This is a genomic window from Geodermatophilus sp. URMC 61, from assembly GCF_052931555.1.
This window is the reverse complement of record NZ_JBRFHZ010000002.1, coordinates 4912341-5026308: the sequence shown is the minus strand read 5'-3', so window position 1 is coordinate 5026308 and position 113968 is coordinate 4912341. Positions and strand designations below refer to the sequence as shown.

Genomic DNA, 113968 nt, shown 5'->3' with positions numbered 1-113968 from the left:
CCACCGGGTCCAGGCCGGAGAACGGCTCGTCGAGGATGAGCACCTCCGGCCGGCTGACGAGGGCCGCGGCCAGCTGCACCCGCTGCTGGTTGCCCAGCGACAGCTCCTCGACCCGGGAGCGGCGGCGCTCACCGAGGCCCAGCCGGTCGGCCCAGTGCTCGGCGGCGCGGGCGGCGGCCGCGGCGTCCAGGCCGTGCAGCCGGGCGAAGTAGGCCAGCTGCTCGCCGACCCGCATCTTCGGGTAGAGGCCGCGCTCCTCGGGCATGTAGCCGATCCGGCGACGCAGCGCCTGGTCCAGCGGACGGCCCTGCCAGCGCACCTCGCCGGCGTCGGCGCGGACCAGTCCCATCGCGATCCGCATCGTCGTCGTCTTGCCCGCGCCGTTGGAGCCGCAGAAGCCGAACATCGAGCCCGGGGCGACGGCGAACGAGACGCCCTCGAGCACCCGGTTGGCTCCGTAGCTCTTGTGCAGACCGTCGAACTCGAGCACGCGCGTTCCCCCCGTGACCTGGACCCGGGGCCGACGCTATCGGGCGCCGGTCAGGGCACCCGCGTCCCGCTCCGGAGCGTGGTGACGGTCACAGCCGCGGCGTCGCCGTCCACCAGCCACGCCGTCCCGTGTCCGGCGACCCGCGCGCCGTCGCCGTCGAGGTGGACGGCGGTGTCCTCGTCGAGCGCCAGGCCGCGGCCGCCGCCGGCCACGGCGGTGAGCAGCCGCGGCAGGGTGCCCCACTGCGCGCAGTGCACGTCGACGGTCCACGGCACCAGGTCCAGGCCGTCGACGAGGGACACCTCGTCGAGGTCCTCGGCGGCGTCCTCCGGGCAGACGCGGACCCCGCCCACCCGCCACCCGCCGACGACGGCCCGGCCGGCGGCGACCGCCGCACCCGCGGAGAACCCGGCGTAGGGCCGCTCCCCCTCGGCCAGCCACCCGCGCACCTCCTCGGCCGCCGGCGCCAGCGCGTCCGCGTAGGCCGGGGTCAGCCCCCCGCACACCAGCAGCGCGCCGGCGTTCCCGAGGGCGGCCACGTCGAGCCGCCCGCCCAGAGGCACCAGCACCGGGACCGGCTCGCACCGCGCCGTGCGCCGCAGGACGTCGGCCCACCGGGCGAACTGCGCCTCGCCGTCGCCCTCATCGAGCACCACCGTGGCGACGGTGGGAGCGGCTCCCGCGGCCTCGAGGAAGGGCCCGTACACGGCGGCGCGCGCGGACGCGTCCCAGCCCCCGCCGATCAGGTGGACGGTGCGCAACGGGGAGCCTCCTCGAGGTCGCCGGACGGGCCGCGACAGTCTGCCCTGCGGGAGGCGCACTTCTGCGGTCTGATCGGGCCATGAGCCAGGAGAACCTGCCGGCACAGCCGCCGACCGGGGTCGGGCTGGAGGGGCTGCGGACGGCGGCCGCCGGGTGCAAGGCGTGTGAACTGTGGCAGGGCACGACCCAGACCGTGTTCGGCGACGGGCCGGAGACCGCCCGCATCGTCTTCGTGGGCGAGCAGCCCGGCGACCAGGAGGACCGCAAGGGCGAGCCGTTCGTCGGCCCGGCCGGCCGGCTGCTCGACCGGGCGCTCGGCGACGCCGGCATCGAACGCCGGGACGCCTACATCACCAACGCGGTCAAGCACTTCCGGTTCACGCAGAAGGGCAAGCGGCGGATCCACCAGACCCCCGGGCCCGAACACCTGCGGGCCTGCCGGCCGTGGCTGGAGGCGGAGTTCGCCGTCCTGCAGCCGGAGGTGGTCGTCTGCCTGGGCGCGACGGCGGCCAAGGCGCTGATCTCGCCGTCCTTCCGGATCACCAAGGACCGCGGCCAGCTGTTCCCGTGGACCCCGCCGGGCGTGGCCCGCGCCGAGGCCGGCGACGACAGTCCCGCGGACGACGACGAGGACGCGCCGCACCAGACCTGGATGCTGGCCACCACCCACCCCTCGGCGATCCTGCGCACGCCGGACGAGGCCCGGGAGGCCGCCTACGACGCCCTCGTCGCCGACCTGAGGGTGGTCGCGCACGCGCTGGCGTGAGGGAGGAACCCTCCTACCCGTCCCTCGCACGCTCGGGGTGAGGGCCTGGAGGGTGCCGCCGGTCCTCGCCCACTCCCGGGAGCGGGCGGGGCCGGCCGGGTCTCCCCCACGGGCCCCGTGTCCAGGACCGAGCGGGACGCCGGCTTCGTCTCACCCCGGGAGAGGGAAGTCCGGGTGCCGTCGCAGTCCGGCCGGGAGACGGCTCGCGCGACTGCGCGTCGGCTCGACCCACTCCCAGTCGTCGACGGCTCCGGGGCCGGTGCTCCGGAGGGCGAGATGTGCGACGTCCTGGGCCGCCTGCAGCATGCCCTCGGCCACCATGAGCGTGACCGAGCGCAGTTCGGTCCTGCCCTGCCTGAGGAAGTAGGGAGACCTGAGCGACAACCCGGTGGTAACCCCCGTGTGGGCCAGGGCGTTGCGGACCCGGTAGGCGTCGCGCAGGTATGCGTCCAGGTCGGCCCCTTCCAGCAGGACCCATCGGTGCACGCCCGTGGTGTTCCCGGGCTGCGGGACGACACGGGCCCGGGCGCGGAGGTCCACCCCCTTCGTCGCGAAGGCCTCGACGAGTCCGTGGCTGCCCAGCCCCATGGGGTTGTCGCGACCGACCACCAGGCCGTGGTGCTCCGCCGCGTGCTTGACCACCGCCTCCCCGGCCGCGAAGGCCAGGAGGAAGACAGCGGCCGGCAGACCCTGGAACTCGCGCCGCGGTCCGCCGCGGGGGCGGTGGTCCCCGTCGCCACCCCGCTCTCCGTGGACCCACATGACGTCACGCGCCAACCGGAACCCTGTGGACACGTCGCCTCCCGACTCCCGGGGACGGCTGATCACCGCCCCACTGCACGAGGCATCGGCAGCCGGCCCGCGGAACGGGAGTCCACCCGTCGGTGCTGCCGTCGTCCCGCGGGCCGGGTTCCGCGTCTCAGCGGGTGCAGGCGGAGCGGGAGGCGCGGAAGGCCCAGAACGAGGGCACGGCCAGCGCCACGACCACCATCGCGACGACGACCACCACGCCGCCGGAGACCATGGCCGCGGTGACCCCCGCGGCGCTCGCGATCGCGCCGGCCCGCAGGTCACCCAGCCGGGGGCCGCCGGCCACGACGACGAGGAACACGCCCTGCATGCGCCCGCGCATCTGCTCCGGCGCGGCCAGCTGCAGCATCGACGAGCGCAGCACCGCGCTGACCATGTCGCCGGCGCCCGCCACCGCGAGGCACAGCACGGCCAGCCACAGCGTCGGGGCGAACCCGAAGCCGATGATCGCGATGCCCCACACGACGATCGCGACGAGGACGACCGCACCCTGCCGGTCCACCCGCGACACCCAGCCCGACGTCAGCCCCATGAGCAGCGCGCCGATGGAGATGCCGGCGAACAGCCAGCCCAGGCTGTTCGGCGAGTCGGCGTAGCGGCCCTCCGACAGCTCGGGGAAGACCGCCTGCGGCCAGGCGAAGAGCATCGCGGCGACGTCGACGACGAACGTCATCAGCAGCACCGGCTGGGTGCGCAGGAAGGCGAAGCCCTCGGCCACGCCCCGCACGGCGGCGCCCAGCCGCAGCGGCCCGGCCTCCCGCCCCGGGGGCAGCGGCGGCAGCCCGCGCAGCAGCAGGACGGCGACCAGGAAGCCGAGCGCGTCGACGGCGTAGGTGACCGGCAGGCTGCCGACGGCGATGAGCAGCCCGGCCAGCAGCGGGCCGGCGATGACCCCGACCTGGCGCACCGTCATCGCCAGCGCGTTCGCCGCCGGCACGCCCTCGGCGCCGACGAGTGCGGGGATGACGGCGCTGCGGGTGGGTTGGTTGACCGCGGTGAACCCGGAGACGCAGGCGGTGAGCACCCACAGCAGCGCGAGGTTCCCGCCGCCGGGCAGCAGCGCCTGCACAGCCAGCAGCGCGCTGGTCGCCGCCGAGCCGACGCCGGTGACCAGCAGCAGCCGCCGCCGGTCCATCGAGTCGGCGATCGCGCCGCCGAGCAGGCCGAAGACGATCAGCGGCACCAGGGCCACCACCGAGGTGACGCCGACCAGCAGGGAGGAGCCGGTGAGCGTGTAGACCTGGTACGGGACGGCGACCAGCGTCATCTGCTGGCCGAGCATCGTGGCCGCCACGCCCCAGAACAGCCGCCGGTAGTGCGGGTTGCGCAGCGGGGTGGTGTCGATCGCCCAGGCACGGCGCTGCGGCGGCGGGACCGGCACCGGCTCCTCGACCGGACCGCCGCCCTCGACCGGGTCGACCGGGTACGGCGCCTGGCCCGGCGGGTCTGCCGGGCCGCTCACGGCGTCACCCGTGCGCTCGCGCGGAACGCTCCACTCCTCGCTCGCCGGCGCTCGCCGCGATGGCCACGTCCCTGCTCGCTCACGGCGCGAGCCGCTGGACGACCCAGCCGCCGCCCTCCTCGTCGTCGCGGACGAAGCGCAGCCGGTCGTGCAGCCGGTCGGCCCCGCCCTGCCAGAACTCGACGGAGTCGGGCACCACCCGGTAGCCACCCCAGACCTCGGGTCGCGGCAGCTTCTCGCCTGCGGTCTCGGCGTCCAGCCGGCGCAGCCGCTCGACCAGCTCGTCACGGGAGTCGACCGTCGTCGACTGGATCGACGCGGCGGCGGCCAGCTGCGCCCCGCGCGGGCGGGGGTCCCACAGGTCGTCGCTGGCGCGCTCGCCCACCCGCTCGACCCGGCCGGTCACCCGCACCTGCCGCTGCAGCGCGTGCCAGGGGAAGACGAGGGCCGCGCGCGGGTTGACCGCGAGCTGGGCACCCTTGGCCGAGGCGTAGCTGGTGGCGAAGACGAAGCCGGCCTCGTCGTAGCCCTTCATCAGCACGATGCGCGCGTCGGGCGCGCCGTCGGCGTCCGCGGTGGCGACCACCACGGCGTTGGGCTCGGGCAGCTCCGCGGCGACGGCGTCGGCGAACCAGCGGTCGAACTGCTCGACCCAGGTGGGCGCGACGTCGTCCTCGCGGAGGCCCCGGGTCTCGTAGTCCCTGCGCATGCGGGAGAGGTCGGGCACGGGCTCCATGCTGTCACCCGCTGTCCCCGCGAGATCTGCACAGTGGTGGTCATCGGGTACCCGATGACCACCACTGTGCAGATCTCGCGGGAGGCAGCACCGGACGCTCGCCCCGGCTGTCCCGGGCGTGCCGACACGGCCTAGGGTCGCAACCGCAGTCGTGCGCAGCTCCCCGTGCGCGCACGACCCCCGCGGGCAGAGGAGCATGCGAGATGGCCGACGACTTCGTACCCGGCCTGGAGGGCGTGATCGCCTTCGAGACGGAGATCGCCGAACCGGACAAGGACGGCGGCTCGCTCCGGTACCGCGGCGTCGACATCGAGGACCTCGTCGGCAAGGTCACCTTCGGCAACGTCTGGGCGCTGCTGGTCGACGGCAAGTTCGGGCCCGGGCTGCCGCCGGCCGAGCCGTTCCCGATCCCGGTGCACACCGGCGACGTGCGCGTCGACGTCCAGGCCGCGCTGGCGATGCTGACGCCGATCTGGGGCTACAAGCCGCTGCTGGACATCTCGGCCGAGGAGGCGCGCGAGGAGCTCGCCCGGGCCGCGGTCATGGCGCTGTCCTACGTCGCCCAGTCCGCCCGCGGCATCGGCATCCCCGCGGTGCCGCAGAGCCGGATCGACGAGGCCTCCACGATCGTCGAGCGGTTCATGGTCCGCTGGCGCGGCGAGCCCGACCCCCGCCACGTCGCCGCCGTCGACGCGTACTGGACGTCGGCCGCCGAGCACGGCATGAACGCCTCGACCTTCACCGCCCGCGTGATCGCCTCCACCGGCGCCGACGTCGCCGCCGCGCTGTCGGGCGCCATCGGCGCGATGTCCGGCCCGCTGCACGGCGGCGCCCCCTCCCGGGTGCTGCACATGCTGGACGGCGTCGAGCAGACCGGGGACGCGGAGAAGTACGTCAAGGACCTCCTCGACCGGCACGAGCGGCTCATGGGCTTCGGCCACCGGGTCTACCGCGCCGAGGACCCGCGCGCCCGGACGCTGCGCAAGGCCGCCAAGGAGCTCGGCGCCCCGCGCTTCGAGGCCGCGCTGGCCCTGGAGCAGGCCGCCCTCGAGGAGCTGCGCGAGCGGCGTCCCGACCGGCCGATCGAGACCAACGTGGAGTTCTGGGCGGCGATCGTTCTGGACTTCGCCGAGGTGCCCAGCCACATGTTCACCTCGATGTTCACCTGTGCCCGCACCGCCGGCTGGTGCGCGCACATCCTCGAGCAGAAGAACACCGGACGCCTCGTGCGCCCGTCGGCCCGCTACGTCGGTCCCGGCCCGCGCAAGCCCCAGGAGGTCGAGGGTTTCGACACCATCAAGACCAAGGCCGTCAACGAGCCCGCACCGGCCTGAGAACCGGCCTCCCTGCCCCGCCGTTCGCAGGCTCACGGCGGGCCCCTGCAGGGAGGCCACCCGTCCCCCCGGACGGGGCCGCCCTGGTCCTCCGCACCGGCCCGACCCCGACCCTGAGAGGCAGTCCTCCGGATGAGCATCACCATCCCCGCCGACCTCCTGCCCTCCGACGGCCGCTTCGGCTGCGGCCCGTCGAAGGTGCGTCCCGATGCCCTCGAGGCCCTGGCCGGCAGCGGCGCCGCGCTCATGGGCACCTCCCACCGCCAGGCGCCGGTCAAGGGGCTGGTCCGCCAGGTGCGCGAGGGGCTGACCGAGCTGTTCGACCTGCCCGACGGCTACGAGGTCGTCCTCGGCAACGGCGGGACGACGGCCTTCTGGGACGCCGCGATCATCGGGCTGATCCGCGAGCGCAGCGCCCACGGCACCTACGGGGAGTTCTCCAGCAAGTTCGCCTCCGGCGTGGCCGAGGCCCCCTTCCTCGCCGACCCGGTCATCGCCAAGGCCGCGCCGGGCTCGCTGGCCCTGCCCACGGCCACCGACGGCGTCGACGTCTACGCGTGGGCCCACAACGAGACCTCCACCGGCGTCATGGCCCCGGTGCAGCGGCCGCACGGCACCGACGACGCGCTCGTGCTCATCGACGCCACCAGCGCGGCCGGCGGGCTGCCGGTCGACGTCACGCAGACCGACGTCTACTACTTCGCCCCGCAGAAGAACTTCGGTGGGGACGGCGGCCTGTGGGTGGCGCTCATGTCCCGCGACGCCCTCGACCGCATCGCCGAGATCAAGGCGTCGGGCCGCTGGATCCCCGGCTTCCTGGACCTGTCCATCGCCGTCGACAACTCGGCCAAGGACCAGACCTACAACACCCCGGCCGTCGCCACGCTGTTCCTGCTGGCCGACCAGATCCGCTGGCTGCTGTCCCTGGGCGGCCTCTCCGGCGCCGTCGCGCGCACCCAGGACTCCTCGACCCGGCTCTACGGCTGGGCCGAGCAGTCGCCGTTCGCGACGCCCTTCGTGGCCGACCCCGACCAGCGTTCCTGGGTCGTCGGCACCGTCGACTTCGACGAGTCGGTGGACGCTGCCGAGGTGGCGAGGGTGCTGCGCGCCAACGGTGTCGTGGACGTCGAGCCCTACCGCAAGCTGGGCCGCAACCAGCTGCGGGTCGGCATGTTCCCCGCCGTCGAGCCGGACGACGTCAGCGCGCTGACCGCCTGCATCGACTTCATCGTCGGGAAGCTGTGAACCCCGGAGTGCGCCGAGCGCGGTGTCCGCGCTCGGCGCACTCCGCGTGTCGACGGCGACACGCCGACCCGGCACCGACCGGTTCCGGTACGGGCGCTGGGCGGGGACCGAGTTGCTGGCAGCATCGGCGGGGTGAGACGCGTCACCACCGCCCTCGCCGTCCTCGCGCTGGTGCTCGCCGGCACCGGCACCGCCCAGGCCACCGCTGCCGTCGACCCGGCGCCACCCGGCCCCGTCGCGCTGGACGACCCGCGGTTCACCGCCAACGTGATGGCGCCGCTGAAGGTCACCGACTGGGCCGCCTTCGAGGCCGACCTCGCGACCGTGGCCGCCTACGGCGTGGACGCGGTGAGCGTCGACGTGTGGTGGGGCGACGTCGAGGGCGCCGCGGACAACCGCTTCGACTGGGTCTACTACGACCGGGTCTTCGCAGCCATCACGGCCGCGGGCCTGGACCTGGCGCCGATCCTGTCCTTCCACCAGGCCGGCGGGAACGTCGGCGACGACTACACCAGCCTGCTGCCGTCGTGGCTGTGGGAGAAGTACGCCGGCGTGACCCACCGCGGCGTCCGGCTCGGCCCGACCGGGCTCCAGCACCAGAGCGAGCAGGGCAACCACAGCCGCGAGAGCGTGCAGGGCTGGGCCGACCGCGTCGTGATGGACGAGTACCGCGACTTCACCCGGGCGTTCGAGCAGCAGTACGGCGAGCGCTACGCCGACGAGGTCGTGGAGGTCAACGTCTCGCTCGGCCCGTCCGGCGAGCTGCGCTACCCGTCCTACAACCAGCACGACCGGGGCACCGGCTACCCGACCCGCGGTGCGCTGCAGGCGTACTCGCCGCTCGCCGTCCGCGACCTCCAGGAGCGGACGATCGGCCGGTACGGCTCGCTGGAGGCGGTCAACCGGGCCTGGGGCACCCAGCTCGCGTCGATCGACGAGATCCGCCCACCCGTGGACGCCGAGGCGTTCTTCACCAGCCTGGCCTACCGGGACACGCAGTACGGCCGCGACTTCGTCGACTGGTACAACGGCTCGCTCGTCGACCACGGCGAGCGGGTGCTGCGGACGGTCATCGTGACCCTGGGCGGGGACTTCCCGGAGGCCGACATCGGCTACAAGGTGCCGGGCATCCACTGGTCGATGACCAACCCGGCCCACCCGCGCGCCGCCGAGGTCACCACCGGGCTGGTCCAGACCAGCGTCGACCTGGACTCGTGGGCCACCGGGCACGGCTACCAGCGGGTCGTCGAGCTGGCGAACCGCTTCGACGGCGGCCGGCGTGACGTGGTGCTGCACTTCACCGCGCTGGAGATGGACGACCAGCCCGACCGCGACGCGTACTCGCTGGCCCAGACCCTGGTCGGCTGGATCGGCGACTTCGCGCACCGCGCCGGCGTCGAGCTGAAGGGCGAGAACGCGCTGGCCGGCGGCGTCCACTCCGACGAGGGGTGGGACAACATCGAGCAGGCCTTCGCCACGTGGGGCTACCTGGGCCTGACCGTGCTCCGGATGAGCGACGTCGCCTCGGGCACCGGGCAGCGCCGGTACGCCGAGTTCATCGAGGAGTACAGCCCCGACGTCTGAGAAAGGCCCCCCGCCACTCGCCGGCCCCGTCCAGAGGCTCGCCGCGAGCATCGGCGGCCCCCGTGCAGGGTCCCGCCGCGAGCCTGCGAGTGGCGGGGGGCACGGGGGTCCTTCTCGAGGAGGACGGGGTCCTCTTTCTGCAGGGGGCTGGCGCGCCACGCCGGGCGAGCCTGCCGACGCACTCCCGCGTGCGCGGATAGCCTCGCAACCGGACTCCCCCATCCCGGGGCCGGTCCACCCGCCGTCCCGACCCCGAGCACCACCCAGGAGGCCGCCCATGCGTCAGCTGCGGCTGGTGGCGCTCTCCGACGACGGCAAGAGCCTCGTGCTCGCCCTCGACGGCGCCGAGCCCGGCGAGGAGGGCGAGCGGTTCGAGCTGCCGATCGACGAGCGGGTCCGCGCCGCCGCCCGCGGGGACGCCCGCCGGCTCGGCCAGATCGACGTGGAGATCGGTGCGACGCTGCCGCCGCGGGTCATCCAGGCCCGCATCCGCGCCGGGGAGACCCCGGAGCAGGTGGCGCAGGCCTCCGGCATCCGGGTCGAGCGCATCATGCGTTTCGCCCACCCGGTGCTGCAGGAGCGCGAGCGGGTGGCCGAGCAGGCTCGCGAGGCTCGCGTGGGACTGTCCGATGGCACGCCGTCGGTGCCACTGCAGCAGTTCATGTCCGAGCGGCTGCGGCTGCTCGGCGCCGACCTCGACGCCGTCCGCTGGGACGCCCACCGCGCCGGCGACGGCGTCTGGCAGGTCACCGCCGCCTGGCAGGCCGGCGCCAAGTCCGGGGTCACCCGGTGGGCCTACGACATCCCGGCCCGCACCGTCACGCCGGTCGACGCCGCCACCACCGACTTCGCCGAGGGCACCCGCCTGGTGCGTGTCGTCCCGCACGTGCCGACCGAGCGGCCCGCTCCCATACGGAGCCGGCCGGTCGTCGTCGTCCCCGACGACGACGGCGTCGCCGCCCCCGCCTCCTCCCGGCTCGCTCCCGACGACGACCCGGCCGCGGACGACGACGTGCAGCCGGTGCTGCCGGCCGAGGGCCCCCGCCCCGACGTCCGCCGCACCGACGCTCCCGCCGACGAGGACGACATCAGCGAGCACGACACCGTCGTCCTGGGCCGCCCCGGCGGGGAGGACGACGAGGACCCGCGCGCCCGGATCCCGGCGTGGGAGGACATCGTCTTCGGGGTGCGCCGGCACCGCTGACCTGCGGCTCCAGGGGGCACGGGGACACGCGAACCCCGTGGGGTGGCGGGCGCCGGACCGGTGGCGCCGGACGCTCCGCGCCAGGGGTCCACGCGGAACTGACGAGTACCCTCGGGTGGCATGTCAGCCTCGGTGTCCATGCCCCTCGGCGGCGTGCAGGTCGCCTCGTTCGACACCTACGCGCAGGCCCAGGCCGCCGTCGACTACCTCGCCGACCAGAAGTTCGCCGTCGAGAACGTCACGATCATCGGGTCGGACCTGCGCCAGGTCGAGCGGGTCACCGGCCGGCTCACCTGGGGCCGGGTACTCGCCGCAGGCGCGGCCGGTGGCGCCTGGTGGGGCCTGTTCGTCGGCCTGCTCCTCGGCATCTTCGCCGTCGAGCCCGGCGCCTGGATCAGCTCGATCCTGCTGGGTCTGGTCATCGGGCTGGTGTTCGGAGCCCTCTTCGGCGCGATCGGCTACACCGCGACCCGGGGACAGCGCGACTTCACCAGCACCAGCGCCGTGGTCGCCGGGCGCTACGACGTCATGTGCAACCCCGCCCGCGCCGAGGAGGCCCGAGCACACCTGGCCCGCTTCTCGCTGCGCGGCTGAGAAGGGACCCCGTCCTCCTCGTGGAGGACGCCCGTGCCCCCCGCCACCCGCAGGCTCGCGGCGGGACCCTGCACGGGGGCCGTTCCAGGACGTCGCCAGGGCCGCTTCAGCGGAGCGTGGCGAAGGCGATCGCGGCGGCCGCCGCGACGCCCAGGGAGTCGACGCCGGCCCGCATGGGGATGCGCGCTCGCACCCGCGCGGCCCCCTGCGCCTCCGGGGTCAGCCCCGGCCCCTCCGCCCCGAGCAGCACCGCCGTGCGCGGGTGCGCCCGCGGGTCCACCTCGGTCAGGTCGACCGCATCGTCGGCCGGGGTGAGCGCCACGGTCAGGTAACCCGCCTCGTGCAGCCGGTCCAGCCCGCCGGGCCAGTCGGTCAGGACGGCGAAGGGCAGCGCCAGCACGTGGCCCATCGACACCCGCACCGACCGGCGGTAGAGCGGGTCGGCGCAGCGGGGGTCCAGCAGCAAGCCGTCGACGCCGAGGGCCACCGCGGAGCGGGCGATCGACCCCAGGTTCTCCGCGTCGTTGAGCGCCTCCAGCACGGCCAGCCGCCGGGGCGCGGCCGGGTCCGGCCCGGCCAGCAGCGCGTCGAGGTCGGCCGGGGGACGGCGGTCGGCCGAGGCCAGCACCCCACGGGTCAGCCGGAACCCGATGACCTCCGAGAGCACCCACTTGTCCGCCTCGTAGGCCGCCACCCCCTCGGGCAGGTCGAGCGCCGCAACCCGCCCCGGCACACCCAGCACGGCGCGGAGCCGGTAGGGCGAGGCCAGCAGCCGCTGCACCGCCGGGACGCCCTCCACGATCACCGGGCCGGTGCCGCGCTCGGTGCCCGGCCGGCGGTCCCCGGCCTTGAGGTTCCGGAAGTCGGCCACCCGCTCGTCGCCGGGGTCGGTGATCAGCACGGGAGCAGCGGGCACGGCGCCGATCATGCCCGCGGCCGGACGGGCCACCACTCCCCCGGGTACCGGACCAGCCCGGAACAGCCGGACGCCGCCGCGACGCGAGCCGTCTGCTGCGAGAAATTGCCCGCACCACCGGGCACCCATAGCCTTCCAGCAGGATCCGTGACGCCCGCGACGGCGACAGGAACGGCGATGACGACCTCCCGACACGAGACGCCCGCCCTCGACCGTCGATCGCTGCGCAAACTCATGGCCGCAGGGCTCATCGGGAGCTCGATCGAGTGGTACGACTTCTTCATCTACGCCACCGCGGCGGCGTTGGTGTTCGGTGAGCTGTTCTTCCCGGGCGCCTCTCCGCTCGTCGGCACGTTGCTGGCGTTCAGTACGTTCTGGGCCGGCTTCATCGCCCGTCCCATCGGTGGTCTGATCTTCGGCCACTTCGGGGACAAGGTCGGCCGCAAGCCGGCCCTCGTCACGTGCTTGATCCTGATGGGGTCGGCGACCTTCCTCATCGGCCTGCTGCCGACGGCCGACTCGATCGGCGTGCTCGCTCCGATCGCACTCGTCGTGCTGCGCTTCCTGCAGGGCATCGCGGTCGGTGGCCAGTGGGGCGGGGTCATCCTCCTGCTCACCGAGAACGCCGGGCGGGACCACCAGGGCCGCGCGGGCACGTTCGGGCAGATGGGCGTCCCCATCGGTGTCATCCTCGGCAACGTCGCCTTCCTGACGGTGAGCGCCACCGTGAGCCCCGAGGCCTTCCTCTCCTGGGGCTGGCGCATCCCGTTCCTGGCCAGCGCCGTGCTGCTGCCCGTGGTCATGTTCATCCAGCTGCGGGTCGAGGACACTCCGGTCTTCCGTCAGCTCCAGGAGCGCCACGACCACTCCCCCGAGGCCCACGTCGCGCAGGCGCCGATCATGGAGGTCGTGCGCAAGCACCCCCGACCGGTGCTGCTCGGCGCGGGGCTGCTGTTCGGCACCAACGCGATCTTCTACATCAGCATCGCCGGGGTCCTGGACTACGCCACCCGCGAGCTCGGCGTCGCCCGCGACGACCTGCTGTCCATCACGCTCCTCGCCTCGGGGATCTCCGTGTTCATCATCTACTCCAGCGGGGTGGTGTCGGACCGGATCGGCCGCCGGCCGCCCATCCTGCTGGGCGCGGCGGTCATCGCCCTGTGGGCGTTCCCGTTCTTCTGGCTCATCGACACCGCGTCGTTGCCGCTGATCTTCCTGGCGCTCGTCGGGGGGCTGATCGGGTCGTCCCTCACCTACGGCCCCCTGGCCGCCTACCTGGCCGAGCTGTTCGAGCCGCGGATCCGCTACTCGGGGGCCTCGTTGGCCTATCAGCTGGCGGCCATCCTGGTGAGCGGAGCCACACCGTTCCTGATGACCGCGCTGCTGGCGGCCACGGGCACGTCGGCGTCGGTGTCGGCCTACATCTTCCTCATGGGCGCGATCACGTTCGTCTCGGCACTCGTCCTGCGCGAGACCCGCACCAAGGACGAGATCCGCGGCGGGCGGGGCCGCGGCACCGGGAGGACGGAGCCGACGACCGGGACGGCCCCGAGCGACCTCCGGCGCAGCACGTGACGGCGCGCCGCGGTCGCGGCGCCATGATCGAGGAGAGGCGGGGCCTAGCGCGCCACCCGGGCCAGCTGGCGGGCCTGGGCGACCAGCCGGCCGGTGGCGTCCCAGATGCGGCACTCCTCGTCCGACCAGCCGCCGGCCACCTCGGTGGAGCGCGACTCGACCAGGCACCAGCCCGGCGCGGGCAGCGCGCGGACCAGCACCTGCAGCTGCACGGTCGGCGCCCACCCCGTCCGGCCCACGGCGAAGGCGGTGGGCGGCAGGGCGTCGGCGAACAGCAGCAGCGCCAGCGGGTCGGGAGCGCGGCCGTCGGCCAGCCGGATCCAGGACCGCAGCACCCGCTGGTCGGAGAACCGGCCGACCGTCCAGCCCGCCGTCGCGGGGTCGAGGCGGGTGTCGATCTGCCGGACCAGCCCGACGGTCGGCCCGGCGCCGGTGGTCCGGGTGACGACGCAGTCGTCGGGGTCGGGCACCTGCGGTGCGGTGTTGACGGTGTACTCCGCCGGCTCGGTGCCGAGCGTCGCGGTCGTCACCTGGGCGGCGATCGACGGGCCGTCGTGCGCGGTGAGCAGCACCGTGGAGTGCGCCAGCGTGCGCCCGGCCGGGCCGGGCGTGACGGCGAGGTGGGCCGGCCCGGCGGCGGTGGCCCGCAGGTAGCTGGCCGACAGCGCGACCGGGTGCGGGTGGGGGCTGTCCAGGACCGCCGCGCGGGCCGCGACCGCCAGCAGGTAGCCGCCGTTGAGCACGCCGCCGCCGACGTCCCAGCCGGGGTCGAGGTCGGCGACCAGCCCCCCGCCCTCGGCGCGGTGCACCGCCGTGGCGGCGTCGAAGGCGGACGGGGTCCCATCGGTCTGCGGCACGCCCTGGAGCCTGCCAGGCTGGGAGTCCATGGATTACACGCACCTGGGGCGCAGCGGCCTGTCGGTCTCCCGCCTCTGCCTGGGCACGATGAACTTCGGCTGGAAGACCGAGGAGGCCGACGCCCACGCGATCATGGACCGGGCGCTGACCGAGGGCGTCAACTTCGTCGACACCGCGAACGTCTACGGCTTCGACGCCGGTAAGGGCCGCACCGAGGAGGTGCTCGGCACCTGGTTCGCCCAGGGCGGTGAGCGCCGGGAGAAGACGGTGCTGGCCACCAAGGTGTACGGCTCCATGAGCGACTGGCCCAACGACAGGTGCCTGTCGGCGCGCAACCTGGTGCGCTCCTGCGAGGCCTCCCTGCGCCGGATGCAGACCGACTGGATCGACCTCTACCAGTTCCACCACGTCGACCCGGCCACACCCTGGGAGGAGATCTGGCAGGCCTGCGAGACGCTGGTCGCGCAGGGCAAGGTGCTCTACGTCGGGTCGTCCAACCACGCCGCCTGGCAGATCGCCGCGGCGAACGAGGCGGCCGCGAGCCGGCACTTCCCCGGCCTGGTCAGCGAGCAGTCGCACTACAACCTGCTCACCCGGCACGTGGAGCTCGAGGTGCTGCCGGCCGCACGGCACTACGGCGTCGGCATCATCCCGTGGAGCCCGCTCGCCGGCGGCCTGCTGGCCGGGGTGCTGGGGGAGCAGGAGGGGACCCGGCGCAGCGAGGACCGCAACCGCGAGCGGGTGGAGCGTCACCGGCCGGCACTGCAGGCCTACGAGGACGCCTGTCGCGAGTGGGGCACCGCGCCGGCGGACGTCGGACTGGCCTGGCTGCTGCACCGGCCCGGGGTCACCGCGCCGATCGTCGGGCCGCGCACGATGGAGCAGTTCGAGGGATCGCTGCGGGCCCTGGACGTGCGGCTCGACGAGGCCCAGCTGGCCCGGCTCGACGAGATCTTCCCCGGTTACCATCCGGCACCCATGGAGTACGCCTGGTGACTGGCCTGCATACGTAGCGCCCCAGGGTCACCGCACCTGCACGAAGCGCGACACACCGCGCTTCGGACCCCCAGGACTGGGGGGCGCCGTCCCCCTCTGCCGCGTGTGCCCGGTCCCTCCCCCTCCCCGGAGCCTCGGACCCATCGAGAGCGGGCCGTGGGGGCGGGCTCTGCGACGCCGGGGGGCGGGTGCACGTGCACGGGTACGGGGACGAGACGGCCGGGGTGTGCCCGTTCAGCGGGGCGGACGCCGGGACGACGCGCAGCGGGGTCCCGCGGCGCACGGTGCTGGCCGGGCTGGCGAGCCTGGCGGCACTGCCCGTCATGGGCGGGACGGCGCACGCCGCGCCGCGCCGGCCACCCGCGCCGTCGGCGACCGCGACCGCGACCGTGCCCGCGGCCCCGACCCGCCGTCCGCGGGCCGCCCGCGGTGCGCACGCCGTCGGCAACCCGCGCGGCAGCGACATCGCGGTCCGGGCGGGCCGCGACGCGGAGGCGCGCTTCGGGGTCATGTTCAAGAAGCTGCCGGCCTTCTCGCCGCCGGACGCGCTGCTGACCGCGCTGGCGGTCTCGATGAACGACGGGAAGGCGCCGCTCTCCGACGTCAAGGACTCCGACGTCGCCTTCGACAACCCGGGCATGCCGGCCGGCTACATCTACCTCGGCCAGTTCATCGACCACGACATGACGCTGGACAAGACCCCGCTCACCCAGCAGCAGCAGGACCCGCGGGGGATGACCAACTACGACACGCCCCGCTTCGACCTGGGCAGCGTCTACGGCAAGGGCCCGGCCGGCAGCCCCGAGCTCTACGACCGGTCGCGCCCGGGCTATCTGCTGTGCAACGACCACGACGGCGTGCGCGACCTGCCCCGCGACGACGTCGGCGCGGCCTACCTCGGCGACCCGCGCAACGACGAGAACCTGATCGTCGCCCAGCTCCACGCGGTCTTCCTGCGCCTGCACAACAGGCTGCGCGACCAGGGCAGGACCTTCGAGCAGGCCCAGCAGCTGGTCCGCTGGCACTACCAGTGGCTGATCGTCAACGACTACCTGCCGCGGATCGTCGGCCGGGACGTCGTCGACCGGCTCGTCCGCCGCCGCCGGGGCGGGCCGATCGAGTTCCACGGGAAGTTCTACAAGCCGCGCGACCCGCGCCGGCCGTACATGCCCGTCGAGTACTCCGGCGCGGCCTACCGCTTCGGGCACAGCATGATCCGCGCCGAGTACGAGGTGCACGACCAGCACACCGTGCCGATCTTCGCCAACGAGAGCTACCAGGACCTGCGCGGCAACCGGCCGGTCCCCGACGACCTGTGGATCGACTGGAACTACTTCTTCGAGATCCCCGGCATGAGCACGCCCGACGACCGCAACACGGCCCGCACGATCGACACCCAGCTGTCGCTGCCGCTGTCCACGCTGCCGCCGACCGTCGTGGCCCCGACCGCCGGGGCGATCACCTCGCTGGCCGAGCGCAACCTGCTGCGGGGCAAGCGGCTCGGCCTCCCCGCCGGCCAGGACGTCGCCGTCGCGATGGGCCTCACGCCGCTGAGCAACCAGCAGCTGGGCCTGACCGACCCCGGGTGGCAGGGGAAGGCGCCGCTGTGGTTCTACGTCCTCAAGGAGGCCGAGCTGCTCGGTGGCCACCGGCTGGGCCCCGTGGGCGGCACGATCGTCGCCGAGGTGATCCTCGGGCTGTTGGCCTGCGACACGTCCTCGTACTTCACCGCCAACCCCGGCTTCGACCCGGGCCGTGGTTACTCCATGGGGCACTTCCTGCTCTGGGCCGACGCCATCGACCCGCGGGCCTTCGAGGTCCCCGAGGAGGACGAGGCCGCCGAGGACGAGGAGGACGAGGCGCCGCACGAGGAGGAGCCGGAGGAGCCCGAGACCGACGAGCCGGAGGACGACGAGGAACCCGAGCTGCTCGAGCCCGGCGAGGCACCCGACCCCGCCGCGACCTCCCCGGTGCCCGGCCCGGTGGTGTGAAGGAGGACCTCCGTCCTCCCCACCGCTCGTAAGAGGACCCCGTCCTCCCCACCCCTCGCAAGCTCGGGGCGGGGCCCGGGACGGGGCCGGGCGGGCCCTGCACGGAGGCCGGCGGGACCCGGGACGGGGCCGGGCAGGGCGACAGCGAGACCGCCGGGCGCGGGGTCAGCCGCCCACCGGCCAGGCCGCCACCCGGTCGTAGCGCGGGACGGGGCCGAGGTGGCTCTCCAGCAGCTCCACCTCGGTCACGGGCCAGCCGGGGCCGCAGTGGCCGGCCAGCCGTTCGGGCAGGTCGCCGTCCCCCGGCCGGCCCGGGCGCCAGCGGCCGAGCGTGAGGTGGGCGCGGAAGGGCCGGTCCTCGACCGGCAGGCCGAGACGACGGGCGACGTCGGCCAGCCGGGCGGCGAGGGCGCCCAGCGCGGCGTCGTCCCCCGTGACGCCGACCCAGAACACCTGTGGCCGGCGCCGCGAGCCGAACCGCCCGGCGCCGGCCAGCCGCAGGGTCATCGGCGGGGTGGCCGCCACGGCAGGGCCGGCGGCGGCCACCAGCCCCTCGACCCGGCCGGCCTGCACCGCGCCCAGGAAGAGCAGCGTCAGGTGCCAGCGCTCGGGCGGCGTCCACCGGGGTGCCCCGGGCGCCTCACGCAGCGGCACCAGCGCGCGGTCGAGGTCGCTCAACGCGCCGGCCGGCGGGGTCACCGCGAAGAACAGCCGCCGCGGCCGGGGCGCGGTCAGTCGGGCACCGCCAGGCCGGCGTCGGCCAGTGCCGTCTGCAGGCGCAGCCGCTCGACGTCCCGAGGCCGTCCCGGCGGGACGGCGTCCATGGCGTGCGGCACCTCCAGCAGCCCGGCCGCCTCGACGAGGACGTCGTCGTAGGCCGCCTGCAGCCCGCGGCGGCGGGCCATCGGCGCCCCGGCGGGCACGCGGGCGAGCTGGGCGCCGAGCCGGCGCAGGTCGGCGGCCACCTGCTCGAGCGGGCGGCAGGCCGGCGCGACCGGCTCACGCCTGCGACGCAGCGGCGCCGGCAGGCGCGCCGATCCGAAGACCAGGCGGGCCACCCAGCCGGCGAGGGCGACCGCGCCGACCACGCCGCCGACGATGGCACCCAGGTGGAGCAACGAGGTCCCCATGTCGCCTCCGCGGACGACTCGAGAGTGGTGGCCGTCACCGTACGACGGTCCGGCCACCGTCAGCTCGCCTGCGTGCCCGGGGCCTCCGCCGACGCCGCCTCCGCAGCGGCCCGGACCGTCGCCGGCGGGACCGACCGCGGGGAGACGTGCAGCTGCAGCCGCGGGGGGACGACGTGCGCCTCCAGCCGGACCCGCCGGCCGCGGACCAGCCACGCCCCGGCGACGCCGCTCGCCGCGACCGCGACCGCACCACCGAGGACGAACCCCCAGGGCGCCCCCCACCGCTCGGCCACCCAGCCGATCAGCGGCGAGCCGATCGGCGTCCCGCCCATGAAGCAGGTGAAGTACAGCGCCATCACCCGGCCGCGCAGCTGCGGGTCGACGCCCAGCTGCACGAAGCTGTTGGCGGCCACGCTGAACACCAGGCCCGCCGCGCCGGTCGGCACGAGCAGGACCGCGAACGACCAGTACGTCGGCATGAGGCCGCAGACGATCGACGCCACCCCGAAGCCCGTGGCCGCGAGCACGAGGAACCGCTGCCTCGGCCGGGTGGTGCGCCGGGTGGACAGCAGCGCCCCGGACAGCGACCCGACGGCGAAGCAGGTCGTGAGCAGCCCGAACGCCTGGGCGCCCACGTCGAAGACCTCGCGGGCCATCAGCGCGATGGTCACCTGGGAGTTGAAGGTGAACGTGCCCAGCACGAGGGCCAGCCCCAGTCCCAGGCGCAGGTCCGGGCGCGACCACGCGTAGGCCAGCCCCTCGCGCAGCTGACCACGGGCCCGCGCGACCGGCCGGCTCGCGTGCAGCTCACCGGGCCGCATGGCCAGGAGTGCCCCGATGGTGAACACGAAGCTGGCCGCGTTGACGAGAAAAGCCGGCGCGGTGTCGCCCGAGGCCGCGCCGATGACCAGCCCGGCGACGGCAGGGCCGACCAGCCGCGCGCTGTTGAAGATCGTCGAGTTGAGGCTGACCGCGTTGGTCAGCAGGTCCGGGCCGACCATCTCCGAGACGAACGCCTGCCGCACCGGCGCGTCGATCGCGGAGACCGAGCCCAGGGCGGCGGCGAGCACGAACACGTGCCACAGGGCGATCGCGTCGGAGGCGACGAGCAGGCCGAGCACGAGGGCCACCAGCCCCATGAGGGTCTGGGTGGCCAGGAGCACCCGGCGCTTGGCGTAGCGGTCGGCCAGCACGCCGCCGTACAGGCTCAGCAGCAGGGTCGGGCCGAACTGCAGCGCCGTGACCAGTCCGAGGGCGACGCCGCTGTCCCCCGAGAGCTGCAGGACCAGCCAGTCCTGACCGATCCGCTGCATCCAGGTGCCGGTGAGGCTGACCAGGTTCGCCGCCGCGTAGACCCGGTAGTTGTGCACGCGCAGCGACCGGAACGGGCCGCCGTCCGTCGTCCGCCGGCTCACCCACTCGCCAGCTTGTCCATGATGACCGCGGCCTCGCGCAGCACCGTCCGCTCCTGGGCGGTGAGCTGCTCGAGCGTGTCGGTCAGCCAGACCTCCCGGGCACGGGCCTCGGCGGTGAGCAGTTCCTCCGCGGCCGGGGTCAGGTCGATGACCACCTGCCGCCCGTCGGTCGGGTGCGGGCTGCGCGTGACCAGCCCCATCCCCTCCAGCGCGACGACGACCCGCGTCATCGACGGCGGCTGGACCCGCTCGTGGCCGGCCAGCTCACCCGGGCTCATGGCGCCGTGCCGCTTCAGCGTGGACAGCGCCGCGAGATGGGTGAGCGTGACCGACTGGTCGACCCGCTGGTTGCGCAGCCGGCGGGAGAACCGCATGACCGCCAGCCGCAGGTCGTGGGCCAGCGCCGCGGTGTCCAGCGTCGTCCGGCTCACGGTGCTCAGCCTAACCGGGGACCCTTAGCACGGCTCAGAACAGCTGCTGGAGCGGCTCCAGGGCGAAGTAGACGAGGAACAGCGCGCTGATCAGCCACATGAGCAGGTGGATCTCGCGCCGGCGTCCGGCCGCGACGTGCAGCAGCACGTAGCTGACGACCCCGGCTCCGATGCCGTTGGTGATCGAGTAGGTGAACGGCATGAGCGCGATGGTGAGGAAGGCCGGGATCACCACCGTCATGTCCTCCCACTGCAGGTGGCGAATCTGGTTGACCATCAGCGCGCCCACGATCACCAGCACCGGCGCCGCCGCCTCCGACGGCACGATCTCCACCAGCGGGGTGAAGAACATCGCCAGCAGGAAGAGGACGCCGGTGACCACGCTGGCCAGGCCCGTGCGCGCGCCGTCGGCGACCCCGGCGGCGCTCTCGACGTAGGTCGTGTTCGACGAGACGCTGGCCGCACCGCCGGCCGCGGCGGCCACCGAGTCGACCAGCAGCACCGGCTGCGACCTGGGCAGGTTGCGCTGCTCGTCGAGGAGGCCGCCCTCGGCGCCGACCGCGGTGACCGAACCGACGGTGTCGAAGAAGTCGGCGATCATGATCGAGAAGACGATGAGCAGCGCCGCGACCACGCCGATCCGCTCGAAGCCGCCGAACAGCGAGAACTGGCCCACCAGGGACAGGTCCGGGGCGCTCACCACCTCGTCGGGCAGCGCCGGCACCTGGAGCGCCCAGCCGCGCGGGTTGACCTCGCTGCCGTCGGCGCCGACGCGCGGGCCGACGTTCGCCACGGCCTCCACGATGATCGCGAGCACGGTCGAGACGACGATGCCGATGAGCAGGGCGCCCCTGACCCGGCGGACGACGAGCACGCTGGTGAGCAGCAGCCCGACCACGAAGACCAGCAGCGGCCAGCCGGCCAGCTGGCCGTTGACCCCGAAGCTGATCAGCGGGCTCCCGGGCCGGATGACGCCGGCGTCGGCCAGCCCGATGATCGTGAGGAAGAAGCCGATGCCCACGGCGATCGCCGTCTTCAGCTGCGACGGGATCGCCTCGAAGACCGCCCGGCGGAAACCGGTGAGCACCAGCACCGTGATGAGCAGACCCTCGAGGACCACCAGGCCCATGATCTCGGGCCAGGAGAGCTGGGTGGCTGCGAAGACCGCGACGATGGCGTTGATGCCCAGGCCGGTCGCCACCGCGAAGGGGTACCGCCCGACGACCCCCATGGCGATCGTCATGACCCCGCCGACCAGCGCGGTGACGGCGGCGACCGAGGCGAACGGCAGCGTGGCCCCGGTGATGTCCGCGCCCGACAGGATGATCGGGTTGAGCACCACGATGTACGCCATGGTGAAGAACGTCGTGAGGCCACCTCGCAGCTCGCGGGTGACCGTCGAGCGGCGGGCGCTGATGCCGAAGTAGCGGTCGAGCCCGTTGCTCGGCCGCACCCGCGGACCCTCGCTACGGCGCGGGGGGCGCGCCCCGGCGGCGACGTCGGCCGGCGTGCCGCCGTCCGTGGTGGTGCCCGTGGACGGGCGGGACTTCTCTGCCATGGCGACTCTCCGGACGCGCGGCCGGGCGAGCGGGCGGCGGGGGAGGCGCGCCGGCTGACCGGTGGGGACTGCGATGAGCGGCGACAGCGTGCCACACGCGTGTTCCGGCCACGTGACACGCGTCGGGGCCTGCGGGTTCTAGTGTCAGCCCGTGCCCCGACCGGCGAAGCAGGCCCCTCCCCCGCTGCGTGTGGACACCGTGCGGGTGGTGCTGGCCGGGACGGGGCTGTGGGTCGTGGCGCTCGTCGTGGTGCTGCTGCTCGGCGACCGGGTGGACCGGGTGTGGACCTGGACCTGCGTCGCCGGCATCGCGCTGGCCGGTGTCGGCCTGGGCGTCATGCGCCTCCAGGGCCAGATCGGCCGCCGCGACTGACGGTTCGCCGGGCCCGTCCACCGTCCCTCCCCGTGGAGCCCTCCTCGGGGACCCGGCCCACAGGTGGAGCAGGGGCCGTCCCCTCCTCCGCGACCTCGGCCCCTGCCCACGCCTGTGGGCAGGGGCTGAGGTTCCCGGGACGACGCCCCACCGGCCTGGACGCACGTGGGGCGCGGACGGCACCTGGCCGCGGTGCTGCGACCGGTGAGCGGGGGCCGGAGGCCTCCCGACGAGGGCGCGAGGCCCGCTCAGCTCAGCAGGGGGACGGCACCCGGCCGCGGTGTCACCGCGAACCGCCCTGCGAGGCGCGTGCGAGGAGCGGGGGCCGGAGGCCTCCCGACGAGGGCGCGAGGCCCGCTCAGCTCAGCAGGGGGACGGCACCTGGCCGCGGTGTCGGCCGGTAGGCCGACAGATCAAGCAGTCACAGCACGTCGAACGAGCCGGTGTCGTAGCGCGCCGAGCGCACGACCTCCGTGGCGTCGTCGGGGACCAGCGTCGCCTGGCTGTGGGCGCCGCAGCCGTAGTCGACGGCGACCACGCGGCCGTCGGCCGGGGCGTAGACGTTGCCACAGGCGCCGAAGCTCTGCCGCAGCGAGCCGGCCAGCGGCAGGAAGAAGCCGCAGGTGCCGCACGGACCGGGCGCCTGGCGGGCCATCGCCGAGCGGGGGCCGAACTCCCCCGCGTTCCAGCGGGCCGCGGTCTCCTCGCGCCCTTCCCTGGACATGACCCGCTCGCGGCCGAGACCGACCTCGGAGGCCACCACGGACCCCTCGGGGTCGTCGGCGGAGTCGTCGTCGGTCGTGTAGCCGGGAACCAGCCGGGGGTCGTCCTCCGTCGAGGGCAGCACGTCGCCGACCGAGAGGTCACCGGGGCGCAGCCGCTCGTGCCAGGGCACCCAGGCGGGGGCGAGCAGCGCCTGCTCGCCGGGCAGCAGCACGACCTCGTCGACGGTGACGTGCTCCTCGCCGGGCACCGCGGCGAGGGTGACCGCCCAGTACCAGCCGACGTAGCCGGGCAGCCGGCTGGCGAAGGAGTGCGTGACCACCTCGCCGAGGTCCTCGCCGCCCTCCTCCGCGGATGGCGTCTCACGGGTGGCACCGAGGTGCTCACCGACCAGCTCGGGGGAACCGGCGGTGTCGACCGCAGCGGCCCGCGCCTGCTCGACGGCGGCGCTGGGCGCGTCACTCCCCGCGGCGGCGGGGTCGGAGAACTCGGCCACGGCGCCATTCTCCCTGACGCCGGGAGCAGTCGAGGCACGCGGGGCGCTGTCCCGTGTCCTCCCAGGTCGGTGCGGCACCATGGGCTGCGTGTCGTCGTCCCGCCCGTCCGGTGCCCGCCGGCGTCCCCTGCGCCGGCGGCCGTCGCCACCGGCGGGCCCGGGCGCGGAGACGGCACCGCTCGAGGGAACGCGGCCGGCCACCCGGCCGCTCCCGACCGCGGGTCAGGCGCCCGAGCCGTGGGCCGGGGACGGCGCGGGCACTCCCCCGCCGACGGCCGCGCTGCCCCCGGCCGCTCCGCCGCTCCCCCCGCTGCCGCGGAAGCTGACCGTCACCCGGGTGGCGGCGTCGCGCACCCGCGAGCTCACCGGGGCAGCCGTCCGCCGCGTGCAGACCGCCAGCCGGGCCGACGGCGCCGCGGAGAGCGGCCTGACCCAGCTGCTGTGGGTCAACGCCCTGCACATGGCCGGCGACGCGATGATCGCCGTCTCGCTGGCCGGCACCCTGTTCTTCGCCGCCGCCACCGACGCGCAGCGCGGCAACGTGGCGCTCTACCTGCTGGTGACGATGGCGCCGTTCGCCGTCGTCGCGCCGGTCATCGGGCCCCTGCTCGACCGGTTGCAGCGCGGCCGCCGCTGGGCGATGGCCGTCAGCCAGCTGGGCCGGGCCGCGCTTGCGGTGGTCATGGCCGCCCACTTCGACGACCTCTGGCTCTACCCTGCCGCGCTCGGCGTGCTGGTGCTGTCCAAGGCGCACAACGTGCTGCGCGCGGCGGTGGTCCCGCGGGTGCTGCCCGGTGCGATGTCGCTGACCTCGGCCAACGCCCGCACGTCGGTGTTCGGCCTGGTCACCGCGGGTGTCTTCGGCGGCATCGGCGCCGGCCTGGCCTGGGCGCTGGGCTTCACGTGGCTGTTGTGGGCCACCGCCGCGGTGTTCGCCTGCGGCGCGGTGCTCGCCCTGCGACTGCCCCGCCACGTCGACGTCCCCACCGGTGAGCTGCCCGCCGACGTGTTCTCGACCGCGCCCCAGCCGGTGGCCACCGGGCGGCGCCGCCGGCCGGTCAGCCCGCGGGTGGTCGTGGCGCTGCGGGCCAACGCGGCGCTGCGCGGGCTCGGCGGCTTCCTGACGATCTTCTCCGCGTTCCTCGTGCAGGCCACGGTCGAGGGCGGCTGGCCGGGCACGCTGGCGCTCGGCGCGGTCGCCGGGGCGGCCGGCGTGGGCAGCGTGCTGGGCACCGCCGTCGGCTCCCGGCTGCACCGGGTCGACCCGGACCGGGTGGTGCTGTCGTCGGCGGGCACCGCGGCGGCGATCACCGTCGTCGCGGCGGTCTTCTACAGCCTCGCGATGGCCGCCGTCGTCGCCGGCGTGGCCGCCGTCGCCAACGCGTTGGGCAAGGTGGCCCTCGACGCGATCATCCAGCGGGAGGTGCCCGAGAGCCTGCGGGCGTCGGCGTTCGCCCGCTCGGAGACGATGCTCCAGCTGTCCTGGGTCGTCGGCGGCGCGCTCGGCATCGGCCTCCCGCCGACCGGCTGGCTGGGCTTCACCGTCGCCGCAGCCCTGCTCGTGCTCGCCGTCGGGCTGGTCCTCTGGCGTCCGCGCCGCCGCACCCCGACCCCGACCGCGCCGGTGCCCGCCGCGGACGCCGCCACCGATCCGCTGGGACGGCTGTCGTGAGGCGGGTCGTGCTCCCGGCCGTCACCCTGCTGCTGGCCGGCTGCGGCTCCGAGCCGTCGGGGCCGCAGGACGTCGTCGTCGAGGCCGGACCGCAGCGGGTCGAGGCCGCCCCCACCCAGTACTGCGTGGACGGCGAGGGGCAGCGCTACGACACCACCCCGCCGATCATCGAGGTCTCCCCCGACACCACCGTCCGGCTCACCGTGCCGGACGCGGTGGCCGAGCGCGGCTGGAGCGTGCAGGTGTTCGACGAGCAGCTGGAGGAGCTGCTGGGCGAGGTGGAGGTCGACACCGGCCGGGCCGTGTTCGACGAGATCAACACCTCCGACGTCGTCCCGGCGGCGTTCTACCTCGTCGTCGTCGAGGACGCCGACGAGGAGTGCGAGGGCTTCAGCGGGGCCTGGCCGATCGGGTTCCTGCGCGCCGGGGGCTCCCAGGGCGGGACGGCGACGGAGCCGACGACGCCCGCGCCCCAGGGCTGAGGAACGGCCCCCTGCAGGGTCCCGCCGCCGGCCCCGTCCCGGGTCCCACCCCGAGCGGAGCGAGGGGTGGGGAGGACGGGGTCCTTCCACGGTGGGGGGCAGGGGGTCCTTCTTCAGTGCTCCAGGTCGGTGGCGACCGCGCGCAGCACGGAGGCGACCTTGCGGGCCACCGGCCGGTCGGGGTGCCGGCCGCGGCGCAGGCCGTTGGAGACGTCGTCGAGCAGCTTGATGAGGTCCTCGATGATCGGGACCAGCTCGTCGGGCTTCTTGCGCGACCGCTCGGCGTGCGCGGCCGTGACCGACGGCAGCGGGTCGAGGACCCGGACCTGCAGCGCCTGGTCGCCACGGCGGCCGGCGACGATGCCGAACTCCACCCGCTGGCCGGGCTTGAGCTCGCTGGTGCCGGACGGGAGGGCGTCCTTGTGCACGAAGACGTCCGGACCGTCCTCACGGGAGAGGAAGCCGAACCCCTTCTCCGGGTTGAACCACTTGACTCTGCCGGTGGGCACGTTGATCCCTCAGTCGTCGGTCGCGGGCGGCCCGGCACCGGGCCGGGAGGACGGGCGCGGCACGGTGGCCGCGGTCACCAGGTTAGTCGTCGGGCGGCGCCGTCCCACCGGTATTGCGCCGCCCGCCTCCCGGGCCCGACCTAGCCTGGCGCGGTGCCGCCTGCCGACCACCCCGACTACCGCTTCACGCTGGCCAACGAGCGCACGCTGCTCGCGTGGCTGCGCACCGGGCTGGCGCTGGTCGCCGGAGGGGTGGCGATCGCCGAGTTCGCGCCCGACCTCGGCGTGTGGTGGGGCAGCGCCGCGGTGGCGGTCGCGCTGGTGGTGACCGGGCTGGGCGCGGCCGTCGGCGGGTACCTGCGCTGGCGGCGCAACGAGCGCGCGATCGCCGCCGACCGGCCGCTGCCGCCGGGTCGCGTGCTGCCGGCTCTGGTGGCCGCGGTGGCCGCCGTCCTCGTCGTCGTTGCCGTGCTCGTCGGGCTCGAGGTGCTGCGCCCGTGAGCGGGTCGGCTCCGCCGGCCGGGAGCGGGAGGGGGACGACCCGGGAGACCCAGCCGGAGCGCACCGTCCTGTCCTGGCAGCGCACCGGCCTGGGCGTGCTGGCCCTCGCCGGCCTGCTGGCGCGCGCGGCGGTGACCGACGGCGCCCCGGCGCGGCTGGCGGTGGCCGGTGGCGTGGCGCTGCTGGGCCTCGGCGTGCTGGGCGGCCTGGCGCCGCTGCGGGCCCGGGCGGTGGAGCGGGCGCTCGACCGCGGGACCGGGGTGGCCGTGCCGCGGCTGGCGCTGGCGGTCACCGCCGTCGTCGTCGCCGTGGCCGGCGCGGCGCTCGTCGCGGTGCTCAGCCCCCGCTGACCGGCTGGTCGACGATGCCGAGCCGGCCGAGCAGCAGGAGGAAGACCGCGGCGAAGTCGTTCTGCTCGACGTCCCGCCGCACCCGGTCCCAGTCGACCTGCTCGCGCAGCGCCCGGGCCACCGGGAGCAGCCGCCCGTAGTCGCAGTAGTGCTCGTCGAGGGTCATGAGCTTGGTGACCAGGATGTCGGTGGCCTCGAGCACGGGCATGTGGACCGACAGCACCGGCATGTCCTCGGCCCGGTCGATGAGGTCCTGCTCCACCGGGATCCCGCAGGTGCGCCAGAGGACGTCGACGAACGAGCCGCCCTGCACGACCTTGGTGAGCCAGTCCTCGGGCGGGTCGACGACCTGCAGGCCGGCCTCGGCGAGAACCTTGGTGGCCCGTTCGGCCTCGGCAGCCGGGACGAGGAAGTCCGCGTCGTGGTCGGGCTCGGGCGCGCCGCGCACCCAGGCCGCGTACCCGCCGCACAGCGCGAAGGGCACGTCCGACTGTTTCAGCGCGACGGCGACGCGCTTGAGGAGGTCACGGATCTCTTCGCGGTCCGAAGGCTGCACGCAGAGCCTGCTACCCGGGGTGCGCCCTTCGGAACACGGCGGTGTGGACGGCGGCGCGCGGGGCACAGGAGGCCTCGTGCGGATCGCGACCTTCAACATCCTCCACGGGCGCTCCCCGCTCGACGACCGGGTCGACGTCGAGCGCCTGGCCGCCGCCGTGAAGACCCTGGACGCCGACGTCCTGGGGCTGCAGGAGGTGGACCGGGACCAGCCGCGGTCGATGAACGCCGACCTGACCGCCGTCGCCGCCGAGGCGATGGGGGCCGTGGACTCCCAGTTCGTGGCGGCGCTGCACGGCACACCAGGAGGTACCTGGATGGCCGCCACCGGCGACGAGCAGCCCGGGTCGGCGACCTACGGGATCGCGCTGCTGTCCCGGTACCCGGTGGTCTCCTGGCGGGTGGTGCGGCTGCCCGCGCTGCGCAGCCGGGTGCCGGTCTGGTTCCGCGGCGCGCCGCGCCCGAAGCTGGTCGGCGACGAGCCGCGGGTCGCCGTCGCCGCCGTCCTGGAGGGGCCCTCGGGGCAGTTCACCGTCTGCAACACGCACCTGTCGTTCGTGCCGGGGTGGGGTGCGCTGCAGCTGTCGAAGCTGGTGCGCTCGCTGACCGGCACCCGTGAGCCGCTGGTCCTCATGGGTGACCTCAACATGCAGGCCGGCCAGGCGGTGCGGGTCAGCGGGCTGCAGCCCCTCGCAACGGCCACGACGCCGACCTTCCCGCTGGAGGAGCCGACCCGGCAGCTGGACCACGTGCTGGCCCGCGGGGCCATCACCGCGACCGGTCCGGCCGAGGCGGTGCGGCTGCCGCTGTCGGACCACCGGGCCCTCGTGGTGCCCTGCGCACCCGCCTGACCGGGGAGGGCGGCGGGCCGCGGAGGTCCGGCGGTCACCGCCGCTGGCGCACCGGGCCGGACCTGCTGCGCGGCAGGGCCGGCCTCCCGTCGTCCGCCAGCGGCACGGCGGGCGGGACGGCGGCCTCGGCCTCCTGCGACTGCAGCCGCAGGCAGATGAGCACGACGTCGTCGTGCAGCCGATCGCCGCCGGTCAGCTCGCGCACCACGCCGTCGCACCAGGTCCGCGGGTGGGTGCCGTCGAGCCGTGCGGCGGCCGCCGCGAGACGGGCCAGGCCCACGTCGAGATCGGCGTCGCGGCGTTCGACGAGGCCGTCGGAGTACCAGAGCAGCAGCGAACCCGGGGGGACGTCGGTGGCGGCCTCGGGTCGGGGACCGGCGGCGGCACCGAGGGGACGCGACCGCCCGCCGCCGAGGAACTCCGCGTGGTGGTCGGTGACCAGCAACGGGGGAGGATGACCAGCGCAGGCGTAGCGCAGGCAGCCGGTGGCGGGGTCGTACTCGCCGTAGCCGATCGTGGTGAGGGCCGCACCGGGGATGCCCGCCGCCGCTCGGTCCAGGACTCGAGGACCTCGGCCGGGCCCCGGTGCGGCCCGGAGGCCAGCACGCGCAGCGCCGAGTGCAGCCGCCCCATCGCCGCCGCGGCCCTCAGGTCGTGCCCGACGACGTCGCCGACCACGAACCCGACCCGACCATCGGGCAGCGGGAAGGCGTCGTACCAGTCACCGCCGATCTCGTGCTGCTGGTCGGCCGGGCGGTAGCAGCCGGCGAGCTCCGCGCCCGGCAGCTCGCCCGGCACAGCGGGCAGGAAGGCACGCTGCAGCTGGTGGGCCGCCTCGCGCTCCTCCTCGTACAGCCGCGCCCGGAACAGCGCCTGGGCCATGAGCCCGGCCAGCGTGCCGGCGACCGCGGCGACGTCGTCGTCGAGAGCACCCGGGCTCGCGAAGCCGAACTCCAGTGCACCGAACGTCGTCCCGGCGACCCGGGCCGCCGCCGCGAGAGCGGCGGGTGACACCGACCGGACCGCGGCGCCGCGCCGGACGGCGGCCGCCAGCAGGGACCGGTCGTCCCGGGACACCTCGGTCACCACCTCCCCGGACGTCGTCCAGACCCGCAGTCGCGCGCCGTCCCGGGCGAGGACCCCGACGGCTCCCGAGTCGGCCAGCAGGCTGATGCCGGAGCGGACCACCACCTCGGCGATCGCGTCGGTCGTCGCCGCGGTCGCCAGCCCGGCGGTCACCTCCTGCAGTGCCTCCACCCGGCGCCGGGCCTCCACCTCCTGCCGGGACACCGCCCGGGCTCGGTCGCGCTCGGCGATCTCCACCGCCAGCAGCCAGGCGCCCAGGATCGCCACGGCGATGAACACCTGGAGGACGGCCGCCTCCAGTCGCGGGGTCCCGATCAGCGCCGCCCACGGCCCGTGCCCCGTCACGGTCATGACGTTGGCGGTGACCGCGAGCACCAGGCCGGCCTCGGTGACGACCGCGACCCCGTACCGGAGGGCCAGCCAGAACAGCAGCGGCAGGGTCAGGTACGCCATCGGCACGGTGACCGGCCAGAAGACGACCACGGTCACCCCGGCGGTCACCAGCAGGAGGACCGCCCGGCGGAGCGGGCCGGGCGCCTCCGGCCGGCCACGGTCCAGCCGCCAGGTCAGCACGGCCCCGCCCACGGCCAGCACGCCGAGCCCGTCGCCGGCCCAGAACGGGAGGAGGCCGTCGAGGACGTCGGGCCCCTGCGAGAGGCGGATGGTGAGCGAACCGACCAGCCCACCGACGAAGGGGCCGGCCAGCACGCCGCAGGCCAGGAAGGCCCCGAGGTCGCGACGGCGGCTCAGGTCGGGGTACGGGGTGGACCGGCGCAGCAGGAGGGCGCCGACCAGTGGCTCGGCGGTGTTGGCCAGGGCGAACCCCCAGACCGCGAGCGGGCCGATGCCCTGACGCCGGTCGATGACCACCTCGACGAGCGCGGCCGTCGCCAGGACCCACGGCCACCGGCGCCGATCGCTGAGCACCAGCGCGGAGAAGGTGACCCCGGCCGGCAGGAACAGGACCGCCCCCGTGGTCGACGACTCGAACAGCACGAAGGACGCGGTGGACCCGGCGGCGTAGCCCGCCGCCACGACGAGCACCAGCCGCCAGGGCACAGGCGAGAGCGTCATCCCGGCCTCCGCCGCTGGAGGCGCCCCGCGCCTGTTCGACGAGATCACCTGGGGCGCAACGATGCCAGGGACCCGCCCCATGAGGTAGAGGTCGGACGCCAGCGTCCGGCGCCCCTGTCCGAGGCCGCCGGGAGAGCGCGTCGCCCACCGGCTGCCGGGGACGGCGCCCCGTCGGCGCGGCACCCGCGGGATCCGGGTGCCCTCGTGCGCCGTGCTCAGGCGTTCCGGACGGCGGCTGCCGACTGCAGCCCGAGCTCGTCGATCGACACCTCGCGCATCTCGACCTTGCGCACCTTGCCGGTGACCGTCATCGGGAAACCATCGACGATCTTGACGTAGCGGGGGATCTTGTAGTGGGCCAGCTTGCCGCTGCAGAACTCGCGCAGCGCCTCGGGCGTGAGCGGGTCGGCACCCGGCCGCAGCCGCACCCAGGCCATGAGCTCCTCGCCGAAGCGCTCGTCGGGCACCCCGATGACCTGGGCGTCGACGACGTCGGGATGGGTGTAGAGGAACTCCTCGACCTCGCGCGGGTACACGTTCTCCCCGCCGCGGATGACCATGTCCTTGATCCGGCCGACGATGTTCAGGTAGCCCTCGGCGTCCATCACCGCGAGGTCACCGGTGTGCATCCAGCGGGCGGCGTCGATGACCTCGGCGGTCTTCTCCGGCTCGTCCCAGTAGCCCAGCATCACCGAGTAGCCGCGGGTGCAGAACTCCCCCGGCGTCCCGCGGGGCACGGTCAGTCCGGTCTCGGGGTCGATGACCTTGACCTCCAGGTGCGGGTGCACCCGCCCGACGGTCGAGGTGCGCCGGTCCAGGTCGTCGTCGGCGCCGGTCTGGGTGGAGACCGGGGAGGTCTCGGTCATGCCGTAGCAGATGGTCACCTCGGTCATGCCCATCTCGGTGACCACCCGCTTCATCACCTCCACCGGGCACGGTGAGCCGGCCATGATGCCGGTGCGCAGGCTGGAGAGGTCGTAGGAGGCGAAGTCGGGCAGGGCGAGCTCGGCGATGAACATCGTCGGGACGCCGTACAGCGACGTGCACCGCTCGTCCTGCACCGCCTGCAGCGTCGCGGCCGGGTCGAAGCCGGGTGCGGGGATCACCATCGTCGCGCCGTGCGAGGTGGCCGCGAGGTTGCCCATCCCCATGCCGAAGCAGTGGTAGTAGGGCACCGGGATGCAGATCCGGTCGGCCTCGGTGTAGCCGCAGCCCTCGCCGACGAAGAACCCGTTGTTGAGCAGGTTGTGGTGGGTGAGGGTGGCGCCCTTGGGGAAGCCGGTCGTGCCCGAGGTGTACTGGATGTTGATCGGGTCGTCGGCCGACAGCCGGGTCTCCCGCTCGGCCAGCACCGCGCGGTCGCCGGCCCGGCCGGTGGCCACCAGCTGCTCCCACTCGGGGGAGCCGAGGAAGACGACCTCCCGCAGGTCGGGGCACCGGTCGCGGACCTCGTCGACCATCGCGCGGTAGTCGCTGGTCTTGAACTCCGGCGCGCTCACCAGCACCGAGATGCCGGCCTGCTCGAGCACGTAGGCCAGCTCGTGGGTGCGGTAGGCCGGGTTGATGTTGACCAGGATCGCGCCGAGCTTCGCCGTCGCGTACTGCACGAAGGCCCACTCGGCGCAGTTCGGCGCCCAGATGCCGACCCGGTCGCCCTTGACGACGCCCAGGGCGTCCAGCCCGAGGGCCACGGCGTCGACCTCCGCGACGAACTCCGGGTAGGAGAAGCGGCGACCGGTGGCGCACTCGACGAGCGCCTCGTGGTCACCCACCCGCGCCGCCGTCCGGTCGAGGTTGGCCCCGATCGTGTCCCCGAGGAGGGGCACGGTCGAGGTGCCACTGCTGTAGGACGGCAGCGCGGGCGTCGTCACGGCTACTCGCCCGCCATCACGCCGGCCCGGTTGGGCTTGTCGGTCGGATGGGCGTACCGCAGGCGGTTGGGCGGCAGCGGGAAGTCGTGGTCCTCACCGAAGGGCGACAGCGGGCCGGCCGACTCCGCGAGGAACTCGCTCACCGGGGCGCCGCCGTCATCCGACTGACCCCAGGTGGGCTCTATCAGGTGGTCGTTCTTGGGGTTCCGCTTGGCCATGTGCCGTGTCCTCCGTCGTGCTGGTCAGCGCGGTGCACCGCCCGGTGCCCGCGTCCGTCGTGCATCTTGGCGGAAGCAGTACCCCGGACGCACGCAAGTCAGCCCCTTCGTCGGGTCAGTGGTGGCGCACCGACCGGGCGCCGTAGAGCGTGGGGAGGCCGTCCGCGGTGAGCACCCACTCGCGTGGCCCGACGGGGGCAGCGCGCACCACCGCGTCGTGCAGCTGCTGGACCGCGCGGGTGCGCCAGACCGCGGTGCTGGTCAGCCGCAGCCGCACCGGCTCGGCCAGGGGGTCGAGCTCGTCGTAGCCCTCGGGCTCGAAGGACAGCACCGCGGGGCCCGCAATGCGCAGCACGCCGGTCTGCCAGGGCACCGTCTGCAGCGCCCGCTCCCAGCGGTGGTGCCGGGCCAGCGCGCCGGCCCCGGCGGCGGCCGCCACCGAGCCCACCATCACGAGCACGAGGACGACGAGGCCGGCGAGCGGCACCCGCTGCCCGGAGTTCCGGGCGATGGTCACCGCGGCGGCGCCGAGCAGCACGCCGAGGACGACGGCGATCAGCCCGCCGGCCAGCCAGCGCAGCGCCCCGGCCAGGTAGCCGGTCAGCGCGGTGCGGGTCTGGGGGTCGTCGGCGGCCGGGATCACGCTCCCATGCTGGCAGGAGCGTCGGCGGGGACGGCGACGTAACGTGGACCGGATGTCCTCGTCAGCCCCCGCGACGCTCGCCTCCTGGCTGCGCACCCGCAGCGACGAGCAGCTGGCTGCGCTGTTGGCCGCCCGGCCCGACGTGGCGCGCCCCGCGCCGTCCGACGTCGTCGCCCTCGCCAGCCGGCTGGCCGTGCCCGTGTCGGTCGACCGCGCCCTCGACGAGCTGGACGCCGCCACGCTGCAGGTGCTCGACGTGGTGCTGCTCGCCGACACCGACGGGGTCGACGCCGCGGACCTGCCCGCCGCGCTGCCCGCGGTGCCCGACGACGTGCTCCAGGGCGCCGTCGACCGGCTCACCACGCGGGCGCTGCTGTGGGGGGACGACGTCCTGCACGCCCCCGAGCCGGTGCGCCGCGCCGTCCGCTACCCGGCCGGCCTGGGACGGCGGGCGAGCGAGCTGCGGCTGACCCTGCCGGCCGACCTGCCGAAGGCGCTGGCCGAGCTGCCGGCCGAGGAGCGCGGCGTGCTCGAGCGGCTGGCCGGCGACCGCCCGGTGGGCCACCTCCCCGACACCGACGGCAGTGCCACCTCCCCCGCCCGGCAGCTGCTGCGGCGCGGGCTGCTGGCCCGCATCGACGCGCTCAACGTGGAGCTGCCCCGCGAGATCGCGCTGCAGCTGCGCGGGAGCCTGCCCTACGGCCCGCCACGGGTGCGCCCGGAGCCGGCCGTCGTCGAGCGCGACCCGACCGTCGTCGACCGGCAGGCCGCCGGTGCGGCGATGGAGGCGATCGGCCGGGTCGGCGAGCTGCTGACCCTGCTCGAGGAGGAGCCGGCTGGACTGCTGCGCAGCGGGGGCGTCGGCGTCCGCGACCAGAAGCGGCTGGCCCGTGCCCTGCACGTCCCGGAGCCCGAGGCCGCCTGGCTGCTGGAGCTGGCGTACGCGGCCGGCCTGCTCGACGTCGGCGGGCCGCACCGCGACGAGTGGCTGCCCACCCGCGCCTTCGACCTGTGGCGGGAGCAGGAGCTGCCCGACCGGTGGGCGACGCTGGCCGCCGGCTGGCTGGCCGCCGTCCGGCTGCCCTCCCTCGCCGGGCAGCGCGACGTCTCGGGCAAGGCGGTCAACGCGCTCTCCCCCGATCTGGTGCGGCACACCGCTCCGGCGATCCGCCGCTCGGCGCTCACCGCGCTGGCCGAGTACCCGCCCGGCCGGGGCGTGGCGGCCGACGACCTGGTCGCGCTGCTGCGCTGGCGCACCCCGCGGCGGGCGGACCGGCTGGCCCCGGTCCCCGACCTGCTGGCCGAGGCCGCGCGGCTGGGTGTCGTCGTCGGCGGGGCGCTCTCCGCCGGTGGGCGTGGGCTGCTGACCACCGGGGAGGACGGCGCTGCCGACGGGGTGCGCGGGCTGCTGCCCGACCCGGTCGACCACGTGCTGGCCCAGCCGGACCTCTCGCTGGTGGCCCCCGGTCCGCTGGTCGCGGAGCTCGCGGACACCCTGGCCGTCGTCGCCGACGTCGAGTCCTCGGGCGGGGCGACGGTGTTCCGGGTGTCGGAGGCCAGCGTGCGCCGCGCCCTGGACTCCGGCTGGTCGGCCACGGACCTGCACGAGTTCTTCGCCCGCGCCTCGCGGACGCCGGTGCCGCAGGCCCTCGACTACCTGGTGGACGACGTCGCCCGCCAGCACGGCCGGCTGCGGGTGGGCGCGATCGAGAGCTACGTGCGCTCCGACGACCACGGGCTGCTCTCCCAGGTCCTTAACGACCGGCGCACGGCCGCCGCGGAGCTGCGCCGGCTGGCGCCCGGCGTGCTGGTCAGCGGGCTGGGGGCCGACGAGGTGCTCACCGTGCTGCGCGATGCGGGTTACGCGCCGGCCGGCGAGTCCCCCGGCGGCGCCGTCCTCACCCGTCCGCCGGCCCGGCCGCGCGCCGCGGGCCGCCGTCCCGGGGGGTCGGCCCCCCAGGCGCCGCGGCCGCTCACCGGCGACGAGGTGGCCGCCACGGTGCGGGAGATCCGCGCCGGGGACGCCGCCCTGGCCGCCCGTCGCGGCGAGGCCGTGCGGCAGGTCCCCGGCGTGACGACGGCGAGCACGCTGGAGCTGCTCTCGCGGGCCGTCCGCGAGGGCGTGCCGGTGTGGCTGGGCTACGTGGACGCGCAGGGCAGCGGCAGCCAGCGCGTCGTCCAGCCGGTGTCCCTGGCCGGCGGCTTCCTCCAGGGATACGACGAGCGACGCGGGGAGAGCCGCACCTTCGCCGTCCACCGCATCACCTCGGTGGCCCTGGTGGAGGACGAGGACCGCGCCGGCTGACCGGCACGGTCGCGCCGGAACCGCTTGCCCTGCGCAACGACCGACACGACGCTCCTCTCGCATGGGGACCGACGGGAGCACCGCCGAACAACTGGCCACTGCGCTGGGGACGGTCCTGGGTGTCGACGACCTGCCCGTCCGGCTGCGAGCGTGGGACGGGTCGGTGGCCGGCCCCCGGGGCGCCCCGGTGGTCACCGTCCGCGACCGGGGGGCGCTGCGGCGGCTGGTCTGGTCGCCGGGCCAGGTGGGCCTCGGCCGCGCCTACGTGGTCGGGGAGCTCGACGTGGAGGACGACGTCGTCGCCATCCTGGCGGCGCTGACGTCGGCCGGGTGGCCCGCCACCGCCGAGCACCCGCGGACCCCGACGCTGCGGCAGCGCGCCGGCCTCCTCGGCACCGCCGCCCGGCTCGGGGCCCTGGGACCTCCTCCGCCGCGGCCGCCGCAGGAGGTGCGGCCCCGCCGGTCCCGGCGCCGGCACACCCGGGCCCGGGACGCCGCCGCGGTCGCCCACCACTACGACGTGGGCAACGAGTTCTACCGCCTCGTCCTCGGCCCGACGCTGGTCTACTCGTGTGCCGTCTGGGACTCCCCCGCCACCGGCCTGGACGCCGCGCAGGAGGCCAAGCTCGACCTGGTCTGCCGCAAGCTCGCCGTGCGCCCCGGCACGCGGCTGCTGGACGTCGGCTGCGGCTGGGGCAGCCTGGCGCTGCACGCCGCCCAGCGGTACGGGGCCGACGTCGTCGGGGTGACCGTCTCCGCCGCGCAGGCGGCCCTGGCCCGCGAGCGGGTCGCCGCCGCCGGGCTCGCCGGCCGGGTCGAGATCCGGGTCCAGGACTACCGCGACGTCCCCGACGGCCCGTTCGACGCCATCAGCTCGATCGGCATGGCCGAGCACGTCGGCGCGGCCGCGATGCCGGCGTACGCCGCCACCCTGCGCGACCTGCTCCGCCCCGGCGGCCGACTGCTCAACCACGCCATCGCCCAGAACGCCGGGGACCCCGGCTCCCGCCGCGGCACCTTCATCAACCGGTTCGTCTTCCCCGACGGCGAGCTGCTCAGGCTGGGTGACACCGTCGCCGCGCTGGAGGCCGGCGGCCTGGAGGTGCTCGACGTCGAGGCGCTGCGCCGGCACTACGCGCTCACCCTGCGGGCCTGGCTGGAGCGGCTGGAGAAGCAGTGGGACGCCGCGGTTGCGGCCAGCGACGAGGGCCGGGCGCGGGTGTGGCGGCTGTACATGGCGGCCAGCGCCCTGGCGTTCGAGACCGGGCGACTGGGGGTCGACCAGGTGCTGGCCCGGCGGCCCGGCGGTGAGGAGCCGCCGCTGCGCCTGCGCGCCTGGCTGTGATCCCAGGTCACACGCCGAGCGGGAAGTCCGTGTCGGCCCCCGTGGTTACCGTGTCGGAGGCCCTGCACGGCCGCCGTCCCCTCCCGCCTGCCGAAAGGTCCTCGTGAGTGAGCTTGCGAGCTCAGCAATGAACACAGCACTGCCGTTCCTGCGGCTGACGAGCGCCGGCGAGGAGGGCGCATGAACGACGGACCCCTCATCGTCCAGTCGGACAAGACGCTGCTGCTCGAGGTCGACCACCCGGCCGCCCGCGACTGCCGCGCCGCGATCGCGCCGTTCGCCGAGCTGGAGCGCTCGCCCGAGCACGTGCACACCTACCGGGTGACGCCGCTGGCGCTGTGGAACGCGCGCGCCGCGGGGCACGACGCCGAGCAGGTCGTCGACGCGCTGGTCCGCTACTCGCGCTATCCCGTGCCGCACGCGCTCCTGGTCGACGTCGCCGACACGATGGACCGCTTCGGCCGGCTGACCCTGCAGAACGACCCGGTGCACGGCCTGGTGCTCACCAGCTCCGACCGGGCGGTGCTCGAGGAGGTCGTCCGCGGCAAGAAGGTCGCCCCGATGCTGGGCGCGCGGATCGACGACGACACCGTCGTCGTCCACCCCTCCGAGCGCGGGCGGCTCAAGCAGGCGCTGCTCAAGGTCGGCTGGCCGGCCGAGGACCTCGCCGGCTACGTCGACGGCCAGGCGCACCCGATCGAGCTGGCGCAGGACGGCTGGCAGCTGCGCGACTACCAGCAGGAGGCCGTCGAGGGCTTCTGGTCCGGCGGCTCGGGCGTCGTCGTCCTCCCCTGTGGCGCGGGCAAGACGCTGGTCGGCGCCGCGGCGATGGCCGAGGCCAAGGCCACGACGCTGATCCTGGTGACCAACACCGTCTCGGGGCGGCAGTGGAAGCGCGAGCTGCTGGCCCGCACCTCGCTGACCGAGGACGAGATCGGCGAGTACTCCGGCGAGCGCAAGGAGATCCGCCCGGTCACCATCGCGACCTACCAGGTGATCACCACCCGCCGGAAGGGCGAGTACCGGCACCTGGACCTCTTCGACGCGCAGGACTGGGGCCTGATCGTCTACGACGAGGTGCACCTGCTGCCCGCGCCGATCTTCCGGCTCACCGCCGACCTGCAGTCCCGCCGCCGGCTGGGGCTGACCGCCACGCTGGTGCGCGAGGACGGCCGGGAGGACGACGTCTTCTCGTTGATCGGCCCGAAGCGCTACGACGCCCCGTGGAAGGACATCGAGTCCCAGGGCTACATCGCGCCGGCCGAGTGCATCGAGGTCCGGGTGTCGCTCGACGACGAGGAGCGGATGACCTACGCGGTCGCCGAGCCCGAGGAGCGGTACCGGATCGCGGCGACCGCGAGCTCGAAGATGCCGGTCATCCGCCGGGTCCTCGACCGGCACCCCGACGAGCAGAAGCTGGTCATCGGCGCCTACCTCGACCAGCTTGACGAGCTCGGCCGGGCCCTCGACGCCCCGGTCATCCAGGGCTCGACGACCAACCGGGAGCGGGAGAAGCTCTTCGACGCCTTCCGTGCCGGGGAGGTCAAGACCCTGGTGGTGTCCAAGGTCGCGAACTTCTCCATCGACCTGCCCGAGGCCGCGGTCGCCGTCCAGGTGTCGGGCACCTTCGGGTCGCGGCAGGAGGAGGCCCAGCGGCTGGGCCGGGTGCTGCGCCCCAAGGCCGACGGCCGGCAGGCGCACTTCTACACCGTGGTCAGCCGGGACACCCTCGACGCCGAGTACGCCGCGCACCGGCAGCGCTTCCTGGCCGAGCAGGGCTACGCGTACACGATCGTCGACGCCGCCGACCTGGCCGGCCCCGGTGAGGTCAACGGCCCCGACTGGGTGGACGAGCCCGCCGACTGACCGCGCGGGGTCCGCGCGGACCGGTCATCCAGGTCGCACCGCGGTGCCGGGGGAGCGGTCACCTGCACCCCGGCACCGCGGGAGGGAAGATCGGTCCGTTCGATCCCGTGAAGGAGTCCTCTCGTGCACCTCACAAGCCCGTTCCGCCGTACCGCCGTGGCCGCGGTGGCCGTCGCCGGCAGCGCCCTGGCGCTCACCGGCTGCGGCGGCACCGCGTCCGAGTCCGGCACCGACGGCGGCAGCGCCGCCGGCGCCACGTCCACGCCGCTGCCCAGCGTCTCCACGGACCAGGCCCTGGCCGACCGAGTGCCCGCGAGCATCGCCGAGGACGGCGTCATCGCCGTGGGCAGCGACACGACCTACGCCCCCAACGAGTTCATCGCCGAGGACGGCAGCACGATCGTCGGGTTCGACGTCGACCTGTTCACGCTGGTCGCGCAGAAGCTCGGCCTCGAGGCGCAGTTCGAGTCGGCGCCGTTCGACTCGATCATCGCCGGCGTCGGCTCGCAGAAGTACGAGGTCGGCGTCTCCTCCTTCACCATCAACCCGGAGCGGCTGGGCCAGGCCACCATGGTCAGCTACTTCGACGCCGGCACCCAGTGGGCGACGAAGGCCGGCAACCCGCAGGGGGTCGACCCGGACGACGCGTGCGGCCTGCGGATCGCGGTGCAGAAGGCGACCGTCCAGGTCGAGGACATCACCGCGCGCTCCGAGCAGTGCGAGGCCGAGGGCAAGCCCGCGATCACCATCGACCAGTACGAGGGCCAGGACGAGGCGACCGCCGCCGTGGTCTCGGGCAAGGACGACGCCGGCCTCGCCGACTCGCCGGTGATGGCGTACGCCGTCCAGCAGACCAACGGCCAGCTCGAACTGCTCGGCGACGTGTACGACGCGGCCCCCTACGGCTACGTCGTCGCCAAGGACCAGACCGAGTTCGCCCAGGCGCTCGCGGACGCGCTCGGGGCCCTCATGTCGGACGGGACCTACCAGCAGGTCCTGGAGAAGTGGGGCCTCGAGGGCGGCGCCATCGACACGCCCTCGGTGAACCCCGCCGTCGGCTGACATGGTCACCGACGCGACGACACGACCGGCACCGACCGAGGAGATCCGGGCGGTGCCGGTCCGGCACCCCGGCCGGTGGGTCGCCACCGCGGTCATCGCCGTGCTGGTGGCCATGTTCGTCCACATGCTGGCGACCAACCCGGTCTTCCAGTGGGGCTTCATGGTCGACAACATGTTCACCCCGGCCGTGCTGCGCGGCGCCCGGACGACGCTGGTCATGACCGTGCTGGCCATGGTGCTGGGCATCCTGCTGGGGGTCGTGCTGGCGGTCATGCGGCTGTCGCCGAACCCCGTGGTCTCCGGCGCGGCCTGGGTCTACGTCTGGTTCTTCCGCGCCATCCCGCGCATCGTCCTGCTGTTCTTCGCCGCCAACCTCGGCGCCCTCTACGCGACCTACGAGCTGGGCTTCCCCTTCGACCGGCAGCTGATGGACCTGCTCGGTTTCGACGCCGACCTGCGCTTCCTCGGTCTGGACGGCAACCAGATCTTCGCCGGCTTCACCGCCGGCCTGCTGGGTCTGGCGCTGTCGGAGGGGGCCTACATGGCCGAGATCGTCCGGGCCGGGATCCAGTCGGTCGACCCCGGCCAGACCGAGGCGGCCAGCGCCCTGGGCATGAACCGAGCGACCACCATGCGCCGCATCGTGCTGCCGCAGGCCATGCGGGTGATCACCCCGCCGACCGGCAACGAGACCATCGCCATGCTCAAGGACACGTCGTTGCTGATCGCGGTGCCCGTGACCACCGAGCTGAACTTCCAGCTGCGGGCGATCGGCAGTCGGACCTTCCAGATCATCCCGATGGCCGTGGCCTCGATCCTCTGGTACCTGGCGCTGACCAGCCTGCTCATGGTCGGCCAGTACTTCCTCGAGAAGCGGTTCAGCCGGGGCTTCGGCGCCCGGGAGACCCGCGCGCAGCGCGCCGCGCGCGAGGCACGAGAAGTCGGGAGCACCCATTGAGCCCCAGCGTGGACGCCCGCCCCTTCGCCGGCACGGCGATGGTGGCGGCCGAGGGAGTGCACAAGCGCTTCGGCCACGTCGAGGTGCTCAAGGGCATCGACCTGGCCGTCGCTCCCAGCGAGGTCATGTGCATCATCGGCCCCTCCGGGTCGGGCAAGTCGACGTTCCTGCGCTGCATCAACCACCTGGAGAAGATCGACTCCGGCCGGCTGTGGGTCGACGGCCGGCTGGTCGGCTACCGGGAGTCCGGTGGCAAGCTGCACGAGCTGCGGGACCGGGAGGTGGCCGCGCAGCGGCGCGACATCGGCATGGTGTTCCAGCGCTTCCACCTCTTCCCGCACATGACCGCCCTCGAGAACGTCGTCGAGGCGCCCATCCGGGTGAAGGGCGCGCGCAAGGAGGAGGCCCGTGCGCGCGGAGTCGAGCTGCTCGAGCGCGTCGGCCTGGGTGACCGGGTGCACAACTACCCGAACCAGCTCTCCGGCGGCCAGCAGCAGCGGGTGGCGATCGCCCGCGCGCTGGCGATGGAGCCCAAGCTCATGCTCTTCGACGAGCCCACCTCGGCGCTGGACCCCGAGCTCGTGGGGGAGGTCCTCGACGTCATGCGCGGCCTGGCGGCCGACGGCATGACGATGATCGTGGTGACGCACGAGATGGGCTTCGCGCGAGAGGTCGGCGACACCCTGGTCTTCATGGACGACGGCGTCGTGGTCGAGGCCGGCGACCCCAAGCAGGTCCTGACCGATCCGCAGCACCAGCGCACCCGCGCCTTCCTGTCGAAGGTGCTGTAGCCGGCCGCGCCCCGGCTCCGTCGGGGGTCCGATGGCGGTGCCGCCCGGAGGGCCGCCCCGTCCTCACCCCTGGGCGGCCGCCCACGCGGCGATCTGCGCCCGGGAGCGGAAGCCCAGCCGGGTGAGGATCTGCTCGACGTGCGACTCCGCCGTCCGCGGGGAGATGACCAGCCGGGCCGCGATCTGCCGGTCGGTCAGCCCCTGGGCCACCAGGTCGGCCACCTCCCGCTGGCGGCGGGTCAGCGGGCCGGACGACGGGAGCAGCGGCGCGCCCGTCGCCGGCCCCTCCCCCAGTGCCAACGCGACCGCTGCGGCCCGATCCAGGGCGCTCCCCTCGGCGTACCGGGCACCCCACTCCCGCTCACCGAGCGCGCGCCGGGCCACCCTCGTCCAGTGGTCCTCCGGAGCGGCCAACGGTTCCGGCAGCCGGGCCGGCACCGACCGCCACACCGCGTCCGCGGCGCCGGCCAGCCGGGCGGCCGTCTCGGCGTCCCCGCGCGCCGCTGCCGTCCAGCCGAGGGCGGCCACGCACAGGGCGACACCGCTGCGGTCGTCCACCTCGCGCATGAGCCGCAGCGCCTGCTCCTCGAGGCGGGCGGCCGCTACCGGGTCCCCGGCGGCCAGCCGCACCAGGCCCTGGCCCCACAGGGCGTGCGACCGGGTCCACGGGTCGTCGACGCCGGCGAGGCCGGCGCCGAAGGCCGCGTCCGCGGACCCGAGGTCGCCGGCGAGCAGGGCGACCACCCCGACGTCGGCCCAGCAGAACGCCGCGGCCGGCGCTCCGGCCGCCTCGTGCCCCGCGGCCGCCGCGCGCAACAGCCGGTCGGCCGCCGGCAGGTCCCCGCGGAAGAGCGCCGCCTGCCCGAGGTACTGCGTGGCCAGCGCGGCCACCGCCGGCAGGTCCAGTTCCCGCGCGGTCCGCAGCCCCTCCTCCAGCAGCGGGACGGCGCCCTCCGGGTCGGTCGCGACGAGGGCGAGGTAGCCGGCGACGACGAGGCCCCGTGCCCGCTCGGGGCAGGGTGCCGGCACCGCGCGCAGCAGCAGGTCGAGCCAGCGCCGCCCCTCGCCGAGGTGGCCGCGGGCCGCCCAGTACAGCCACCCGTCGGCGACGGTCGCCAGGCCGGTCGCCTCCTCCCCGGGCGTGCGCAGGCAGTGCTCCAGCGCCGGGGCGAGCTCGGCGTGGACGGCGGCCAGCCGGTCGAAGGCGGCGACCTGCCCGGGGCCGAGGAACTGCGCCGCCGCGTCCGCCACGAGCCGGGCGCACCAGTCGCGGTGCCGCCGGCGCACCGGCTCCGCCTGCCCGGGGGCCTCGAGCAGCTCGCGGCCGAAGGCCCGGACGGTCTCCAGCATCCCGAACCGGCTCCCGGTCCCGTTCCGGACGACGGTGAGCAGGGAGGCGTCGACCAGGCCGCCGATCGCGTCGAGCAGGTCCTCCTCCGGCAGCCCCTCGTCCGCGCACACCGCCTCGGCGGCCGCCAGGTCGAAGCCCCCGGCGAAGACCGCCGCGCGGGCCCACAGCAGCCGCTCGCGACCGCCGAGCAGATCGGCGCTCCACTCCATCGTCGCCCGCAGCGTGCGGTGCCGGTCCGGCCCTGCGGGCCCGGACCGGCGCAGCAGCCCGAAGCGGTCGTCCAGCCGGTCCAGGAGCTCGGCCGGGGTGAGGGTGCGCAGCCGGACGGCGGCCAGCTCGATCGCCAGGGGGATGCCGTCCAGCCGGCGGCAGAGCTCGGCGAGGGTGTCGTCGTCCGCCGGGGTCAGGGCCAGGTCGGGTGCCGCCGCCCGGGCCCGCTGGCCGAGCAGTGCCACCGCCTCGGACCCCGCACCGACCGGCAGCGGCGGCACCGCGAACAGCGCCTCCCCCGGCAGGTCCAGCGGCGTCCGGCTGGTGGCCAGGACCGACAGGCCGGGGCAGGCGGGGGTGAGCGCCTCGAGCAGCACGGCGCAGGCGTCGCGGAGGTGCTCGCAGTTGTCGAGCACGAGCAGCACCCGTCGCTCGCCGAGGACGTCGGCCAGCGACGCCGGGAGCCAGCGGCCCGTGCTGTCCCGGACGTCGAAGGCGGCGGCGACCTGCGCGGTGGCGAGCGCGGGGTCGGCGACGGCGGTCAGGTCGGCGAGCGCGATCCCGTCGGGGAAGGACCGGCGCAGCTCGTCGGCCGCCCGCAGGGCCAGCCGGGTCTTCCCCACCCCGCCCGGCCCGACCAGCGTCACGAGCCGCGACTCCGCCAGCAGCCCACGCACCCGGCCCAGCTCGGCCCGCCGACCGACGAACGAGCTGCGCTCGGCCGGCAACCGGAACCCCGTCGCGGGGGCCGCCCGCCGCACCATGGCCGGGGACCGTAGCGGCGGGTACGGGTCCGTGGGAGGACCCGTACCGCCCTCCGGGGAATGCCCGCTGTGCGCACCGCCCTCCGACGGGAGCGTGGCCGCATGGGCGAGCGGCACGCAGAGGCGGGGCTCTTCCTCGTGCAGTTCCGGAGCTGCCCGCCGTCCCTGGTCGACGCGGTGGAGATGCACCGCGCCCTCCACCGGGCGGTGACCCGGCTCGGCTCGTCCGGGACGGCGATCGGCTGGTGCGCCGCCTGGCTCCTCCCCGACGAGTGCCGGTGCCTGTGCCTGGTGCAGGCGGCCCGGGAGGCCGACGTCGTCCTCGCCCGCGACCTGGCCGCCCTGCCCACCGCGTCGGTCCGTCGGGCCCGCGCGCTGGGCGCGGACCCCTCCCCCCGACTCGAAGGCAGGTCCTGAGATGTCCACCACCGACGCCCGCCGTCCCGTCCCCGCTCCGTCCGGCGGCCTGCGCGGCCGGGTCGCGCGGCGGCCGCTGACCGCCTTCCTCGTGCTGGTGACCGCCGTCGGGTGGCCACTCATGTCGGTGCCGGCGCTGACCGCGCACGGGGTCCTCCCCGGAGGCGCGCTGCCCCAGGAGCCGTTCGCCCTCGGGACGACGCTCCTCGTGATGCTCCCCGCCGCGCTGTGGGTGACCGCGGTCGCCGACGGGCCCGGCGCGGTCCGGGCCCTGCTCCGTCGCGCCGTGCAGTGGCGGTTCGGCGCCGGCTGGTGGGCCGCGGTGCTGCTGGCCCTGCCGGTGCTCACCCTGGCCGTCGGGGTGGCCGCGGGACGGGGCCTGCAGACCGGCGACCTGCTCGCCACGCTCGCGTCCGGCGCCCTCTCCGTCGCGACCGCGGTGCTGCTCGTGCACCTGTGGGAGGAGACGGTCTGGGCCGGCTTCTTCCAGGGCCGGCTGGAGCAGCGGTACGGCTTCCTCCCGGCCGCTGCGCTCACCGCCGTCCCGTTCGCGCTGATCCACCTGCCGCTGACCCTCATCGGCGACCTGGCCGCCGGCTCCGTCGCGCTCGGGATCGGCGGGCTGCTGGCGCTCGGCGTGCTGATGCGCCTCCTGGTGGGCGCCACCGTCCGCGGCGCCGCGGGCAGCCTGCTGGCCGCCGGCACCGTGCACGCCACGTTCAACGCGTCGAACAACGAGGGGAACGTGGTGGACGACCTGCTCGGCGGGGGCCAGCCCACGCTCTACGCGGTCGTCGCGGCGGCGCTGTTCACCGCCGGCGTCCTGCTCACGCTGCGGAACCGGCGGTGAGTGGACCAGCGTCGGGTCGGTGCCCGGGACCATGTAGCACATCCGGTGCTACGTCGTGGCGTGACCCGCATCGGCGTACGTGAGCTGCGCCAGAACGCCAGCCGGTACCTGGCGCTCGTGAAGGCCGGCGAGACGGTCGAGGTGACGGAGCGCGGCCAGTTGGTCGCGGTCCTGGCCCCGCCGTCCCCCGCGACGACGGCACGCGAGCGTTTGATCGCCGAGGGCCGGCTGATCCCGGCCAGCGCACCGTTCCGGTCCCCCGAGCGGATCACGCCCCAGCCGGGAGCGCTCAGCGTGTCCGAGGCCCTCGACGAGCAGCGCACCGAGCGGCTGTGATCGCCGTCGACTCCTCCGCCCTCGTCAAGCTCGTGCTGGACGAGCCGGAGTCGGCAGCACTCGAGACCTGGCTGTCAGGGCGGTCTCCGCTGACGGTCACGGCCAGCGACCTCGTGAGGGTCGAGGTCATCCGCACCGTCGCCCGAGCCGGCTCGGCCGGCGTGCCGCGAGCCCGGACGCTCCTCGCCGGCGTCGACCTCGTCCCGGTGAGCAGGGACGTCCTCGAGGTGGCCGTCGGCCTCGGGCCGTCGTCCCTGCGCAGCCTGGACGCCGTCCACCTGGCGACGGCGTTGAGCCTCGGGTCGGCCCTGGACGCCTTCGTGGTCTACGACGAGCGACTGGCGCAGGCAGCCACCGACGCAGGACTACCCGTCGTCACGCCGTCCTGACCCCGTCCGGGCCCGGGCTCAGGCCTCCGCCAGCACCGCACCCAGCCGGCGCACGCCCTCGGCGATCCGCTCCGGCGTGTTCGTGGTGAACGACAGCCGCAGCGTGGCCCGGTCCGGCGTCCTGGCGTAGAAGGCCGAGCCGGGCACGAAGGCGACGTCGTGGGCCAGCGCACGGTGCAGCAGGTCGGCGGTGTCGGCGGTCCCGGGCAGGCGCACCCACACGAACATGCCGCCGTCGGGGTCGGTCCAGGAGCTGCCCTGCGGCAGCACGTGCGGCAGGGCGTCGACGAGAGCGTCCCGGCGCGCGCGGTAGGCCGAGCACAGGGTCATGAGGTGCGCCTCCACGTCGGCCGCGGCGAACCACGCCGCCGCGACGGCCTGGTCCACCGTGGAGGTGTGCAGGTCCGCCGCTTGCTTCGCGACGGTCAGCGCGGGCAGCAGCCGGGACGGCGCCCGCAGCCAGCCCAGCCGCAGCCCCGGTGCCGCGATCTTGGAGAAGCTCCCGACGTGCAGCACGTGGTCGTCGGCACCCGGCTGCGCGGCGAGCGGGCGCACTGGGGCGCCCCGGTAGCGGAGCTCGCCGTAGGGGTCGTCCTCGACGACCCAGATGCCGTGCCGGGCGGTGAGCTCGACGACCTCGGCCCGCCGCTGCGCCGGCATGGTCCGCCCGGTCGGGTTGGCGAAGGTCGGGACCAGGTAGAGCAGCGCCGGCCGTTCCTGCTCCAGGACGTCGGCGAGCGCGGCCGGGTCGATGCCGTGCTCGTCGGTGGGCACGGGCACCACCCGGGCGCCGGCGAGCTGGAAGCACTGCAGCGCCGCGAGGTAGGTCGGGTCCTCCACCAGCACGACCGCGCCCGGGTCGAGCAGCGCCGTCGCGACGAGGGTCAGCGCCTGCTGCGAGCCGGTCGTGACCAGCAGGTCGTCGACGGTGGTGAGCAGGCCACGGGCGGTCATCCGGGCGGCGACCCGGGCGCGCAGCTCCCGGTCGCCCTCGGTGGGCGCGTACTGGAGGGCCCGGCGGGCGGAGGGCCCCCAGAGCACGGCGTCGTAGGCGGCGCGCACGCCGTCGAGGTCGAACAGCTCGGGTGCGGGCAGGCCACCGGCGAAGGAGACGACCTCCGGCCGGTCGAGGAGGGCCAGCAGCTCGCGGACCGGTGAGCTGGCCACCCCGGCCAGTCGCTCGGCGAGGGCAGGGGCAGGACGGGGGAGGACGACGGCGGACGACACGGGTGCTCCAGGAGGGACTGCACGGTGAGGGGGACGGCGCCGGGGTGCGGGAGGTGTGCCGCTGTCACCCGGGCCGGGAGGGCCTCCTGGTCGAGGAGCCGCACCCAGCGTACGACCGTTGCCGTCGGGCCGCCCCGCGCGGGTGGGACGGCTGGGGCGCGGTGGGCAGCCGGGACTGCCGGAACGGACGACCCGGTCCATCCCCGGGCCGGACGACGCCCGCACCACCCGACTCGGGCGACCATCGGCGCAGGTCAGCGACGCGACGGGCGGCGCCATACGTCGTGGGGGGCGGCGCGCGCGGGAGGCGGCCGGTTGGGCGTGTCTCCGTCGCCGCAGGCAGGATGGCCGACGACATGGCGAGTGCAGCACGCGCGGAGGCGGTCGCCCCGCAGAGGACCAGCCGACCGCTCCGGGCCTGGCAGCAGGCCGCGCTGGAGAAGTACGAGCAGGAGTCCCCGAAGGACTTCCTCGTCACCGCGACGCCGGGCGCGGGCAAGACGACCTTCGCGCTGACGTTGGCCGCGCGGCGGCTGCAGCGGCGCGAGGTGGCCCGTGTGATCGTCGTCTGTCCCACCGACCACCTGCGCCTGCAGTGGGCCGAGGCCGCCGACCGGATGGGCATCGTCCTCGACCCGAACCTGACCAACGCCGTCGGCCCGGTGCGCGCCGGCACCCAGGGCTACGTGACCACGTACGCCCAGGTCGCGGGCAAGCCGATGCTGCACGCCGCCCGCGCCACCGCCGTCAAGACGCTGGTCATCCTCGACGAGGTGCACCACGCCGGTGACGGCCTCTCCTGGGGCGAGGCCGTCGAGGAGGCCTACGGGCGTGCCGCGCGCCGGCTGTGCCTCACCGGGACGCCGTTCCGCACCAAGCCCGACGAGCGCATCCCCTTCGTCCGCTACGAGGAGGACGGCTTCGAGGGGGACCTCGGCGACGGCGAGGTGGGCCTGGTCAGCCGCGCCGACTACACCTACGGCTACAAGGAGGCGCTGGCCGACAACGTCGTCCGCCCGGTCGTCTTCGCCGCCTACACCGGCACCTCGCGCTGGCGGAACTCCGCCGGCGAGGTCGTCGCCGCGTCGCTGTCCGAGGCCGGCACCCGCTCGGTGGAGATGCAGGCCTGGCGCACCGCGCTCGACCCCAAGGGCCAGTGGGTGCCGCACGTCATCGCGGCCATGGACGACCGGATCACCCACCTGCGTGAGGAGGGCGGCATGCCCGACGCCGCCGGGCTGATCCTCGCCAGCGACCAGGACGACGCCCGCGCCTACGCCCGGATCGCCAAGCGGGTCACCGGCAAGGCACCCGAGCTGATCCTCTCCGACGACCCCAAGGCGTCGAAGAAGATCGAGCGCTTCGCCGCCGGGTCGGCCCGGATCGCCGTCTGCGTGCGGATGATCTCCGAGGGCGTCGACGTCCCGCGCGCCGCCGTCCTGGCGTGGATGACCTCCTACCGGACGCCGCTGTTCTTCGCCCAGGCGGTCGGCCGCGTCGTCCGCGCCCGGGCCGCGCACGAGTCGGCCACGGTGTTCCTCCCCGCCGTCCGGCCCCTGCTGTCGCTGGCCGCGTCGATGGAGGAGCAGCGCAACCACGTCATGCCGCCGCCCAAGGCGCAGGACCCCGAGGCCCTCGACCTCGAGCCGCTGCCGGCCAAGGAGCGCGAGCCGGTCACCGTGAAGCAGTTCGAGGCGCTGGAGGCCGACGCCCGCTTCGCGCACGTGCTGGCCAGCGGTACCGCGCACACCGGCGAGGGACGCCCGGCCGGGCGGGCGGGGGACGACATCGCGCCCGAGGAGGAGGACTTCCTCGGCATCCCCGGCCTGCTCACCGCCGAGCAGACGGCGTCGCTGCTGGCCAAGCGGGACGACGAGCTGCGGATGCGCATCGCCCAGCGCGCCCACCACGACGACACCGGCGAGCTGCCGATCGTCGAGGACCACCCCGACGAGGACGACGCCGGCCGCTCCTGGCGCGACGCCGCCGAACTGCGCCGAGAGGTCAACCGGCTGGTCGCCCGGGTCGCGGCCAAGACCTCCAGGCCGCACGGGGTGGTGCACACCGAGCTGCGCAAGGCCGTACCGGGGCCGCCGTCGGCCTCGGCGTCGGTCGAGGTGCTCCGCGCCCGCCGCGAGCGCCTCCGCACCATGCTGTGACACGGCGGTCCTCCGGACCGCAACCGCGGCCAGGTGCCGTCCCGACCGGCGCTGAGCCCATCCGGCCGCTCGTCGGGGACCCTCCGGGCCCCACTCCTCCCGACCACCACGGCCAGGTGCCATCCCGACCGGCGCTGAGCATCAGCCGGAAGCGGGGGCGAGCAACCCCCGGGCGGCGGCGAGGGCGACGGCCTCGGTGCGCCCGCCCGCGCCGAGCTTGGCCAGGATCCGGCTGACGTGCACGCTCGCGGTCTTCTCGCTCATGTACAGCTCCGCGCCGATCTGCCGGTTGGTGCGGCCCTGGGCCAGCAGCCGCAGCACCTCGGCCTCCCGCGGGGTGAGGACCGCCGCCGCATCCGGCACCCGCCCGACCCCGGGCACGTCGAGCCGGCCGCGCCGGGCCAGCGCCGTGACCGCCGACCGCAGCGGCGCCGCACCGAGCCGGGCGGCGACCTCCGCGGCGGCGCGCAGCTCCTCGGCCGCCGCGGCCCGGTCGTCGGCGGCCAGCAGCGCCTCGGCCAGTCGCCACCGCGACCGGGCCTGCTCGTAGACGTGCCCGTAGCCGAAGGCGTCGACCGCGGCGCGCCACAGCGCCGGCTCCGCCCGGCCGGCGAGCCGGGCCGCCTCGGCCTCCACGCGGGCCTGCCAAGCGGCCGCCTCCACGCCGAACGGCCCGACGCCGCGCCGGTGGTCCTCGACCGCCGCGCGGGCCTCGGCGACCAGCTCCTCCCCTGCCCGGACCCAACGCCGCGCCGCCGTCTCGTCGCCCTGCAGGCGGGCGGCCGCCGCGGCGTCCCCGACCGGGGCCAGCGCGGTCGCGACCAGCCGGAGCACGGCGAGCCGGTCGGCGTCCCAGTGCGCCTGCACCTGCCGCACCGCCACACCCGCCCGCTCCAGGGCGGTCCCGGCGTCCCCCGCCCAGGCGGCCAGGTCGATCTCCGCCCCGGCCGTCGCCAGCAGCAGCAGGACGTGCGCGTCCAGCCGCTCGGTCAACCCGTGGGCCCAGACCACCCGCTCGGCGGCCGACGGGTCCCCCCGGCCGACCTGCACCAGCAGCCCGGCGGCGCGCACGTGCGCGGCCATCTCCGGCACGCGCGCCAGCCGGTCGGCCAGCGCCAGGCTGCCGTCCCAGTCGCCGGACACGTAGCGGGCCGACACGCCCAGGTGGCGCAGCTCGGCGCCGTAGAACGACCACTCGACGCCGAGCTCGGCCGCGCGGAGCAGCGCCTCGTCGACCCAGCGCAGCGTGGCGGCGACGTCCCCGGCCTCGTACGGGACGACGGCGAGGTTGAACAGCACCCGCATCTCGACGTCGGTGTCGCCCGACCGCCGGGCCCGCACGAGGGCCTCCTCCAGCCGGCCGGTGAGGTCGCTCCCGCCGCGCAGCCGGGCCAGCGAGACCGCCGTGTCGGCCCACGCACTGTCCAGCCCGAGGGCGTCGGCGGCGGCCAGCGCCTCGTCGGCCGCGGCGCCGGCCTCCGCCCGGCGGCCCAGGGCCCAGCTGGTGCGCGCGTGCGTCGCCGCCGCCCAGGTGCGCACCGGGGACGGCGGGTCGGCCGGCACCAGCGCCATGGCCCGGCTGCTCTCCCGGTAGGCAGCCGCCTGGTCCTCGATCCGGCCCAGCGCCTGGGCCAGCCGGTAGTGCACCCGCGCCCGCTCCACCGGGTCGCCGTCCGGGCCGAGCAGGTCCAGCGCGGCGCGGATCAGCGCCACCGCCCGCTGCGGCTCCCCCGCGGTGCGGGCCGCGGCCGCGCTGTCGAGCAGCAGGCTCGGCTGGTCGCGACCGGCGCGGGCGACGGCGTCGGGCACGGCCGGCCACAGCGCCAGCGCCGCCTCCAGGTGCTGCAGCTGTTCGGCCGGCGCACCGGCGCGGCACGCCTCGGCGGCCGCCTCCAGCGACGCGGACAGCGCGCCGCCGAGGTCGTTGCTGGCGCGGGCGTGGTGGGCCAGCTCCGCGGCGGTGCCGGCCCCCGGAGTGGCGGCGAGGTGGGCGGCCGTGGTGGCGTGCAGCCGCACCCGCTCACCGGGCAGCAGGTCGGCGAGGACCGCCTCGCGCAGCAGGGCGTGGCGGAAGCGGTAGCGGCCGTCGTGGGAGACCACGAGCAGGTGGCGGTGCACCGCCTCCGCCAGGGCGGCCTCCAGGTCGGCCGGGGGCAGCCCGCTGACGGCGGCCACCAGGTCGTGCCGCACCTGGCGGCCGGCGACCGCGGCCACCCGCAGCACCTGCTGGGCCGCCTGGCCGAGCTGTTCCACCCGGGCCAGCAGCACGTCGGTCAGCCCCAGCGGCAGCGTCTCGCCGGCCAGCCCGGCGGCGAGCAGCTCCTCGGCGTAGAAGGCGTTGCCCTCGGCGCGGGCGACGACGTCCTCGACCGTGCGGTCGGGCACACCGGCGGCCAGTCCGCGGAGCAGCTCCCCGACCGCGGCGTCCGGGAGCGGCGCGAGCTCCAGCCGTTCCACCACGGGCAGCCGCACCAGCTCGGCGAGCAGCGGGCGCAGCGGGTGGCGGCGGTGCAGGTCGTCGGACCGGTAGGAGGCGACGAGCGCGATCGACTCCTCGCCGAGTCGGGCGAGCAGGTAGCGCAGCAGGTCGCGGCTGGAGCGGTCGGCCCAGTGCAGGTCCTCGAGGATGACGAGCAGCGGTGTGTCCGCGGCCAGCTCGCCCAGCAGCGTCGCGACCGACTCGAACAGCTGCAGCCGCCCGCTGTCCGCGACGGGACGGCGCACCAGCGGACGGCCGAGGTCGGCGTCCCCCGCGGGCAGCTCGGGGACCGCGGGAGCGCCCCGGCCGGACAGCAGCTCCGGCAGCCCGGGCTGCCCGGACCCCGCCGCCACCGGGCGCAGCAGGTCGACGAACGGCAGGTAGGGCAGCCCGACGTCGCCGAGGTCGACGCAGTGCCCGGTGAGCACGCGCAGACCCCGCTCGGCGGCGCGCGCGGCGAGTTCGTCGAGCAGCCGGGTCTTGCCGACGCCGGCGTCCCCGGCGAGCAGCACGGCCCCGGCGCGCCCCTCCAGTGCGCGGTCGACCGTGGTCAGCAGGCGGGCGAGCTCCGCGTCCCGGCCCACGAGCGGTCGGTCGTCGTCCCACTGCGGCACGACGCCGATCGTGGCAGAAGGGCCCTCCTGCCCCCCACCACTCACGGTGCAAGGACCCCGCCCTCCCCACCCCTCGCAGGCTCGGGGCGGTGCCCCTGGACGGGGCCGGGGAGGGCCGCTGCCAGCGGTGAGGAGGACGGGGTCCTCCCTCAGCGCGCCCGCCGGGACCAGCGGGTGGTCCAGGCGTTGCGCCGCGTGCGGGTGCCGCGGCCGATCTGCTGGAGCAGTTCCCGGCGGTAGGCCAGCTCGGCCTCGAGTCCGGGGTTGGGGTAGGTGCTCACGACCGTCTCCTGTCGTCATCGGATCGATGGCGACGACGGTCGTGCTGAGGGGCGGCCCCTGGCATCGGTCGGTCGGGCAGACCTGCGGCCCCTCAGCCGCGCTGAGGCCCCTCAGCCGGGCCTCAGCGGGCCTCAGCGCAGCTCGGTGCCCTTGGTCTCCTGCAGGGTGAGGATGACGACGAACGCGACAGCCGCGGCGATCGCCACGTACCAGAAGAACCACAGGGGATGTCCGGCCCCGGACAGCCAGGTGATCACCAGTGGGGCCGTGCCGCCGAACGTGGCGACGGTCAGGTTGTACCAGGAGCCGATGCCGATGGCCCGCAGCTCGGTGGGGAACAGCTCGCTCATGATCGCCGGGGCGATCGAGGCCATCATCGCGTAGAGCCCGAGCCCCGTGCAGAAGACGACGATCAGCGAGAACAGGTTGTCCCGCACCAGGAAGGACAGCGGCACGATCAGCACGGCCATGGCGCCGGACCAGATGAGCAACTGCGGCTTGCGTCCGATGTGGTCCGAGAGCTTCCCGAACGGGTAGCACAGTGCGACGAACAGCGCGGTGCCGATCGACAGTGCGACGAAGACGTCGGTCTTGTCGGCGTCGCGGAAGGTGATCGCGAACGGCGTCAGCGCGCTGAAGAAGGTGTAGTACGACAGCGTCGACAGCAGCGTGAAGGCGCAGAGCTGGACGACGGCCTTCGGGTGGTGCTGGATCGTCTGCAGCAGCGGGTGCTTCGTGGCCCGGGCCTTCTCCGCGTTCTCCTCGAACTGCTCGGTCTCCACCAGCGACCGCCGCAGCCACATGCCGACCAGCCCCAGGACGCCGCCGAGGAAGAAGGCGATCCGCCAGCCGTAGGACTCCAACTGGTCCTGACTCAGGGTACTGGTCAGCAGCACGCCGAGCAGGGAGGCGGCCAGCAGCGCCGACCCGGTGGAGATGTAGAAGAACGACGAGTACCGGCCGCGGTGGGCCGGCGGCGCGATCTCGCCGAGGTAGGCCGAGGCGTTGGAGACTTCACCACCGAGGGACATGCCCTGCGCGACGCGGGCGAGCAGCAGCAGGATCGGCGCCAGCCAACCCACCTGCTCGTACGTGGGCAGGATCGCGATCACCATCGAGCCGCCGGCCATCAGCAGGATGGTGAGCAGCATCCCGGCCTTGCGGCCGCGCAGGTCGGCGAACCGGCCGAGTAGGATGCCGCCCAGCGGCCGGAAGAAGAAGGCCAGCGCGTACGTCGACGTCGCCCCGATCAGTGCCAGGGCCGCGTTCTCGGCCGGGAAGAACTGGCCGGCGAAGAAGACGACGAAGGTCGCGTAGACCGTCCAGTCGAACCACTCGACGGCGTTGCCGATGCTCGCCGAGACCAGTGTCCGGATCGGCAACCGGTGCCGATCGACCGCCGTCGTGCCCTGACCCTGCTGAACCGCGCCTGCCATGGGAACTCCCACCATCGCCCGGTTGCTGGACAGCACCGACCGTAAAGCCGTTCCAGGCCTGCGGCACGTCGAGCGGCGGAAGGGTCCGGACCGGGCGACGGCCGCCTCGCGGCGAGAGGCACAACGCGGCTCCAGGCCCCCGACCGAGGTCGGGGCGGTAGTCCGCGAAGGCGTAACCAAATTGGCACCCGGGGGCACGATGCACCCGGCCCGGACGCTCTCCACGCTACCCCCGGCGACGCTCCCTCACACGGCCCGGGGCGAGTGACTTGGACCGTCCGCAGCGCGTGCCAGACTCCGCCCGTGGCCGACCTGACCGACGCCGAGGCGCGCGTGCTGTCCGTCGTCGACGAGGCCTGGGCGGTCTCCCGGCTGCGGGACCTGGTGGCCGTCCCCTCGGTCGGCGGCACCCCGGCGGAGTGCGAGGTCCAGCACCGGGTCGGTGACTGGCTGGAGGAGCTCGGCTGTGCCGTCGACCGCTGGCCGATCGACCTCGACGCGGCAGCCACGGCGCGGGACGCGCCCGGCCAGGAGGTCGAGCGCAGCGAGGCGTGGGGTGTCGTCGGCACCGCGCCGGCGGCCGAGGACGGGACGCCGGCGCTGGTCCTCTCCGGTCACACCGACGTCGTCCCGCCCGGGGACCGTGCGCGGTGGCCGGGCGACCCGTTCGACCCGCGCGTCGCCGACGGCGCGGTGCACGGCCGCGGCTCCTGCGACATGAAGGCCGGGGTGGTCGCCGCCCTGGCCGCGCTGGCCGCCGTCCGGACGGCGGGGGTGCGGCTGGCCCGGCCGGTCGCGGTGCACGCCGTCGTCGGCGAGGAGGACGGCGGGCTCGGCGCGTGGGCCACCCTGCAGCGGGGGCACCGCGGCGACGTCTGCGTGATCCCCGAGCCGACCGCCGGCGCCGTGGTCACCGCCAACGCCGGGGCGCTCACCTTCCGGCTGGAGGTCACCGGTCACGCCGCGCACGCGGCCCACCGCGACCGCGGGGTCAGCGCGGTCGAGCTGTTCGAGCGGGTGCACGCCGGCCTGCGCGCCTTCGAGGCGGAACGGCAGGTGGACGCCGACCCGCGCTTCGGCGAGGCCCCCTACCCGTACGGCATCAACATCGGACGGGTGCGGGCCGGGGACTGGGCCAGCTCGGTGCCCGACCGGCTGCTCGCCGACGGCCGCTACGGCGTCCGGCTCGGCGAGGACGTCGCCGTGGCGCGGGCGGCCCTCGAGACACGGCTGGCCGAGCTGTGCGCCGCCGATCCCTGGCTGGCCGGGCACCCGGTGCACCTGACCTGGACCGGCGGCGCCTTCGCCAGCGGCTCGCTGCCGCACGGGCACCCGCTGCTGGCCGCCGTCCAGCACGCGGTCGCCGACGCCGGCGCCGGGGTGCCGCCCGAGCGGGCCATCCCGGCCGGCAGCGACCTGCGGCTCTACGCCGCGGCGGGGGTGCCGACCCTGCACTACGGCCCCGGTGACCTGCACCTAGCGCACGGACCGCTGGAGCGGGTGCCGGTCGACGAGCTGGTCACCGCGGCCCGCGCGTTCGTGCTGCTGACACTGCGCACCTGCGGGGTCGCATGACCCTGGTCGGCTTCGAGGCCTGGGCGCAGCTCGCCGGCGACTCCCCCACCTCCCGCACCGAGTGGGCCGCGGTCGTCGCCGCGTGGGGCGAGCCGCACCGCCGCTACCACGACCTCCGGCACCTGGCCGCTGTCCTCGGGATGGTCGGGGAGCTGGCCGGCGCCGCCACCGATCCCGACGCGGTCCGGCTGGCCGCCTGGTACCACGACGTCGTCTACGACCCCCGCCGCGGCGACAACGAGCAGGTCAGCGCCGAGCGGGCGCGCGCCGGCCTGCGCGGGCTGGTGCCGCCGGAGCGGGCCGAGGAGGTGGTCCGGCTGGTGCTGCTCACCGCCGGGCACGACCCCGCTCCGGACGACGCGAACGGCGCAGTCCTCTGCGACGCCGACCTCGCGGTGCTCGCCGGGCCGCCCGAGGCCTACGCCGCCTACGCCTCCGCGGTGCGCGAGGAGTACGGGCACCTCTCCGACGCCGAGTTCACCGCCGGGCGCACCGCCGTCCTCGAGCACCTGCTGGCGCTGCCGGCGCTGTACCGGCTGCCGGCCGTCGCCGCGGAGTGGACGCCGCGGGCGCGGGCCAACCTCGCCGCCGAGCTCAGCCTCCTGAGGGCACGCGCCTCTTCTTGAGCCGCAGCCCCGCCCCCATCAACCGGGCGAGCAGCTCCCGCCCACCGACCGGCTCGGCGCCGGCGGCCACCGCCACCTCGTAGAGCTCGTCGGGGACGTCGTAGTGGTCGCCCTGGAAGGCCCGCCGCGGGATGCCGAGCTCGGTGGCGACGAAGACGTGCAGCTCGTCGTAGGAGACGTCGCTGACCAGGTGCGACCAGCGCCGCCCGCGCCACGGCCACACCGGGGGGTCGATCAGCACCGCCACGGCGACAGTCTGCCCGCACCGGGACACGTCTGCCGGACCCGTCCCGAGGCTGGAGACCCGTGAGGGGTGCTCTACCGTCCTGCCGGTGAGCGAGGAGATCCGCTGGGGCGTCGTCGGACCGGGCCGCATCGCCGAGAACGTGATGGCCGACTTCGGGCACGTGCCCGGCGCCCGGCCGGTCGCGGTCGCCTCCCGGTCGGCCGACCGCGCGGCGGCCTTCGCCCAGCGGCACGGGCTCGAGCGGGCGCACGGCTCCTACGCCGAGATCCTGGCCGACCCCGAGGTCGACGTCCTCTACGTGGCCACGCCGCACCCCCAGCACCACGCGGTGGCCCTCGCCGCGATCGACGCCGGCAAGGCGCTGCTGGTCGAGAAGAGCTTCACCGCCACCACCGCGGGCGCGCGCGAGGTCGTCGAGCGGGCGCGGGCGCGCGGCGTCTTCGTCATGGAGGCGATGTGGACGCGGTTCCAGCCGGTCGTCGTGCGGCTGCGGGAGCTGGTGGCCGACGACGCGATCGGCGAGGTCCGCTCGGTGCAGGCCGACCTGGGCGTCGCCCGCGAGTACGACCCGGCCGACCGGCTCTTCGCCCACGAGCTCGGCGGCGGCGCCCTGCTCGACGTGGGCGTCTACGTGGTGTCTTTCGCGCAGATGGTGCTCGGCGACCCGGACACCGTCACCGCGACCGGCTCGCTGTTCCCCACCGGCGTCGACGCCGAGGCCGCGCTGCTGCTCGGGTACGCCGACGGCCGGTCGGCCACGCTGACCACCTCGCTGCGGTACCCGACGCCCGGGCAGGCGCGGGTGTTCGGCACGGCCGGCTGGATCGACGTCCTCCCCCGCTTCCACCACCCGCGCACCATCGTGCTGCACCGCGCCGGCGCCGATCCCGAGGAGATCACGCTGCCGCCGTCGGGCACCGGCTACAGCCACGAGCTGGCCGAGGTGACCGAGTGCCTGCGGGCCGGGCGGACCGAGAGCGCCGTGATGCCGCTGGCCGACACCCTCGCCGTCCAGTCGGTGCTCGGCCGGGCAGCCGACCAGCTCGGCGTGGCGTTCCGGGAGGACCCGCACGTGCTGGGGTGACGCCTCACCCCTCGGGCAGGCCGGGGCCCGCTCCGGCGAGCGGCGTCCCGGCCTGTGGCGTCTCGGGGGGCGACCAGGCCCGGCCGCTCGCCTGGTCGGCGGTGGGCACGCGGGTCGGCGTCCGGCCCGTGCGGCGCACCGCCTCGGCGAAGACCACGGCGTCGGTGACGGCCGCACCCCCGGGGTCGTTGTTGAAGTACACGAGGACGTCGGAGTCGCCGTGGGTCTCCGACAGCCGCTCGGCCCACACCTGCAGCGTCTCGGGGCGGTAGGCCCATCCCCCGGCTCCGGTGTGCAGGCGCAGGTACCCCCACTCGGCGGTGCGCCACAGCGGCGCGACCGGCTGCTCGCCCCGGTCGGCCCAGCACAGCGCCGCGCCGTAGCGCTCGAGCAACGCGCGGACCTCGTCGGTCCACCAGGAGTCGTGCCGCGGCTCGACGGCGACGCGCACGCCGGCCGGGAACTGGGCGAGGCACTCGCGCAGCAGGTCGGCGTCGGCCCTGAGCGTGGGCGGCAGCTGCAGCAGGACGGCGTCGAGCCGGTCGCCGAGGCCGGCCACGCGCTCCACCAGCCGGCCGACCGGCTCCTCGGGCTCGCGCAGGCGCTTCACGTGGGTGAGGAACCGGCTGGCCTTGACCGCCCACCGGTAGTCGGGGGGCGTGCGCTCCCGCCAGGCCTCGAACGTCGTCCGCTCCGGCAGCCGGTAGAAGGCGTTGTTGCTCTCGACCGTGGCGAAGTGCTCCGCGTGGTGCTCCAGCCACAGCCGCTGCGGCAGCTTCTGCGGGTAGAAGCGGCCCCGCCAGTCGCGGTACTGCCAGCCCGACGTCCCGATGACCACCGCCACGGCAGCCGCCTACCCGCCCGGGCCGCCGCCGACTCGGGGCCGCCGCGCCCCCGGATTGGGGGGATCCGCTCCCCCTCCGCTCGGCTGCCGGGCGCGTCGCCGCAGGACGACCGTGACGCCCACGAGACCGGCCCACGGTGGTGTGGGCACGGCGCGACTGCGGAGTAGGCGATGACCAGGACACGACCGACCCAGTACGGCGGTCGCGGGGGTGCGCACGGAGCTGTGGGTGCCCCCGCGTCGCGAACGTCCCGATCCCCCAAGCGGCTGATCGCCGGCGGCCTGGCCGCCCTCACGGTCACCGGCGCTGCCGTGACCCTCGGTGGGATCGCCCAGGCCGGCAACCCGCCGCTGGGCCCCGGCAACATCGAGGTCTTCCCGAAGCGCGACATGGTGGCCCTCGAGGGCTACACCGCGCAGGCCGGCGAGAGGGCGACCGTCACCGTCTCGCGCAACGGTCAGCAGATCGGCATCGGGCAGGGCGTCATCGACGCGACCGGTTTCCTCGAGTTCAACCACCCGGGCGGCTCCTGCTGGACCGGCGTGACGCCCAACATCTCCGGCGGCGACCTCGTCGAGGTGCGGTTCAGCCAGACCGCCTTCACCGACGGCGCCTACGTCAGCTCGGCCAAAATCACCAGCGTCACGCACAGCGACTTCGCCGCGACGGCGGCCGAGGGCGACGTCGAGGGCACGGTCACCATCAGCGGCACCTACGGCGACGACTTCGGCACCCGGTTCGACCTCTCGCGCTTCGTCGTCGAGGTGGTCAACCCGGAGATGCGCCGTCCCGACCCGTCCACGCCCCCCACCCTCATCGGCGAGCGGGCCATCGGCTGGACCCCGGTCGTGGACCCGGCCGAGCCCAACGGCGGCCCCGGGTACGAGGTCACGGGCTCCGCCGAGAACGGCGCCTTCTCGGTCACCTTCGGGATGTACTCCGCCGCCGACGCCGAGCGCGTGCTCGACGGCGAGCACGTCGTGACCTCCTGGATGCAGGACTCCGGCGAGCTGACCCTCGGCAACTCGCTGTACGAGTTCGGCGAGACCGACGGGCCCGGCTTCGGCGGCTGCCCGGCCGGCCCGGCCTCGCAGGCCCCGGTGCCGCCGACGACCGTCGACGCGACCCGTAGCGGCACGGACGTCACGCTGGCCTGGACCACCCCGGCCCAGCCGGTCGACGCCAACCCGGTCACCCAGTACCGGGTGGCCGCCGTCGACGGGGTCACCGGGCAGGAGATCGCCGTCCGCCAGGGCGCGAATGAGGGTCAGAACTCGGCGACCATCCACGGCCTGGTCGAGGGGCAGGCCTACGGGCTCATCCTCGAGGCCAACAACGGCCTGTGGAGCCCGGTGGTGCAGCTGGGCACGCTGAACGCCGACGGCACCATCACACCGGCGACCGACCCGACCAACCCCGACACCACCGGTGGCGGCACCGGCGGCGGCACCGGCGGGGACGGCGGCACCGGCGAGACCCCGACCGACCCGGTCGCGGCGGCCCCGACGGCACCCTCGCTCACCCGGGTCCTGGCCGGCCACGAGTCGGTCACGGCCGAGTGGACGGCGGCCCAGCCGGGCAACGCCACCAGCCCGGTCACCGGCTACGAGATCGTGGCCACGCCGCCGGCCAACGCCGACGGCACCGCGGGCACCCCGGTGACGGCGCAGGTCGCCGCCACGGTCACCTCGGGCACCGTCACCGGCCTGACCAACGGCGTCGACTACACCGTCCAGGTGTTCGCCCTCGCCGGCACCCAGCGCACGGGCAGCACCACCGCCACGGGCGTCAACGCGGTCGTCAAGCCGGGTGACGTGGTGACCGTCAGCCGCGCCCAGTACCGCGCCGACAAGCGGGAGTACCGCATCTCGGGCACCGTCCAGGACACCACCGACAACCGGGTGCACCTCCGGATCGGCGACGTCGCGGGCAGCGGTGCGGTCATCCAGCTCAACGTCCCGGTGCTGGCCGACGGCACCTGGACGGTCGACCTCCGCAACGGTCCGGTGCTGCCGACCAACAACCGGTTCAACGTGACCTCCGACTCCGGCGCCAGCACGGTCGCCGCGATGACCCGGTCGCGCTGAACCGGCCGGCACACGTCGGGGCCGCACCCGGGCCCTGACAGTCCCTGGGCAGATCGAGGGCCCGTTCCCGTGCGCGGGGGCGGGCCCTCGGTCTGCACGCGTGACCCCGCCCCCGCGCGGGCACAGCACCCGCGTGACCGACCTCCCCCCGACCGTCTTCGTCCTCTTCGGCGCCACCGGCGACCTGTCCCGCCGGATGGTGCTGCCGGCCTTCTTCGAGCTCGCCCAGCGCGGCCTGCTGCCCGAGGACTGGCGGTTGGTCGGCAACGGGCGCGGCGACGTCTCGCACGTGGACTTCGCCGACCTGGCCCACGACGCGCTCACCGCGTCCGGTTCGCAGCCCGACCAGGGGACGTGGGAGGGGTTCGCCAAGCGGCTGCGCTTCGCCGGCGGCGGCTTCGAGGAGTCCGACCCGGGCAGCCTGCTCGACGTCCTCGGCGAGGCACGCGAGGAGCTGGGCGGCCACCCGCAGCTGGTGCACTACCTCGCCGTCCCCCCGTCGGCCTTCGAGAAGCTGACCCGGGCACTCGGGCAGCACGGGCTGACCGAGGGCGCACGGGTCGTCTACGAGAAGCCCTACGGCACCTCGCCGGAGAGCTTCCGCGAGCTCGACGACCTGGTGCACTCCGTGCTGGACGAGGACCAGGTCTTCCGGATCGACCACTTCCTGGGCAAGGAGGGCACCCAGGACCTGCACGTGCTGCGCTTAGCCAACGGCCTGTTCCAGCATGCGTGGCACCGCGACCAGGTGGCGCAGGTGCAGGTCGACGTCCCCGAGGACCTCGACGTAGCCCAGCGCGCGGAGTTCTACGACGCCACCGGCGCCGCCCTCGACATGCTGGTCACCCACCTGTTCCAGGTCGCCGCCGAGGTCGCGATGGAACCGCCGGCCAGCTTCGCCCCCGACGATCTGCAGGAGGCCCGCGAGAGCGTGCTCGCCGCCTTCCGGCCCCTGGACCCCGACGAGGTCGTGCTCGGCCAGTTCGACGGCTACACCGACATCGAGGGCGTCGCCGACGACTCGCAGACCGACACCTACGTCGCCGCCCGGCTGTGGGTCGACACCGACCGCTGGCGCGGGGTCCCGTTCGTGCTGCGGACCGGCAAGCGGATGGCCGCCAGCGAGCAGCGGGTGAGCCTGCTGCTGCGCCGTCCCGACGGGCCGGTCACCGACGTCCCCGGCCACGGCAACGTGCTGTCCCTGTCGCTGTCGGGATCGGGCGCGGTGGACCTGCAGGTCGTCGCCAAGGAGCCCGGCCCCGACCTCTCCCTCGCCACGGCGACGGCCACTCTGCAGCTGGCCGACGTCCCCGGGGGGACGCCGCTGCCGCCCTACGTGTCCCTGCTGCACGACGTGCTCGTCGGCGACCGGTCGCTGTTCACCAGCAGCGAGGGCCTGGCGCACGCGTGGCGGGCGTTCGCCCCGCTGCAGCAGCGACCACCGCGGGTGCACCGCTACGCGCCGGGCTCGTGGGGCCCGCAGGAGGCCGAGGCGCTGGCCGAGCCCTGCGGCTGGCTGCTGGGCGACGGACGCCAGGACTGACGCCCGCGGCGGTGTGCTGGAGTGGCGGGCGTGCCCGATGCGCCCGCCCGCTTCAAGGACCTCTGCCTCGACGCCCGTGACCACCAGGCGACCGCCGACTGGTGGTGCGCCGCCCTGGGCTACGTCCGCCGTCCCTCGACCGAGCCGCGCGACCCGGCGTGGCCGGTGCCGATCGAGGACCCCACCGGCGCGGGTCCGCTGATCTGGGTCAACCCCGTGCCCGAGCCCAAGACCGTCAAGAACCGGGTGCACCTGGACGTCGTCGGGGACACCACGGCCCTGCTGGCGGCCGGCGCGACGCTGATCCGCGCCCGCGACGCCGAGATCGGCTGGGACGTGCTCGCCGACCCCGAGGGCAACGAGTTCTGCTGCTTCGCCCCGGAGCCCTGAGGCCCCACCCGGCGGGATCGGCCGCAGAACGCCGACAGGGGCGGCCCCGCGAGTGCGGGACCGCCCCTGCAGGTGACGGACTGGAACGGCCCCGCTGCAGGGCCCCGCCGTGAGCTTGCGAACGGTGACGGACTGCAGCGGGGTCCTTTCTCAGAAGTCCATGCCGCCCATGTCGCCGGCACCGGCGCCGGCGGCCGCGGGGGCCTTCTCCGGCTTGTCGGCGACGACGGCCTCGGTGGTGAGGAACAGGCCCGCGATGGACGCGGCGTTCTGCAGCGCCGAGCGGGTCACCTTGGCGGGGTCGATGATCCCGCTGGCGACCAGGTCCACGTACTCGCCGGAGGCGGCGTTGAGGCCCCAGCCGGTGTCGGAGTTGCGGACCTTCTCCGCGACGACGCCACCCTCGAGGCCGGCGTTGACGGCGATCTGCTTCAGCGGCGCCTCGAGCGCGACGCGCACGATGTTGGCACCGGTGGCCTCGTCACCCTCGAGCTCGAGCTTGTCGAACGCGACGGCGGTAGCCTGCGCCAGGGCGACGCCACCACCGGCGACGATGCCCTCCTCGACGGCGGCCTTCGCGTTGCGGACGGCGTCCTCGATGCGGTGCTTGCGCTCCTTGAGCTCGACCTCGGTCGCGGCGCCGGCCTTGATGACGGCGACGCCACCGGCCAGCTTGGCCAGGCGCTCCTGCAGCTTCTCGCGGTCGTAGTCGGAGTCCGACTTCTCGATCTCGGCGCGGATCTGGTTCACCCGGCCGGCGATCTGGTCGCTGTCACCGGCGCCCTCGACGATCGTCGTCTCGTCCTTGGTGACGACGACCTTGCGGGCGCGGCCCAGCAGGGAGACGTCGGCGGTGTCGAGCTTGAGGCCGACCTCCTCGCTGATGACCTGGCCACCGGTGAGGATGGCGATGTCGGCGAGCATGGCCTTGCGGCGGTCACCGAAGCCGGGGGCCTTGACGGCGACCGACTTGAAGGTGCCGCGGATCTTGTTGACCACCAGGGTCGCCAGGGCCTCGCCCTCGACGTCCTCGGCGATGATGGCCAGCGGCTTGCCCGACTGCATGACCTTCTCCAGCAGCGGGAGCAGGTCCTTGACCGAGCTGATCTTGGAGTTGACGACGAGCACGTACGGGTCGTCGAGGACGGCCTCCATGCGCTCGGCGTCGGTGACGAAGTAGGGCGAGATGTAGCCCTTGTCGAAGCGCATGCCCTCGGTGAGCTCGAGCTCGAGGCCGAAGGTGTTGCTCTCCTCGACGGTGATGACGCCTTCCTTGCCGACCTTGTCCATCGCCTCGGCGATGAGCTCACCGATGGCGGTGTCGGCGGCGGAGATCGACGCGGTGGCGGCGATCTGCTCCTTGGTCTCGACGTCCTTGGCGGTCGAGAGGAGGTACTCGGTGACCGACTCGACGGCCTTCTCGATGCCCTTCTTCAGGGCCATCGGGTTGGCGCCGGCGGCGACGTTGCGCAGACCCTCGCGGACGAGCGCCTGGGCGAGCACGGTGGCGGTGGTGGTGCCGTCACCCGCGACGTCGTCGGTCTTCTTCGCGACCTCCTTGACGAGCTCGGCGCCGATCTTCTCCCACGGGTCCTCGAGCTCGATCTCCTTGGCGATGCTCACACCATCGTTGGTGATGGTGGGGGCACCCCACTTCTTCTCGAGGACGACGTTGCGGCCCTTCGGGCCGAGGGTCACCTTGACGGCGTCGGCGAGGGTGTTCATGCCCCGCTCGAGGCCGCGGCGCGCCTCTTCCTCGAAGGCGATCATCTTGGCCATGTGGTGATGTCCTCCATGCATGGATCGCTACACGGCCGGGACCGGCGCCCGCGACGGACGACACCGGCGGCGCGGGCACTCCGTCGTCCCGCGCACCAGTGCCTCACCGTTCCGACCTGATTGGCACTCGGCACTGTCGAGTGCCAATCAGGAGTCTGGCACTCGACCCTGCCGAGTGCAAGAACGCCGGTCGATCGGACTGCTGTTCCCGGGGTCTCAGCGGGAGGCGGGCTCCCGGGAGACCTCGGCGGTCGGCGCGGGTGCCGGCGCCCGCACGGTCCCGGAGCCCCCGGGACCGCGGGCCGCCATGGCGGCCCACACCCGGAGCACCAGCGACGGGGACAGGCGCATCAGCCGCCACATCACCCGCGCCTGACGCGGCGCCACGATGACCGCTCGGTTGCGGTCCATCCCGCGGAGGACGTCGTCGGCCAGGGCATCGGCGCTGTAGAGCCGCCCACCGCTGAACCGGGTGATGAGGGCCCGGGTGTCGACCCCCTCGAGGCTCGGCACCCGCGGCAGGTCGGCGGGCATCCCCTTGTCCAGGATCGGCGTGTCCACCCCGCCGGGGCAGACCACGCTCACCCGGACCCCCCGTGGCGCACCCTCGGCCCGCAGGCTCAACGACAGCCCGACCACCGCCCACTTCGTCGTCGCGTACGGAGCGGACCCGGGTGAAGGCAGGAGACCGGCCAGCGACGCGGTGTTGACGATGTGGCCGTGCCCCTGGCGCACCATCAGGGGGTAGGCGGCGTGCACCCCGTGCACCACGCCGCGGAGGTTGACGTCGAGGGTCCGGTCCCAGTGCGCCAGGGCAAGCTCCTCCGCCGGCCCGCCGATCCCGATCCCGGCGTTGTTGAACAGCAGGTCGAGCCGGCCGTGCCGCTCCGCGGTGCCGGTGACGAGGGCGGCGACCGCGTCGGCGTCGCGTACGTCGACGGCGGCAGCCGTGGCCGTACCCGGCCCCGCGGCGCGCAGCTGATCCGCGACCTGGGCCGCCGCGTCCCCATCGACGTCGGCGAGGACGACGAGGTCGCCGCGCCGCACCAGCGCCGTCCCCAGGGCCCGTCCGATCCCGGATGCACCGCCCGTGACGATCGCGACGCGTGACATGGCCACCCCCTCGTCCCCTGGCGCCGTCCGGCGCTCGCGGGGGCAGCCTCCCGCGGTCACGAGCGTGGGACCACCCCCTGGCCCGCGGTGCGGTGTCGGCTCGCGGCGCGGGGGCCGAAGGCCTCCCGGTGCGGGGCGACGGTGGGCTCCGCGCGCCAGGGGGACGGCACCGGACCGCGGTCGTCGTCCGGAGGACGACAGGACGACACAGCACCGAGGCCCGGCTCCCCTGTCGGGGACCCGGGCCTCGATGAGCGTGCTGGGTGGTTCTCGGCGCTGTGCCGGATGCTCGCCTTCGCGAGCTCAGGCGACGCGGACGGCGTCGGCCTGCGGACCCTTCTCGCCCTGGACGACCTCGAAGGTGACCCGCTGGCCCTCGTCGAGGCTCTTGTAGCCGTCCATCTGGATGGCCGAGTAGTGGACGAAGACGTCCTGGCCGCCGTCGACGGCGATGAAGCCGAAGCCCTTCTCAGCGTTGAACCACTTCACGGTGCCCTGTGCCACGTGCGCTCCCACGTTTCGTGCCTGCGGACGACCCCCCACCGACCAGGGAGGCCGGGTCGAGCTCTTCCGCCCGTCGAAACACGAACGTGGAACCGAACCGCGGGAGAACGTACAGCACAAAACGCCAGGTGAGACCAGACTCACGCGCGCGGCACACCGGATCGGAGGACGACGCCCCCGGAACCCGGGATCGCGCCGCACCCCACGGGTCAGCCGATGAGCCCCGCAGCCCGGACCGAGGACAGGGACGGCGACACCCGGTGGGTCGGCCCGACGACCGGCTCCAGCGGGTCGAGGGTCTTCAGCCCCTCGCCGGTGTTGAGGATGACGGTCTCCTTGGCCGGGTCCAGCCGGCCGTCCTCGACGAGCTGGCGCAGCACCGCGGTGGTGACGCCGCCCGCCGTCTCGGCGAAGACGCCGGTGGTGCGGGCCAGGTCGCGGATGCCCTGCACGATCTGGGCGTCGTGCACCCGGCCGACGGCACCGCCGGTGCGCCGGATCGCGTCGAGGGCGTAGGGGCCGTCGGCCGGGTTGCCGATGTTCAGCGACTTGGCGATGCCGGTCGGCCTGACCGGCTTGACGACGTCCCAGCCGTTGTCGAAGGCGGTGGCGATCGGGTCGCAGCCGGCGGACTGGGCGCCGAAGATCGTCCACTCGGTGGCCTCGACGATGCCAGCCGCGGTCAGCTCGCGGAACGCCTTGTCCACCTTGGTGAGCAGCGAGCCCGACGCCATCGGGATGACGACCTGCGCCGGGATCCGCCACCCGAGCTGCTCGGCGATCTCGTAGCCCATCGTCTTGGAGCCCTCGGCGTAGTAGGGCCGCACGTTCTGGTTGACGAAGGCGGTGTCCTCGAACTCGTCGGTCTCGGCGAGCTCGCTGGTCAGCCGGTTGACGTCGTCGTAGGAGCCGTCGACGGCGACCAGCGTCTGCCCGTAGACCGCCGACTGCACGACCTTGCCCGGCTCGAGGTCCGACGGGATGAAGACGAAGGAGGGCAGGCCGACGCGGGCGGCGTGCGCGGCCACCGAGTTGGCCAGGTTGCCGGTCGAGGCGGCGGCGATCTTGCCGTAGCCCAGCCTCTTGGCGGCGGTGGCGGCCAGGCTCACCACGCGGTCCTTGAAGGAGTGCGTGGGGTTGGCCGAGTCGTCCTTGACCCACAGCCCGCCCGTGAGGCCCAGCTCGGCGGCCAGCCGGTCGGCGCGCACGAGCGGGGTCATGCCCGGGTCGAGGGTGACGCGGTCGGCCGGGTCCTGGCCCACCGGCAGCAGCGCGGCGTAGCGCCAGATGTTCTGCGGTCCGGCCTCGATCTGCTCGCGGGTGACCGCCTTGAGCAGGTCGGGGTCGTAGTCGACCTCCAGCGGACCGAAGCACTCGGCGCAGGCGTGCTCGGCGATCAGGCCGAAGGTGGCGCCGCAGTTGCGGCAGACCAGCCCGCGGGCCGGGGACGGCGGGACGGGGCCGCCCGCACTGGAGTCGGCCTGGCGAGAACCGGGAGCGGTCAGGGTCATGCGACGACTACCTCCTCATCTTCCCCGCGTCGGGCCGTCGAGCCGCGCGGGACGGAATTGGCACCTTCCGCCGCGCGGACGCGCAGGACGGCGGTTGCCGGGGCTTCGTCGGGCCGTGTCCCTCTGCCCCTCTGGATGAGTGGAACGCCCGCGACTCTACCCACGTGGCCGGCCTCGCCGCGGCCCGGGCCAGGATGGGCAGGTGAGCACGCGCGTCGTCTACACCGACCTCGACGGCACGATGGTCGGCCCGCGGGGCTCGTTCTGGCACACCGCGGCCCGCGACCTGACCGACGACCCGGCCGGCGCGCTGCACGACCTGCACCGCGCTGGCGTGGCCCTGGTGCTGGTGAGTGGGCGCACGTTCGAGCAGGTGGTGGAGGCCGCGCGGATCTTCGCCGCCGACGGCGCCATCGCCGAGTTGGGCGCGGTGGTCAGCTGGGACGGCGGCCGTGGCGTGCACCGGCTGACGGGCGCGCTGCCCGAGGAGTACGCCGGCCGGACGCCGATGGAGGTGATGGCCGAGCTCGGCGTCGTCGAGGACCTGCTGGCCCGCCACGCCGGGCGGCTGGAGTGGCACGCGCCCTGGCACGCCACCCACGTCACCGACGCCCTGCTGCGGGGCCGGGTCGACCCGCTGGCCGTGGACGCCGAGCTGGCGGAGCGTGGTGTGGGCTGGCTGACGCTCAAGGACAACGGCGCCATCCTGTCGACGTCGCGGATGACGCTGGTGCCCGAGGCCCTGCCGCCGCGGGTCTACCACCTGATGCCGCGCGGCATCTCCAAGGGCGCGGCGATCGCCTGGGACCTCGAGCGGCGCGGGCTGACCCCGGCCGACGCGGTGGCCATCGGCGACAGCGTCAGCGACCTGGAGATGGCGCCGGCGGTCGACCGGCTGTGGATCACCGCGAACGGGGCCACCGTCGACGGGATGGCGGACCTGCTGGCCGCCGTCCCCAACGTGACGGTGACCGACGCACCCATGGGCGAGGGCTGGGCCCAGGCCGTCCGCGCGTCGCTGTAGCGGGGGTCGCCGTGCCACGTCCCCGGGTCACGGTGCACACCCTGACCAGTCCCGACGGCTTCGCGCCCGACGTGGGGCCCTACTACGAGACCGCGGCCCGGCTGCCGCAGCAGGCCGTGCTCCGCCCGCCGTGGCACTCCAGCACCTCAGGAGGTGACGTCGCGGCGGGAGAAGTGCCGGAACCCGAGCGCCGTGAACACCACCGCGTAGACCAGTGACTGGACGACGCCGCGGAACATGTCGCCGGAGTCGACGGGGGTCTGCAGCAGGTCGGTCCAGGCGAACTCCTCCGCGGTCGGGAAGAAGTCGCGGATGGCACCCAGCTGCTCGACCTGGTCGAGGATCGCGAAGACGAACATCGTGAACACCGCCCCGCCGACCGCGGCCAGCGGCGCGTCGGTCACGGTGGAGAACCAGAACGCCAGCGTGCCGACGACCAGCAGGTGGACGGCGAGGTAGCCGACCATCCCGGCCAGCCGCAGCAGCCCCTCCCCCTGGCCCAGCGTGACGCCGACCGGTGTCTGGACGGCGCCGAAGCCGAACGCGATGCCGCCGGCGAGCAGCGCGGTGAGCACCAGGGTGACCAGCGCGCCCACCGACAGCACCAGCGCGGCCAGCCACTTCTGCCGGAGCAGCCGCATCCGCGGCACCGGGGTGGCCAGCGTGTAGCGCAGCGACCCCCACTGGGCCTCACTGGCCACCGTGTCGCCGAAGAACAGCGCGTAGACGACGACGAGGAAGAAGCTCGTCGTCGCGAACAGCACGAACAGCGTGAGGTTCAGCCCGCTCGCGGTGGCGACGTCGACGAGGTTGATCCGGCTGTTCTCCTCGGCCTCCTCGGTGCCGCCCAGCTGGAGGGCGGCGATGAGGATCAGCGGCAGTGCCACCATCAGCACCAGGACGCCGAGGGTGCGCCGGCGCTTGAACTGCCGGCGCAGCTCGACCGACAGGCGCAGCGTGCGCTCGGGCCGGTAGCCGGCGACCGCCCCGGTCGGCTGCACGTGCTGGGCCGTGGAACTCATGACTCCCCCACCAGTGCCAGGAACGCGTCCTCGAGCCGGCGGCGCGGCGTGAACGCGTCCACCGCCACGCCGGCCGCCACCAGCGCCTGCAGCGCCTGCGCCCGACCGGTGCCGTCGAGGTCGGCGACCAGCCCCTCGTCGGTGCGCTCCACCGTCACCCCGGGCAGCCCGGTGAGGACGGCGGCCGCCCGGTCGGTGTCGGCGTCGTCGGCCAGGCCGACCAGCACCGACCCGCCGGTGCCGACGATCTCCTCGACCGTGCCCTGGGCGATCTTCTGGCCCTTGGCCATGACGACGACGTGGCTGCAGGTCTGCTCGATCTCGCTGAGCAGGTGACTGGAGACGATCACCGTGCGGCCGGTCGCGGCGTAGGAGCGCAGCACCTCGCGCATGGCGTGGATCTGGGGCGGGTCCAGCCCGTTGGTCGGCTCGTCGAGGACCAGCAGGTCGGGCAGGCCCAGCATCGCCTGGGCGATCGCGACCCGCTGGCGCATGCCCTGGCTGTAGCGGCGCACCGGCCGGTCGATCGCGGCACCGAGGCCGGCGACCTCGATGGCCTCCTCCATGTGCGCGTCCTCGGCGGGGCGGCCGGTGGCGGCCCAGTACAGCCGCAGGTTGTCGCGGCCGGACAGGTGCGGCTGCAGACCGGTGCCCTCGACGAACGACCCCAGCCGGGACAGCACCGGCGCACCCGGGCGGATCTCGTGGCCGAAGACGGTGATCCGCCCGTCGGTCGGCCGGATCAGTCCCATGAGCATGCGCAGCGAGGTCGTCTTGCCCGCGCCGTTGGGGCCGAGCAGGCCGAGGACCTGGCCGCGACGCACCTCGAACGAGAGGTCGCGGACGGCGACGAAGCCGTCCTTGTAGGCCTTGGTGACGCGGGTGAAGCGCAGCGGCACCTCCTCACCGTCGGGCTCGACCACCGAGACCCGCCGGCGGCGCCGTCGTCCCCACAGCAGCGCGGCCAGCCAGCCGAGCAGGCCCAGCGCCGTGACGACGCCGAGCAGGACCCACCAGCGGGAGGTGCCGCCGGCGGCGTCGGTGCGCCCGTCGACCTCCGGGACGGCGAGGGCGGCGGCGTCCCCGCCCTCGGCCAGCGCGACGGAGTAGACGGCGGCCTCGGCCGGCAGCGCGAACGCCTGGTCGGTCGAGGAGACCACCACGCGCATCGTGTGCCCGGCCTCGAAGCGGTGCACGATCCCCGGCAGCGTGACGCCCACCCGCGTCGGCGCGGTCGGGTCGGCGGACAGGCCGGTGAGCGACAGGGGCGCGACCAGGCCCGCCGGCAGCGTCGCCGTCCCGTCGGGGGCGACGTCGTAGAGCTTGGCGAACAGGGTCGCCGAGCCACCCGGCGAGGCGACGTCGAGGTCGATCGTCGAGGCGCCGACGACCTCCACCGCCTCGTCCAGCGGCTCGCTCTCGAAGGCGGCGGACTGGCCGGGGATCTCGAACGACTGGCCCGCCAGCGCCGAGGCCAGCGAGCCCAGCCCCGGGACGACGGTGATCGCGGCCGGCGTCCCACCCGCGGGCGTGACCACCGGCTGCAGCGGACCGTCGACGGCGATCGGCTCGCGCTGCGCGGGCTCGCTGCCGGCCAGGCCCGGGTACACCGGTGCGGTCACGGTGCGGTTGCCGCCCTGCACGGTCCCGACCGTCGCGGCCACGCCGGTCGGGGCGGGGAACTCGAAGCCGGTGCCGGGGTCCTCGCCTCGGCCGCGCAGGTGCCAGTCGAACCAGCCCGCGACCTGCTCGCGCAGCTCCTCGGTGGTGCGCTCGGAGGCCTGCGCATCGTGGCCGCCGGCGTACCAGACCACCTTCACCGGGGTGCCGTCGGCGGCGATGCCGCGCGCGTTGGCGTCGGCCTGGCCCAGGCCGAACAGCGAGTCCTGGGTGCCCTGCACCAGCAGGGTCGGCGCGTCGATGCGGTCGAGCACCGTGGCCGGGCTGCTGCGGTCGAGCACGGCGGCGATCTCGGGGGTGAGCGTGCCGGTGGACGCCGCGGACTGGTACGCCGCGCACACCTCGGCGGTGAAGCGACCGCAGGTCAGCAGCTGCTCGACCGCCTGCGGGTCCACCGCCGCCGGGTCGATCGATCCGAGGTCGGCGGGGAGGTCCGCGGGCAGGCCACCGGCTGCGGCGGCTCCGTCGCCGTCGCCGTCCCCACCGCCGAGTGCGCCGAGCAGCCCGCCCGTGGGGGCCGACCCGACGCCGAAGAACAGCCCCGACCACAGCCGCTTGTAGACCCCGCCGTCCTGCCCCTGCGGAGTGGCCGCGACGGTGTCGGCGGCCGGCTCACCCACCTGCGAGGGGAAGAACGCGGCGGTCAGCGAGTTCCAGGTGATCTGCGGGGCGATCGCGTCGATGCGGTCGTCGTAGCCGGCGCCGAGCAGGGCCAGTGCCCCGCCGTAGGAGGCCCCGGCGACGCCGACCCGCGGGTCGCCCTCGGTGTCGAGCAGGACGTCGTCGCGCGCCGCGAGCCGGTCGAGCAGCGCGGAGAGGTCGGCCACCTCGGACCGCGGGTCGTTCAGCCCGATCCGTCCGGTGCTCTCCCCGAAGCCGCGGGCCGAGTAGGTCAGGACGACGTAGCCGCGGCCGGCCAGGTCGCGCGCGTCGTCGGCCACCGACTCCTTGCTCCCGCCGAAGCCGTGGGCGAGCACGACCGCCGCCGCCGGCTCGTCGGCCGTCGCGGAGGCGGGCAGGTACAGGGTGGTGTCGAGCTCGGCGGCGTCCGCACCGGTGCCGACGGGGACCCGCGCCTCCTCGGTGGTGACCTCCTCGGCCGCCGCGGCCGGGACGACGGGCAGCAGCCCGGCCACGGCCAGGGTGAGCAGCAGGAGCAGGGCGGCGGACGTCGCGCGGGCGCCGGGGCGCGGGCGGGGACGCACGGGCCCGCGAACGGGACGCACGGAGCCGCCAACGGACGGCCGCGCCCGGTGGTTCCGGGCACGGCGCGGCGCGCGGTGCCCTGCGGTCAGGGCCGCCACTCGCCGGTGGTGATGACCACGAGACCTGGCGCCGCGACCTCCGGGACCTCGAAGAAGCGCACCGCCGGGCCGCTGATCTCCGGGAACTGCTGGACGAGCTGGACGGCGGCGTCGTACTGGGTCTGGTCACCGTCGGTGTAGTAGACGGTCGTCGTCGCGACGTCGGCACCGCCGTACTCCCCGACGCCCGCGGGCTCCCAGCCCCCGGAGGTCAGCTGCGCGGCGATGTCGCCCGCCAGGCCGGAGACGCCCGTGGCGTTGAGCACGGTCACCGGCACGCGCACCGGCGCGACGGGGGCGGCGTCGATCGGCGGCAGCGGCTGGACCTCCAGCGGCGGCAGGGCCGAGCTCGGCACGGCCGGGGCCGACGCCGTCGCGCTGGGCTCGGTGGAGGTGTCCCGCGAGACCTCCTGGGCCTCGGGAGAGGTGAAGGAGTAGACGCCGAGCACCACGAGGGCGACGACGGCGACGGCCAGCAGGCCCACCGCGGCGCGGCGCACGCCGGAGGTCCGCCGCTCCTCCTGACCGGCGGCGCGGAGTGCGCGCAGCCGCTCGGCCTCGGCTGCCTGGCGCTCCGCGCGCGACGCGGCGCGGCCCCCGACGACGCCGGTGGAGCTGCCGGTGTCCGGCCCGCGGCGGTCCTCGAGGGCGTCCGACCGGTCCTCGTCGGCGTGCCGGTCGTCGTGCCGGTCCGCGTCGGCGTGGTCGTCGCGGGCGGGCGCCCGGTCCGGGATGGCCTCGGTCGCGGGTGCGGCCGCGCGGGACGAGCCGGCGGGCGTGCGGTCGGGGATCGCCTCGGTGGCCGGTGGCGCGGGCGGAGCCTCGTCGCGGGTCCGGGAGGGACTGGTCCAGTCGCGGTACCCCGGAGCGGCCCCGGGGGAGGGTGCCGCGGCCGGCGACCGGCCGGAGGACCAGGCGCGCTCGTCGGGTTCGGTGGCGGCCGGGGAGCCGGTCGGCGCCGCGTCGGCCACCCACGGGCGGGCCCGGTCCGCGGCCCGCCGGCGGGGGGTCTCCGCGGGCCGGCCGGCCGGAGCCGGCGCCGGGTCGTCGGCCGGATCGGGGGTGGGCACCGCCTGGAACGGGGCGACGGTGGTGCGGGGGGCGGGGGGCGCGGCCGGCGCCGCGGCCGCGGACGGCGGCACCGGCAGCCGCACGCGGGTCTGCGGCGCGGGCTCCACCGGTCGCCGGTCCACGGACGGGGCCGGCCCCGGGCGACCGGCGGACGGTGCAGGGCGGGCGGTGGACGGCACGGCACGGCCGACGGACGGCGCGGTGCGGACGGCACCTGCGACCGGGACCGGCACCGGCCGGGCGGGGACCGCAGCAGCGCGGCTCGCTCCGGCGGCGCGGCTCCCCTGGGCGGCGGGTACCCCGGCGCGCGGAACGCCGGCGGCCGGGCTGCCCATCCGTGCGGAGGCAGTCGCGCCGCGCGACGCTGCCGGGACGGCGGGCCGGGCGGGGGCCGCGGCACGCGGCGGGGCGGCCTGCGGCACCGGGCGACCCGACGGGGGACGGCGGCGGCCCGGGTCCTCCCCCGCCTCGAGCAGTCCGTCACGCCGGCGGTCGGCGCGGCTGCGGTTGGGCGCCGTCGGGTGGTCGCTCAGCTCGCGTGCGACCGGAGGTGCGTCGAGCGGGCCGTCGGTGCGGCGTCGTCCGTGCGGGACGGGGGCGTTCCCCTGGTCCGTTCCGTCACCGCCTGGCGCGGCATGCCTGCCCACGGTGACCAAATCTAGAGGGCGCGGCCTCCGTTGCCCAGGAACTGAGACGATCGCCGCTGTCCGCGCGCGGCGCGCAGCCGACGGAGGCGCCGCACGAGCAGCGGGTCGGCCTCCAGTGCCGCAGGCCGGTCGACCAGGGCGTTGAGCACCTGGTAGTAGCGCGTCGGCGCCAGGCCGAAGCGGTCACGGATGGCCGTCTCCTTGGCGCCGGGCCGGCGCCACCACTGCCGCTCGAAGGCGAGCATCTCGTGCTCGCGGCGGGTCAGGCCGCCGGGCCGGGCGGGCGGGTCGGAGACGGGAGCGGGCGTCGGGTCGGCCGCCGGGGGAAGAGGCACCTCGCCCCCCGGCGGGGAGACCGCGGGAGCTGGTTCGGCAGACACGGAGTCCTCCTTCGGAACACCTGCCACGGTAGTCCCGCCCACTGACATCCCCGGGCCGCCGGCGGCCTCCCGGCCGGTGGAAGGACCCCATCCCCCTCACCCCTCGCAGGCTCGGGGCGAGCCTCCGGACGGGGCCGTGGGGGCAGGGGTCCCTTCTCAAACCGGTGCGGGCATGGCCTCCGTCGTCCGCCGACGGGCTCCGGCGCGGGCGCTGCGCAGGCTGTCGACCGTGAACACGGCCAGGGCGATCCAGACGATCACGAAGCCGGCCAGCCGCGCCGGCGGCATGGGCTCGTCGTAGACGAAGACGCCGATCGCCAGCTGCATGAGCGGCGTGACGTACTGCAGCAGGCCCACCGTGGACAGGGGGATGCGCCTCGTCGCGCCGGCGAACAGCAGCAGCGGTACGGCGGTCGCCACGCCCGAGCTCAGGAGCAGCAGCAGGTGGCCGGTCCCGGCGTTGCCCGCCGTCCCCTCCCCCTGCGCGTGCAGGACCACGAGCACCGCCACCGCCGGGACGACGACCAGCGCGGTCTCCACGAACAGCCCCGGCGCGGCCGCGACGTGCACCAGCTTCTTCATCAGCCCGTACAGGCCAAACGTGGCCGCCAGCGTCAGGGCGATCCACGGCGGGCGGCCGTAGTCGACGGTGAGCACGCCCACCGCGACCGCGGCGATGCCGACGGCGACCCACTGCAGCCGCCGCAGCCGCTCGGTGAACACCACGACCCCGAGCAGCACGCTGACCAGCGGGTTGATGAAGTAGCCCAGCGAGGTCTCGACCACGTGCCCGGAGTTGACGCCGTAGACGAAGACCAGCCAGTTGGCGGCGATGAGCACCGCGGCGCCGGACAGCACGAGCATCGACCGGCGGTCGGTGACCGTCGCTCGCACCTGCGGCCAGGCGCGCACCGCGGTCAGCAGGACGGCGATGAAGACCAGCGACCAGATGACCCGGTGGGCCACGATCTCCACCCCGCCGGCGGGCTCGAGCAGGGGGAAGTACAGCGGGAACAGCCCCCAGAGGCCGTACGCGGCCAGTCCGGAGGCGACCCCGGCGCGCCGCTCGTCCACCCCTGCACCGTACGTCCGGCCCCCAGAGGCCGGTCCACCGGTTCCCGGGGTGGGATCAGCCGGTCTGGATGTAGTCGACGAGCTGGGCCCGCTCCTCCTCCAGCTCGTCGAGCCGGGCCTTGACGACGTCGCCGATGGAGACGATCCCGACCAGCTCGCCGGCGTGGACGACCGGCACGTGCCGCACGCGGTGCTCGGTCATCGTGCGGGCCAGCTCCTCGACGCCCGCGTCGGGCACGCAGGTGTGCACCTGTGCGGTCATCACGGTGGAGACCGGATCGGCGAGCAGTCCGGCGCCGCGCTCGTGCAGCGCCCGGACGACGTCCCGCTCGGAGACGATGCCGTCGACACTGCGGCCGTCGCCGGAGACGACCAGGGCACCGACCCGGTGCTCGGCGAGCAGCGCCAGCGCGGTGCGGACGCTGGCGTTCGCCTCGACCGTGGCGACATCGCTCCCCTTGCGGCGGAGCAGCTGACGGATGTGCATGCCGGACCTCCTCGCCGTCGGGTCGCGCGGGCGAGTGTGCTCCCGCTCACAGGCCCCCGGCAACGCCCGGAGCGGCCTACCGTCATCGGTGTGCGAACCCGTACCGAGACGCGTCGGCCCACGCCGCTGCAGTGGGTGCGCTACGCGCTGGGTGGCCGACTGCCGCGGGAGCTCTCCCCGTGGGTGCTGGCCGACACGACGGAGCCCGGCTGGGTGCGCCGGCACCTGACCCGGGCGGTGGTGCAGCTGCTGCCGGTGCTGGTGCTGTGCGTCACCGTCGTCCCCGTGCCGCTGGTCTACCGGCTCTCCGCGGCCGCCGGCGGGCTGCTCATGGGGTTGATGTTCTCGCTGGCGTTCATGGTCGAGACGACCGAGCACCGGGTCGCCAAGGCCGGCTACCCACCGGGCACGGCGGCACGGCTGCGGGCCGAGCGCAGCGAGCGGGAGCAGCTCGAGCGCCGCTCGCCCTACCGGCAGGACGGCGCCGGCAGCTTCGACTGAGGACCCCGTGCAGGGTCCCGCGAGCCTGGTGACGTGCTGGAACGGCCAGCCTTCAGGGTCCTGCGCCGAGCCGGCGAGGCGTGGGGGGAAGGGTGGCCCTTCTTCAGTCCTCGACGCGGAAGCCGATGGACAGCCGCACCTGGAAGTAGTTGACGTCGCCGTCGACCACCTGGCCGCGGATCTCCCTGGTCTCGAACCACTCGATGTGCCGAACCGTCTGCGCGGCCTTGCGGATCGCGGTGCGGATGGCGTCGTCGACGCTGGTGTGGCTGCTGCCGACGATCTCGCTCAGCCGGTACACGTGGTCGGACACGGCCGCCTCCAGGGTCGGGTCCCGGCGCCGTCGTCTCGCCGCCGGCCGAGCGCCACGCTAGCGGCGGGCCGCACGCTCCACCACGGGACGGGCTTTACGCAGTCCTTACCCGGCCCTGGCCCTGCGCTGGCCGCCCACCCTCTAGGCTGGGGGGAACCCTCCCCGCCCCTCGCACAACCGCGGCAGGACGAGATGACCGATCTGCACCTCGTGGTCGGAGGGCTCCTCACCCGCGATCCGGTGCTGGCGCCCCTGCTGCTCAACTACGCCACCGCCCTCCAGTGGGCGCAGACGCCGGCACCGTCCTCGATCGTGCCGAGCTGGGCGGCCGACGAGCGCCCCGGCGCCCCGGACGGCGGTGAGCTGTTCACCGTCGAGGCGCACGCGTCCCGGGACACCCCGCACCCGCACCGCTACCTCGACACGGTGCTCGACACGGTGCACGCGGTCCTGACCCGCGGGCCGGTCGGCGTCGAGCGCCTGGCCGACGTCGACGTCCCGGACATCGGCGGGGGGACCGTCTCCCGGGCCGCCACCTGGGCACTGGCCCCGGTCGCGGCGGACGTCCTCGGCCGGCCAGCTGCCGGCTACCGACCGTCCGGGGCCGTCAGCTCCAACCGGTAGCCGTGCCCGCGCACGGTGACGATCTGCGGCACCCGGCGGCCGGGTGGGGCGACCTCCTGCAGCTTGCGCCGCAGCGCCGCGACGTGGACGTCGAGGGTCTTCGTCGAGCCGAACCAGTTCTCGTCCCAGACGTCGGCCATCAGCTGTTCCCGGCTGTGCGCCACCTCCGGCTGGGCGGCCAGCCGTGCGAGCAGGTCGAACTCCTTGGGCCGCAGGTGCAGCTCGCCGCCGGCCACCGTGACCCGGTGCCGCGCGACGTCGACCACCAGGTCGCCCACGGCACGGACGGCGGGCCCTGTCGCCCCGCTGCCGCCACGGCGCAGGTGGGCGCGGAGACGGGCGTGCAGCTCGGCCAGCCGGACCGGCTTGACCAGGTAGTCGTCGGCGCCCGCCTCCAGGCCGACGACGACGTCCATCTCCGCCGAGCGCGCCGTCAGCATCACCAGCACGCACCCCGGCTGGGTGGCCCGCAGCTGCCGGCACACCTCCACCCCGTCGAGGTCGGGCAGCCCGAGGTCGAGCAGGACGAGGTCGACCGGGGCGGCCGCGGCGCGGGCCAGGCCCGCGGTACCGGTGCGCTCCCAGGCGACGTCGTAGGCGTGGCTGCGCAGGCTCGAGGTGAGCACCTCGCCGATCGAGGTGTCGTCCTCGACCAGGAGGACCCGACCGGCCATGCGGGCATCGTGGCACCGCCTCGCCCGCCGTGGGACCCGTCCGGCCGCGGCGGGATGCGGTGACAGCGCCCGGCGGGCGGAGCAGGCTGTCGTTCCCGAGCATCGTGCCCGCCGACCGCCGGAGGGAGGTCCGCCCGTGCGCACACGGATCGTCGCCCTCGCCGTGCTGACCTCCGTCCTCGCCACCTGCCTGTTCGCGGTCCCCCTGGCCGTGGCGGTGCTCGACTACGCCGTGCAGCACGAGCGCGCACACCTCCTGCGCTCGGCGAGCTACGTGGCGATCGACGTCTCCGGACAGGTCTACGACGGCGACCCGATCGACCCCGAGGACCTCGAGGTCTACGACGACGACTACGCCGTCGCGGTCTACGACGAGGACGGCGACCGGCTGGCCGGCGCCGTCCCGGGCGAGCACCCGCGGCTGCTCTCCCGCGCCCTCGACGGGGACGTGAGGACTCGGGCGGAGGGCGATCTCCTGCTGGCTGGCTTCCCCGTCACGCACTCCGACGACGTGGTCGGCGCCGTGCTCGTGGCCACCCCGCGCAGCACCGTGCTCTGGAACGTGGGTTTCCTCTGGGCCGCGATGGCGAGCCTGGCGGCTGCCGCGGTGACGATCGCCTGGCTCGTCGGACGGCGGCAGGCCCGCCGACTGGCCCGGCCGCTGGAGGACCTGGAGGAGAGCGCTCGGCGGCTCGGCGACGGCGACTTCAGCGTCCGCAGCCGCCGGGGCGGGATCGAGGAGATCGATGCGGTGGGCGCCGCACTCGACGCGACCGCGATGCGCCTGGACGACCTGCTCGCCCGCGAGCGCGCCTTCTCCGCCGACGCCTCCCACCAGCTCCGGACCCCGCTGGCGGGCATGCGGCTGCGCCTGGAGGCCGCGCTCGAGCGCCCCGACGCCGACCCGCGGTCGGCGATCGCCGCGACCCTGGTCGACGCCGACCGTCTCGAGGCGATCATCGGCGAGCTGCTGACCCTGGCTCGGGCCGGGCAGCGCGCGCCGGCCGCTCAGGTGGACCCGCTGGACCTGGACACGCTGGTCGGGGAGCTGTCGCCGGAGTGGGGGGCGCGCCTGGCGCTGCACGGCCGCGACCTCGAGGTGCACGTCGCCCCGGACGCCCCGGACGCGCGGGCGTCGGGGGCGGCGGTGCGTCAGGTGCTCGGGGTCCTGGTCGACAACGCCGTCACGCACGGCCGTGGCACGGTCACGATCACCGTCCGAGAGGCCCCCGGCGCCGTCGCGATCGACGTCACCGACGAGGGCCCGGGCGTCCAGGACCCGGAGGCCGTGCTCTTCGCCGGCCAGGCCGACCGCCGGGACGGACACGGCATCGGCCTGGCCCTGGCCCGCCGGTTGGTGGAGGCCGAGCAGGGCCGGCTGACCCTGACGCGGGTGTCACCGCCGGTGTTCACGCTCCTCCTGCCGACCGCGGCGCGGGAGGACGACGTCGTCCCGGCCCGGCAGCCCGGCGGCTGAGGCCTGCCCTCGGCCGCCGGGCTGTGGCGGTCCTCGGGCCTACCCCCTCCCCCGGCTGGCGTCGTGGCGGCGGATCTCGGCTCGCTTGTTCTCGCGCCAGTACAAGGCCGCGGTGAGCGCCATCAGCAGGACGATGACCGCGATGACGGCCAGGGTCAATGACACCGGTACATCCCACCCTCTCGTCGTCTTCTCCGACGTGCCGCGCACTGGTGCCTCCGTGCCGTCGCCGTGACCGGGCGTCGGCGGGGGGTCCGGACCCCCGGACCCGAGGGGTGGGGTGGCCGGCGTTCCGGCCACGGCACCCGGGCGGCAGCCCCGTTGTGGTGCCGGTCAGCCCCGGGAGGGGCTGACCGCTGTGGTCACGGCCGGGACGCTAGGCAGTACGGATGTCCTCGGTGTCGGGCCGGACGACGCTTTACCGACTTCTTGCCGATCGTTTACCTTTGCAACGACCATCGGGGTCGGCCACCGGGCGGACGCCGTGAGGCGAGGGAGCCGACGGGGGGACTCGAACCCCCAACCGCCCGATTACAAGTCGGGTGCGCTGCCAGTTGCGCCACGCCGGCGGGACATGGGAACTAGTCCCGGGACAAGGATAGGGACAACACACGGGGCGACTCGCACCGCCGAGGGACCGGTGGTCGTCCCCGTGGCCCCGGCACGTGGTCCGCACGGCACCATCCGGAGGCGGAGGCTTTAGGTCCGGGCGCTGGATGGCCGATCACTCGGGCTGATCCACATGGCCGGCGGCAGCCTCATCACCGGGCACAGGGCGCCCGGTCCCGGCGACCTCGATCAGGTATCGGGTGATCAGGTGGTCGGTGGTGAGGGCCCGGCAACAGCGCTCCAGGGCGTCCTGGCCCAGGGCGCGGGCCTGATCGACCTCACCCAGCTGGACCAGGGCGCCGGTCAGGGCGCCCGCTGCCCACAGGCTGACCAGGTGGTCCGGGCCCAGCGCCCGGCGGCAGCGCCGCAGGGTGTCCTCGCCCAGGGCGCGAGCCGACTCCGCCTCACCCAGCTGCACCAGGGCGCCGGTCAGGGCGCCCGCCGCCCACAGGGTGACCAGGCGGTCCGGGCCGAACGCCCGGCGGCAGCCCCGCAGGGTGTCCTCACCCAGGGCGCGAGCCGACTCCGCCTCACCCGAGCCGACCAGGGCCAGGGCCAGGGCGGTGCCCGCCAACAGCGTGGTGGTGTGGTCGGGGCCGAGGACCCGGCGGCAGCCCTGCAGGGTGTCCTCACCCAGAGCGCAGGCCGAGTCGACCTCACCCACCTGGACCAGGGCGCCGGTCAGGGCAATCGCGGTCAACTGGGTGACGAGGTGGTCCGGGCCGAGCGCCCGACGGCAGCCCTGCAGGGTGTCCTCGCCCAGGGCGCGGGCCGGCTCTGCCTCCCCCAGCTGGTTCAGGGCGTGGGTCAGGGCGCCCGCCGCTGTCAGGGTGACGAGGTGGTCCGGGCCGAGCGCCCGGCGGCAGCGCGGCAGGGTGTCCTGGCCCAGGGCGCGGGCCGGCTCCGCCTCCCCCAGTTGGGCCAGGATGAACGTGAGGGCGGTCGCCGACGACAAGGTCCTGGCGTGGTCCGGGCCGAGCACGCGACGGCAGCGCGGCAGAGTGTCCTCGCCCAGGGCGCGCGCCGGTTCGATCTCGCCGGCCTGGCTCAGGGCGTGCATCAGGGCGCCGGCCGTACCCAGGGTGGTGGGGTGGTCCGGGCCGAACACCCGGCGGCAGCGCTGCAGCGTGGCCTCGCACATGGGACGAGCGGACTCTTCCTCACCCAGCGTCACCAGGGCGAGGGCGAGGATGCTGGCGGCGGTGAGGGTGTCGGGATGGTCGGGGCCGAGGACCGACCGCCAGCGGTCGAGCAGCGGTGCAGAGACGGCCCGGGTGGCGGCATGGTCCCCGTGGCTCTGCAGGTAACGGGCGGTGTTCAGGACCAGTTGCCGGTGGGCGGGAGAGGAGTCACCCAGCGGGGCGGTGGCGAGCACGTGCGGAGCGCGCTGGGCGTAGGCGGCCCAGCTGACCGGATCCTCCGGATCGCCGGGGGCCGCGGCGGCCAGCAGCGCCACCACCCGCTCGGCGGTGGCCTGCTGCATGTCGGGCGCCATCTGGTGGCGGATCACCGCCTGCACCAGCCGGTGCACCTGGAAGCCCTCGGAATGGCGGCGGGCCAGCGAGTAGCCGACCAGCGCACCGACGGTGTCGGCCAGGTCGTCGACGTTGGCGGCGGTGCTGCCCAGCGGCTCGCCCAGCAGCTCGGCGTGCTCGCCGAAAAGGCACAGCGGGATGGGTTCGGGCGCGAGGAAGGCGGCCCACTGCAGCAGCTGGACGGCGGCCGGGTCCTCGCACCTGAGTCGCTCCAGGGACAGCGCCCAGGTGGTGTCGATCCGCCCGGAGTAGCCGACCACCTCACCGCGGGCCAGCAGGGTCGCGCGGCGGGTGCGGAACCGGCGCAGGTAGTCCGCCGGTGGCAGCTCGGTCTGCTCGAGATAACCGGCGGCCTGGGCGGCGGCCAGCGGCAGGTCGCCGAGTTCGGCGGCGAGGGCGTCGGCTAGCTCCTCGCTCAGGGCAGCGATGCGGGCGCGCAGCAACGCCACCGTTTCCGCCCGGGCCAGCACGTCGACCTCCAGCCGGCCGCCCAGCGCGCCCCAGCCGGGAGAGCGGGAGGTGATCAGCACGTGCCCGGCTCCGCCGGGCCGGAAGTCGGCGATGTCACCCGGCCGCTCGGCGTTGTCGAAGACCAGCAACCACCGGTCCCGGCCGCGCAGCTCGGCCAGCAGCCGCTCCACCGTCTCGGCCACCGTGCCTCCGGCCGGCAGGGCGAGCCGGGTGGCCAGCCCGGACAGCTGGTCGGGGATGAGCACCGGCTGCTCGGCGTCGACCCACCACACCAAGTCGTAGTCGGAGGCGAACCGGTGCGCGTACTCGATCGCCAGCTGGGTCTTGCCCACCCCGCCCAGCCCGTACAGCGCCTGCACCGCCAGTGTGGTCTCGCCCGCGCGTAGTCGCCGGCGTAGCTCGGCCAGCAGGCCGTCCCGGCCGGAGAACCGCGGGTTCCGGGGCGGCACCTTCCACACCATCGGTAGACGGCCGGCAAATCCTGGCCGACCGGCCGGTGCGGGCCCCGCGCAGGGGAACGGCGGCGCGTCCGTCGGCCGGCCACCGGTCAACCTCGTCCGCAGCCGAGCCGCCGCGGCGGCCTCGTCCAGGCCGGTCAGGTCCAGGTGGATCAGCGACGCGTACAACGGTGGCAGGCGCACTGGTTCGATGAGCACCGGCACGATCCGCCCCTCTGCCTGCTGGGCGAATGCCGCGCGCAGCTCGGCGCCGCCGAACGCGGAGGCGAAGTAGGCCTCGGTGCACACCGCCAGCAGCCGGTCCGCCCGCTCCAGCGCCGCCTCCATGCGGGCCACGAAGTCCTCACCCGGCGCCCAGTCCCACACGGCCAGCTCGACGCGGTAGCCGGCCTGCTCGAGCTGCCAGGCCAGCCACTCCGCCCACGCGGTGTCCCGGCCCGCGTGACTGATGAAGAAATCGGTCACGAAAGACCACTACACCCATCACCCGACGTATGGGTACCTGCCGCTGCCGGACGCGAGAGCCGCCTCGTCGAGCGTTCCCCGGCAGCGCTCCAGCCTTCATCCGCACCGATTCGTCGAGCAGCTGCGTCCACTGTCGGACGAGCCGGTCGTCCTCGTCCGTCAGGCGGCGGTGTCGCCGTGCTTGAGGTCGCCGCTGGGGTCGCTGCCGGCCAGCGGGAGCCCGGAGAGCCACCGGGCGAAGCCGTCGGGGTCGCGCCGCTCGAGCTCGTCGAGGGTCTGCTGCCGCCGGACGACGATCGCCTCGCGGGTGGGGGCGTCGAGCGGGCCGGACAGCGCCGTCGTGGTCCGGACCCACTCGCGGCCGAGCGCCTCGGTGGACAGCGAGGACACCGGCGGCAGCGGGACGGCCGGCTGACGGGTCGCGGCGGCGGATGCCGACGTCCTCGGGGAGCTGCGGACCAGCCAGACGACGGCCCCCGCGCCCGCGGCGGCCCCGGCGACGACCAGGGTGAGCGCCGCCCCGCCGAGCACGGCGGTGCCGGAGAGGACCAGCAGCACCGCGACGGTCGCCGCCCCGGCCTTCCAGGCCGCGTCGACGATGGCCTGCTGCCCGGGCCGGGACTCCCGGGCCACCCCCGCCGCCAGGCAGGCGGACACCAGCGCGGCGAGCCCCACCGCGACCAGGCCCGGCGGTCGCAGGGCCAGGCCGCCGATGACGGCCAGCCCGGCGCCGACGGTGGCGCCGGTCCAGAGGAGGAGGCGGGGAAGCGGACCGCGGCTGGACACGGGGGCACCCTCCAGGCAGGACCGAACTCGGGAGGCCGGGCGATCACCGACGAGCGGCGACCCGGGCTCCGCCCCTACCCAACTCGCACGCCTCTTGCACCCTCCGTGGCGGGGCGGTCTTCCCTCGCGAGCCCCGGGCGAGGAACCTCGACGGCACGCGCGGGGGACGACCGTCATCCGGAGGTGCCCGTGTCCACGACGCCCCGCACTCCAGCCGGGACGCCGCCCGCGCCCGGCCCGGCGGACGACGACCCGCAGCCGCCGCCCGTGGTGGTCGGCGCCGACGGCAGCGAGTGCGGGCTCCGAGCGGTCCGTTGGGCCGCCGAGGAGGCCGTCCGCCGCGACGCACCGCTGAGGATCGTGCACGCGACCCCGCACCTGGGACACCGGGGCGTGGCCGGCTCCCCCGCCGCCGACCTCCCCCGTGCGCGCGGTGCGACCGCGCAGGCGTACACCCTCGCCCGGCACACCGCACCGTCGGTCGCGGTCTCCACCGAGGTGGTGCCCGGCGAGCCGGTGCAGGCGCTGCTGCACGCCGCCGAGGACGCCCAGCTCGTCGTCCTCGGCATCACCACGACCGGTGCGGCCGACGAGATGGTGCTCGCCTCGGTCGCCCAGAAGGTCGCCGCCCGCTCGCCCCGCCCGGTGGTCGTCGTCCCGCGGTCCCGGCCGGGCGGCACCGGCTCCCGGCCGCACGTGGCGGTGCTCGGCCTCGGTGATCGGGAGGACGACGAACCGGTGGCCGTCTTCGCCGCCGAGGAGGCGCTGCGGGCCGGCCGTCCGCTGCTCGTGCTGCACACCCGGGCGGACGACGGCGGCGCCTGGGCGGCGGACTCCTCGCGGTGGGCCGAGCGCTGGCCCGACCTGCGCGCGACCCACAGCCCGGTGCCCGGCCCGACCGGCGGCCGGGTGCTGGCCGCCGCCTGCCCGACCCCACTGATGTCGATGAGCGCGGGCCACGGTGGGCTGCTGCACCGACCGCTGGACGGGCTGCACCGCTGGTTGCTGCGGCACTGCACCTCGCCGATGGCCTTCGTCCCGCCGGTGCACCGGCTGACCGGCGAGGAGCCGCGCGAGGAGATCATCGCCGTCGGCTGAGGCATAGGAGGCAATGCATGCGTCTCCACCGGCCGGGGCGTAGGCATTGCCTCCTATGCCTGGGCCCGGAGGGCGGAGCCGGGGGAGGCATGATCACCGCCCGTGGGTTCCTCCGTCGTCGACCTCGGCCCCCGGCTGGCGGTGGCGCTGGTCGCACTGACCGCGCTCGCCGCGGTGGCCGGCCGGCTCTCCGGCCTCGGCCAGGAGCGCCCGGTCGTCGTCGCCGCGCTGCGCGCGACCGTCCAGCTGGCCGCGGTGTCGGCGGTGCTGCTCGTCGTCGTGCGCTCGCTGGCCCTCTCGGCGCTGTTCGTGCTGCTCATGGTCAGCGTCGCGGCGGTCACCGCGGCCGGGCGGGCCACCGGGCTGGCGTTGCGCAGCGCCGGCGCGCCCCGCCGGGTGGGCACCGCCGCCGTCCCCGTGCTGGTCGGCGCGGTCCCGGTGGTGGCCCTGGTGCTCGCCAGCGGCACCGTGCCGCTGCGCGGCGAGGCGGTCATCCCGATCGCCGGGATCCTCGTCGGCGGGGCGATGACCGCGACGTCCCTGGCCGGCCGCCGGCTGCGGGAGGAGCTGGCCGCCCGGCGCGGCGAGGTCGAGGCCGCGCTCGCGCTGGGGCTGCTGCAGCGCGACGCCGTCCGCGAGGTGCTGCGGCCGGCCGCGGCCACGGCGCTGGTGCCCCCGCTGGACCAGACCCGCACCGTCGGGCTCGTCACGCTGCCCGGCGCGTTCGTCGGGGTACTGCTCGGTGGCGGCAGCCCGCTGGAGGCCGGCGCGGCCCAGTTGCTGGTGCTCGTCGGCCTGCTGGCGGTGCAGGTCACGGCCGTGTGGGCGGTGGTGGAGCTGGTGGGGAGGGGCCGGCTCCTCCTCGACGTCCCCTGCTGAGACGTCCAGGGAGCTCACAGCAGACCACCAGCGTCGGGTCAGCAGCACGGCCCACTGTGGACGTCGAGGGCGGTGGACCGGCCGCCCACGAGGAGGACGAGACACGTGAACCCCTACGGCACCCCGCACCCGGCGCCGGGTCCCTGGGCGCCGCCGACCTGGCCCCAGCAGCCCGCCCCCGGGCAGGCGGCACCGGGTCAGCAGGCGCCGGGGACGGCCGCCCCTGGGCACGACACCCTCCCCGGGCAGCAGCCGCCGCTCGGGCACCCCGGCCCGGCGGCACCCGCGTCCGAGCCGCCCCGCCGGGCCGGCCGGTGGCGGATCGGCGTCGCCGGCCTGCTCGCCGGGGCCCTGATCGGCGGTGGCGCCGGTGCGGGCGTGGTGCTGCTCGCCGACGGCTCGGACGGCAGCGGCAACGGCGGAGGCACGGTCGCCGCCCAGAACGTCACCATCACCAACCCCGAGACGGCGACCGCGGTGACCGCGGCCGCGGCCAAGGCGGCGCCCAGCGTGGTCACCGTCTACGTCACCGGCGCCTCCGGCTCGGGCAGCGGCTCCGGCGTCGTCCTCAGCCAGGACGGCTACGTGCTCACGAACAACCACGTGGTCAGCCTGGACGGCGCCGGCTCGAGCGTCGTCTCGGTGCGCACCTCCGACGGCACCCTCTACGACGCGACCGTCGTCGGCACGCAGCCCGTCTACGACCTGGCGGTGCTGAAGCTGCAGGGCGCCTCCGGTCTGACCCCGGCGACCTTCGCCGACTCCGACAAGGTGCAGGTCGGCGACCTGGCCGTGGCGATCGGCGCCCCGCTGGGCCTGTCGGACACGGTGACCGACGGCATCATCAGCGCCAAGGGCCGGGCCGTGGCCACCGGCTCCACGGAGGGCGACGCCACCGTGATCGACGCGCTGCAGACCGATGCGGCGATCAACCCGGGCAACTCCGGCGGCGCGCTGGTCAACGGCGCCGGCGAGGTGGTCGGCATCAACACCGCGATCGCCTCGGTCGCCTCCGGAGCGCCGGGCCAGTCGGCCGAGAGCGGCAACATCGGTGTCGGCTTCGCCATCCCGGGCAACACCGCCAAGCGGATCGCCCAGGAGCTCACCGCCGACGGGAAGGCCGAGATCACCTACCTGGGTGTGAGCGCGCAGACCGCGGCGGACCCGCAGCAGCGCGAGATCGGCACGGGCGCGCAGGTGGTGCAGGTGCAGCCGGGCACCCCGGCCGCCGACGCGGGACTGCGCGCCGGCGACGTCGTCACCGCGGTCGGCGACCGGGTCGTGACCACCTCGACCGAGCTGACCGCCGCCGTCCGCAGCGCCTCCCCCGGCGACCAGGTGACCCTCACCGTCCGCCGCGGGCAGGACACCCAGCAGATCCAGGTCACCCTGGGCGCCAGCGAGGGCTGATGGAGGACGTCGTCCTCCTCACCCCTCGCACGCTCGGGGCGAGCCTCTGGACGAGACCGCGACCGGGTGGGACTCCTCGTCCCACCCGGCCCCGCAGGCACGGCTCCCTCCTTACGCTGGGACGGGTGTCGTCGAGTTCCCCGATCGCTCCGCTGGCCGCCTCCCTCGACGACCCGGAGCGGGCCCGCGACCTGGCTCGCATGAAGCGCCTGGCGACCGGCCTGTTCCTGCTGGCCGCCGCCGTCTTCCTGACCTGCGTGCTCCTCGGTGAGGAGACCGGCGCCTGGGTGGGATACGTGCGGGCCACCGCCGAGGCCTCGATGGTCGGCGCGCTGGCCGACTGGTTCGCCGTCACGGCGCTGTTCCGGCACCCGATGCGGCTGCCGATCCCCCACACGGCGATCATCCCGCGCAAGAAGGACCAGATCGGCGCGAGCCTGGGCGCCTTCGTCCAGCAGAACTTCCTGACCCGCGCCGTGGTCGAGGACAAGCTGACCACCATCGACGTCCCCGGCCGGCTCGGTGCCTTCCTCGCCGCGCCGGGGCGCGCCGAGCGGCTCGCCGGGGACGCCGGTGCGGTGCTGCACTCGGTCGCCGGCCTGCTGCGGGACGACGACCTGCGGCCCGCCGTCGCCGGCCTCGTCGACCGCAAGCTGCACGGGACACCCGCCGCCCCGGTGGTGGCCCGGACCCTCGAGCTCGTGGTGGACGGCGACCGGCACCAGGAGGTGCTCTCGGCGGGGCTGCGCGGCCTGGCGCGGTTCCTGGAGGACAACCGCGTCGTCTTCCGCGCGCAGCTGGGCGACGCCTCCCCCGCCTGGGTGCCCGACTGGGTCGACGACCGGGTGTTCGACCGCGTGTTCGCCGGCGTGATGGCCTTCCTGGACGAGGTCGGCGAGGACCCCCGCCACGAGCTGCGGCGGGCCTACGACGCCCGGCTGCGCGCCTACGTGCACGCGCTGCGCACCGACCCGGCGACGGCGGCCCGCGTCGAGGAGCTGAAGAAGGAACTGCTCGAGCACCCCGCCGTCCGGACCTGGTCGGGGTCGCTGTGGACCCACCTCAAGGACGCCGCCCTGACCGCAGCCGCCGACCCGGACTCGGCGCTGCGGGCCCGCGTGGCCGGGATGATCCGCGAGGCCGCCCGGCTGCTGCAGACCGACCAGCGGGTGCGCGAGCTGGTGCAGCGGCACGCGCACGGGATCGCGGGCTACCTGGTGGAGCGCTTCTCCGGGGACGTCGCGGACCTGGTCGGCAGCACGGTCGCCCGCTGGGACACCGAGGAGACCAGCCGCCGCATCGAGCTCCAGGTCGGCCGCGACCTGCAGTTCATCCGGATCAACGGCACCGTGGTCGGCGGCCTGGCCGGCCTGGTCATCTACACCGTGGCCCAGCTGCTCGGGTGACGGACCCCGTCCTCCCCACCCCTCGCGAGCTCGGTGCGGGCCCCTGGACGGGGCCGCCCTCGCACGTCACTCAGCGGGCGCGCCGGTCCCACACGGCGGCAGCGAGGGCGAGCGCCGCCCAGGCGACGGCGGAGAGGCGCAGTGCGGCCGCCCGGCCCCGGTCCGGCACGGCCGCGGGGAGGACGGCCGCGTCGGCACAGTCGCTGAGGACCCGCGCGCCGATGGCCAGGTCCCGGACCCGGCCTCCCGGTGCGGTCAGCATCGCCAGACCGATCACGGTGTCCCGGGCGCCGATGGCGCGGAGCAGGGCCCGCGTCTGCGCGGTGTCGGGCATCCCGATGGTCCCGATGAGCACCCGGGGCACGACCACCAGCCCGGCCGAGAAGGTGGCCGTGGCGGCTCCGACGACGGACGTCAGCGAGGGCATGTCCCCAACCAACCAGGCCCTGCGGCCGAACGGTGTGCGGCGAGGCGCAGTTCCACGGTCGGGAAGAGCGCATCGGGGCACGCCGTTCCCTGCACCTACCGCCGTGACGACGCGGCGGCGTAGAGGGCGATGCCCGCGGCGACGCTGACGTTGAGCGACTCGGTGTCGCGCGCGATGGGGATGCGCACGACGACGTCGCAGCGCTCGCGCACCAGCCGGGACAGCCCCGCGCCCTCGGCGCCGACCACGAGCGCGACCGGGTCGGCGAAGCCGTCGAAGTCGTGCACGTCCACGTCCCCGTCGCCGGCCAGGCCGACGGTCATCAGACCGGCGTCCTGGTACGAGCCCAGCGCCCGGGCCAGGTTGACCGCGCGGGCCACCGGCAGCCGCGCGGCGGCGCCGGCGCTCGTGCGCCAGGCCGACGCGGTCATGCCGACCGAGCGCCGCTGCGGCACGACGACCCCGTGCGCGTCGAACGCCGCGGCCGAGCGGACGACGGCGCCCAGGTTGCGCGGGTCGGTGACGCCGTCCATCGCGACGACCAGCGGCGGGCGGCCCGAGTCGCGGGCGAGCTCGAGCAGGTCGTCGGGGTGGGCGTACTGGTACGGCGGCACCTGCAGGCCGATGCCCTGGTGCAGCGCACCGCCGGACATCCGGTCGAACTCGGCCCTGCCGACCTCCAGCAGCGGCAGCCCCCGGTCGTTGGCCAGGTGCAGCGCCTCGGTGATCCGCTCATCGGTGGCCGCCCGCGTGTCACCCGTGACCACGTAGAGCGCGGTCGCCGGGATCTGCGCGCGCAGCGCCTCGACCACCGGGTTGCGGCCGAGCAGCAGCTCGGGCGCGTCCTCGGCGCGTTGCCGGCCGCGGTCGCGCTCGGCCCGGCGCCGGGCGTCGGCGGCCGCGCGTCGCTGGGCGGGGTGACCCGGGCGCATCTCCGCCGGCGGGGTGGCGCCGCGACCGGCCAGTGCGCGGCGGCCCTTGCCGCCGGTGCCCGCCGAGGCGCCCTTCTTGTGCGCGCCGGTGGTGCGCCCCCGGCGCTGGCTGTTGCCGGCCATCAGCGGCTCAGCTCCCATCGCGGTCCCTGCGGGGTGTCCTCGACCTGGACACCGAGTGCGGCGAGCCGCTCGCGGATCGCGTCCGCCGCGGCGTAGTCCTTGCGAGCCCGGGCGGCCTGGCGCTGCTCGAGTGCGAGGGTGACGAGGCCGTCGGTGACCCGGGCCAGCCCGTCGTCGCCCCCGGCGCCGGCCCACTGCGGGTCGAGCGGGTCCAGCCCCAGGACGCCGAGCATCGCCCGGACCGCGCCCAGGGCCGCGGCCGTGCCCTCGTCGTCCCCGGCGGCGAGGGCGGTGTTGCCCTGCCGTACCACCTCGTGGACGGCGGCGACCGCGGCGGGCGTGCCGAGGTCGTCGTCCATGGCGGCGGTGAACTCCGGCGGCAGGTCCACCTTGCCCGCCGTGTCTCCTGCCCACTCCCCCGCCCCGGCGCCACCGACCCGCTCGGCGGCGCGCCGGACGAAGGACTCCAGCCGCCGGTAGGCCGCACCGGCCTCGGCGAGTGCGGCGTCGGTGAACTCGATGGTCGACCGGTAGTGCGGCGTGACCAGGTAGTAGCGCAGCTCGACCGGCCGCACCCGCTGCACCACCTCCTCGACCAGCGCGGTGTTGCCCAGCGACTTGCTCATCTTCTCGCCGCCGAGGGTGACCCAGCCGTTGTGCAGCCAGTACCGCGCGAACCCGTCGCCGGCCGCGCGCGACTGGGCCTGCTCGTTCTCGTGGTGCGGGAAACGCAGGTCCAGCCCGCCCCCGTGGATGTCGAACTCCGGCCCCAGGTACCGCTCCGCCATCGCGGAGCACTCCAGGTGCCAGCCCGGCCGGCCCCGGCCCCACGGCGTGGCCCACGACGCGGTCTCCGGCTCGCTGGGCTTGTGCCCCTTCCACAGCGCGAAGTCGCGGGGGTCGCGCTTGCGCTCGTCGGTGTCGGTGTCCGCGGCCGGCTCCAGGTTCTCCAGCCGCTGCCCGGTCAGCGCGCCGTACTCCGGTAAGGAACGGACGTCGAAGTAGACGTCGCCGTCGACGGCGTAGGCGTGGCCGCGGTCGATGAGCCGCTCCATGAGCGCCACCATGTCCGGGACGTGCCCCGTGGCGCGCGGCTCGTAGGTCGGCGGGAGCACGCCGAGGACGTCGTAGGCGCGCGTGACCGCGAGCTCGTTGGTGTAGGCCCAGGCCCACCACGACACGCCCGCGGCCTCCGCCTTCGCGAGGATCTTGTCGTCGATGTCCGTGACGTTCCGGACGTAGGTGACCTCGAGGCCGCTGTGCGCCAGCCAGCGGCGCAGCACGTCGAAGGCCAGGGCCGAGCGCACGTGGCCCACGTGCGGCGGCCCCTGCACGGTGAGCCCGCAGACGTAGACGGAGGCCTGACCGGCACGCAGGGGCGTGAAGTCGCGGACCGCGCGGGCGGCCGTGTCGTACAGGCGGAGGCTCACCGCGGGGAGTCTACGGACGCCGCTCGTACCACCAGCGCCGTCGCCACCGCCGCCCGCCCCTCGCCCCGCCCGGTGAGCCCCAGGCCGTCGGTGGTGGTGGCCGTGACGCTCACCGGGGCGCCCAGCGCCTCGCCGAGCACCCGCTCGGCCTCCGCGCGACGCGGGCCCACTCTCGGGGTGTTGCCGACCAGTTGGACCGCGGCGTTGCCGACCTGCCACCCGGCGACCTCGAGGACCTCGCGCACGTGCGCGAGGACGGCGGCCCCGCGCGCGCCGGCCCAGCGCGGGTCGTCCGTGCCGAGCAGGCCGCCGATGTCGCCGAGCCCGGCGGCAGAGAGGACGGCGTCGGTGAGGGCGTGCGCCACGACGTCGCCGTCGGAGTGCCCGGCGCAGCCGTCGACCCCGGGCCACTCCAGCCCGGCCAGCCAGCAGGTGCGGCCGGCCTCGACCGGGTGGACGTCCACCCCGACGCCCACCCGCGGCAGCTCGGCGGCGGTCACCGGCGGATCTGCATCTCGGCCACCGCGAGGTCGTGCGGCACCGTCACCTTCGCGGCGCGCTCGTCGCCGGTCACCGTCGCGACGGGGACCCCGGCCGCACGGACGACCGCGGCGTCGTCGGTCAGCTCGACGCCGTCGGGCAGCCGGTCGTAGGCGTCGACGAGGACGGCGCGGGCGAAGCCCTGGGGGGTCTGTACCCGGCGCAGGGTCTCCCGCGGCAGGGCGCCGGTCACGAGGCCGTCGCCGTCGACGCTGACCGTCGTGTCGACGACCGGCAGCACCGGCACGACCGCCGGCGCCCCGCCGGCCAGCGCCGCCAGCACGCGGGTCACCACCTCGGGCGGGGTCAGCGGACGGGCGGCGTCGTGCACCAGGACCGCGTCGGGCGCGGGGCGGGCGGGACCGGCCACGGTGGCGAGGGCGGCCCGGACCGACGCCGTGCGCGTGGCGCCGCCGGCGACGAGACGCGCCTCCGGCGGCAGGACGGCGGCGAAGGCGGCCAGCTCGTCGGCCGGCACGGCCACCACCACCTCGCCCACCCCGCTGCCGAGCAGGGTGTCGACCGACCAGGCGACCAGCGGTCGTCCGGCCAGGGGGACCAACGCCTTCGGCCGGTCCGCCCCCAGACGCAGACCACTCCCGGCCGCTGCGACGATGCCGACAGCGTGCACGGGAGTGGACTGGAGGTGTGAGGAGAGCTCGGGAGCCGAGCTCAGCTGGCGAGGACCTCGTCGAGGAGCACCTCGGCCTTGTCCTCGTTGGTGCCCTCGGCGAGCGCGAGCTCGCTCACCAGGATCTGGCGCGCCTTGGAGAGCATGCGCTTCTCGCCGGCGGAGAGGCCACGGTCCTTGTCGCGGCGCCAGAGGTCGCGCACGACCTCGGCGACCTTGTTGACGTCACCGGAGGCGAGCTTCTCGAGGTTGGCCTTGTAGCGACGCGACCAGTTGGTCGGCTCCTCGGTGTGCGGAGCCCGCAGCACCTCGAAGACCCGGTTCAGTCCGTCCTGACCGACGACGTCACGGACGCCGACGATCTCTGCGTTGTCAGCCGGCACCCGCACGGTCAGGTCGCCCTGAGCGACCTTCAGCACGAGGTAGGCCTTCTCTTCGCCCTTGATGACCCGCGTCTCGATCGCCTCGATCAGCGCTGCCCCGTGGTGCGGGTAGACAACGGTCTCGCCGACAGTGAAGCCCATGTGTGTGTGACCCCTTTCGCTGTCCACAAGGTTACCACGGCAAACTGACGAAGGGGACCGGTCGATTTCGTAAACCCGCAGGTCAACGGCCAGACACGCTGCCCGGGAGGGGTTGACAGGAGCATGGTGGGTGTGCCTGCGCGAGGGGTGCGACCGGGGGCCACCCCCCGTGCGCTGGTCCTCGCCACCCATCCCGGGCCGGCCGTCGCGGTCACCGTCGTGGCCGGCCTCCTGGCCCTCGCCGCGGGGGTGCCCCCGGGCCGTGCAGCGCTCGTGACGGCCGCCGTCCTCGCTGGTCAGGCGTCGATCGGCTGGAGCAACGACTGGCTCGACGCCGACCGCGACCGCGCCGTCGCCCGGGCCGACAAGCCGGTCGTGCAGGGGGCCGTGGCACCCGCACTGCTGCGCACGCTGGCCGTCGGGGCGGCCGCCGCGGCCGTCGTCCTGTCCCTGCTGCTCGGCCCCGTCCCCGGACTGCTGCTGCTCGTACTCGTGGCCAGCGGCTGGGCCTACAACGCCGGGCTCAAGCGCACCGCCGTCTCGGTGCTGCCCTACGTCACCGGCTTCGGGGCGCTGCCGGCCGGGGTGGTGGCCGCGGCGCCGGGGACGGGTGGGTCGAACTGGCTCGCGGCACCGTGGTGGCTGGTCACCGCCGGGGCCGCGCTGGGCGCCGCCGCGCACCTGGCCAACGTCGCCCCGGACCTGGAGGACGACCTGGCCACCGGCGTCCGCGGCCTGCCGCACCGGCTGGGTGCACGGGGCTCCGCCGTCACCGGGGCGGTCGTCCTGGGCGGGGCCTCGCTGGTGCTGGTGCTCGGTCCGGACGGCCCCCCGACCGCTGCCGCGTGGGCCGGGCTGGCACTGGCGGTGCCGGCCGTCGTCGTGGCGGCGCTGGCGGGCACCCGGCGGTTCCGCCGGCTGGCGTTCCCCGCGGTCATGCTGCTGACCGTCCTGGACGTGGTGCTGCTGCTCGCCGGCGGGGCCGCGGTCGGGTGACCGCGGCCCCGCCCTGGCTCACTTCTTGCCGTTGCCGTTGCCGTTGCCGTTGCCGTTGCCGTTGCCGTTGCCGGGGTGCTGGGCGGGGGCCGCCGGCTGCTCCACCACCGGCGCCTGCTCGGCCTCGAGGACCTCGTCGGTCTGTCCGTCGACGGGCGTTCCGGCCTCCGGCTGCTCCTCCCGATCGGCCTTACGGTCGGCGTTGCGCTCGTGCGCCTCGGCACTGGCCGCCCTGCCGGGGTTGTCCGGGTGCCGCTTGAACTTCTCGTCGTCGGTCGGCTTCTGACCCTCGGAGAGCTCGGGGGACTCGGGCGCCGTGGTGTCCGGGTCCTCCCCGGTCTCCTCGGAGGCCTCCGGCGTGGAGTCACCGGAGGGTGCCGGGTCCTCGCCCTCGGGCGAGCCCGCGAGGCCCTGGTCCCCGCTCGGCTCGCCGGCAGGGTCGCCGGCGGGCACCGTGGTCGACCCGCCGGGCTCGGTGCCCGAGGTCAGCGGGTCGGTGGTCGGGTCCGCGGTGGTCGTCGTGGTCTCGACGACGGAGGGCGGCTCCTCCGAGGTCAGTGCGACGGTGGTGGTGGCGCCGGTGAGCGCCACGACGACGACACCGGTGCCGGCGGCCGCCTTGGCGACGGCACCGGTGGCGGCGAACTTGGCGACGAGGGTGGAGATCAGCACGTGGGGCCTCTTCCGTGAGGTCCGGGCGGGTCGCCCGGCCGTCCTGCGGGACGGTTCCTGAGTGGGGACGAGGAGACCGGTCGCCAGCAGCTCGGCCAGGGCCGCGTTCGGCCGCCCGGGCGCGGTGGCGCTCGCCCGGACCGCGTCGGTGAACGCGGCCAGGCCCTGCGCGCCCGCGGGCAGGGGACGGCCGGCGAGGCAGGCCGCGAAGGCCTCCTCGTCGGTCCGGACGTCGGCTGGCGTGGTCATCTCGCTCCCGTCATCGCCGGGCGGGCCGCCAGGGGTGCGCCCGCCGTCCCGCCCGCCTCACCCGTCCGGGGGGTGCCGGCCGGCTCGAGCTCGGCGCGCAGCCGGCGCAGCCCGCGCCGCTGCAGTGCCTTCACCGAGGCCACCGAACGGCCCATCACCGCCGCGACCTGCTCGACGGTGAGGTCGGCGAGCACCCGCAACAGCAGGACCGAGCGCTGGTCGGAGGGCAGGCCCGCACACAGGCGGTGCACGGTCTCGGTGCCCAGCCGGGTCAGGACGTCGTCCTCCACGTCGCCGCCGGGGGTCTCCGGCAGGTCGTCGACGTCGTCGGCCAGCCGGGGACGGCGGCTGCGTCGGCGCCAGTCGTCGACCAGCCGGCGGTGGGCGATGGTGAACACCCACGAGCGCAGGGCGTCCTCGTCCCCCGAGAAGCCGACGAGACCGCGGAAGACGGCGAGGAAGGTCTCGCTGGCCAGGTCGTCGGGGTCGAGGGCACCGTGCAGCCGCAGGTACCCCGTGACCGCCGGCGAGAGGTCCCGGTAGAGCACCTCGAAGGCCCACGCGGCACCCGCCTGCGCCGCCGCGAGGACGTCGTCGAACGCCGGACCCGTCGCCATCCGCACCTCCCGCCGTACCGCTGTACGGCAGGGGGATCGGCAGGCACGGGCCCGGACTGGACCGCCGTCCCCCGATCAGATGGCCTCGGTGCCCCGCAGCCGCTCCTGCTCGACGACCTCCTCCAGGCCCTCGAGCCGGTCCAGACCCTGGAGCGCGCGGCGCATCCGCTGGTTCGGCGCCAGCCGCTCCCGGTTGCGCTCGAGGAAGGCCCAGTAGCCCGCGGTGAAGGGGCAGGCGTCCTCGCCCAGCCGGGTGCGCGGGTGGTAGCGGCAGCCGCCGCAGTAGTCGCTCATCCGGTCGATGTAGGCGCCGCCGGCGGCGTAGGGCTTGGTGGCCAGCAGGCCGCCGTCGGCGTGCTGGCTCATGCCGACCACGTTGGCGACCATCACCCAGTCGTAGCCGTCGACGAAGCTGCGGTGGAACCAGTCGGTCATCGCCAGCGGGTCGATGCCGCGCTGCAGCGCGTAGTTGCCGAGCACCATCAACCGGGGGATGTGGTGCACCCAGCCGTCACGGCGCAGGTCGCCGAGGACGTCGGACAGGCAGGCGGCCTCGACCGCGCCGTCGTCGAGGTCGGCCAGCCAGTCCGGCACCGCCTCGTGCGCGGCCAGGGCGTTGGCGTGCCGGAAGTCCCGGCCGACGTGCCAGTAGGTGTGCCAGTAGGTGTGCCAGATGTAGTCGCGCCACCCCATGACCTGGCGGACGAACCCCTCCACGCTGTTGAGCGGCAGCGGGTCGCCCTCGGCCACCGAGTCGCGGTAGCACTGCTCGGCGGCGTGCACCACCTCGAGCGGGTCCAGCAGACCGAGGTTGAGGGCCGGGGAGAGCAGCGAGTGCGCCATCCAGCGGTCGCCGGTGAGCATCGCGTCCTCGTGCGGGCCGAACGCGCGGAGCCGGGTGTCGAGGAAGTCGCGCAGCCGGAGCAGCGCCTCACCGCAGGTCACCGGGAACAGCCGCGGGCCGTCGTCCCCCACGAACGCGACGTCGCCGGCGGCCTCCCAGCGGTCGAGGTCGGCGCGCACCTGCTCGTCGATCTCGTCCTCCTCCGGCCACCACGGCTCGGGGACGGCGAGCCGCCCGTCCGACGGCGGCGGCTCCCGGTTGTCGTGGTCGAGGTTCCAGCGCCCGCCCACCGGTTCGGCGCCGTCCATGAGGACGCCGTGGCGGCGCCGGTTGTCCCGGTAGAAGTCCTCCATGAGCAGGCGGCGTCCGCCCACCCCACCGCCCCCACGACCCCGCCCCTCGGCCCACCCGGCGAACTCCTCCTGCGTGGCGACGAACCCGCGGGCGGCGAGGACGGCGACGCCCGGACGGCGCAGGACGTAGTCGCGGCTGCTCCAGGTGGTGGGCGCGCACACGCTCAGCGGCTCACGCACCCGGTCCAGCGCCTCGGCGTAGGTGTGCACCTGGGAGAACTCCGCCCGGTCGCCCAGCTCGGCGGCCCGGTGCCGCAGCGCCGACAGCACCAGGTGGGCCTTCTGGCGGTGGAAGCGGCGGCGCGCGAACACCGCCTTCGACTCGATCAGCAGGACCGGCTGGTCGGGGCGGTCGAGGAAGTGCGGGCCGAGCTGGTCGGCGAAGCACCACCGCCGGGTGTCCGGTGCGCGGGCGGGGAACGCGGCCAGCGCCGGGTCGCCCGCGGGCCGTCGCGGCATGCCGGGTACCACCGCCTCACCTCCCGGCGGCCATCGTGGGGTGGGCGTTAGGCTCGGCGCGACTCGGGCCATCGACGTGCGGTGGCCGGCACGTCCCTGGAGGTCGACGGCTGTGAACCGCGCACTGCGCGCCGCCACGATGGGTGTCCTGCTCCTCAGCCCGGTCGCGCTGACCGCGTGCAGTGCCGGCCAGGTCCCCCAGACGGCCACCCAGAACCGGGACAAGGTCGGCCCCGAGGCGGCGGTCGGCGACATCACGCTGCGCCAGATCCAGCTCGCGTACCCGCAGGACGGGCTGTACGCCGACGGCGACGACGCCGAGCTGCTGATGGCGATCGTCAACGGCGACACCGAGGCCGACACCCTGGTCGGCATCGAGGGCACGGCCTTCGACGGCGTGATCGTGTCCGGGCAGGCCACCGCCTCCCCCTCCGTCCCGGGCTCCCCGGCGACCACCACCCCGGCGACTCCGACCACGCCGGACGCCACACCGACCACCCCCGGCGCGACGCCCACCACCCCCGGCGCGACGCCCACCACCCCCGGCGCGACGCCGACCACCGGCACGACGCCCACGCCGAGCGTCCCCGCTGCGCCGAGCCCGAGCACGCAGGTCCAGATCGAGATCCCCGCGCGCTCCACGGTCTTCCTCGGCGGTGCCGGCGGCCCGACGGTCGAGCTGGCCGACCTGTCCGAGGAGCTGACCTCGGGTCAGCGCATCGAGGTCACCCTGACCTTCCAGCGCGCCGGTGAGATCACCGTCCCGGCCGTGGTCGCCACGCCCGGGCGCGCTCTCCCCCGCGGGGAGGCCTTCGACTTCCACCACGAGGAGGGCGGTGGCTCCGAGGGCGAGGAGAGCCGCGACCAGGAGCAGGACACCGAGACCGAGTAGGAGGCCCCCTGGCAGGGTCCCACCGCTCGCAGGCGCGGCGGGACCCTGCCAGGGAGCCGCGATGGGTCGATGCGGCGGCCGCGCCCTCACCGGAACCGTCGTACCCGGCGGTTAGCGTCGGCCCGTGCCCTCTGCCGGAGTGAAGTCCCGCCCTGCCCACCGCTGCACCGAGTGCGGCTACGCCTCCGCCAAGTGGGTCGGTCGGTGCCCCGAGTGCCAGGCCTGGGGCACGATCCAGGAGGTCGGCACCCCGGCATCCCCCTTGCGGGCCGTGGCCGCCGGCCCGGTGACCGCACCGGCGGTGCCCATCGCCCAGGTCGAGCTCGCCGCCGCTCGGGCGGTGCCGACGGGCATCGAGGAGTTCGACCGCGTCCTCGGCGGCGGGCTGGTGCCCGGGGCGGTGCTGCTGGTCGCCGGCGAGCCGGGCGTGGGCAAGTCGACGCTGCTGCTCGAGGTCGCCCACCGGGTGGCCGCCACCAACGGCCCGGCCCTCGTCGTCTCCGGTGAGGAGTCCGCCGCCCAGGTACGGCTGCGCGCCGAGCGCATCGGCGCGCTGCACGACGACCTCTACCTCGCCGCGGAGACCGAGCTGTCGGCCGTCCTCGCCCACGTCGAGGACGTCGCCCCCTCGCTGCTGGTCCTCGACAGCGTGCAGACCGTGCGCTCCCCCGCCGTCGAGGGCACCGACGGCGGCTCCACCCAGGTGCGGGCCGTGGCCAGCGCGCTGACCGCCGTCGCCAAGAGCCGCGGGATGACCACCATCCTGGTCGGGCACGTCACCAAGGACGGCGCCATCGCCGGGCCCCGCACCCTCGAGCACCTCGTCGACGTCGTCGTCTCCTTCGACGGTGAGCGCCACTCCACGCTGCGCCTGATCCGGGCGATGAAGAACCGTTTCGGCCCGGCTGACGAGATCGGCTGCTTCGAGATCGGCGACACCGGCGTGGTCGGCGTCCCCGACCCCTCCCACCTGTTCGTGTCGCGGCGCACCGCACCGGTGGCGGGCAGCTGTGTCACGGTCACCCTCGAGGGCAGCCGGCCGCTGCTGGCCGAGGTCCAGGCGCTGGTGGCCGCCAGCGGCGGGGGCGGCTCGCCCCGTCGGGCGGTCAGCGGACTGGACTCGCAGCGGGTCGCCATGGTCAACGCGGTGGTGGAGCGGCGCGGCCGGGTCAGGCTGGCCGACGCCGACGTCTTCGCCGCCTCCGTCGGCGGGGTGCGCATCGCCGAGCCCGCAGCCGACCTCGCGCTGGCGCTGGCGATCGCGTCGGCGGCCAAGGACGTCCCGCTGCCCCGCGGCCTGGTCGCGGTCGGCGAGGTGGGGCTGTCCGGGGAGATCCGGCGGGTCGGCGGCACCGGCCGACGGCTGGCCGAGGCGGCCCGTCAGGGCTACAAGGTGGCGCTCGTCCCCGAGGACGCCGGCGGCGCCCCCAAGGGCATGCGGCTGGTCGAGGTCCCCGACCTCGGTGCCGCCTTCGCCCGCCTGTTCTGAGGGCGGCGGAGCCCGTGGTCCCCCGGGGCCGGTGAGCTGGCTCACTGGCGACCGCCAGTACGGTGGTGGCCACGTAGAATCAGCCGCCACCACGTCGAACGTCAGGAGCGCTCGTGCCCCCCGCTGTGGACTCCGAGGTCGCGCTCCGCGAACTGCTCGGCCGCATCGCACCGGGCACGGCGCTGCGTGACGGCCTGGAGCGCATCCTGGCCGGGCGGACCGGCGCGTTGATCGTGCTCGGGTACGACCGCGTCGTCGAGTCGATCTGCACCGGCGGCTTCGCCCTCGACGTCGCCCTCTCCGCCACCCGGCTGCGCGAGCTGGCCAAGATGGACGGCGCGGTGATCGTCTCCTACGACGGCAGCCGCATCGTGCGGGCCGGCGTCCACCTGATGCCCGACCCGAGCGTCCCCACCGAGGAGTCGGGTACCCGGCACCGCACCGCCGAGCGGGTCGCCATCCAGACCGGCTTCCCGGTGATCTCGGTGAGCCAGTCGATGCACATCATCAGCGTCTACGTCGCCGGGCGGCGGTACACGCTGGAGCACCCGACGACGATCCTGGCCCGGGCCAACCAGGCGCTGGCGGCGCTGGAGCGCTACAAGCTGCGGCTCGACGAGGTGGCCAGCACGCTGTCGGCGCTGGAGATCGAGGACCTCGTCACCGTCCGCGACGCGATGAGCGTCAGCCAGCGGCTGGAGATGGTCCGCCGGATCGCCGACGAGATCGAGGGCTTCGTCGTCGAGCTCGGCACCGACGGCCGGCTGCTCGCGCTGCAGCTCGACGAGATGCTCGCCGGGGTCGAGGAGGACCGCGCCCTGCTCGTGCGCGACTACCTCCCGTCCGGGTTGCGCCGTCCCCGGAGCATCGACGAGGTGCTGGCGGAGCTGCGCGCGCTGTCGGCCACCGAGCTGCTCGACCTCTCCGCGGTGGCGCGCTGTTACGGCCTGCCGACCTCCGCCGACGCGCTCGACTCCCCCGTCAGCCCCCGCGGCTACCGCCTGCTGGCCCGGGTCCCGCGGCTGCCGGCCGGGATCATCGACCGTCTGGTCGACCACTTCGGCGGGCTGCAGAAGCTGCTCGCGGCCACCATCGAGGACCTGCTGGCCGTCGAGGGCGTCGGCGAGGCCCGCGCCCGCGGCATCCGCGAGGGGCTCTCCCGGCTGGCCGAGACCTCCATCCTCGACCGCTACAGCTGAACGAGGCTCCGTCCTCCTCACCCCTCGCGAGCTCGCGGCGAGCCTCCGGACGGGGCCTCGGAAGGCGGCAGCGGCCGGTCAGGTGAGGGTGAAGGGCGTGTCCGGGCCTGTCTTCGTGTCCAGCCGGCCGCGCAGCACGTACTGCCCCGACGCCGGCGTCGTCCGCTCGGCCGTGCAGGACGGCTCGCTGGTCAGGCCGCCCCAGGTGAGCGGGAAGACCACCGACTCACCGGGCGCCAGGGTGCGGGTGTCGCTGCCGGTCTCCGGGAAGCAGTCGTTGCTCCCCCACACCCGGTTGCCCGCCGGGTCCAGCAGCAGGACCTCCTGCAGGCCGGCGTCGAGCACCCGCACGCACGGCACCGACGAGACGTTGGTGACCACGAGCTCGAAGGTGGGCTTGCCGCCGACCGGCGCGCTGCCGGGGCCGCGGACCTCCAGCCCGATCATGTCGTCGCTGCAGGGGCCGCCGGGCGTCGGGCCCGCCGGCGTGGGTCGGGGCTCCGCCTCGGCGGGGGGCTCCGGAGCCGGCGTCGGCGTCTGCACGCTGGCCAGCGAGGGCACCACCTGCTCCAGCGCGGGCGGCTCGTCGGCCTGGCCGCCCGCCTCCGTCGTCGCGGCCGCCGCGGACGTCGCCGTCCCGCCGGCGCCCCCGGTCAGCGCGGCGACGACCAGCCACCCCCCGCCACCGAGCACCGCCAGCAGCAGGGCCAGGACCAGCAGCCGCCGCCGCCAGTAGACCGCCGCGGGCAGCGGGCCGACGGGGTGCAGCACGCCGAGAACGGTAGTGCGCCACGGCGCACTGACCTGCGGCGGCACGCCGCCCCCGGCGCACGGCACACTGGGACCCCGTGGACAGCCCGGCCCGCGCCCTCCCCCCGTCGTCCGACCCGGTCGGCGACGTCCTCGTCGACTGGTTCGCCCGGGCTGCGCGCGACCTGCCGTGGCGTCGGCCCGACACCGACCCGTGGGCCGTGCTGGTCAGCGAGGTGATGCTGCAGCAGACGCCGGTCGCCCGCGTCGAGCCCGTGTGGCGCGAGTGGATGGCCCGCTGGCCGACCCCGGCGGCGCTGGCCGCGGCGTCGCCCGCCGAGGTGATCCGCGCCTGGGGCAAGCTCGGTTACCCGCGCCGGGCGCTGCGGCTGCGCGAGACGGCCGTCGCCCTCACCGAGCGGCACGGCGGCGCCGTCCCCGCTGACGTGGCGGCCCTGGAGGCCCTGCCGGGCGTCGGGACGTACACGGCCCGCGCCGTCGCCTGTTTCGGGCACGGGCAGCCGCAGCCCGTGGTCGACACCAACGTGCGCCGGGTCGTGGCCCGGCTGGTGCACGGGAGGGCGGAGGCGGCGCCGGCACGGGCCGCCGACCTCACCGACGTCGCGGCGCTCGCCCCGGCCGACCCCGAGCGGGCGGTGCGCTTCTCGGTCGCGGTCATGGAACTCGGGGCACTGGTGTGCGTGGCCCGGACGCCGCGGTGCACGGCCTGCCCGGTGCGGGGGGACTGCGCCTGGCGGCTGGCGGGCTACCCGGCGCCCGACGGTGCGCCCCGCAGAGTGCAGAAGTTCGCCGGCACGGACCGCCAGGTGCGCGGGCGGCTGCTGGACGTCCTGCGGGCCGTTGAGGGGCCTGTGGCGGCACCGCAGCTCGACGAGGCGTGGGACGACGCCGCCCAGCGCTCCCGCTGCCTCGACTCGCTGCTCGCCGACGGGCTGGTCGAGCAGACCGCCGACGGCCGGTTCAGCCTGCCCACCTGACCGCGAGATCTGCACACTCGCGGCCAGGGGGGCCTGATGACCGCGAGTGTGCAGATCTCGCCGTGGGAGACGGCTCGCCGGGACGTGCCGAGCGTCGGTGGGCCCGTGGACGACGAAGGGGCCGCCTCCCAGTGGGAGACGGCCCCGTCGTACGGGCTGCCCGAGGATCACTCGGCCTGGACGGCCGGGCCCTCCTCGTCGCCACCGGACAGCGCGACCGGCGGGGTGTCGGGGAGGTCGATCGGCTTGGCCTCGCCGCGGAACACGAACCGCTGGTCCGCGCCCTCGCCCTCGACGTCCACCACGATGATCTGACCGGCGGCCAGCTCGCCGTAGAGGATCTTCTCCGACAGCGCGTCCTCGATCTCGCGCTGGATGGTCCGGCGCAGCGGCCGGGCACCCAGCACCGGGTCGAACCCGCGGGCCGCCAGCAGCTTCTTGGCGTCCTGCGTGATCTCCAGCGACATGTCCTTGTTGGCCAGCTGGCCCTCCACGCGGGCGACCATGAGGTCGACGATCTGGATGATCTCGTCCTCGGTCAGCTGGTGGAACACGACGATGTCGTCGATGCGGTTGAGGAACTCCGGCCGGAAGTGCTGCTTGAGCTCCTCGTTGACCTTGTTCTTCATCCGCTCGTAGTTCGACTGGCTGTCGTTGCCGACCTGGAAGCCCAGCCCCACGGCCTTGGAGATGTCCCGCGTCCCCAGGTTGGTCGTGAGGATCAGGATCGTGTTCTTGAAGTCCACGATCCGGCCCTGACCGTCGGTGAGCCGGCCGTCCTCCAGCACCTGCAGGAGCGTGTTGAACACGTCCGCGTGCGCCTTCTCGATCTCGTCGAAGAGGACCACCGAGAACGGCTTGCGCCGCACCTTCTCGGTCAGCTGGCCACCCTCGTCGTAGCCGACGTAGCCGGGAGGGGCACCGACCAGCCGCGACACGGTGAAGCGGTCGTGGAACTCACCCATGTCGATCTGGATGAGGGCGTCGTCCTCACCGAACAGGAACTGGGCCAGCGCCTTGGCCAGCTCGGTCTTCCCGACACCCGAGGGGCCGGCGAAGATGAACGAGCCACCGGGACGGCGCGGGTCCTTGAGGCCCGCCCGCGTGCGCCGGATCGCCTGGCTGACGCTCTTGATGGCCTCTTCCTGGCCGATGATCCGCTTGTGGAGCTCCTCCTCCATGCGCAGGAGGCGGGTCGTCTCCTCCTCGGTGAGCTTGAAGACGGGGATGCCGGTCCAGTTCGCCAGCACCTCGGCGATCTGCTCGTCGTCGACCTCGGCGACGACGTCCATGTCGCCGGCCTTCCACTGCTTCTCGCGCTCGGCCTTCTCGCCCAGGAGGGTCTTCTCCTTGTCGCGCAGCGACGCGGCCTTCTCGAAGTCCTGCGCGTCGATGGCCGACTCCTTCTCGCGGCGGATGGCCGCGATCCGGTCGTCGAACTCGCGCAGGTCCGGCGGGGCGGTCATCCGCTTGATCCGCATCCGGGCGCCGGCCTCGTCGATCAGGTCGATCGCCTTGTCCGGCAGGAAGCGGTCGGAGATGTACCGGTCGGCCAGCGTCGCGGCGGCGACGAGGGCGCCGTCGGTGATGCTGATCCGGTGGTGCGCCTCGTACCGGTCGCGCAGCCCCTTGAGGATCTCGATCGTGTGGGTGAGCGTCGGCTCGCCCACCTGGATCGGCTGGAACCGCCGCTCGAGGGCGGCGTCCTTCTCCAGGTGCTTGCGGTACTCGTCGAGCGTGGTGGCGCCGATGGTCTGCAGCTCGCCGCGGGCCAGCATCGGCTTGAGGATGCTGGCGGCGTCGATCGCGCCCTCCGCGGCACCGGCCCCGACGAGGGTGTGGATCTCGTCGATGAACAGGATGATGTCGCCGCGGGTGCGGATCTCCTTGAGGACCTTCTTCAGCCGCTCCTCGAAGTCACCGCGGTAGCGGGAACCGGCGACGAGGGCGCCGAGGTCCAGCGTGTAGAGCTGCTTGTCCTTCAGCGTCTCGGGGACCTCGCCCTTGACGATCGCCTGGGCCAGGCCCTCGACGACGGCGGTCTTGCCGACGCCGGGCTCGCCGATGAGGACGGGGTTGTTCTTGGTCCGCCGCGACAGGACCTGCATGACCCGCTCGATCTCCTTGGCCCGCCCGATGACCGGGTCGAGCTTGGAGTCGCGCGCGGCCTGGGTCAGGTTGCGGCCGAACTGGTCGAGCACCAGCGAGGTCGACGGGGTGCCCTCGGCCGGGCCGCCGGCCGCGGCCGGCTCCTTGCCCTGGTAGCCCGAGAGCAGCTGGATGACCTGCTGGCGGACGCGGTTGAGGTCGGCGCCCAGCTTCACGAGCACCTGGGCGGCGACGCCCTCGCCCTCGCGGATCAGGCCGAGCAGGATGTGCTCGGTGCCGATGTAGTTGTGGCCGAGCTGCAGCGCCTCACGCAGCGACAGCTCGAGCACCTTCTTGGCCCGCGGGGTGAAGGGGATGTGCCCGGACGGGGCCTGCTGGCCCTGACCGATGATCTCCTCCACCTGCTGGCGGACGCCCTCCAGCGAGATGCCGAGGGACTCGAGCGCCTTGGCAGCGACGCCCTCACCCTCGTGGATCAGGCCCAGGAGGATGTGCTCGGTGCCGATGTAGTTGTGGTTGAGCATCCGGGCCTCTTCCTGGGCCAGGACGACCACGCGGCGGGCTCGGTCGGTGAACCGTTCGAACATCTGCTGCTTCTCCTCTGACCGGCTGGTCCGGCGCTGCCCTCCCCTGGTGGAGAGGAGCACCCGACGTCCGTCGGCGCTCGGTGCACCGGTCTTCCACTGTAGTCGCGGACTCCGATCCTCCGTGGGTACGCAGTCCCGTACGGAGGAGAGGAGCTGCACGGTCCAACCGATGCTCCCGGACCGGTGTTCCGGGGCGGTTACGCCGACAGCGGACGGCGCGTCGCCACGCCGCGCCGCCGGTCGGGACTCAGCAGGTGAGGGCGAGGCAGACCCAGCAGAGCGGCGACTCCTCGTCACCGTCGTCCGGCCAGACCCACAGGGCCGGGTCGAGCAGCGTGACGGGGGCGAGGCAGAGGGCCCGACCGGCGATCAGTCCGGCGTCCCCGACCGCGTGCAGCCGGCTGGGCGCCGTCCCACCCCAGGGGGAGCGCGGGGCGGCCACGTCCACGCCGACGGTCCAGCGGCCCTCGCCCGGGACGGCGGCGGGACGGCGTCCCGCGGCGGACCAGGGTCCCTCGACGGTGCTCACTCGACCACCAGCCGGACACCCTCGGCGGCCAGCGTGTCGGCGAGCCGGGCCAGCAGCTCGCGGGCGGCGTCGTCGGCGGTGGCCTGGGGCTCGAGGCGGACGGTGACCTGACGGTGCCCCTGCCGCTGCAGGGCGACGATGCTGCCGCGGAGCAGGTCCGCGGCGAGGGCGTCGAGGTGCCCGCGCGCCCGGACGACGCCGCGGCGCTGGTCGAGGCTGGCGGTGAAGCTCGGGGCCTGGGGAGAGGGGTCCACCGGCCTGCGGTCGACGAGGACCCCCAGGCCGCGCGGAACGGTTGTCTCGGCCGCGTCCTGGCTCATGCGCCCACCGTCACGATCCAGTCCGGAACACCCCAGGGTCGAAAGTCCCTACGCCGACCGCCGGTGACGCCGGGTGAACAGACGACGACGGCCCGGCACCCCGTCGAGGGCGCCGGGCCGTTGCCCTACAGGGCCCTGGGACGGGCCGGCCCCGTCCAGAGGCTCACTCCGAGCGTGCGAGGGGTGAGGAGGACGGGGTCCTCTTTCAGTGCGCGGCCTCGTAGGCCTCGACGACGCTGGCCGGGATGCGCCCGCGGTCGCTGACCGCGTGGCCGTTCTTGCGGGCCCACTCGCGGATGGCGCCGGCCTGCTCGCGGTCCATGCGGCCGCCGCCACCGGTGGCGCGGGACCGGCCACCCCCGGAGGCCCGGCCGCTGCCGCGCCCCACCTTCCGCGCCGCCTGCACGTAGCGGGAGAAGGCCTCACGCAGATCCTGCGCGTTCTTCTCCGAGAGGTCGATCTCGTAGCTCGTGCCGTCGAGTGAGAAACTCACCGTCTCGTCCGCGGGGACGTTCTCGTCGAGGTCGTCACTGAGGATCACCTGAACCTTACGCGCCATTCGCATCTCCCGTTCCACTGCTCCGCCGAACGGGGCTCGTCCCCGGGCGGACCTGGTCCTCTGTCGACGAGGACCATAGACCATTTTCGCCGCCATGAGGAACACCACCCACAATGGAGTGAGGGGAGGTTCCGGGAGTTCAGGATCCGGAAAGCGGGCGGACCAAGGGGAACAAGATGGTCTCGCGGATCCCCAATCCGGTGAGCGTCATCATCAGCCGATCCATGCCCATCCCCATGCCACCGGTCGGCGGCATCCCGTACTCGAGTGCCTCGAGGAAGTCCTCGTCGAAGGCCATCGCCTCGGGGTCGCCCTTGGCGGCGAGCACGGCCTGGGCGACCAGGCGCTCGCGCTGCGCGACCGGGTCGACCAGTTCGGAGTAGGCCGTCGCCCGCTCGACGCCGGCGATGTAGAGGTCCCACTTCTCGGCCAGCCCGGGCCGGGACCGGTGCGCCCGGGTCAGCGGCGAGGTGTCCACCGGGTAGTCGACGACGAACGTCGGCTCCTGCAGCGTGTCCTGCACCAGGGCCTCGAACAGCTCCTCGACGACCTTGCCGGGCACCCACGCCGGATCCACGCCGACGTCGTGCCGTTCGGCGAGGGCGCGCAGGGTCTCCACCGGCGTCTCGGGGGTGACCTCCTCGCCGACGGCCTCGGAGACCAGCGTGTGGAGCGGTACCTGCCGCCACTCCCCCGACAGGTCGAGCTCGGTGCCATCGTTGTGTCGCGCAACGTGGTCGTCGAACAACGCTTCGCAGCACGCCTGCGTCAATTCACGGGTGAGCGTGGCCATCACCTGGTAGTCGGCATGGGCCTGGTACGCCTCGAGCATCGCGAACTCCGGCGAGTGGGTGCTGTCGACCCCCTCGTTGCGGAAGTTGCGGTTGATCTCGAAGACGCGTTCCAGCCCCCCGACGATGCACCGCTTGAGGAACAGCTCCGGCGCGATCCGCAGGTACAGGTCGAGGTCGAATGCGTTCATGTGCGTGCGGAACGGTCGCGCCGCGGCACCCCCGTGCACCGTCTGCAACATCGGTGTCTCGACCTCGAGATAACCGCGGGCGGCGAGTTCCCGACGCAGCGTCGACATCACCGTGGCGCGCTGACGGACGGTGCGACGGGCCTCGTCCCGGACGATGAGGTCGACGTACCGGCGGCGCACCCGCAGTTCCTCGCTCATCGGCTTGTGGGCCACCGGCAGGGGCCGCAGCGCCTTGGCGGCCAGCTGCCAGGAGTCGGCGAAGACGGACAGCTCACCGCGCCGCGAGGTCCCGACCTCGCCCTCGACGAACACGTGGTCACCGAGGTCGACGTCGGCCTTCCACGCGGCCAGCGACTCCGCGCCGACCCGGTCCAGGGAGAGCATCACCTGCAGCTCGGCGTCCCCCTCGCGCAGCGTCGCGAAGCACAGCTTGCCGGTGTTGCGGACGAAGATGACCCGCCCGGTGACACCGACCCGCTCGCCGGTCATCGTGTCCGGCTCCAGGTCGGGGTGCTTCTCGCGGACCTCCGCCAGGGTGGTCGTGCGGGGGACGGCGACCGGGTAGGGGTCGACGCCGGCCTCCCGGATCCGGTCCAGCTTCGCCCGGCGGACCCGGAGTTGTTCGGGGAGTTCCTCGTCGACCGGTGTTCCCGCGCCACCGGGGGGCTGTTCACTCACGGGACCCGAGCCTACGGGGGGCCCGGTCAGCGGGCGGGTGGGTGACCGAGAGCCCGGTGGCGCTCGAAGGCCAGCCGCAGCCCCTGCACGGTCAGATCGGGCTCCTGCTCACCGATCGACCGGCAGCTGTCGGCCACCAGCGGCGCCAGCCCGCCGGTGGCGACGACGACCGGCGCGGTACCGAACTGCGCGACCAGCTCGGCGGCGATGCGGGCGACCAGCCCGTCGACCAGACCGGCGAAGCCGAGCACCAGGCCCGACTGCAGCGCCGCGACGGTGTTCTTGCCGATCGCGTGGGCGGGGACGGTGAGCTCCACCGAGCGCAGCTGCGCCGCGCGGCTGGCGAGCGCCTCGAGGCTGACCTCCACGCCCGGGGCGAGCGCACCGCCGAGGAACTGCCCGGAGGGGCCGACGGCGTCGACGTTGGTGGAGGTGCCGAAGTCGACCACGACGACCGGGCGCTCACCGCCGTCGGGACGCCGTCCGTACAGCTCGTGCGCGGCCAGCGCGGTGACCACCCGGTCGGCCCCGACCTCGCGCGGGTTGTCGACGTGCAGGGGGACGCCGGTCCGCACGCCGGGTCCGATGAGGACGACGGGCACGTCGAGGGAGTCCAGCAGGGTGCGCAGCGCCGGCAGCAGCGCGGGCACCGTCGAGCAGGCCGACACCCCGGTGACCTCGGTGTCGCGCAGCAGCCCGCGCCAGAGCATCCGCAGCTCGTCGCTGGTGGCCCGCGGCGCCGTCGTCACCCGCCAGCAGCCGACCCGGCGCGCACCGTCGAAGGTGGCCAGGACGGTCTGGCTGTTGCCGACGTCGACGGTCAGCAACACCGCTCGGCCCCCCGTCGCGAGATCTGCACAGTGGCGGTCATCAGGACCCCGGGGCCCGCGAGTGTGCAGATCCGGCGGACTCCGCCCGCAGGTCGAGGGCGAGATCGAGGATCGGCGCGGAGTGGGTGAGCCCGCCGACCGAGAGGTAGTCGACGCCGGTCTCGGCGACCGCCCGGGCCACCTCGAGCGTCAACCCGCCGGTCGCCTCCAGCTCCGCGCGGCCGCCGACCAGGGCCACGACCTCGCGGAGGACGTCGGGCGCCATGTTGTCGCAGAGCAGGAAGTCCGCACCCGCCTCGACCGCCTCGACCGCCTGCGCGGGCACGTCGACCTCGACCTGCACCGCCACCCGCGGCGCCCGTGCGCGCACCGCGGCGACGGCGGCGGCCACCGAGCCCGCGGCGGCGACGTGGTTGTCCTTGACCATGGCGACGTCGTAGAGCCCCATGCGCTTGTTCGACCCGCCGCCGCACCGGACGGCGTACTTCTCCAGCGGCCGCAGCCCGGGCGTGGTCTTGCGGGTGTCGAGGACGACGGCGCCGGTGCCCTCGACCGCGTCGACCCAGCGGCGGGTGAGGGTGGCGATCCCGCTGGCGCGGCTGGCGATGTTGAGCGCGCTGCGCTCGGCGGCCAGCAGGGCGCGCACCGGCCCGCGGACGGTCAGCAGCACGTCCCCCCGGGCCACCCGGTCGCCGTCGGTGGCGCTCGCGGTGAGCGTGGCGCCCGGGGCCAGCCGGGTGAAGACGCGGGCGGCGACCGGCAGGCCGGCCACGACGCCGTCGGCCCGGGCCACCAGGTCCGCGGTCCCCCGCTGCCCGGCGGGCACGGTCGCGGCGCTGGTCACGTCGTGCGCGACGGCCAGGTCGGGCGCGCTCGGCAGCGGCGCGCCCCCGGTGAGGTCCTCGGTGAGGGTGCGCTCGACCAGCTCGGTCACCCACGCCTCGTCCAGCCCGGTGCCCTCCAGCGAGCGGGGGTCGGCGCTCACCAGGCCTCCACCAACGGAGTCCCCACCGGACGGCGGGTCACCTGCAGGGCGCCGTCCCCGTCCAGCCGCACGTCCAGGTGCACCTGCCAGCCCTCCTCGGTCCCGGGGTGGTCCTCGCGCCAGTGGCAGCCGCGGGTCTCCTCGCGGATCGCGGCCGCGGTCGCCAGCGCGCTGGCCACGGTGAGCAGGTCGGTGGCCTCCCAGCCGGCCACGCCGGGCGCGCCGTCCGGGCCGAGCCCCGCGGCCAGGGCGGCCAGCCGGCCGGTCGCCTCGGCCAGCCCCGCGCCGCTGCGCAGCGCGCCGACCCGCGCCGACATCGTCTCGGTGACGTCCCACCGGCCGTCGGCGTCGAGCAGTCCGGACGGCGCGGCCGCCACCGGCACGACGGGGGACGGCGGCGGCAGCCCCGCGGCGAGCTGCGCCCCGATCCGGGCGGCGAAGACCAGGCCCTCCAGCAGCGAGTTGGAGGCCAGCCGGTTGGCCCCGTGCACGCCGGTGCAGGCCACCTCACCGCAGGCGTACAGCCCGGGCACCGTCGTCCGGCCGACCAGGTCGGTGACCAGGCCGCCCGAGGCGTAGTGCGCCGCCGGGGTGACCGGCACCAGGTCGGTGACCGGGTCCACGCCGGCCGCGCGGCAGCGGGCCACGATCGTCGGGAAGCGCGCCGCGAGGTCCGGCACCCCGCGCGCGTCGAGCCACACGTGGTCGACCCCGTCGCGGAGCTGCACCCGGGTGATCCCCTTGGCCACCACGTCGCGGGGCGCCAGCTCGGCCAGCGGGTGGACGCCGACCATGAACCGCTCCCCTGCCCCGTCCCGCAGCACCGCACCCTCGCCGCGCAGCGCCTCGCTGACCAGCGGCTGCTGGCCGCGCGCGTCCGGACCCAGGTAGAGGGCGGTGGGGTGGAACTGGACGAACTCCAGGTCGGTTGCGACCGCACCGGCGCGCAGGCCGAGGGCGACGCCGTCCCCCGTGGAGACCGGCGGGTTGGTGGTGGCGGCGTAGACCTGCCCCATGCCGCCGGTGGCGAGCACGACGGCGCGGGCGCGCACCGCGCCGACGCCGTCGGCGCTGCCCTCCCCCAGCACGTGGAGGGTGACGCCCGCGGCGCGGCCGGCGGCGTCGGTGAGCAGGTCGAGCACCATCGCGTGCTCGACGAGGGTCACGCCGGGGTCGGCCCGGACGGCGTCCCGCAGCGCGCGCTGCACCTCCCAGCCGGTGGCGTCGCCGCCGGCGTGCACGATCCGGTCGGCGGAGTGCCCGCCCTCGCGGGTGAGCAGCAGCCGCCCGTCGGGGTCGCGGTCGAAGGCCGCCCCCCAGTCGATCAGCTGGCGCAGCCGCTCGGGGCCCTCGTGGACCAGCGCGGAGACCGCCTCGGGCTCGCACAGCCCCACCCCGGCGACCTCGGTGTCGCGGGCGTGCGCCTCGGGGGTGTCGGCGGGGTCGAGCACGGCGGCGATGCCGCCCTGCGCCCAGCGGGTCGACCCGTCGTCCACCCGGACCTTGGTGACGACGGCGACCGACAGCCCGGCCGCCCGGGCGTGCAGCGCCACGCACAGCCCGGCGATGCCGGAGCCGACGACGCAGACGTCGGCGGCCAGCTCCCAGCCGGGCGCCGGCGCGGCGAGGCGCCGCGGGAGCCCGGTGACGCGCCCGACCGCCAGCGTGCTCACCGGACGGGTACGCCCGGGTCGCTGCGCCCTCCCGGCTCCCTCTCGGGTCCCGCCCCGACCACGCGAGGGGCGGGGAGGAGGGGGTCCTCCTGCTCGTCCTGCCCTCCACTCGCGAGCTCGCGAGGGGACCCGGGACGAGGCCGGGGACCGGTCGAGAGCGGACTCCGCCGATGGTCATGGGCGCCGGGGACCGGGGCCGAGGGGTCGCCGCCGAGCTGGACGACGCGGTTGGCGGCGTCGACGTGCACGACCTTCGGGGTGTGGGACGTGGCCTCGGTCTCGTCCATCACGCCGTAGCTGATCAGGATGACCAGGTCGCCGGGGTGCACCAGGTGCGCGGCGGCGCCGTTGATGCCGATGACGCCGCTGCCCCGCTCGCCGGGGATGACGTAGGTCTCCAGCCGCGCGCCGTTGGTGACGTCGACGATCGCGACCTGCTCGCCGGGGATGAGGTCGGCGGCGTCGAGGAGGTCCTCATCGATCGTCACCGAGCCCACGTAGTGCAGGTCGGCCTGGGTGACCGTCGCACGGTGGATCTTGGACTTGAGCATCGTGCGCATCATCGCGGTTCTCCCGAGGGCTGGGCCGGGCTGGCGAGTGTCACGGCGGTGTTGTCGATGAGCCGGGTGCTGCCGGCGCGGGCGGCGACGAGCAGCCGGGCCGGGCCGGCGACCGGCGGGGGCCCGAGGTCGGGAGCGGTCAGTGCCAGGTAGTCCTGGAGCAGCCCGGACGCCTCGGCGAGGACGGCACGGGCGGCACCGAGGACCGCGTCGGCACCCTGCGGACCGGCCGCCGCCCCCGCGCGCAGCGCGCGGGAGATCATGGCGGCGGTGGCCCGATGCTCCGGGGAGAGGTAGCGGTTGCGGGAGGACAGCGCCATCCCGTCGTCCTCCCGGACGGTGGGCACGCCGACGACCTCGACGCCGAGCGCCAGCTCCCGGACCATCGCCCGGACGAGCGTGAGCTGCTGGTAGTCCTTCTCGCCGAAGAGGGCGAGGTCGGGCCGGACCAGCCCGAACAGCTTGGCGACGACGGTCAGCACGCCGGTGAAGTGGCCGGGGCGGACGGCACCCTCGAGGACGTCGCCCAGCGGGCCGGGGTGGACGGTCACGCCCACCGCGCCCGGCGGGTAGACCTCGTCGACCGGCGGGTGGAAGACGACGTCGGCGCCCTCCTCGGCGAGCGCGGCGAGGTCGGCGTCCCAGGTGCGCGGGTAGCGGTCGAAGTCCTCACCCGGGCCGAACTGGGTCGGGTTGACGAAGACCGAGACGACGACGCTGCCGGCCCGCTCCCGGGCGGCGCGCACGAGGGTGCGGTGGCCCTCGTGCAGGGCGCCCATCGTGGGCACCAGCGCGACCGGGCCGGGCAGCCCGGCGATCCGCTCCCGCAACTCGGCGACGGTCTCCGCCACCGCGGGTCGCGAGGTCACCGGGAGCCCGCCGGGTCGGTCGGGGTGGTGGGGAGGGCGGACAGCCCGGCGGCCTCCAGCAGGTCGACCAGGGGGGCGCCCTCGTGCCGCTTGAGCCGGCCGGTCGCCAGCGCGCGCTCGGTGGTGCGCCGGGCCAGTGCCACGTACGCCGCGACCGAGTCCGGCGCCCGCTCGGTGAGGGTGTCCAGGTGCCGGCGCACGGTGCCGACGTCCCCGCGGCTGACCGGGCCGGTGAGCCCGCGGTCGCCGCGGCGCAGTCCGTTGTCCAGCGCGGCGGTGAGCAGCGGGGCGAGCACCCGGCCGGGCTCGGCGACGCCCGCGGTGCGCAGCAGGTCCGCGGCCTCGGCGACCAGCGTGACCA

Annotated in this window: 107 protein-coding genes, 1 tRNA gene, 1 pseudogene and 1 riboswitch (2 of these 110 only partly in view); of the genes and pseudogenes, 45 read left to right on the top strand and 64 right to left on the bottom strand. The window is 75.1% G+C overall.

The window, feature by feature from the left end:
• Together ACU610_RS23515 and ACU610_RS23510 are read right to left on the bottom strand one after the other, a co-directional pair.
• Positions 1-490 carry the 5' portion of an ABC transporter ATP-binding protein gene (locus tag ACU610_RS23515; RefSeq protein WP_446770107.1) on the bottom strand. It extends 422 nt beyond the left edge of the window, so 490 of the gene's 912 nt are visible here — the first part of the coding sequence; it begins with the start codon at positions 488-490; the stop codon falls past the left edge of the window.
• Positions 491-540: 50 nt separating this feature from the next.
• Entirely contained in the window at positions 541-1251 is a 711-nt protein-coding gene (locus ACU610_RS23510) for a hypothetical protein (RefSeq protein ID WP_446770106.1), read from the bottom strand.
• 80 nt (positions 1252-1331) lie between these two features.
• Between ACU610_RS23510 and ACU610_RS23505 the strand changes: the two genes are divergently transcribed.
• Complete coding sequence (locus ACU610_RS23505) at positions 1332-2018, top strand: UdgX family uracil-DNA binding protein (protein ID WP_446770105.1); 687 nt, start codon at positions 1332-1334, stop codon at positions 2016-2018.
• 150 nt (positions 2019-2168) lie between these two features.
• On the opposite strand, the gene ACU610_RS23500 is transcribed toward ACU610_RS23505, so the two are convergent.
• The 3 genes from ACU610_RS23500 to pdxH form a co-directional block, all read right to left on the bottom strand.
• Positions 2169-2813: a hypothetical protein gene (locus ACU610_RS23500; RefSeq protein WP_446770104.1), complete on the bottom strand. Its 645-nt coding sequence runs from the start codon at positions 2811-2813 to the stop codon at positions 2169-2171.
• Positions 2814-2937: 124 nt separating this feature from the next.
• Positions 2938-4290 (bottom strand): MFS transporter, encoded by a 1353-nt coding sequence (locus ACU610_RS23495; RefSeq protein ID WP_446770103.1) that lies wholly within the window; start codon positions 4288-4290, stop codon positions 2938-2940.
• A gap of 79 nt (positions 4291-4369) precedes the next feature.
• Positions 4370-5026 carry a pyridoxamine 5'-phosphate oxidase gene (pdxH, locus tag ACU610_RS23490; protein WP_446770102.1) on the bottom strand — a complete coding sequence of 219 codons (657 nt, stop codon included), beginning with the start codon at positions 5024-5026 and terminating at the stop codon, positions 4370-4372.
• Between the two features lie 203 nt (positions 5027-5229).
• Here pdxH and ACU610_RS23485 point away from each other — a divergent pair, with 203 nt between their 5' ends.
• From ACU610_RS23485 to ACU610_RS23465, 5 genes are all read left to right on the top strand, one after another.
• Positions 5230-6360: a citrate synthase 2 gene (locus ACU610_RS23485; RefSeq protein WP_446770101.1), complete on the top strand. Its 1131-nt coding sequence runs from the start codon at positions 5230-5232 to the stop codon at positions 6358-6360.
• A 132-nt stretch (positions 6361-6492) separates the two neighbouring features.
• Positions 6493-7605: a phosphoserine transaminase gene (gene serC, locus ACU610_RS23480; protein ID WP_446770100.1), complete on the top strand. Its 1113-nt coding sequence runs from the start codon at positions 6493-6495 to the stop codon at positions 7603-7605.
• A 132-nt stretch (positions 7606-7737) separates the two neighbouring features.
• Positions 7738-9189, top strand: coding sequence for a family 14 glycosylhydrolase (locus ACU610_RS23475; RefSeq protein ID WP_446770099.1), 1452 nt, complete (start codon positions 7738-7740; stop codon positions 9187-9189).
• 277 nt (positions 9190-9466) lie between these two features.
• Positions 9467-10393: a septation protein SepH gene (sepH, locus tag ACU610_RS23470; protein ID WP_446770098.1), complete on the top strand. Its 927-nt coding sequence runs from the start codon at positions 9467-9469 to the stop codon at positions 10391-10393.
• Between the two features lie 120 nt (positions 10394-10513).
• Positions 10514-10987, top strand: coding sequence for a general stress protein (locus ACU610_RS23465; protein WP_446770097.1), 474 nt, complete (start codon positions 10514-10516; stop codon positions 10985-10987).
• A gap of 106 nt (positions 10988-11093) precedes the next feature.
• On the opposite strand, the gene ACU610_RS23460 is transcribed toward ACU610_RS23465, so the two are convergent.
• Positions 11094-11903 (bottom strand): TrmH family RNA methyltransferase, encoded by an 810-nt coding sequence (locus ACU610_RS23460; RefSeq protein ID WP_446770096.1) that lies wholly within the window; start codon positions 11901-11903, stop codon positions 11094-11096.
• Between the two features lie 177 nt (positions 11904-12080).
• Between ACU610_RS23460 and ACU610_RS23455 the strand changes: the two genes are divergently transcribed.
• Positions 12081-13478, top strand: coding sequence for an MFS transporter (locus ACU610_RS23455; RefSeq protein ID WP_446770095.1), 1398 nt, complete (start codon positions 12081-12083; stop codon positions 13476-13478).
• A gap of 44 nt (positions 13479-13522) precedes the next feature.
• Here the strand turns inward: ACU610_RS23455 and ACU610_RS23450 are convergent, their stop codons facing one another.
• On the bottom strand, positions 13523-14335 hold the full coding sequence (locus ACU610_RS23450; protein ID WP_446770094.1) for a thioesterase family protein: 813 nt from the start codon (positions 14333-14335) through the stop codon (positions 13523-13525).
• 28 nt (positions 14336-14363) lie between these two features.
• On the opposite strand from ACU610_RS23450, the gene ACU610_RS23445 reads away from it, so the two are divergent.
• Positions 14364-15332: an aldo/keto reductase gene (locus ACU610_RS23445; RefSeq protein ID WP_446770093.1), complete on the top strand. Its 969-nt coding sequence runs from the start codon at positions 14364-14366 to the stop codon at positions 15330-15332.
• 188 nt (positions 15333-15520) lie between these two features.
• Positions 15521-17323 (top strand): peroxidase family protein, encoded by a 1803-nt coding sequence (locus tag ACU610_RS23440; RefSeq protein ID WP_446770092.1) that lies wholly within the window; start codon positions 15521-15523, stop codon positions 17321-17323.
• Positions 17324-17488: 165 nt separating this feature from the next.
• Here the strand turns inward: ACU610_RS23440 and thpR are convergent, their stop codons facing one another.
• Genes thpR through ACU610_RS23415 form a run of 5 tightly spaced genes read right to left on the bottom strand, consistent with a single transcriptional unit; the run spans position 17489 to position 21857 of the window.
• A complete protein-coding gene (thpR, locus tag ACU610_RS23435; protein WP_446770746.1) occupies positions 17489-18034 on the bottom strand; it encodes an RNA 2',3'-cyclic phosphodiesterase in 546 nt (181 codons plus the stop codon).
• Positions 18035-18054: 20 nt separating this feature from the next.
• A complete protein-coding gene (locus ACU610_RS23430) occupies positions 18055-18453 on the bottom strand; it encodes a hypothetical protein (RefSeq protein ID WP_446770091.1) in 399 nt (132 codons plus the stop codon).
• 59 nt (positions 18454-18512) lie between these two features.
• The gene (locus ACU610_RS23425) at positions 18513-19868 is read right to left on the bottom strand and encodes an MFS transporter (protein ID WP_446770090.1); all 1356 of its coding nucleotides are present in this window, start codon (positions 19866-19868) and stop codon (positions 18513-18515) included.
• On the bottom strand, positions 19865-20299 hold the full coding sequence (locus ACU610_RS23420; RefSeq protein ID WP_446770089.1) for a MarR family winged helix-turn-helix transcriptional regulator: 435 nt from the start codon (positions 20297-20299) through the stop codon (positions 19865-19867). Before ACU610_RS23420 ends, ACU610_RS23425 begins: the two co-directional genes overlap by 4 nt.
• A gap of 34 nt (positions 20300-20333) precedes the next feature.
• Positions 20334-21857, bottom strand: a complete 1524-nt coding sequence (locus ACU610_RS23415) for an NCS2 family permease (RefSeq protein WP_446770088.1) — start codon at positions 21855-21857, stop codon at positions 20334-20336.
• A 151-nt stretch (positions 21858-22008) separates the two neighbouring features.
• Between ACU610_RS23415 and ACU610_RS23410 the strand changes: the two genes are divergently transcribed.
• On the top strand, positions 22009-22230 hold the full coding sequence (locus tag ACU610_RS23410) for a DUF2530 domain-containing protein (RefSeq protein WP_446770087.1): 222 nt from the start codon (positions 22009-22011) through the stop codon (positions 22228-22230).
• 421 nt (positions 22231-22651) lie between these two features.
• Here the strand turns inward: ACU610_RS23410 and ACU610_RS23405 are convergent, their stop codons facing one another.
• The gene (locus ACU610_RS23405; RefSeq protein WP_446770086.1) at positions 22652-23449 is read right to left on the bottom strand and encodes a DUF3027 domain-containing protein; all 798 of its coding nucleotides are present in this window, start codon (positions 23447-23449) and stop codon (positions 22652-22654) included.
• An 88-nt stretch (positions 23450-23537) separates the two neighbouring features.
• Between ACU610_RS23405 and ACU610_RS23400 the strand changes: the two genes are divergently transcribed.
• Together ACU610_RS23400 and ACU610_RS23395 are read left to right on the top strand one after the other, a co-directional pair.
• Positions 23538-25121, top strand: coding sequence for an MFS transporter (locus ACU610_RS23400; RefSeq protein ID WP_446770085.1), 1584 nt, complete (start codon positions 23538-23540; stop codon positions 25119-25121).
• Positions 25118-25603 carry a DUF2771 family protein gene (locus ACU610_RS23395; RefSeq protein WP_446770084.1) on the top strand — a complete coding sequence of 162 codons (486 nt, stop codon included), beginning with the start codon at positions 25118-25120 and terminating at the stop codon, positions 25601-25603. The genes ACU610_RS23400 and ACU610_RS23395 overlap by 4 nt, the downstream gene beginning before the upstream one ends.
• A gap of 113 nt (positions 25604-25716) precedes the next feature.
• Here ACU610_RS23395 and ACU610_RS23390 read toward each other — a convergent pair whose 3' ends face one another.
• Positions 25717-26112: a cold-shock protein gene (locus ACU610_RS23390; protein WP_446770083.1), complete on the bottom strand. Its 396-nt coding sequence runs from the start codon at positions 26110-26112 to the stop codon at positions 25717-25719.
• Between the two features lie 153 nt (positions 26113-26265).
• Here ACU610_RS23390 and ACU610_RS23385 point away from each other — a divergent pair, with 153 nt between their 5' ends.
• Together ACU610_RS23385 and ACU610_RS23380 are read left to right on the top strand one after the other, a co-directional pair.
• Positions 26266-26613, top strand: a complete 348-nt coding sequence (locus tag ACU610_RS23385; protein ID WP_446770082.1) for a YidH family protein — start codon at positions 26266-26268, stop codon at positions 26611-26613.
• A complete protein-coding gene (locus ACU610_RS23380; protein ID WP_446770081.1) occupies positions 26610-26963 on the top strand; it encodes a DUF202 domain-containing protein in 354 nt (117 codons plus the stop codon). The genes ACU610_RS23385 and ACU610_RS23380 overlap by 4 nt, the downstream gene beginning before the upstream one ends.
• Here the strand turns inward: ACU610_RS23380 and ACU610_RS23375 are convergent.
• Positions 26950-27519: a nucleotidyltransferase family protein gene (locus tag ACU610_RS23375; protein ID WP_446770080.1), complete on the bottom strand. Its 570-nt coding sequence runs from the start codon at positions 27517-27519 to the stop codon at positions 26950-26952. The genes ACU610_RS23380 and ACU610_RS23375 overlap by 14 nt on opposite strands.
• Before the next feature lie 76 nt (positions 27520-27595).
• On the opposite strand from ACU610_RS23375, the gene ACU610_RS23370 reads away from it, so the two are divergent.
• Entirely contained in the window at positions 27596-28369 is a 774-nt protein-coding gene (locus tag ACU610_RS23370; protein ID WP_446770079.1) for an endonuclease/exonuclease/phosphatase family protein, read from the top strand.
• A 34-nt stretch (positions 28370-28403) separates the two neighbouring features.
• Here the strand turns inward: ACU610_RS23370 and ACU610_RS23365 are convergent, their stop codons facing one another.
• The 5 genes and pseudogenes from ACU610_RS23365 to ACU610_RS23345 all read right to left on the bottom strand — a co-directional run bounded on the left by ACU610_RS23365 (position 28404) and on the right by ACU610_RS23345 (position 33261).
• The gene (locus tag ACU610_RS23365; protein ID WP_446770745.1) at positions 28404-28928 is read right to left on the bottom strand and encodes a PP2C family protein-serine/threonine phosphatase; all 525 of its coding nucleotides are present in this window, start codon (positions 28926-28928) and stop codon (positions 28404-28406) included.
• 77 nt (positions 28929-29005) lie between these two features.
• Positions 29006-30529 (bottom strand): annotated as a pseudogene (locus tag ACU610_RS23360) (MASE1 domain-containing protein); the annotation flags it as partial.
• Between the two features lie 215 nt (positions 30530-30744).
• Positions 30745-32400 (bottom strand): AMP-binding protein, encoded by a 1656-nt coding sequence (locus ACU610_RS23355; protein WP_446770078.1) that lies wholly within the window; start codon positions 32398-32400, stop codon positions 30745-30747.
• A 2-nt stretch (positions 32401-32402) separates the two neighbouring features.
• The gene (locus tag ACU610_RS23350) at positions 32403-32618 is read right to left on the bottom strand and encodes a hypothetical protein (RefSeq protein WP_446770077.1); all 216 of its coding nucleotides are present in this window, start codon (positions 32616-32618) and stop codon (positions 32403-32405) included.
• A gap of 115 nt (positions 32619-32733) precedes the next feature.
• Positions 32734-33261 carry a hypothetical protein gene (locus ACU610_RS23345; RefSeq protein ID WP_446770076.1) on the bottom strand — a complete coding sequence of 176 codons (528 nt, stop codon included), beginning with the start codon at positions 33259-33261 and terminating at the stop codon, positions 32734-32736.
• 52 nt (positions 33262-33313) lie between these two features.
• On the opposite strand from ACU610_RS23345, the gene ACU610_RS23340 reads away from it, so the two are divergent.
• The 6 genes from ACU610_RS23340 to ACU610_RS23315 all read left to right on the top strand — a co-directional run bounded on the left by ACU610_RS23340 (position 33314) and on the right by ACU610_RS23315 (position 41588).
• Complete coding sequence (locus tag ACU610_RS23340) at positions 33314-35566, top strand: helicase-associated domain-containing protein (RefSeq protein ID WP_446770075.1); 2253 nt, start codon at positions 33314-33316, stop codon at positions 35564-35566.
• Positions 35567-35627: 61 nt separating this feature from the next.
• Complete coding sequence (locus ACU610_RS23335) at positions 35628-36911, top strand: class I SAM-dependent methyltransferase (protein WP_446770074.1); 1284 nt, start codon at positions 35628-35630, stop codon at positions 36909-36911.
• 180 nt (positions 36912-37091) lie between these two features.
• Positions 37092-38777 (top strand): DNA repair helicase XPB, encoded by a 1686-nt coding sequence (locus ACU610_RS23330; RefSeq protein WP_446770073.1) that lies wholly within the window; start codon positions 37092-37094, stop codon positions 38775-38777.
• A 123-nt stretch (positions 38778-38900) separates the two neighbouring features.
• Entirely contained in the window at positions 38901-39839 is a 939-nt protein-coding gene (locus ACU610_RS23325; protein ID WP_446770072.1) for an ABC transporter substrate-binding protein, read from the top strand.
• 1 nt (position 39840) lies between these two features.
• Positions 39841-40797 carry an amino acid ABC transporter permease gene (locus ACU610_RS23320; protein ID WP_446770071.1) on the top strand — a complete coding sequence of 319 codons (957 nt, stop codon included), beginning with the start codon at positions 39841-39843 and terminating at the stop codon, positions 40795-40797.
• An 8-nt stretch (positions 40798-40805) separates the two neighbouring features.
• Positions 40806-41588, top strand: a complete 783-nt coding sequence (locus ACU610_RS23315) for an amino acid ABC transporter ATP-binding protein (protein WP_446770070.1) — start codon at positions 40806-40808, stop codon at positions 41586-41588.
• 63 nt (positions 41589-41651) lie between these two features.
• On the opposite strand, the gene ACU610_RS23310 is transcribed toward ACU610_RS23315, so the two are convergent.
• Positions 41652-43913 carry an ATP-binding protein gene (locus tag ACU610_RS23310; protein WP_446770069.1) on the bottom strand — a complete coding sequence of 754 codons (2262 nt, stop codon included), beginning with the start codon at positions 43911-43913 and terminating at the stop codon, positions 41652-41654.
• A gap of 102 nt (positions 43914-44015) precedes the next feature.
• Between ACU610_RS23310 and ACU610_RS23305 the strand changes: the two genes are divergently transcribed.
• The 4 genes from ACU610_RS23305 to ACU610_RS23290 are packed head-to-tail and all read left to right on the top strand — an operon-like array spanning position 44016 to position 45905.
• Positions 44016-44330, top strand: coding sequence for a hypothetical protein (locus tag ACU610_RS23305; RefSeq protein WP_446770068.1), 315 nt, complete (start codon positions 44016-44018; stop codon positions 44328-44330).
• A gap of 1 nt (position 44331) precedes the next feature.
• Positions 44332-45180, top strand: a complete 849-nt coding sequence (locus tag ACU610_RS23300) for a CPBP family intramembrane glutamic endopeptidase (protein ID WP_446770067.1) — start codon at positions 44332-44334, stop codon at positions 45178-45180.
• Positions 45181-45240: 60 nt separating this feature from the next.
• Complete coding sequence (locus ACU610_RS23295) at positions 45241-45516, top strand: type II toxin-antitoxin system Phd/YefM family antitoxin (protein WP_446770066.1); 276 nt, start codon at positions 45241-45243, stop codon at positions 45514-45516.
• Positions 45513-45905, top strand: coding sequence for a type II toxin-antitoxin system VapC family toxin (locus ACU610_RS23290; RefSeq protein WP_446770065.1), 393 nt, complete (start codon positions 45513-45515; stop codon positions 45903-45905). The genes ACU610_RS23295 and ACU610_RS23290 overlap by 4 nt, the downstream gene beginning before the upstream one ends.
• Positions 45906-45923: 18 nt before the next feature.
• On the opposite strand, the gene ACU610_RS23285 is transcribed toward ACU610_RS23290, so the two are convergent.
• Positions 45924-47132 (bottom strand): aminotransferase-like domain-containing protein, encoded by a 1209-nt coding sequence (locus ACU610_RS23285; RefSeq protein ID WP_446770064.1) that lies wholly within the window; start codon positions 47130-47132, stop codon positions 45924-45926.
• 356 nt (positions 47133-47488) lie between these two features.
• Here ACU610_RS23285 and ACU610_RS23280 point away from each other — a divergent pair, with 356 nt between their 5' ends.
• Positions 47489-49291, top strand: coding sequence for a DEAD/DEAH box helicase (locus ACU610_RS23280; RefSeq protein WP_446770063.1), 1803 nt, complete (start codon positions 47489-47491; stop codon positions 49289-49291).
• Between the two features lie 141 nt (positions 49292-49432).
• Here the strand turns inward: ACU610_RS23280 and ACU610_RS23275 are convergent, their stop codons facing one another.
• From ACU610_RS23275 to ACU610_RS23265, 3 genes are all read right to left on the bottom strand, one after another.
• A complete protein-coding gene (locus ACU610_RS23275; protein WP_446770062.1) occupies positions 49433-52384 on the bottom strand; it encodes a helix-turn-helix transcriptional regulator in 2952 nt (983 codons plus the stop codon).
• A gap of 149 nt (positions 52385-52533) precedes the next feature.
• On the bottom strand, positions 52534-52665 hold the full coding sequence (locus ACU610_RS23270; RefSeq protein WP_281241934.1) for a hypothetical protein: 132 nt from the start codon (positions 52663-52665) through the stop codon (positions 52534-52536).
• A gap of 132 nt (positions 52666-52797) precedes the next feature.
• Positions 52798-54102: an MFS transporter gene (locus ACU610_RS23265; protein WP_446770061.1), complete on the bottom strand. Its 1305-nt coding sequence runs from the start codon at positions 54100-54102 to the stop codon at positions 52798-52800.
• A 303-nt stretch (positions 54103-54405) separates the two neighbouring features.
• Here ACU610_RS23265 and ACU610_RS23260 point away from each other — a divergent pair, with 303 nt between their 5' ends.
• Together ACU610_RS23260 and ACU610_RS23255 are read left to right on the top strand one after the other, a co-directional pair.
• Positions 54406-55677 (top strand): ArgE/DapE family deacylase, encoded by a 1272-nt coding sequence (locus ACU610_RS23260; protein WP_446770060.1) that lies wholly within the window; start codon positions 54406-54408, stop codon positions 55675-55677.
• Complete coding sequence (locus tag ACU610_RS23255; RefSeq protein ID WP_446770059.1) at positions 55674-56303, top strand: HD domain-containing protein; 630 nt, start codon at positions 55674-55676, stop codon at positions 56301-56303. The genes ACU610_RS23260 and ACU610_RS23255 overlap by 4 nt, the downstream gene beginning before the upstream one ends.
• Here the strand turns inward: ACU610_RS23255 and ACU610_RS23250 are convergent.
• Complete coding sequence (locus tag ACU610_RS23250) at positions 56272-56550, bottom strand: DUF4031 domain-containing protein (RefSeq protein ID WP_446770058.1); 279 nt, start codon at positions 56548-56550, stop codon at positions 56272-56274. The two genes, ACU610_RS23255 and ACU610_RS23250, sit on opposite strands and share 32 nt — an antisense overlap.
• An 85-nt stretch (positions 56551-56635) precedes the next feature.
• Here ACU610_RS23250 and ACU610_RS23245 point away from each other — a divergent pair, with 85 nt between their 5' ends.
• Positions 56636-57634: a Gfo/Idh/MocA family protein gene (locus ACU610_RS23245; RefSeq protein ID WP_446770057.1), complete on the top strand. Its 999-nt coding sequence runs from the start codon at positions 56636-56638 to the stop codon at positions 57632-57634.
• Positions 57635-57638: 4 nt separating this feature from the next.
• Here the strand turns inward: ACU610_RS23245 and ACU610_RS23240 are convergent, their stop codons facing one another.
• A complete protein-coding gene (locus ACU610_RS23240) occupies positions 57639-58478 on the bottom strand; it encodes a DUF72 domain-containing protein (protein WP_446770056.1) in 840 nt (279 codons plus the stop codon).
• 171 nt (positions 58479-58649) lie between these two features.
• Here ACU610_RS23240 and ACU610_RS23235 point away from each other — a divergent pair, with 171 nt between their 5' ends.
• The 3 genes from ACU610_RS23235 (at position 58650) to ACU610_RS23225 (ending at position 62499) form a co-directional block, all read left to right on the top strand.
• Entirely contained in the window at positions 58650-60566 is a 1917-nt protein-coding gene (locus tag ACU610_RS23235; protein WP_446770055.1) for a fibronectin type III domain-containing protein, read from the top strand.
• 133 nt (positions 60567-60699) lie between these two features.
• Positions 60700-62109 carry a glucose-6-phosphate dehydrogenase gene (locus ACU610_RS23230; RefSeq protein ID WP_446770054.1) on the top strand — a complete coding sequence of 470 codons (1410 nt, stop codon included), beginning with the start codon at positions 60700-60702 and terminating at the stop codon, positions 62107-62109.
• 30 nt (positions 62110-62139) lie between these two features.
• Positions 62140-62499, top strand: coding sequence for a VOC family protein (locus ACU610_RS23225; protein WP_446770053.1), 360 nt, complete (start codon positions 62140-62142; stop codon positions 62497-62499).
• A gap of 150 nt (positions 62500-62649) precedes the next feature.
• On the opposite strand, the gene groL is transcribed toward ACU610_RS23225, so the two are convergent.
• From groL to thrC, 4 genes are all read right to left on the bottom strand, one after another.
• Positions 62650-64278 carry a chaperonin GroEL gene (groL, locus tag ACU610_RS23220; RefSeq protein ID WP_446770052.1) on the bottom strand — a complete coding sequence of 543 codons (1629 nt, stop codon included), beginning with the start codon at positions 64276-64278 and terminating at the stop codon, positions 62650-62652.
• A gap of 216 nt (positions 64279-64494) precedes the next feature.
• Positions 64495-65391, bottom strand: coding sequence for an SDR family NAD(P)-dependent oxidoreductase (locus ACU610_RS23215; RefSeq protein ID WP_446770051.1), 897 nt, complete (start codon positions 65389-65391; stop codon positions 64495-64497).
• A gap of 303 nt (positions 65392-65694) precedes the next feature.
• On the bottom strand, positions 65695-65895 hold the full coding sequence (locus tag ACU610_RS23210; RefSeq protein ID WP_091218572.1) for a cold-shock protein: 201 nt from the start codon (positions 65893-65895) through the stop codon (positions 65695-65697).
• A 209-nt stretch (positions 65896-66104) separates the two neighbouring features.
• Positions 66105-67406: a threonine synthase gene (thrC, locus tag ACU610_RS23205; protein ID WP_446770050.1), complete on the bottom strand. Its 1302-nt coding sequence runs from the start codon at positions 67404-67406 to the stop codon at positions 66105-66107.
• 12 nt (positions 67407-67418) lie between these two features.
• Positions 67419-67548, bottom strand: a riboswitch (SAM riboswitch).
• A 60-nt stretch (positions 67549-67608) separates the two neighbouring features.
• Between thrC and ACU610_RS23200 the strand changes: the two genes are divergently transcribed.
• Entirely contained in the window at positions 67609-68430 is an 822-nt protein-coding gene (locus ACU610_RS23200; protein ID WP_446770049.1) for an HAD family hydrolase, read from the top strand.
• A 146-nt stretch (positions 68431-68576) separates the two neighbouring features.
• Here ACU610_RS23200 and ACU610_RS23195 read toward each other — a convergent pair whose 3' ends face one another.
• From ACU610_RS23195 to ACU610_RS23170, 6 genes are all read right to left on the bottom strand, one after another.
• The gene (locus tag ACU610_RS23195) at positions 68577-69452 is read right to left on the bottom strand and encodes an ABC transporter permease (protein WP_446770048.1); all 876 of its coding nucleotides are present in this window, start codon (positions 69450-69452) and stop codon (positions 68577-68579) included.
• Positions 69449-72337, bottom strand: coding sequence for an alpha/beta fold hydrolase (locus tag ACU610_RS23190; protein ID WP_446770047.1), 2889 nt, complete (start codon positions 72335-72337; stop codon positions 69449-69451). Before ACU610_RS23190 ends, ACU610_RS23195 begins: the two co-directional genes overlap by 4 nt.
• An 86-nt stretch (positions 72338-72423) precedes the next feature.
• Entirely contained in the window at positions 72424-73614 is a 1191-nt protein-coding gene (locus ACU610_RS23185) for a LytR C-terminal domain-containing protein (protein ID WP_446770046.1), read from the bottom strand.
• A 551-nt stretch (positions 73615-74165) separates the two neighbouring features.
• Positions 74166-74534 (bottom strand): DUF3263 domain-containing protein, encoded by a 369-nt coding sequence (locus ACU610_RS23180; protein ID WP_446770045.1) that lies wholly within the window; start codon positions 74532-74534, stop codon positions 74166-74168.
• A 156-nt stretch (positions 74535-74690) separates the two neighbouring features.
• Positions 74691-75608 carry an EamA family transporter RarD gene (gene rarD / locus ACU610_RS23175; protein ID WP_446770044.1) on the bottom strand — a complete coding sequence of 306 codons (918 nt, stop codon included), beginning with the start codon at positions 75606-75608 and terminating at the stop codon, positions 74691-74693.
• A 55-nt stretch (positions 75609-75663) separates the two neighbouring features.
• Entirely contained in the window at positions 75664-76095 is a 432-nt protein-coding gene (locus ACU610_RS23170) for a CBS domain-containing protein (RefSeq protein ID WP_446770043.1), read from the bottom strand.
• Between the two features lie 90 nt (positions 76096-76185).
• Here ACU610_RS23170 and ACU610_RS23165 point away from each other — a divergent pair, with 90 nt between their 5' ends.
• Complete coding sequence (locus ACU610_RS23165; RefSeq protein ID WP_446770042.1) at positions 76186-76596, top strand: DUF5313 family protein; 411 nt, start codon at positions 76186-76188, stop codon at positions 76594-76596.
• A 103-nt stretch (positions 76597-76699) separates the two neighbouring features.
• Here the strand turns inward: ACU610_RS23165 and ACU610_RS23160 are convergent, their stop codons facing one another.
• Entirely contained in the window at positions 76700-76909 is a 210-nt protein-coding gene (locus tag ACU610_RS23160) for a dodecin (protein WP_446770041.1), read from the bottom strand.
• Between the two features lie 192 nt (positions 76910-77101).
• Between ACU610_RS23160 and ACU610_RS23155 the strand changes: the two genes are divergently transcribed.
• Positions 77102-77533, top strand: coding sequence for a hypothetical protein (locus ACU610_RS23155; protein ID WP_446770040.1), 432 nt, complete (start codon positions 77102-77104; stop codon positions 77531-77533).
• Here the strand turns inward: ACU610_RS23155 and ACU610_RS23150 are convergent.
• Complete coding sequence (locus ACU610_RS23150; protein ID WP_446770039.1) at positions 77497-78207, bottom strand: response regulator; 711 nt, start codon at positions 78205-78207, stop codon at positions 77497-77499. The two genes, ACU610_RS23155 and ACU610_RS23150, sit on opposite strands and share 37 nt — an antisense overlap.
• A gap of 136 nt (positions 78208-78343) precedes the next feature.
• Here ACU610_RS23150 and ACU610_RS23145 point away from each other — a divergent pair, with 136 nt between their 5' ends.
• Complete coding sequence (locus ACU610_RS23145; RefSeq protein WP_446770038.1) at positions 78344-79684, top strand: sensor histidine kinase; 1341 nt, start codon at positions 78344-78346, stop codon at positions 79682-79684.
• Positions 79685-79723: 39 nt separating this feature from the next.
• On the opposite strand, the gene ACU610_RS23140 is transcribed toward ACU610_RS23145, so the two are convergent.
• From ACU610_RS23140 to ACU610_RS23125, 4 genes are all read right to left on the bottom strand, one after another.
• Positions 79724-79849, bottom strand: coding sequence for a hypothetical protein (locus tag ACU610_RS23140; protein WP_446770037.1), 126 nt, complete (start codon positions 79847-79849; stop codon positions 79724-79726).
• Positions 79850-80180: 331 nt separating this feature from the next.
• A tRNA-Thr gene (locus ACU610_RS23135) sits at positions 80181-80253 on the bottom strand.
• A 155-nt stretch (positions 80254-80408) separates the two neighbouring features.
• Positions 80409-83222 (bottom strand): FxSxx-COOH system tetratricopeptide repeat protein, encoded by a 2814-nt coding sequence (fxsT, locus tag ACU610_RS23130; protein WP_446770036.1) that lies wholly within the window; start codon positions 83220-83222, stop codon positions 80409-80411.
• A 159-nt stretch (positions 83223-83381) separates the two neighbouring features.
• The gene (locus ACU610_RS23125) at positions 83382-84008 is read right to left on the bottom strand and encodes a hypothetical protein (RefSeq protein WP_446770035.1); all 627 of its coding nucleotides are present in this window, start codon (positions 84006-84008) and stop codon (positions 83382-83384) included.
• A 189-nt stretch (positions 84009-84197) separates the two neighbouring features.
• Between ACU610_RS23125 and ACU610_RS23120 the strand changes: the two genes are divergently transcribed.
• From ACU610_RS23120 to ACU610_RS23105, 4 genes are all read left to right on the top strand, one after another.
• Positions 84198-85106: a universal stress protein gene (locus ACU610_RS23120; RefSeq protein ID WP_446770034.1), complete on the top strand. Its 909-nt coding sequence runs from the start codon at positions 84198-84200 to the stop codon at positions 85104-85106.
• A gap of 102 nt (positions 85107-85208) precedes the next feature.
• Positions 85209-85985, top strand: a complete 777-nt coding sequence (locus tag ACU610_RS23115) for an ABC transporter permease (protein ID WP_446770033.1) — start codon at positions 85209-85211, stop codon at positions 85983-85985.
• 105 nt (positions 85986-86090) lie between these two features.
• Positions 86091-87395: a trypsin-like peptidase domain-containing protein gene (locus ACU610_RS23110; protein ID WP_446770032.1), complete on the top strand. Its 1305-nt coding sequence runs from the start codon at positions 86091-86093 to the stop codon at positions 87393-87395.
• 125 nt (positions 87396-87520) lie between these two features.
• Positions 87521-88801, top strand: coding sequence for a DUF445 domain-containing protein (locus ACU610_RS23105; protein ID WP_446770031.1), 1281 nt, complete (start codon positions 87521-87523; stop codon positions 88799-88801).
• A 70-nt stretch (positions 88802-88871) separates the two neighbouring features.
• On the opposite strand, the gene ACU610_RS23100 is transcribed toward ACU610_RS23105, so the two are convergent.
• From ACU610_RS23100 to ACU610_RS23075, 6 genes are all read right to left on the bottom strand, one after another.
• A complete protein-coding gene (locus ACU610_RS23100) occupies positions 88872-89228 on the bottom strand; it encodes a hypothetical protein (RefSeq protein WP_446770030.1) in 357 nt (118 codons plus the stop codon).
• A gap of 95 nt (positions 89229-89323) precedes the next feature.
• The gene (gene rlmB / locus ACU610_RS23095) at positions 89324-90301 is read right to left on the bottom strand and encodes a 23S rRNA (guanosine(2251)-2'-O)-methyltransferase RlmB (RefSeq protein WP_446770029.1); all 978 of its coding nucleotides are present in this window, start codon (positions 90299-90301) and stop codon (positions 89324-89326) included.
• The gene (gene cysS / locus ACU610_RS23090) at positions 90283-91713 is read right to left on the bottom strand and encodes a cysteine--tRNA ligase (RefSeq protein WP_446770028.1); all 1431 of its coding nucleotides are present in this window, start codon (positions 91711-91713) and stop codon (positions 90283-90285) included. The genes rlmB and cysS overlap by 19 nt, the downstream gene beginning before the upstream one ends.
• Positions 91710-92213: a 2-C-methyl-D-erythritol 2,4-cyclodiphosphate synthase gene (gene ispF / locus ACU610_RS23085; RefSeq protein ID WP_446770027.1), complete on the bottom strand. Its 504-nt coding sequence runs from the start codon at positions 92211-92213 to the stop codon at positions 91710-91712. Before ispF ends, cysS begins: the two co-directional genes overlap by 4 nt.
• On the bottom strand, positions 92210-92884 hold the full coding sequence (gene ispD / locus ACU610_RS23080; RefSeq protein WP_446770026.1) for a 2-C-methyl-D-erythritol 4-phosphate cytidylyltransferase: 675 nt from the start codon (positions 92882-92884) through the stop codon (positions 92210-92212). Before ispD ends, ispF begins: the two co-directional genes overlap by 4 nt.
• A 41-nt stretch (positions 92885-92925) precedes the next feature.
• The gene (locus ACU610_RS23075) at positions 92926-93408 is read right to left on the bottom strand and encodes a CarD family transcriptional regulator (RefSeq protein ID WP_073418385.1); all 483 of its coding nucleotides are present in this window, start codon (positions 93406-93408) and stop codon (positions 92926-92928) included.
• Between the two features lie 132 nt (positions 93409-93540).
• Between ACU610_RS23075 and ACU610_RS23070 the strand changes: the two genes are divergently transcribed.
• Positions 93541-94404, top strand: coding sequence for a UbiA family prenyltransferase (locus ACU610_RS23070; RefSeq protein ID WP_446770025.1), 864 nt, complete (start codon positions 93541-93543; stop codon positions 94402-94404).
• An 18-nt stretch (positions 94405-94422) separates the two neighbouring features.
• Here the strand turns inward: ACU610_RS23070 and ACU610_RS23065 are convergent, their stop codons facing one another.
• From ACU610_RS23065 to ACU610_RS23055, 3 genes are all read right to left on the bottom strand, one after another.
• Positions 94423-95325, bottom strand: coding sequence for a hypothetical protein (locus ACU610_RS23065; protein ID WP_446770024.1), 903 nt, complete (start codon positions 95323-95325; stop codon positions 94423-94425).
• Complete coding sequence (locus ACU610_RS23060; RefSeq protein WP_446770023.1) at positions 95322-95942, bottom strand: RNA polymerase sigma factor; 621 nt, start codon at positions 95940-95942, stop codon at positions 95322-95324. The genes ACU610_RS23065 and ACU610_RS23060 overlap by 4 nt, the downstream gene beginning before the upstream one ends.
• A gap of 75 nt (positions 95943-96017) precedes the next feature.
• Positions 96018-97598: a cryptochrome/photolyase family protein gene (locus ACU610_RS23055; protein WP_446770022.1), complete on the bottom strand. Its 1581-nt coding sequence runs from the start codon at positions 97596-97598 to the stop codon at positions 96018-96020.
• Positions 97599-97710: 112 nt separating this feature from the next.
• Between ACU610_RS23055 and ACU610_RS23050 the strand changes: the two genes are divergently transcribed.
• The 3 genes from ACU610_RS23050 to disA all read left to right on the top strand — a co-directional run bounded on the left by ACU610_RS23050 (position 97711) and on the right by disA (position 101178).
• Positions 97711-98490, top strand: coding sequence for a hypothetical protein (locus ACU610_RS23050; RefSeq protein WP_446770021.1), 780 nt, complete (start codon positions 97711-97713; stop codon positions 98488-98490).
• A 124-nt stretch (positions 98491-98614) separates the two neighbouring features.
• The gene (gene radA, locus ACU610_RS23045; RefSeq protein ID WP_446770020.1) at positions 98615-99979 is read left to right on the top strand and encodes a DNA repair protein RadA; all 1365 of its coding nucleotides are present in this window, start codon (positions 98615-98617) and stop codon (positions 99977-99979) included.
• A 113-nt stretch (positions 99980-100092) separates the two neighbouring features.
• Positions 100093-101178 (top strand): DNA integrity scanning diadenylate cyclase DisA, encoded by a 1086-nt coding sequence (disA, locus tag ACU610_RS23040; RefSeq protein WP_446770019.1) that lies wholly within the window; start codon positions 100093-100095, stop codon positions 101176-101178.
• A gap of 78 nt (positions 101179-101256) precedes the next feature.
• Here disA and ACU610_RS23035 read toward each other — a convergent pair whose 3' ends face one another.
• Positions 101257-101949 carry a MucR family transcriptional regulator gene (locus tag ACU610_RS23035; RefSeq protein ID WP_446770018.1) on the bottom strand — a complete coding sequence of 231 codons (693 nt, stop codon included), beginning with the start codon at positions 101947-101949 and terminating at the stop codon, positions 101257-101259.
• 77 nt (positions 101950-102026) lie between these two features.
• On the opposite strand from ACU610_RS23035, the gene ACU610_RS23030 reads away from it, so the two are divergent.
• On the top strand, positions 102027-102926 hold the full coding sequence (locus ACU610_RS23030; RefSeq protein ID WP_446770017.1) for an A/G-specific adenine glycosylase: 900 nt from the start codon (positions 102027-102029) through the stop codon (positions 102924-102926).
• Between the two features lie 167 nt (positions 102927-103093).
• Here the strand turns inward: ACU610_RS23030 and ACU610_RS23025 are convergent, their stop codons facing one another.
• From ACU610_RS23025 to ACU610_RS22975, 11 genes are all read right to left on the bottom strand, one after another.
• A complete protein-coding gene (locus tag ACU610_RS23025) occupies positions 103094-105622 on the bottom strand; it encodes an ATP-dependent Clp protease ATP-binding subunit (protein WP_446770016.1) in 2529 nt (842 codons plus the stop codon).
• 247 nt (positions 105623-105869) lie between these two features.
• The gene (locus ACU610_RS23020) at positions 105870-106151 is read right to left on the bottom strand and encodes a hypothetical protein (protein WP_446770015.1); all 282 of its coding nucleotides are present in this window, start codon (positions 106149-106151) and stop codon (positions 105870-105872) included.
• Positions 106148-106471, bottom strand: a complete 324-nt coding sequence (locus ACU610_RS23015) for a hypothetical protein (RefSeq protein WP_446770014.1) — start codon at positions 106469-106471, stop codon at positions 106148-106150. Before ACU610_RS23015 ends, ACU610_RS23020 begins: the two co-directional genes overlap by 4 nt.
• A gap of 205 nt (positions 106472-106676) precedes the next feature.
• Positions 106677-107030, bottom strand: coding sequence for a histone-like nucleoid-structuring protein Lsr2 (locus ACU610_RS23010; protein ID WP_446770013.1), 354 nt, complete (start codon positions 107028-107030; stop codon positions 106677-106679).
• A 139-nt stretch (positions 107031-107169) separates the two neighbouring features.
• Positions 107170-108690 (bottom strand): lysine--tRNA ligase, encoded by a 1521-nt coding sequence (gene lysS, locus ACU610_RS23005; protein ID WP_446770012.1) that lies wholly within the window; start codon positions 108688-108690, stop codon positions 107170-107172.
• A gap of 26 nt (positions 108691-108716) precedes the next feature.
• Complete coding sequence (locus tag ACU610_RS23000; protein ID WP_446770011.1) at positions 108717-109520, bottom strand: type III pantothenate kinase; 804 nt, start codon at positions 109518-109520, stop codon at positions 108717-108719.
• A 40-nt stretch (positions 109521-109560) separates the two neighbouring features.
• Positions 109561-110505 carry a carboxylating nicotinate-nucleotide diphosphorylase gene (gene nadC, locus ACU610_RS22995; RefSeq protein ID WP_446770010.1) on the bottom strand — a complete coding sequence of 315 codons (945 nt, stop codon included), beginning with the start codon at positions 110503-110505 and terminating at the stop codon, positions 109561-109563.
• The gene (locus ACU610_RS22990) at positions 110502-112178 is read right to left on the bottom strand and encodes an L-aspartate oxidase (protein ID WP_446770009.1); all 1677 of its coding nucleotides are present in this window, start codon (positions 112176-112178) and stop codon (positions 110502-110504) included. The genes nadC and ACU610_RS22990 overlap by 4 nt, the downstream gene beginning before the upstream one ends.
• Complete coding sequence (gene panD / locus ACU610_RS22985) at positions 112175-112741, bottom strand: aspartate 1-decarboxylase (protein ID WP_446770008.1); 567 nt, start codon at positions 112739-112741, stop codon at positions 112175-112177. Before panD ends, ACU610_RS22990 begins: the two co-directional genes overlap by 4 nt.
• Complete coding sequence (gene panC / locus ACU610_RS22980; protein WP_446770007.1) at positions 112738-113607, bottom strand: pantoate--beta-alanine ligase; 870 nt, start codon at positions 113605-113607, stop codon at positions 112738-112740. Before panC ends, panD begins: the two co-directional genes overlap by 4 nt.
• On the bottom strand, positions 113604-113968 hold the final stretch of the coding sequence (locus tag ACU610_RS22975; RefSeq protein WP_446770006.1) for a Rossmann-like and DUF2520 domain-containing protein. 607 nt of this gene lie beyond the right edge of the window; the window shows 365 of its 972 coding nt (coding positions 608-972); the start codon falls outside the window, past its right edge; it ends in the stop codon at positions 113604-113606. The genes panC and ACU610_RS22975 overlap by 4 nt, the downstream gene beginning before the upstream one ends.

Excerpts from the sequence above, each read along its gene's own strand:
- groL (WP_446770052.1), bottom strand. The coding sequence starts at position 64,278 with ATGGCCAAGATGATCGCCTTCGAGGAAGAGGCGCGCCGCGGCCTCGAG.
- ACU610_RS23025 (WP_446770016.1), bottom strand. The coding sequence starts at position 105,622 with ATGTTCGAACGGTTCACCGACCGAGCCCGCCGCGTGGTCGTCCTGGCC.
- ACU610_RS23445 (WP_446770093.1), top strand. The coding sequence starts at position 14,364 with ATGGATTACACGCACCTGGGGCGCAGCGGCCTGTCGGTCTCCCGCCTC.
- ACU610_RS23280 (WP_446770063.1), top strand. The coding sequence starts at position 47,489 with ATGGCGAGTGCAGCACGCGCGGAGGCGGTCGCCCCGCAGAGGACCAGC.
- ACU610_RS23320 (WP_446770071.1), top strand. The coding sequence starts at position 39,841 with ATGGTCACCGACGCGACGACACGACCGGCACCGACCGAGGAGATCCGG.
- ACU610_RS23305 (WP_446770068.1), top strand. The coding sequence starts at position 44,016 with ATGGGCGAGCGGCACGCAGAGGCGGGGCTCTTCCTCGTGCAGTTCCGG.
- ACU610_RS23150 (WP_446770039.1), bottom strand. The coding sequence starts at position 78,207 with ATGGCCGGTCGGGTCCTCCTGGTCGAGGACGACACCTCGATCGGCGAG.
- ACU610_RS23415 (WP_446770088.1), bottom strand. The coding sequence starts at position 21,857 with ATGGCAGAGAAGTCCCGCCCGTCCACGGGCACCACCACGGACGGCGGC.
- ACU610_RS23060 (WP_446770023.1), bottom strand. The coding sequence starts at position 95,942 with ATGGCGACGGGTCCGGCGTTCGACGACGTCCTCGCGGCGGCGCAGGCG.
- ACU610_RS23155 (WP_446770040.1), top strand. The coding sequence starts at position 77,102 with ATGACCGATCTGCACCTCGTGGTCGGAGGGCTCCTCACCCGCGATCCG.
- ACU610_RS23075 (WP_073418385.1), bottom strand. The coding sequence starts at position 93,408 with ATGGGCTTCACTGTCGGCGAGACCGTTGTCTACCCGCACCACGGGGCA.
- pdxH (WP_446770102.1), bottom strand. The coding sequence starts at position 5,026 with ATGGAGCCCGTGCCCGACCTCTCCCGCATGCGCAGGGACTACGAGACC.
- ACU610_RS23265 (WP_446770061.1), bottom strand. The coding sequence starts at position 54,102 with ATGGCAGGCGCGGTTCAGCAGGGTCAGGGCACGACGGCGGTCGATCGG.
- ACU610_RS23505 (WP_446770105.1), top strand. The coding sequence starts at position 1,332 with ATGAGCCAGGAGAACCTGCCGGCACAGCCGCCGACCGGGGTCGGGCTG.
- ACU610_RS23215 (WP_446770051.1), bottom strand. The coding sequence starts at position 65,391 with ATGTCACGCGTCGCGATCGTCACGGGCGGTGCATCCGGGATCGGACGG.
- ACU610_RS23255 (WP_446770059.1), top strand. The coding sequence starts at position 55,674 with ATGACCCTGGTCGGCTTCGAGGCCTGGGCGCAGCTCGCCGGCGACTCC.
- ACU610_RS23430 (WP_446770091.1), bottom strand. The coding sequence starts at position 18,453 with ATGGGGACCTCGTTGCTCCACCTGGGTGCCATCGTCGGCGGCGTGGTC.
- ACU610_RS23350 (WP_446770077.1), bottom strand. The coding sequence starts at position 32,618 with ATGGCCAAGCGGAACCCCAAGAACGACCACCTGATAGAGCCCACCTGG.
- ACU610_RS23010 (WP_446770013.1), bottom strand. The coding sequence starts at position 107,030 with ATGGCGCGTAAGGTTCAGGTGATCCTCAGTGACGACCTCGACGAGAAC.
- serC (WP_446770100.1), top strand. The coding sequence starts at position 6,493 with ATGAGCATCACCATCCCCGCCGACCTCCTGCCCTCCGACGGCCGCTTC.
- ACU610_RS23455 (WP_446770095.1), top strand. The coding sequence starts at position 12,081 with ATGACGACCTCCCGACACGAGACGCCCGCCCTCGACCGTCGATCGCTG.
- ACU610_RS23465 (WP_446770097.1), top strand. The coding sequence starts at position 10,514 with ATGTCAGCCTCGGTGTCCATGCCCCTCGGCGGCGTGCAGGTCGCCTCG.
- ACU610_RS23300 (WP_446770067.1), top strand. The coding sequence starts at position 44,332 with ATGTCCACCACCGACGCCCGCCGTCCCGTCCCCGCTCCGTCCGGCGGC.
- ACU610_RS23310 (WP_446770069.1), bottom strand. The coding sequence starts at position 43,913 with ATGGTGCGGCGGGCGGCCCCCGCGACGGGGTTCCGGTTGCCGGCCGAG.
- ACU610_RS23065 (WP_446770024.1), bottom strand. The coding sequence starts at position 95,325 with ATGACCACGCCAGCCGACGTCCGGACCGACGAGGAGGCCTTCGCGGCC.
- ACU610_RS23330 (WP_446770073.1), top strand. The coding sequence starts at position 37,092 with ATGAACGACGGACCCCTCATCGTCCAGTCGGACAAGACGCTGCTGCTC.
- ACU610_RS23340 (WP_446770075.1), top strand. The coding sequence starts at position 33,314 with ATGTCCTCGTCAGCCCCCGCGACGCTCGCCTCCTGGCTGCGCACCCGC.
- ACU610_RS23235 (WP_446770055.1), top strand. The coding sequence starts at position 58,650 with ATGACCAGGACACGACCGACCCAGTACGGCGGTCGCGGGGGTGCGCAC.
- ACU610_RS23015 (WP_446770014.1), bottom strand. The coding sequence starts at position 106,471 with ATGAGCCAGGACGCGGCCGAGACAACCGTTCCGCGCGGCCTGGGGGTC.
- ACU610_RS23170 (WP_446770043.1), bottom strand. The coding sequence starts at position 76,095 with ATGCACATCCGTCAGCTGCTCCGCCGCAAGGGGAGCGATGTCGCCACG.
- ACU610_RS23335 (WP_446770074.1), top strand. The coding sequence starts at position 35,628 with ATGGGGACCGACGGGAGCACCGCCGAACAACTGGCCACTGCGCTGGGG.
- ACU610_RS23195 (WP_446770048.1), bottom strand. The coding sequence starts at position 69,452 with ATGAGTTCCACGGCCCAGCACGTGCAGCCGACCGGGGCGGTCGCCGGC.
- panD (WP_446770008.1), bottom strand. The coding sequence starts at position 112,741 with ATGATGCGCACGATGCTCAAGTCCAAGATCCACCGTGCGACGGTCACC.
- rlmB (WP_446770029.1), bottom strand. The coding sequence starts at position 90,301 with ATGGGAGCTGAGCCGCTGATGGCCGGCAACAGCCAGCGCCGGGGGCGC.
- ACU610_RS23485 (WP_446770101.1), top strand. The coding sequence starts at position 5,230 with ATGGCCGACGACTTCGTACCCGGCCTGGAGGGCGTGATCGCCTTCGAG.
- ACU610_RS23055 (WP_446770022.1), bottom strand. The coding sequence starts at position 97,598 with ATGCCGCGACGGCCCGCGGGCGACCCGGCGCTGGCCGCGTTCCCCGCC.
- sepH (WP_446770098.1), top strand. The coding sequence starts at position 9,467 with ATGCGTCAGCTGCGGCTGGTGGCGCTCTCCGACGACGGCAAGAGCCTC.
- thrC (WP_446770050.1), bottom strand. The coding sequence starts at position 67,406 with ATGACCCTGACCGCTCCCGGTTCTCGCCAGGCCGACTCCAGTGCGGGC.
- ACU610_RS23100 (WP_446770030.1), bottom strand. The coding sequence starts at position 89,228 with ATGCCCTCGCTGACGTCCGTCGTCGGAGCCGCCACGGCCACCTTCTCG.